Source organism: Pseudomonas sp. Mn2068, assembly GCF_049319725.1.
Lineage (GTDB): Bacteria > Pseudomonadota > Gammaproteobacteria > Pseudomonadales > Pseudomonadaceae > Aquipseudomonas > Aquipseudomonas gingeri.
In genome coordinates, this window is the sequence record NZ_JBMOUG010000013.1 from 110,964 (window position 1) to 193,559 (window position 82,596).

The 82,596-nt window shown below is 62.6% G+C and carries 75 protein-coding genes, 3 tRNA genes, 1 pseudogene and 1 riboswitch (1 of these 80 cut by a window edge); of the genes and pseudogenes, 49 read left to right on the plus strand and 30 right to left on the minus strand.

Features of this window, described 5'->3' with window-relative positions; genetic code table 11:
• Window positions 1-857 carry the 3' portion of a GntP family permease gene (locus tag ACL9RJ_RS24935; protein ID WP_017126193.1) on the plus strand. It extends 496 nt beyond the left edge of the window, so the window shows 857 of its 1,353 coding nt (coding positions 497-1,353); the start codon falls outside the window, past its left edge; its stop codon occupies window positions 855-857.
• Window positions 858-982: 125 nt separating this feature from the next.
• Here the strand turns inward: ACL9RJ_RS24935 and alaC are convergent, their stop codons facing one another.
• The gene (gene alaC, locus ACL9RJ_RS24940) at window positions 983-2,203 is read right to left on the minus strand and encodes an alanine transaminase (RefSeq protein WP_017126192.1); all 1,221 of its coding nucleotides are present in this window, start codon (window positions 2,201-2,203) and stop codon (window positions 983-985) included.
• A gap of 161 nt (window positions 2,204-2,364) precedes the next feature.
• Between alaC and ACL9RJ_RS24945 the strand changes: the two genes are divergently transcribed.
• The 8 genes from ACL9RJ_RS24945 to ACL9RJ_RS24980 all read left to right on the plus strand — a co-directional run bounded on the left by ACL9RJ_RS24945 (window position 2,365) and on the right by ACL9RJ_RS24980 (window position 12,108).
• Window positions 2,365-2,850 (plus strand): GyrI-like domain-containing protein, encoded by a 486-nt coding sequence (locus ACL9RJ_RS24945; RefSeq protein WP_042935304.1) that lies wholly within the window; start codon window positions 2,365-2,367, stop codon window positions 2,848-2,850.
• A 213-nt stretch (window positions 2,851-3,063) separates the two neighbouring features.
• Window positions 3,064-3,162, plus strand: coding sequence for a K(+)-transporting ATPase subunit F (kdpF, locus tag ACL9RJ_RS24950; protein ID WP_017126190.1), 99 nt, complete (start codon window positions 3,064-3,066; stop codon window positions 3,160-3,162).
• A gap of 167 nt (window positions 3,163-3,329) precedes the next feature.
• A complete protein-coding gene (gene kdpA / locus ACL9RJ_RS24955; protein WP_017126189.1) occupies window positions 3,330-5,036 on the plus strand; it encodes a potassium-transporting ATPase subunit KdpA in 1,707 nt (568 codons plus the stop codon).
• A 10-nt stretch (window positions 5,037-5,046) separates the two neighbouring features.
• Window positions 5,047-5,754, plus strand: a complete 708-nt coding sequence (kdpC, locus tag ACL9RJ_RS24960) for a potassium-transporting ATPase subunit KdpC (RefSeq protein ID WP_042935303.1) — start codon at window positions 5,047-5,049, stop codon at window positions 5,752-5,754.
• A 1-nt stretch (window position 5,755) separates the two neighbouring features.
• Window positions 5,756-7,822: a potassium-transporting ATPase subunit KdpB gene (kdpB, locus tag ACL9RJ_RS24965; RefSeq protein WP_103032990.1), complete on the plus strand. Its 2,067-nt coding sequence runs from the start codon at window positions 5,756-5,758 to the stop codon at window positions 7,820-7,822.
• A gap of 108 nt (window positions 7,823-7,930) precedes the next feature.
• Window positions 7,931-10,612: a sensor histidine kinase gene (locus ACL9RJ_RS24970; protein ID WP_017126186.1), complete on the plus strand. Its 2,682-nt coding sequence runs from the start codon at window positions 7,931-7,933 to the stop codon at window positions 10,610-10,612.
• Entirely contained in the window at window positions 10,609-11,301 is a 693-nt protein-coding gene (locus ACL9RJ_RS24975) for a response regulator (RefSeq protein ID WP_177084484.1), read from the plus strand. The genes ACL9RJ_RS24970 and ACL9RJ_RS24975 overlap by 4 nt, the downstream gene beginning before the upstream one ends.
• A gap of 309 nt (window positions 11,302-11,610) precedes the next feature.
• Window positions 11,611-12,108, plus strand: coding sequence for a GNAT family N-acetyltransferase (locus ACL9RJ_RS24980; protein ID WP_177107807.1), 498 nt, complete (start codon window positions 11,611-11,613; stop codon window positions 12,106-12,108).
• 63 nt (window positions 12,109-12,171) lie between these two features.
• Here ACL9RJ_RS24980 and ACL9RJ_RS24985 read toward each other — a convergent pair whose 3' ends face one another.
• From ACL9RJ_RS24985 to ACL9RJ_RS24995, 3 genes are all read right to left on the minus strand, one after another.
• Window positions 12,172-13,389, minus strand: coding sequence for a hypothetical protein (locus ACL9RJ_RS24985; RefSeq protein ID WP_017126182.1), 1,218 nt, complete (start codon window positions 13,387-13,389; stop codon window positions 12,172-12,174).
• A 196-nt stretch (window positions 13,390-13,585) separates the two neighbouring features.
• A complete protein-coding gene (locus ACL9RJ_RS24990) occupies window positions 13,586-14,059 on the minus strand; it encodes a GNAT family N-acetyltransferase (RefSeq protein WP_017126181.1) in 474 nt (157 codons plus the stop codon).
• Between the two features lie 53 nt (window positions 14,060-14,112).
• Entirely contained in the window at window positions 14,113-14,598 is a 486-nt protein-coding gene (locus ACL9RJ_RS24995; RefSeq protein WP_017126180.1) for a GNAT family N-acetyltransferase, read from the minus strand.
• Between the two features lie 217 nt (window positions 14,599-14,815).
• On the opposite strand from ACL9RJ_RS24995, the gene ACL9RJ_RS25000 reads away from it, so the two are divergent.
• From ACL9RJ_RS25000 to ACL9RJ_RS25010, 3 genes are all read left to right on the plus strand, one after another.
• Window positions 14,816-15,160, plus strand: coding sequence for a YciI family protein (locus tag ACL9RJ_RS25000; RefSeq protein WP_017126179.1), 345 nt, complete (start codon window positions 14,816-14,818; stop codon window positions 15,158-15,160).
• A gap of 65 nt (window positions 15,161-15,225) precedes the next feature.
• The gene (locus ACL9RJ_RS25005; protein ID WP_017126178.1) at window positions 15,226-15,717 is read left to right on the plus strand and encodes an SRPBCC family protein; all 492 of its coding nucleotides are present in this window, start codon (window positions 15,226-15,228) and stop codon (window positions 15,715-15,717) included.
• Entirely contained in the window at window positions 15,714-16,958 is a 1,245-nt protein-coding gene (locus tag ACL9RJ_RS25010) for an RNA polymerase sigma factor (RefSeq protein WP_422765775.1), read from the plus strand. The genes ACL9RJ_RS25005 and ACL9RJ_RS25010 overlap by 4 nt, the downstream gene beginning before the upstream one ends.
• A gap of 154 nt (window positions 16,959-17,112) precedes the next feature.
• Here ACL9RJ_RS25010 and ACL9RJ_RS25015 read toward each other — a convergent pair whose 3' ends face one another.
• Window positions 17,113-17,841: an SDR family oxidoreductase gene (locus ACL9RJ_RS25015; protein ID WP_177084494.1), complete on the minus strand. Its 729-nt coding sequence runs from the start codon at window positions 17,839-17,841 to the stop codon at window positions 17,113-17,115.
• A gap of 110 nt (window positions 17,842-17,951) precedes the next feature.
• Between ACL9RJ_RS25015 and ACL9RJ_RS25020 the strand changes: the two genes are divergently transcribed.
• Complete coding sequence (locus ACL9RJ_RS25020; RefSeq protein ID WP_422765776.1) at window positions 17,952-18,794, plus strand: LysR family transcriptional regulator; 843 nt, start codon at window positions 17,952-17,954, stop codon at window positions 18,792-18,794.
• A 7-nt stretch (window positions 18,795-18,801) separates the two neighbouring features.
• Here ACL9RJ_RS25020 and ACL9RJ_RS25025 read toward each other — a convergent pair whose 3' ends face one another.
• The gene (locus ACL9RJ_RS25025; protein ID WP_177084498.1) at window positions 18,802-19,656 is read right to left on the minus strand and encodes a LysR family transcriptional regulator; all 855 of its coding nucleotides are present in this window, start codon (window positions 19,654-19,656) and stop codon (window positions 18,802-18,804) included.
• Between the two features lie 89 nt (window positions 19,657-19,745).
• Here ACL9RJ_RS25025 and ACL9RJ_RS25030 point away from each other — a divergent pair, with 89 nt between their 5' ends.
• Entirely contained in the window at window positions 19,746-20,180 is a 435-nt protein-coding gene (locus tag ACL9RJ_RS25030) for a multidrug/biocide efflux PACE transporter (protein ID WP_177084594.1), read from the plus strand.
• A 3-nt stretch (window positions 20,181-20,183) separates the two neighbouring features.
• On the opposite strand, the gene ACL9RJ_RS25035 is transcribed toward ACL9RJ_RS25030, so the two are convergent.
• A complete protein-coding gene (locus tag ACL9RJ_RS25035; protein ID WP_422765777.1) occupies window positions 20,184-21,092 on the minus strand; it encodes a LysR family transcriptional regulator in 909 nt (302 codons plus the stop codon).
• A 112-nt stretch (window positions 21,093-21,204) separates the two neighbouring features.
• On the opposite strand from ACL9RJ_RS25035, the gene ACL9RJ_RS25040 reads away from it, so the two are divergent.
• A complete protein-coding gene (locus ACL9RJ_RS25040; RefSeq protein WP_177119280.1) occupies window positions 21,205-22,071 on the plus strand; it encodes an NmrA family NAD(P)-binding protein in 867 nt (288 codons plus the stop codon).
• Between the two features lie 235 nt (window positions 22,072-22,306).
• Here the strand turns inward: ACL9RJ_RS25040 and ACL9RJ_RS25045 are convergent, their stop codons facing one another.
• Window positions 22,307-23,065, minus strand: a complete 759-nt coding sequence (locus ACL9RJ_RS25045; protein WP_017126170.1) for an SDR family NAD(P)-dependent oxidoreductase — start codon at window positions 23,063-23,065, stop codon at window positions 22,307-22,309.
• Between the two features lie 121 nt (window positions 23,066-23,186).
• Here ACL9RJ_RS25045 and ACL9RJ_RS25050 point away from each other — a divergent pair, with 121 nt between their 5' ends.
• Window positions 23,187-24,083, plus strand: coding sequence for a LysR family transcriptional regulator (locus ACL9RJ_RS25050; RefSeq protein WP_177107800.1), 897 nt, complete (start codon window positions 23,187-23,189; stop codon window positions 24,081-24,083).
• 51 nt (window positions 24,084-24,134) lie between these two features.
• On the opposite strand, the gene ACL9RJ_RS25055 is transcribed toward ACL9RJ_RS25050, so the two are convergent.
• Both ACL9RJ_RS25055 and ACL9RJ_RS25060 read right to left on the minus strand, forming a co-directional pair.
• Complete coding sequence (locus ACL9RJ_RS25055) at window positions 24,135-25,748, minus strand: inorganic phosphate transporter (RefSeq protein ID WP_017126168.1); 1,614 nt, start codon at window positions 25,746-25,748, stop codon at window positions 24,135-24,137.
• Window positions 25,749-25,868: 120 nt separating this feature from the next.
• Entirely contained in the window at window positions 25,869-26,891 is a 1,023-nt protein-coding gene (locus ACL9RJ_RS25060; RefSeq protein WP_017126167.1) for a transporter, read from the minus strand.
• 284 nt (window positions 26,892-27,175) lie between these two features.
• Between ACL9RJ_RS25060 and ACL9RJ_RS25065 the strand changes: the two genes are divergently transcribed.
• Window positions 27,176-27,616, plus strand: coding sequence for a hypothetical protein (locus tag ACL9RJ_RS25065; RefSeq protein ID WP_017126166.1), 441 nt, complete (start codon window positions 27,176-27,178; stop codon window positions 27,614-27,616).
• Here the strand turns inward: ACL9RJ_RS25065 and ACL9RJ_RS25070 are convergent, their stop codons facing one another.
• Complete coding sequence (locus tag ACL9RJ_RS25070; protein ID WP_422765778.1) at window positions 27,617-28,420, minus strand: putative hydro-lyase; 804 nt, start codon at window positions 28,418-28,420, stop codon at window positions 27,617-27,619.
• Between the two features lie 301 nt (window positions 28,421-28,721).
• Here ACL9RJ_RS25070 and ACL9RJ_RS25075 point away from each other — a divergent pair, with 301 nt between their 5' ends.
• Complete coding sequence (locus tag ACL9RJ_RS25075; RefSeq protein WP_422765779.1) at window positions 28,722-29,996, plus strand: MFS transporter; 1,275 nt, start codon at window positions 28,722-28,724, stop codon at window positions 29,994-29,996.
• 122 nt (window positions 29,997-30,118) lie between these two features.
• Complete coding sequence (locus ACL9RJ_RS25080) at window positions 30,119-31,363, plus strand: OprD family porin (RefSeq protein WP_177084507.1); 1,245 nt, start codon at window positions 30,119-30,121, stop codon at window positions 31,361-31,363.
• A gap of 93 nt (window positions 31,364-31,456) precedes the next feature.
• Here the strand turns inward: ACL9RJ_RS25080 and ACL9RJ_RS25085 are convergent, their stop codons facing one another.
• From ACL9RJ_RS25085 to ACL9RJ_RS25095, 3 genes are all read right to left on the minus strand, one after another.
• On the minus strand, window positions 31,457-31,765 hold the full coding sequence (locus ACL9RJ_RS25085) for a PepSY domain-containing protein (RefSeq protein WP_017126162.1): 309 nt from the start codon (window positions 31,763-31,765) through the stop codon (window positions 31,457-31,459).
• 124 nt (window positions 31,766-31,889) lie between these two features.
• On the minus strand, window positions 31,890-33,014 hold the full coding sequence (locus ACL9RJ_RS25090) for a glycerophosphodiester phosphodiesterase (protein ID WP_422765780.1): 1,125 nt from the start codon (window positions 33,012-33,014) through the stop codon (window positions 31,890-31,892).
• 36 nt (window positions 33,015-33,050) lie between these two features.
• Window positions 33,051-33,245, minus strand: coding sequence for a hypothetical protein (locus ACL9RJ_RS25095; protein WP_177128543.1), 195 nt, complete (start codon window positions 33,243-33,245; stop codon window positions 33,051-33,053).
• Here ACL9RJ_RS25095 and ACL9RJ_RS25100 point away from each other — a divergent pair.
• Window positions 33,244-33,570: a DUF2025 family protein gene (locus ACL9RJ_RS25100; RefSeq protein ID WP_017126160.1), complete on the plus strand. Its 327-nt coding sequence runs from the start codon at window positions 33,244-33,246 to the stop codon at window positions 33,568-33,570. The two genes, ACL9RJ_RS25095 and ACL9RJ_RS25100, sit on opposite strands and share 2 nt — an antisense overlap.
• A 44-nt stretch (window positions 33,571-33,614) precedes the next feature.
• Here ACL9RJ_RS25100 and ACL9RJ_RS25105 read toward each other — a convergent pair whose 3' ends face one another.
• Window positions 33,615-34,325 (minus strand): CTP synthase C-terminal region-related (seleno)protein, encoded by a 711-nt coding sequence (locus tag ACL9RJ_RS25105; RefSeq protein WP_177084512.1) that lies wholly within the window; start codon window positions 34,323-34,325, stop codon window positions 33,615-33,617.
• Between the two features lie 73 nt (window positions 34,326-34,398).
• Between ACL9RJ_RS25105 and ACL9RJ_RS25110 the strand changes: the two genes are divergently transcribed.
• Window positions 34,399-35,286 (plus strand): LysR family transcriptional regulator, encoded by an 888-nt coding sequence (locus tag ACL9RJ_RS25110; protein WP_245223002.1) that lies wholly within the window; start codon window positions 34,399-34,401, stop codon window positions 35,284-35,286.
• A gap of 22 nt (window positions 35,287-35,308) precedes the next feature.
• Here ACL9RJ_RS25110 and ACL9RJ_RS25115 read toward each other — a convergent pair whose 3' ends face one another.
• The 4 genes from ACL9RJ_RS25115 to ACL9RJ_RS25130 all read right to left on the minus strand — a co-directional run bounded on the left by ACL9RJ_RS25115 (window position 35,309) and on the right by ACL9RJ_RS25130 (window position 39,286).
• Entirely contained in the window at window positions 35,309-35,836 is a 528-nt protein-coding gene (locus ACL9RJ_RS25115; RefSeq protein WP_017126157.1) for a DUF1003 domain-containing protein, read from the minus strand.
• A gap of 83 nt (window positions 35,837-35,919) precedes the next feature.
• Window positions 35,920-37,236, minus strand: a complete 1,317-nt coding sequence (locus ACL9RJ_RS25120; protein WP_422765781.1) for a methyl-accepting chemotaxis protein — start codon at window positions 37,234-37,236, stop codon at window positions 35,920-35,922.
• A 182-nt stretch (window positions 37,237-37,418) separates the two neighbouring features.
• Window positions 37,419-38,501, minus strand: a complete 1,083-nt coding sequence (locus ACL9RJ_RS25125) for a diguanylate cyclase (RefSeq protein WP_178990724.1) — start codon at window positions 38,499-38,501, stop codon at window positions 37,419-37,421.
• Window positions 38,502-38,671: 170 nt separating this feature from the next.
• Window positions 38,672-39,286 carry a TetR/AcrR family transcriptional regulator gene (locus ACL9RJ_RS25130; RefSeq protein ID WP_422765782.1) on the minus strand — a complete coding sequence of 205 codons (615 nt, stop codon included), beginning with the start codon at window positions 39,284-39,286 and terminating at the stop codon, window positions 38,672-38,674.
• A 197-nt stretch (window positions 39,287-39,483) separates the two neighbouring features.
• On the opposite strand from ACL9RJ_RS25130, the gene ACL9RJ_RS25135 reads away from it, so the two are divergent.
• Both ACL9RJ_RS25135 and ACL9RJ_RS25140 read left to right on the plus strand, forming a co-directional pair.
• Entirely contained in the window at window positions 39,484-40,533 is a 1,050-nt protein-coding gene (locus tag ACL9RJ_RS25135) for an MBL fold metallo-hydrolase (RefSeq protein ID WP_422765783.1), read from the plus strand.
• A gap of 137 nt (window positions 40,534-40,670) precedes the next feature.
• Window positions 40,671-42,269 carry an amidase family protein gene (locus ACL9RJ_RS25140; protein ID WP_422765784.1) on the plus strand — a complete coding sequence of 533 codons (1,599 nt, stop codon included), beginning with the start codon at window positions 40,671-40,673 and terminating at the stop codon, window positions 42,267-42,269.
• A gap of 51 nt (window positions 42,270-42,320) precedes the next feature.
• On the opposite strand, the gene ACL9RJ_RS25145 is transcribed toward ACL9RJ_RS25140, so the two are convergent.
• The gene (locus ACL9RJ_RS25145; RefSeq protein ID WP_178990730.1) at window positions 42,321-43,124 is read right to left on the minus strand and encodes an SDR family NAD(P)-dependent oxidoreductase; all 804 of its coding nucleotides are present in this window, start codon (window positions 43,122-43,124) and stop codon (window positions 42,321-42,323) included.
• Window positions 43,125-43,242: 118 nt separating this feature from the next.
• Here ACL9RJ_RS25145 and ACL9RJ_RS25150 point away from each other — a divergent pair, with 118 nt between their 5' ends.
• Window positions 43,243-44,181 (plus strand): GlxA family transcriptional regulator, encoded by a 939-nt coding sequence (locus ACL9RJ_RS25150; RefSeq protein WP_017126151.1) that lies wholly within the window; start codon window positions 43,243-43,245, stop codon window positions 44,179-44,181.
• 107 nt (window positions 44,182-44,288) lie between these two features.
• Window positions 44,289-44,849, plus strand: a complete 561-nt coding sequence (locus tag ACL9RJ_RS25155) for an AAA family ATPase (RefSeq protein ID WP_017126150.1) — start codon at window positions 44,289-44,291, stop codon at window positions 44,847-44,849.
• Window positions 44,850-44,908: 59 nt separating this feature from the next.
• On the opposite strand, the gene ACL9RJ_RS25160 is transcribed toward ACL9RJ_RS25155, so the two are convergent.
• Complete coding sequence (locus tag ACL9RJ_RS25160; RefSeq protein ID WP_042935299.1) at window positions 44,909-45,238, minus strand: helix-turn-helix domain-containing protein; 330 nt, start codon at window positions 45,236-45,238, stop codon at window positions 44,909-44,911.
• 193 nt (window positions 45,239-45,431) lie between these two features.
• On the opposite strand from ACL9RJ_RS25160, the pseudogene ACL9RJ_RS25165 reads away from it, so the two are divergent.
• Window positions 45,432-45,692: pseudogene (locus tag ACL9RJ_RS25165) on the plus strand (type II toxin-antitoxin system HicB family antitoxin); the annotation flags it as partial.
• Window positions 45,693-45,981: 289 nt separating this feature from the next.
• Here ACL9RJ_RS25165 and ACL9RJ_RS25170 read toward each other — a convergent pair.
• Window positions 45,982-47,229: a ribonucleotide-diphosphate reductase subunit beta gene (locus ACL9RJ_RS25170; RefSeq protein WP_212810042.1), complete on the minus strand. Its 1,248-nt coding sequence runs from the start codon at window positions 47,227-47,229 to the stop codon at window positions 45,982-45,984.
• Window positions 47,230-47,718: 489 nt separating this feature from the next.
• Window positions 47,719-47,982 (minus strand): DUF2790 domain-containing protein, encoded by a 264-nt coding sequence (locus tag ACL9RJ_RS25175; RefSeq protein WP_017126142.1) that lies wholly within the window; start codon window positions 47,980-47,982, stop codon window positions 47,719-47,721.
• Between the two features lie 413 nt (window positions 47,983-48,395).
• Here ACL9RJ_RS25175 and acs point away from each other — a divergent pair, with 413 nt between their 5' ends.
• From acs to argR, 7 genes are all read left to right on the plus strand, one after another.
• Window positions 48,396-50,351 (plus strand): acetate--CoA ligase, encoded by a 1,956-nt coding sequence (gene acs, locus ACL9RJ_RS25180; protein ID WP_103032973.1) that lies wholly within the window; start codon window positions 48,396-48,398, stop codon window positions 50,349-50,351.
• 647 nt (window positions 50,352-50,998) lie between these two features.
• A complete protein-coding gene (locus tag ACL9RJ_RS25185; protein ID WP_017126141.1) occupies window positions 50,999-51,775 on the plus strand; it encodes an ABC transporter substrate-binding protein in 777 nt (258 codons plus the stop codon).
• A 91-nt stretch (window positions 51,776-51,866) separates the two neighbouring features.
• Window positions 51,867-52,556 (plus strand): ABC transporter permease, encoded by a 690-nt coding sequence (locus ACL9RJ_RS25190; protein ID WP_017126140.1) that lies wholly within the window; start codon window positions 51,867-51,869, stop codon window positions 52,554-52,556.
• Window positions 52,553-53,251, plus strand: coding sequence for an ABC transporter permease (locus tag ACL9RJ_RS25195; RefSeq protein WP_017126139.1), 699 nt, complete (start codon window positions 52,553-52,555; stop codon window positions 53,249-53,251). Before ACL9RJ_RS25190 ends, ACL9RJ_RS25195 begins: the two co-directional genes overlap by 4 nt.
• Window positions 53,252-53,253: 2 nt before the next feature.
• Window positions 53,254-54,366 carry a succinylglutamate desuccinylase/aspartoacylase family protein gene (locus ACL9RJ_RS25200; protein ID WP_177119858.1) on the plus strand — a complete coding sequence of 371 codons (1,113 nt, stop codon included), beginning with the start codon at window positions 53,254-53,256 and terminating at the stop codon, window positions 54,364-54,366.
• Between the two features lie 28 nt (window positions 54,367-54,394).
• The gene (locus ACL9RJ_RS25205) at window positions 54,395-55,159 is read left to right on the plus strand and encodes an ABC transporter ATP-binding protein (protein ID WP_103032974.1); all 765 of its coding nucleotides are present in this window, start codon (window positions 54,395-54,397) and stop codon (window positions 55,157-55,159) included.
• A 124-nt stretch (window positions 55,160-55,283) separates the two neighbouring features.
• A complete protein-coding gene (gene argR, locus ACL9RJ_RS25210) occupies window positions 55,284-56,276 on the plus strand; it encodes a transcriptional regulator ArgR (RefSeq protein WP_042935372.1) in 993 nt (330 codons plus the stop codon).
• A gap of 13 nt (window positions 56,277-56,289) precedes the next feature.
• Here the strand turns inward: argR and ACL9RJ_RS25215 are convergent, their stop codons facing one another.
• Window positions 56,290-56,823: a winged helix-turn-helix domain-containing protein gene (locus ACL9RJ_RS25215; RefSeq protein WP_177083843.1), complete on the minus strand. Its 534-nt coding sequence runs from the start codon at window positions 56,821-56,823 to the stop codon at window positions 56,290-56,292.
• A 77-nt stretch (window positions 56,824-56,900) separates the two neighbouring features.
• On the minus strand, window positions 56,901-60,119 hold the full coding sequence (locus ACL9RJ_RS25220) for a type III effector HrpK domain-containing protein (RefSeq protein WP_017126136.1): 3,219 nt from the start codon (window positions 60,117-60,119) through the stop codon (window positions 56,901-56,903).
• A 678-nt stretch (window positions 60,120-60,797) separates the two neighbouring features.
• On the opposite strand from ACL9RJ_RS25220, the gene ACL9RJ_RS25225 reads away from it, so the two are divergent.
• The 7 genes from ACL9RJ_RS25225 to astE all read left to right on the plus strand — a co-directional run bounded on the left by ACL9RJ_RS25225 (window position 60,798) and on the right by astE (window position 68,599).
• The gene (locus ACL9RJ_RS25225; RefSeq protein ID WP_017126135.1) at window positions 60,798-62,018 is read left to right on the plus strand and encodes an aspartate aminotransferase family protein; all 1,221 of its coding nucleotides are present in this window, start codon (window positions 60,798-60,800) and stop codon (window positions 62,016-62,018) included.
• Between the two features lie 163 nt (window positions 62,019-62,181).
• On the plus strand, window positions 62,182-63,198 hold the full coding sequence (aruF, locus tag ACL9RJ_RS25230) for an arginine/ornithine succinyltransferase subunit alpha (protein WP_017126134.1): 1,017 nt from the start codon (window positions 62,182-62,184) through the stop codon (window positions 63,196-63,198).
• Between the two features lie 72 nt (window positions 63,199-63,270).
• A complete protein-coding gene (astA, locus tag ACL9RJ_RS25235; protein ID WP_017126133.1) occupies window positions 63,271-64,296 on the plus strand; it encodes an arginine N-succinyltransferase in 1,026 nt (341 codons plus the stop codon).
• Entirely contained in the window at window positions 64,293-65,762 is a 1,470-nt protein-coding gene (gene astD, locus ACL9RJ_RS25240; RefSeq protein WP_177083859.1) for a succinylglutamate-semialdehyde dehydrogenase, read from the plus strand. The genes astA and astD overlap by 4 nt, the downstream gene beginning before the upstream one ends.
• A gap of 108 nt (window positions 65,763-65,870) precedes the next feature.
• Entirely contained in the window at window positions 65,871-67,217 is a 1,347-nt protein-coding gene (gene astB, locus ACL9RJ_RS25245) for an N-succinylarginine dihydrolase (RefSeq protein WP_422765785.1), read from the plus strand.
• A gap of 69 nt (window positions 67,218-67,286) precedes the next feature.
• Window positions 67,287-67,574: a topoisomerase II gene (locus ACL9RJ_RS25250; protein WP_103032975.1), complete on the plus strand. Its 288-nt coding sequence runs from the start codon at window positions 67,287-67,289 to the stop codon at window positions 67,572-67,574.
• A gap of 17 nt (window positions 67,575-67,591) precedes the next feature.
• Complete coding sequence (gene astE / locus ACL9RJ_RS25255) at window positions 67,592-68,599, plus strand: succinylglutamate desuccinylase (RefSeq protein ID WP_017126129.1); 1,008 nt, start codon at window positions 67,592-67,594, stop codon at window positions 68,597-68,599.
• Here astE and ACL9RJ_RS25260 read toward each other — a convergent pair.
• The 3 genes from ACL9RJ_RS25260 to ACL9RJ_RS25270 all read right to left on the minus strand — a co-directional run bounded on the left by ACL9RJ_RS25260 (window position 68,596) and on the right by ACL9RJ_RS25270 (window position 71,227).
• Window positions 68,596-70,116 carry a M91 family zinc metallopeptidase gene (locus tag ACL9RJ_RS25260; protein WP_177118848.1) on the minus strand — a complete coding sequence of 507 codons (1,521 nt, stop codon included), beginning with the start codon at window positions 70,114-70,116 and terminating at the stop codon, window positions 68,596-68,598. The genes astE and ACL9RJ_RS25260 overlap by 4 nt on opposite strands.
• Window positions 70,117-70,256: 140 nt before the next feature.
• Complete coding sequence (locus tag ACL9RJ_RS25265; RefSeq protein WP_017126127.1) at window positions 70,257-70,748, minus strand: 6,7-dimethyl-8-ribityllumazine synthase; 492 nt, start codon at window positions 70,746-70,748, stop codon at window positions 70,257-70,259.
• A 132-nt stretch (window positions 70,749-70,880) separates the two neighbouring features.
• Window positions 70,881-71,050, minus strand: a riboswitch (FMN riboswitch).
• The gene (locus ACL9RJ_RS25270) at window positions 71,027-71,227 is read right to left on the minus strand and encodes a hypothetical protein (protein ID WP_158683233.1); all 201 of its coding nucleotides are present in this window, start codon (window positions 71,225-71,227) and stop codon (window positions 71,027-71,029) included. It overlaps the preceding riboswitch by 24 nt.
• Window positions 71,228-71,254: 27 nt before the next feature.
• On the opposite strand from ACL9RJ_RS25270, the gene ltaE reads away from it, so the two are divergent.
• The 6 genes from ltaE (at window position 71,255) to ACL9RJ_RS25300 (ending at window position 77,082) form a co-directional block, all read left to right on the plus strand.
• Entirely contained in the window at window positions 71,255-72,259 is a 1,005-nt protein-coding gene (gene ltaE / locus ACL9RJ_RS25275) for a low-specificity L-threonine aldolase (protein ID WP_177083853.1), read from the plus strand.
• A gap of 147 nt (window positions 72,260-72,406) precedes the next feature.
• Window positions 72,407-75,031: an alanine--tRNA ligase gene (gene alaS / locus ACL9RJ_RS25280; RefSeq protein ID WP_422765786.1), complete on the plus strand. Its 2,625-nt coding sequence runs from the start codon at window positions 72,407-72,409 to the stop codon at window positions 75,029-75,031.
• Between the two features lie 93 nt (window positions 75,032-75,124).
• Window positions 75,125-76,366 carry an aspartate kinase gene (locus tag ACL9RJ_RS25285; RefSeq protein WP_017126124.1) on the plus strand — a complete coding sequence of 414 codons (1,242 nt, stop codon included), beginning with the start codon at window positions 75,125-75,127 and terminating at the stop codon, window positions 76,364-76,366.
• A 190-nt stretch (window positions 76,367-76,556) separates the two neighbouring features.
• Window positions 76,557-76,745, plus strand: a complete 189-nt coding sequence (csrA, locus tag ACL9RJ_RS25290) for a carbon storage regulator CsrA (RefSeq protein ID WP_002554426.1) — start codon at window positions 76,557-76,559, stop codon at window positions 76,743-76,745.
• A gap of 62 nt (window positions 76,746-76,807) precedes the next feature.
• Window positions 76,808-76,898, plus strand: a tRNA-Ser gene (locus ACL9RJ_RS25295).
• Window positions 76,899-77,005: 107 nt separating this feature from the next.
• A tRNA-Arg gene (locus ACL9RJ_RS25300) sits at window positions 77,006-77,082 on the plus strand.
• Window positions 77,083-77,122: 40 nt separating this feature from the next.
• Here the strand turns inward: ACL9RJ_RS25300 and ACL9RJ_RS25305 are convergent.
• Window positions 77,123-77,602, minus strand: coding sequence for an outer membrane protein assembly factor BamE (locus tag ACL9RJ_RS25305; protein WP_017126123.1), 480 nt, complete (start codon window positions 77,600-77,602; stop codon window positions 77,123-77,125).
• A gap of 320 nt (window positions 77,603-77,922) precedes the next feature.
• Here ACL9RJ_RS25305 and mgtE point away from each other — a divergent pair, with 320 nt between their 5' ends.
• Complete coding sequence (gene mgtE, locus ACL9RJ_RS25310; RefSeq protein ID WP_017126122.1) at window positions 77,923-79,365, plus strand: magnesium transporter; 1,443 nt, start codon at window positions 77,923-77,925, stop codon at window positions 79,363-79,365.
• Between the two features lie 143 nt (window positions 79,366-79,508).
• Here mgtE and ACL9RJ_RS25315 read toward each other — a convergent pair whose 3' ends face one another.
• Window positions 79,509-79,835 (minus strand): Arc family DNA-binding protein, encoded by a 327-nt coding sequence (locus ACL9RJ_RS25315; protein WP_042935290.1) that lies wholly within the window; start codon window positions 79,833-79,835, stop codon window positions 79,509-79,511.
• Between the two features lie 498 nt (window positions 79,836-80,333).
• Here ACL9RJ_RS25315 and ACL9RJ_RS25320 point away from each other — a divergent pair.
• Together ACL9RJ_RS25320 and ACL9RJ_RS25325 are read left to right on the plus strand one after the other, a co-directional pair.
• Window positions 80,334-80,410, plus strand: a tRNA-Arg gene (locus ACL9RJ_RS25320).
• A 204-nt stretch (window positions 80,411-80,614) separates the two neighbouring features.
• Window positions 80,615-82,159 carry a class I SAM-dependent methyltransferase gene (locus ACL9RJ_RS25325; RefSeq protein WP_177118846.1) on the plus strand — a complete coding sequence of 515 codons (1,545 nt, stop codon included), beginning with the start codon at window positions 80,615-80,617 and terminating at the stop codon, window positions 82,157-82,159.
• Window positions 82,160-82,596 lie beyond the last annotated feature (437 nt).

Sequence of the window (82,596 nt, forward strand, 5' to 3'; positions counted from 1 at the left end):
CGGGGCCGCTGCTGGCGATCGGCGTGTTCAACGCCGATATCGGCAAGACCATCCTCTACGGCCTGATCGTCGCCCTGCCGACCGCCATCATTGCCGGTCCGATCTACGGCTCTTTTATCGCCAGGTACATTCCGGGCAACCCGAACCAGGAACTGGTCGACCAACTGGCCCGCGAGCCGGAATCCAGCAGCCTGCCGAGCTTCAGCGTGACCCTGGTCACCGTGTTGCTGCCGGTGTTCCTGATGCTGCTCAAGACCTTTGCCGATATCGCCCTGCCGGACGGGCATTTCTTCCGTATCTGGATGGACATGATCGGCCACCCGATCAGCGCCCTGCTGCTGGCCTTGCTGCTGGCGCTGTACACCTTCGGCAAGCGCCAGGGCATGGATTCCAAACGCATCCTCAAATTGCTGGACGCGAGCCTGGCGCCTACGGCGGCGATCATTCTGATCATTGGCGCCGGCGGTGGTTTCAAGCAGATGCTGGTGACCAGCGGCGTGGGCGACGTGATCGGCCATATCGCGGTAAATGCGCAGATCTCGCCGATCCTGCTGGCCTGGCTGGTGGCGGCGGTGATTCGCGTCGCGACGGGGTCGGCGACGGTGGCGACCATCACCGGGGCCGGTATCGTGATGCCGGTGGTGGACCTGATTCCCGGGGTCAATCGTGAACTGCTGGTGCTGGCAACAGGGGCGGGCTCGTTGATCCTGTCTCACGTCAACGATGCGGGATTCTGGCTGGTGAAGCAGTATTTCAACATGACCGTGGCCGAGACCTTCAAGACCTGGACCGCGATGGAAACCATCCTGTCGGTGGTGGGCCTGGGCTTCATCATGCTGCTGTCGCTGGTGGTCTGAGCCCTGGCTGAGCGTTGCTGCGCGCAACCAAGGCATGCAACCCGTGACGCTCTGCGTCGCAAGCGCGGACGCGGAGCGTCCTGAGAGGCGTTCCCACGCAGAGCGTGGGAACGATCATCGAAGGGTTATTCGCCAGCGCTTTTCTTCAACTGCCCGTCAGCCCGGAACATCGCGCGGATACCGCGCACAGCCTGGCGGATCCGGTCCTGGTTCTCGATCAGGGCAAAGCGCACATGATCATCGCCGTATTCGCCGAAACCGACACCCGGCGAGACGCAGACCTTGGCCTCGGCCAGCAGCTTCTTGGCAAACTCCAGCGATCCCAGGTGTGCATAGGCCTCGGGAATCTTCGCCCAGACATACATCGACGCCTTCGGATTCTCGACCATCCAGCCCAGCTCGTGCAGGCCCTTGACCAGCACATTGCGGCGCTGCCGATACTGTTCGGCGATATCCCGCACGCACTGTTGATCGCCTTCCAGCGCGGCGATGGCCGCCACTTGCAGCGGGGTGAAGGTGCCATAGTCGTGGTAGCTCTTGATCCGCGCCAGGGCGCTGACCAGCTCGGGGTTGCCGACCATGAAGCCGATCCGCCAGCCCGCCATGTTGTAGCTCTTGGACAGGGTGAAGAACTCCACCGCGATGTCCTTGGCCCCCGGCACCTGCATGATCGACGGGGCTTTCCAGCCATCGTAGACGATGTCGGCGTAGGCCAGGTCGTGGATCACCAGCACGTCGTACTGCTTGGCCAGGGCGATCACCCGTTCGAAGAAGTCCAGTTCCACGCATTGCGCGGTCGGGTTCGACGGGAAGCCGAGAATCATCATCTTCGGCTTGGGGATCGAGCCACGGATGGCCCGCTCCAGCTCGGCGAAGAAGTCCACGCCCGGTACCAGCGGCACCGAGCGCACCTGGGCGCCGGCAATCACCGCGCCGTAGATATGAATCGGATAGCTGGGGTTGGGCACCAGCACGGTGTCGCCCTGGTCGAGGGTGGCGAGCATCAGGTGCGCCAGGCCCTCTTTCGAACCGATGGTGACGATGGCTTCGCTTTCCGGGTCGATCTCGACGTCGTAGCGGTCCTTGTACCAGTGGGAAATCGCCCGGCGCAGCCGTGGGATGCCCTTGGAGGTGGAGTAGCCATGGGTGTCTTCGCGCTGGGCGACGGTCACCAGCTTCTCGACGATATGCGGCGGAGTCGCACCGTCGGGGTTGCCCATGCTCAAGTCGATGATGTCTTCGCCACGACGACGGGCGGCCATCTTCAGCTCGGCAGTGATATTGAATACATACGGGGGGAGTCGATCGATGCGCGAGAAACGGCGCGGCGAACCTTGGTCTGCCATGGTGGCCTCTGAATACGTAAGCGCCCGGAACCGTCCGAGCGACGTCGGCCACTGCGGTGGCCTGCGGCGCTGAAGATAAAGGCGCTGATGGCACTCTGTCCAGCCTATTTTTTGCTTCTATACTGCGATGCGCACCACTTTTCCTACGGAGCTCAGTACCCATGGACGACGCATCTAGCCACGCACTGTCACCGCCACGCTTCGAGCATGGTCACTTTCAATTGATCGCGGGATTGGGCGGGCGTTTTACCGCCGACACGTCCGGGACCATCCCCGATCTGTGGGACGCCTTCATACCGCATATCGGAAATGTACCCGGCCAGGTGGGCGAGGAGACGTACGGTATCTGCTGCAATCCAGACGGCCAGGGTGGTTTCGAGTACATCGCCGGGGTAGCCATCAGCAAGCTGGACGACCTGCCTGACCTGTATCGCTGGGTGGAAGTGCAACCCCAGCACTATGCGGTTTTCGAGCACCAGGGATCCCTCGACACCCTCAAGCAGACCTTCGAGGCGATCTGGCAGCAGTGGCTGCCCACCTCCGGCCACAAGGCCGCCGATGCGCCGGAGTTCGAGCGCTACAGCGCTGACTTCAACCCGGAAAAAGGCACCGGCAAGGTCGAGATCTGGTTGCCGATCAAGCCCTGATCCTGTGTGTCCCGCGCCCTTCCCGCGGGAAGGGCACGGGTTGTTTCTATACGCCGTCTTAACATTCCCCGCTGCAATCAGTGCCCGCCCTTGATACCGCCTTCCCTACGCTGGGAGGTGGGGATTCAGGCTGGCCCGGACCCGATGTCCGGTGCCTGGAATTCCCCCGCCTGCGTCCGCCCTGGACGCTTCGACTGAGCAAGGGGAAGCATCGTGTTGACACTCAAACTTATCTACCTGATCAGCGGGCTCGGTGCCGTCGGGCTGTTCGCCTACCTGGGTTATGCGCTGATCCGCGCAGAAGACTTCTGATGAACCCGCACGTTTCGACAGCGGCTGCCCGCGCAGCCCTCACCTCCCGTACCGGGCAAGGACATCGACCATGTACGACCTGATTTTCGTCGGCACGACCCTGGTGTTTTTCGGCGCGACAGCCTTGTTCATTGTCGCCTTGAACAAGATTTGAACGGAGCTTCGACATGTTGACCGTATTACTGGAATACGCGCTGATCCTCGGGTTGATGACCGGGCTCGCGGTATTGATGGGGCGCTGGCTGACCCGCGTCTTCTGCGGCACCGGTCATGGCTGGGCGGAGCGCGCGACCTATCGGCTGCTCGGTGTCGACCCCGGCGAAACCATGGGCTGGGCCCGCTACGGTTCGGCGTTGTTGCTGTCCAACGGCGCGATGATGCTGCTCGGCTACCTGCTGTTGCGCCTGCAGGGGACGATGCCGATCAACCCGCTGGGCCTGGCTGCCCAGAGCCCGGACCTGGCGTTCAACACCGCCGCCTCGTTTATCACCAATACCAACTGGCAGGCCTATTCGGGCGAGACCAGCCTGTCCAACTTCAGCCAGATGGCGGTGATCACCTTCCTGATGTTTGTCGGCGCCACCGCCGGCGTTGTCGCGGCGGCCGGTTTCATCCGTGGCCTGAGCCGGTCCCGCTCGGCGGATATCGGCAACTACTGGGTGGACTTCACCCGCATCCTGTACCGGGTGATGCTGCCGTTGTGCCTGGTCATGGCACTGGTCTATGTCTGGCAGGGCATGCCCCAGACCCTGTCGTCCGAGGCACTGGCGAGCACCCTGGAAGGCGCGCGACAACAGGTGATCGTCGGTGCGGTGGCGAGCTTCGAATCGATCAAGCATATCGGCACCAACGGCGGTGGTTTCTTTGGCATGAACGCTGCCCATCCGTTCGAAAACCCGACCCCGCTGACCAATGCCCTGCATATCCTGAGCATGCTGCTGATTCCCTCGGCGCTGACCTATGCGTTCGGTAGCATGCTGGTCCGGCGTCGCCAGGGCTGGGTCTTCTTCGGCACCTTCCTGGTGATGTTCATCGGTTTCCTGGCGGTGGTCTTCAGTGCCGAGCAGGGCGGTAACCCTTTGCTCACCCGGTTGGGGGCGGACCAGTCGCTGTCGGCGTTCCAGAGTGGCGGCAACATGGAAGGCAAGGAACTGCGTTTCGGTATCGCCGATACCAGCCTGTTCATTGCCACCACCACCGGCGCCACCACCGGTTCGGTCAATGCCATGCATGATTCGCTGATGCCCATGGGCGGCTTCGTGCCCATGGCGCAGATGATGCTCAACTGCGTGTTCGGCGGCGATGGCGTGGGCTTTATCAACCTGATCCAGTACGCCCTGCTGACCGTGTTCCTGGTGGGCATGATGATCGGCCGGACCCCGGAATTCCTCGGCAAGCGCATCGAGGCCCGGGAGATGAAACTGGTGATGCTGTCGGTGCTCGCGCATCCGATCTGCATCCTCGGTTTCAGCGCCCTGGCGGCACTCTGGCCAGCGACCCTGGACAGCCTCAACAATGTCGGCCCCCACGGTTTCAGCGAAGTGCTCTACGCCTACACGTCCGGTACTGCCAACAACGGTTCGGCATTCGCCGGGCTGAATGCCAACACACCGTTCTTCAACACCACCATCGGCCTGGCAATGCTGCTCGGACGCTTCTTCACCATGCTGCCGATGCTGGCGGTCGCCGGCTGCCTGGCCATGAAAAAGAGCACGCCGGCCGGTGCCGGGACCATTCCCACCGCGACACCGCTGTTCATGTTCCTGGTGGTGTTCGTGGTGCTGGTGGTCGGCGGCCTGACCTTCTTGCCGGCGCTCGCGCTGGGGCCGATCGTCGAGCAACTGCAACTGCTCTCCGGCCAGACCTACAAGTGAGGATGAACCCATGACAACGCGTATTTCCACGTCAACGCAGGTGGCGACCCCATCGCTGCTGCGAGGCCTGTTGCGGCCGGTGCTGGTGTCCTCGGCGTTTTTCATGTTGCTGACCGGCCTGGCCTATCCGCTGGTCACCACCGTGGCGGCCAACCTGCTGTTTCCGTTCCAGGCCGGGGGCAGCCTGCTGGAGCGTGACGGACGGGTGGTCGGCTCGTTGCTGATCGGCCAGCAGTTCGATCGCCCGGAGTACTTCCAGTCACGGCCGAGCGTGACTCAGGGCACCGATCCAAGCGATCCGGCCAAGACCGTCACCACGCCGTACAACGCCGGCCTGAGCGGCGCCAGCAACCTCGGCCCGACCAGCCAGCGCTTGCTGGACGCGGTCCGGGAGCGGGTCGAAGCCTACCGTCGCCTCAATGGTCTGGACCCGCAGGCCCAGGTGCCGGTCGACGCGGTCACGGCCTCGGCCTCCGGCCTGGACCCGCATATCTCGGTCGCCAATGCACTGATCCAGGCCCGGCGGGTTGCCCGCCTGCGGCAGTTGCCCGAGGACGGGCTGCTGAAGCTGGTCCGGGCTCATACCGCCGGGCGCACCTTCGGCCTGCTGGGCGAGCCACGGGTCAATGTGCTGCAACTCAACCTGGCGCTGGACGCCCTGGCGGCATCGCGCCAGCTCCCTCTCGCGGTCAGTGAACAAGAGAACCACCATGAGTGAAATGAAAGTCCGTTTGCCGTTGTTCGACCGTGCTCTGCTGCTCGCGGCGGGCCTGGATGCCTTCAGGAAACTCTTGCCGCAGGCCCAGTGGAAGAACCCGGTGATGTTCGTGGTCTACCTGGGCAGTCTGTTGACCACCCTGTTGTGGTTCCAGTCATGGGGCGGTCAGGGCGAGGCCTCCAGCGGCTTTATCCTGAGCATCTGCCTGTGGCTGTGGTTCACCGTGCTCTTCGCCAACTTCGCCGAGGCCCTGGCCGAGGGACGCAGCCGGGCCCAGGCCGCCAGCTTGCGTGGCATGAAGCGCCAGACCCTGGCCAAGTTGCTGAACCAGCCGCACCACGGCGCCAGATGGCTACCGGTGCAGGCCAGCGATCTGCGCAAGGACGCCGTGGTGCTGATCGAGGCCGGCGATCTGGTGCCGCTGGACGGCATCGTCATCGAGGGCGTGGCGTCGGTGGACGAAAGCGCGATCACCGGCGAGTCGGCACCGGTGATCCGCGAGGCCGGTGGCGATTTCTCCTCGGTCACCGGCGGCACGCGAGTACTGTCGGACTGGCTGGTGGTGCGCATCAGCGTCAACCCCGGCGAATCCTTCCTCGACCGGATGATTTCCATGGTCGAGTCCGCCAAACGGCAGAAGACGCCCAACGAAGTGGCGTTGACCATTCTGCTGGTGGGGCTGACCGCGCTGTTCCTGCTGGTCATCGTCACCCTCAGTCCGTATTCGATCTTTGCCGTGAGCATGAGCGGTACGGGCAATGTCGTCAGCGCGACGGTGCTGGTGGCATTGCTGGTGTGCCTGATCCCCACCACCATCGGCGGCCTGTTGTCGGCCATCGGCGTGGCGGGCATGAGTCGGATGATGGCGGCCAACGTGATCGCCACCTCGGGGCGGGCGGTGGAGGCGGCGGGGGATGTCGACGTGTTGCTGCTGGACAAGACCGGCACCATCACCCTGGGCAACCGTCAGGCCAGTGCTTTCCTGGCCGCTCCCGGGATCAGGGACAGTGAAGTGGCACTGGCGGCACAGTTGGCTTCCCTGGCCGATGAAACCCCGGAAGGGCGAAGTATCGTTGCCTTGGCCCGGCAGAAATTCGAGCTGCCCGAGCCGGATCTCGATCGCCTGGCTGCCAGCTTTGTGACGTTTACCGCGCAGACCCGCATGAGCGGCGTCGACCTGGCCGATGGGCGGGTGATCCGCAAGGGGGCCGCCGATGCGATCCGTCGGCATGTGGAAGCCCTCGGCGGCGGTTTTCCCGTGGCACTGCAAACCCGGGTGGATGAAGTCGCGCGGCGGGGCAGCACGCCGCTGGTGGTGTGCGAGGGCGCGCGGGCCCTGGGAGTGATCGAGCTCAAGGATGTCGTCAAGGGCGGGATCAAGGAGCGTTTTTGCGAGCTGCGGCGCATGGGTATCAAGACGGTGATGATCACCGGCGACAATCACCTGACCGCGGCGGCGATTGCGGCGGAGGCCGGGGTCGATGATTTTCTCGCCGAAGCCCGCCCGGAAGACAAGTTGCAGTTGATCCGCGACTACCAGGCCCAGGGCAAGCTGGTGGCGATGACCGGCGACGGCACCAACGATGCCCCGGCACTGGCCCAGGCCGATGTCGCCGTGGCGATGAACAGCGGCACCCAGGCGGCCAAGGAAGCCGGAAACATGGTCGACCTGGACAGCAACCCGACCAAGCTGATCGAAGTGGTCGAGGTGGGCAAGCAGATGCTGATGACCCGGGGCGCGCTGACCACCTTCAGCGTCGCCAATGACGTGGCGAAGTATTTTGCTATTGTGCCTGCCGCGTTCGTGGCGACTTATCCCCAGTTGGCGGCGCTGAATGTGATGCACCTGAGCAGCCCGAACTCGGCGATTCTCAGTGCGGTGATCTTCAACGCGCTGATCATCGTGGTGCTGATTCCCCTGGCGCTCAAGGGGGTGACCTACCGGGCCATCGGCGCGGCGGCGTTGCTCAACCGCAACCTGCTGATCTATGGGCTGGGGGGCGTGCTGGTGCCGTTCGCCGGGATCAAGCTGATCGATATGCTGCTGGCGGGGCTGGGGCTGGTATAGGCCGGATGACCGTGTGGCGAGGGGGCTCGCCTGCTCGCCACAGGGCAACGTTCGCGGGATCCGTTCACAAGGAGTGGCTTCGCGAGCAATGGGGGCACAAGGAATGACATGGCTTTGAACGACACATCCCGCGACGGTCGTCCCGACCCGGATGCGCTGCTGGAGAAACTGCAACAGGACGAACAGGCCGCCCGACGCGGCCGTTTGCGCATCTACTTCGGTTCCAACGCCGGCGTCGGGAAAACCTGCGCCATGCTCCAGGCGGCCCGCCGCGAGCAGGCGCAGGGGCGCGAGGTGGTCGCCGGTATCGTCGAGACCCACGGCCGCAGCGACACCGCGGCCTTGCTCGAAGGGCTGGAGCAACTGCCGCGTCATACCCTGCAACACCGGGGCGGCAGATTGCCGGAGTTCGACCTGGATGCCGCCCTGGCCCGTTGCCCGGCGGTGCTGCTGGTGGACGAGCTGGCCCACAGCAATGTCCCCGGCTCGCGCCACCCCAAGCGCTGGCAGGACGTCGAGGAGCTGTTGCGGGCCGGGATCGATGTCTGGAGTACCCTGAACGTCCAGCACCTGGAAAGCCTCAACGACCTGGTCAGCGGCATCATCGGGACCCGCGTCCGGGAAACCGTGCCGGATCATCTGTTCGACGGTGCCGACGAAGTGCTGCTGGTCGATCTGCCGCCCGATGAACTGCTGCAACGCCTCAAGGACGGTAAGGTGTACCTCGCGCCCCAGGCCGAGCGGGCATCGCGGCACTTTTTTCGCAAGGGCAACCTGCTGGCGTTGCGCGAGCTGGCCCTGCGACGTACCGCCGACCGGGTCGATGCGCAGATGCGTGTCTATCGTCGCGAGCGCTCCATCGACACCCTGTGGGCCGCCCGCGAGCGCCTGCTGGTGGGGATTGCCGGAGTGCCCGAGGACGAACGCCTGGTGCGCGAAGCGGCGCGTCTGGCGCAGAAGCTCGAGGCGGACTGGATCGTGGTGCACGTCGAGTCGTCCACGGCACGCCGGTCGGTGGCGGGGCGCCGAAGCCAGGCGATGAAGACCCTGGCGCTGGCCGCCGAGTTCGGTGCCGACACGGCGATCCTCGCCGGCATCGACGTTGCCGATGCCCTGGTCGCCTGCGCCCGGGAGCGCAATGCCAACCGCCTGTTGCTCGGCCATCGGCCGCGTCGGCGCTGGCGGTTCTGGCACCAGTCGGTCAGCGATCGGATCAGCCGCCAGCACCCGCAGATCGACCAGATTGTCATTGCCCAGGGGGCGTTGCCGAAGGTGGCGGCAAAACCTCAAGTGGCGCCCGAGCCGAGCGTGGGTCGCGGGTTGGCGTATTTCTGGGCCACCCTGGCCTGTTTCGCGGCCACGGCGTTGGCGGCCCTGTTACTGCAGGTTTTCGACCCGGCCAACGTGGTCATGCTGTTCCTGCTGACCGTGGTGCTGGTGGCGCTGCGCCTGGGACGCGGCCCCGGGATCTGGGCGGCGATGCTTGCGGTCCTGTGTTTCGACTTCTTTTTCGTGCAGCCGGTGTGGTCGTTCACGGTCAACGATACCCAGTATTTCTTCACCTTCGCCTTGATGCTGGGGATTGCCCTGATCACCGGGCAATTGACCGCGCGCCTGCGTCATGAGGCGCGGACAGCGGCCGCCCGGGAGCGGCGGGCCACTTCCTTGGCGCTGTTGGCGCGGGACTTGTCGGCAGCGTTGACGGTCGAACAGATCACCCAGGTGGCGCTACGCACTTTCGCTGCCGTGTTCGAGGCCCGGGTCGCCCTGGCCCTGCCGGATCCCGGCGACGCGGTGCGGTCCATGGCCGGCAGTGTGTTTGCGGCGGATGAAAGCATCGCCCAGTGGACCTACGATCACGGGCGTCCTGCGGGGCGCGGCAGCGACACCCTGGCGGCCGCGGCGGGTTGCTATTTTCCGTTGAAGGCGCCGATGCGCGTGCGTGGGGTGCTGGTTCTCGACCTGAGCGATCCCGAGCGCCTCAAAGACCCGCAGGAACAACGCCTGCTGGAAGCCTGCATGAGCCAGTTGGCGATTGCCCTGGAGCGTGTGCATTTCGTCGAGGTGGCGCAGAGCACCCTGGTACAGATGGAAGGCGAGCGGATGCGCAACACCCTGCTGGCGGCGATCTCCCATGACCTGCGCACGCCGCTGACGACCATTATCGGTGCCGCCGATGCGGCGGCGCCCCATGCCCGGGACGGCGTGCTGGCGGATCTGCTGGCGGGGATTCACGACCAGGCCAGCGCCATGCAGCGCTTGATCGAGAACCTGCTCGATATGGCTCGCCTGCAGGATCGCGGCGTGCGCCTCAATCGACAGTGGCACTCCCTGGAGGAAGTCGTCGGCAGTGCCCTGCGCCAACTGCGTGAACCGCTGGCCCGCCATGGCGTGCGGACCCTGCTGCCGGCAGACCTGCCCCTGGTGGAGGTCGATGCGCTGTTGCTCGAACGGGTCCTGGTCAACCTGCTGGACAACGCCGCGAAATACACTGCGCCCGGTACGTCGATCACCATCGCGGCTTACCCGCAGGAATCCCATATCGTGCTGGAGGTTTCGGACAGCGGGCCGGGCTGTCCTCTCGGCATCCTCCCGGAGCAACTGTTCGAAGCCTTCAGTCGTGGCCAGCAGGAGTCAGCGGTGTCCGGCATCGGGCTGGGCCTGGCACTGGTCCGGCGCATCGTCGAGGCCCACGGCGGCCAGGTAGTCGCCCGGGCCCGGGCGGGCGGCGGGCTTTCCTTTATCATCAGCTTACCGGCGGGTCAGCCGCCGTCCATGGAATCATTATGAGCAGCAGCCGTATCCTGATTGTCGAGGATGAAGCCAATATTCGCCGGTTTATCGGCATCGCCCTGCAAGACGAGGGCTTCCAGGTGTTCGAGGCCGACAGCAGCAAGCGCGCCCTGATCGATGCGGCCAGCCGCCAGCCGGACCTGGTGATCGTCGACCTGGGCCTGCCCGACGGCGATGGCAAGGACCTGATCAGCGAGTTGCGCGGCTGGATGAGCGTGCCGATCCTGGTGCTGTCGGCCCGTGACCGTGAAGACGAGAAAGTCGCGGCGCTGGATGCCGGGGCCGACGATTACCTGGTCAAGCCGTTCGGCGTTCCCGAATTGCTTGCGCGCATCCGCGCGCAACTGCGTCGGCAGGTGCAGACTGGCACGGCGGCGCTGAGCAGCAAGGTGCGTTTCGGTGAGGTCGAGGTCGACCTGGCGACCCATGAGGTGCGTCGTGGCAACGAGAGCGTGCACCTGACACCTATCGAATTTCGCCTGTTGAGCGCACTGATCCGCGGCCAGGGCCGGGTGTTGACCCATCGGCAACTGCTGCTGGATGTCTGGGGGCTGGACTATGTCGATCGTGCCCATTACCTGCGGGTACACATGGCACATCTGCGGCAGAAACTCGAAGCCGACCCGGCACAGCCGCAGTACCTGATCACGGAACTGCAGGTTGGCTATCGCCTGGTCGGTTTGTAACGGTTTATTTGTGGTCTCTTTGCGCCTTGGTGGCGCGCCAGAAATCGAGGTAGAGGGTGATCACGCCAAACGCACTGATACCCAGCAACATCAGCAGGCCGATCTGAATATTGGTCATGGCAGCACTCCGCAAAACACCGCACAAGGCGGCGACCTGCAGAGAAATAGTCGAAAACCGATAGCAAAGACATCGACTATATGAAAGCTTTACGGACCGTTCCCACAACAATATGAGCCAGATACGAAGCGGGCTGGATTCGCTTCCCTGATGCCGATTATTTTTCCTGTTACAAGGTTGCCTGAACTGCCATGAGTCCTTCGAATTCCATTATCCGCCAGGTCTTGACCACTGACCTGGACCGTTGTTTCGCCATCGAGAGTATCGCCTACGAAGGCGATGAAGCCGCGACCCGGGAAAAGATCGCCACCCGTATCGCGACCTGGCCGCAAGGTTTTATCGTGCTTGAGGTTGACGGTGTGGTCGCCGGTTTCGTCAATTCCGGCTCGGCGTTCGACGTGCAGATGTCCGACGAGGCATTCAAGGAACTGATCGGCCACGACCCGCAGGGTCCCCACGTGGTGATCATGTCGGTGGTGGTGCATCCGGACTATCAGGGACAAGGCCTGGCCAAGCGCTTGATGAGTGCCTTTATCGAGCAGATGCGCGACCTGGGCAAGGCGAGCATTCACCTGATGTGCCAGGAGCGCCTGGTGCCGTTCTATCAGACGTTCGGTTTTATCTACAGCAAGCCGTCGGAGTCCGATCACGGTGGCATGGTCTGGCACGAAATGATCCTCGAACTGTAGACCGGCGTTCCCGCTTGTCCTGCCTCTTGCAGGCGCCATCGGGGCGCCTGCAAGAAGACTCGTTCAGCCCCCGTGGCAGCGAATGACCGCCGAGTGCGTGGCGTAGCGTCCGGAAATCAGGATCTTGCCGTCGGGCTGCAGTTCCAAGTGGGAGAGATAGCTGGTACTGCCTGGAATGCTGTTGACCCGGCTCAGTCCCCTGTCGCCAAAGCCCCGGTCCGGCTCACCGGTGGCCAGATGGCGCATCAACCAGGTATGGCCACCGAGGTCCTTGTGGCCGGAACTGACGATCTTCCCGTCTTCCTGGATGGCGGTCGCGAAACCCAGGCCCAAGCCTGGAAACGCCCAGGGCGTTCCTGAGTTGAACAGTGGGTCCAGCGTGCCTTCGGCGGTGACCCGAATGAGCAGTGCAACCTGCTGCGCCAGGTCCGCCGAGCCCACGGCGACTATTTTCTGATCGGCCTGTATGGCGACATCGAACAGTGCCGCGCTGCCTTCCGTAGCCGACTCCAGCTCCAGATAGCCGGTGCAGCCGAAGGTCTTGTCCGGCAGGCCGGTGATGCCATAGCGCATCAGTACCGCCCGCCGGCCGCGCCTGCCGGCGATCACCAACTTGCCATCCGCCTGGATGCGAACCGCCTCGAAGGTCATGCCCGGCTCGGGTGCCGTGACCACGCCACAGGTGCCGAAGCCCGGATCAAAGCTGCCGGCGGGTGTCAGGCGGACAATGACGCCCCTGTCCGGTTTGCCGAGGTCGGCGGTCCTCAGGAGCAGGACGATATGACCATTCGCTTGCACGGCGAGCCGGCGGCCGTAGCCGGTCCAGGGCGCTTTGTAGGGCAGTATGAATTCACCCTGCTCGCCAAAGGTCGGGTCCGTTTCGCCGGTGGCCGTGAGGCGGGTGCAAAATGCCTGTTCATCGGAGCGGAAGTTTCCGAGGACAACAAACTTGTCTTCGTTATCCAGTACGGTATTGATCAGTGCCCGACTCGAGCCCGGGAGAGGCGAAGTGAAGTAATTATAATAAAAACCCTCGGCACTGAAGTCTGCCTGCATCAAACTGGTTGACGAGGATTCATGCACGCCGATAAAGAAATGACGGCCATCGCGTTGCAATATCGAGGGTCCGATAAAACCCGGGCCTGCTTCCGAGAAAATGACCAGGCCGTCCCCGTGCTCACCGAACTCGAAGTCGTGTGTACCGGCGGTGTTGGCGGTTTCCCGGTCGATGCTGACGGAGGCTGGAGGCGCATCATTTGAAGTTCTGTTTTGTATGTCCATTTATTATTGAGTCCTTTCAGGTTATTAACAAAACGATTCCCTGTTTCATGCCGAAGCAGAGACGGTCTGATTTAATAACCGAAAGACAGGTTTGCAAAGCGCTCAAGTTTTACCAGTGATGAAAAGTTGATCTCATATATATGGCCACCCTGTAATTGCCATCATCGCTCAAAGGGAGCTGTCCGGCCGGGTATCGCTAGAGCCTGAGCGCCAGGCGCCGTTCGCCCTGGTACGCCTCGCCGGTATCGACCCAGCCTTGCCTGAGGTAGAACCCCATGGCGTGCGGATTGTCGTTGCCGACCGACAGCACCAGTTCCAGCGCCTCGGGCCAGAGTCGGCGCGCGGTGTCGGGCAAGGCTTGCATGAGGGCCGCACCGACGCCGCGGCCCTGGGCGCGTTTGTCCACCTGCACGGCGTGCAGCGTGACGCTGCCGCTGCCGGCCCAGTGCGGGACAAGGGGATGGCGCTTGAGCAGCAGAAAGCCCACCGGGGTTTCCCCCTCCAGCAGCACCAGTCCCTTCACCCCGGCATGGGGATCACGGGGCAGAAAATACAGGGCGCACTGGATATCGCCGCAGAACGGCAACTGTTCGGGATGCACCTGCAGCCCGTCGAGCTGTTCGCGTTGCAGGGCCGACAGCTCGTGGTAGCAGGCCAGACGGGTTTGCATGTCACTACCTGAAGTGAGTGCCCCGGCAGTTGCCGCAGGTGCCGGGGCGGTGTTCATAGGGCCAGGGTCAGCCGGCGTTCTTCGCCGACCCGACCGTAAAAGGTTTCGCCGCTATCGATAAAACCCTGTTTCAGATAGAGCCCGCGAGCCGCGTGATTCCCGGCATCCACGGCCAGCATCAGGTGCGTGGTCTCGGGCCAGGCGGCACGGGCGACGGCAGGCAGGGCCTCCATGCAGCGTCGTCCGAGGCCGCGTCCTTGTTGCTCTTTATCGACCTGCAAGGCGTGCAGCGTACAGGTCGTGCCGGTGGCCCAGGCCGGTGAGGCGGGCGGTCGCTTGAGCAGCAGGAAGGCCACCGGTAACTCCCCGTCCAACAGGACAAACCCCTTCACATCGTTGCCCTGATGAGCGTGCAGGACGGCCAGGCCGCCAGCGATATCGCTGGAGAATTCTTTCTGCGCCGCATCGACTTGAATCAGGTTCAGTTGTTCGAGCTGGGCCGGGTTCAGGGTCTTATAGTCGACCAGGGTGGTTCTCACGACAGCGGGTCCTTTTTTCCTGTAGGCAAGAGTGCAGGATTCTATCGGCTTTCTCGGACACGCCGTTTTTTTTCCGAAATCCCCGGGAGGTTGTCGATTGGCTCCCAGCCTGTTCGACTAGTCAATGTTCCCGCCTGGAGGTGGGGGGCTTCGACAAATGTCGAAGCCGGATTCTCAAACAGCAGCCATAGTTGTCCGACTGTCCTGGAGACCTGCGATGAAATACCTGTGCCTGATCTACAGTAACGAAGAGCTGTTGCACTCCCATCCCGACAGCCCCAAGGATCCCGAGTGCCTGGCGTACGCGCAGTCGATCCAGGCCAGTGGCCGGATGCTGGCCGCCGAGCCGCTGGAGTCGGTGCAGACCGCCACCACGGTGCGCATGCGCGGTGGCAAGCTGTCCATCACCGACGGGCCGTTTGCCGAAACCAAGGAGCAGCTTGCCGGGTTCTATCTGGTGGAAGCCAAGGACCTCAATGAGGCCTTGCAGATTGCCGGAAATATTCCGGCTGCCCGTGTCGGCAGTGTTGAAGTCCGTCCGGTTCGGGAGTTGAATCTGTAGAAGCGCCGTTAGCCGCGCCGAACCTCAAGCGGATACAAGCCAATAACAATAAGAGGAGCGTTCCCATGAGCAATCTACCGCTGGCCCCGACCGGCGCGGAATTCGAGTTGTCCATCAGCCGCCTGCTGGAGGCGCCGCGCAACCAGGTGTTCCGGGCCTGGACCGAACCTCGCCTGCTCGCCCGCTGGTGGGGCCCACATGGCATGACCACGCCGGTCTGCGATATGCAGTTGTGGGTCGGCGGCCTGTTTCGCACGGTCATGCGGGCGCCGGATGGCACCGAGTATCCCTATCAAGGGGTGTTCCTGGAGATCGCCGCGCCCGAACGGATCGTCTTCACCGATGCCTTCGGCCCCGGCTGGATTCCCACCGGCAAGCCATTCATGACCGCGCGCATCACCCTGGAAGAAGCCGAGGGCGGCACCCTCTATACCGCCAGTGCGATGCATTGGAACGCGGCGGAGCGAGACGCCCACGAAGGGATGGGGTTTCATCAGGGCTGGGGTGAAAGCCTCGACCGCCTGGCCTTGCTGCTCGAACAGGGGCTGCCGGATTGACGGGGACGCCGGAGGCCGTCAAGCGCCAGGTCGAACTCGTCTATCGCCAGGAGTCCCGACGGATTCTCGCGACCCTGATTCGTCTGCTCGGCGATTTCGACCTGGCGGAGGAAGCCTTGCACGAGGCGTTCTTTGTCGCGGTCGAGCGTTGGCAGAGCGATGGCGTGCCGGCCAACCCGCGAGCGTGGCTGGTCTCCACCGGACGCTTCAAGGCGATTGATGTGTTGCGCCGGCGGGCGCGTTTCGCGGCTTCCCAGGCGCAGTTGATCGCCCAGGCCGAAGCGCTCGAACAGACCGAATGGGACGTCGAGGATCTGCAGGACGACCGGCTGCGGCTGATCTTCACCTGCTGTCATCCGGCGCTCTCGGCGGATGCCCAGGTACCGCTGACGCTGCGGGAAGTCTGCGACCTGACCACGGAAGAGATCGCCCGCGCGTTTCTCTCGACGCCTTCGACCATTGCCCAGCGGATCGTCCGGGCCAAGGCGAAGATCCGCGATGCGAAAATTCCCTACCAGGTGCCATCCCTGGCCGAGCTGCCCGAACGCCTGGATAGCGTTCTGCGGGTGATCTACCTGGTGTTCAACGAGGGTTATTCGGCCTCCCTGGGCGGCAGCCTGACCCGCGACGAACTGACTGCGGAGGCGATCCGCCTGGCGCGGCTGCTGCTGGAATTGCTGCCGGATCCCGAAGTCATGGGGCTGCTGGCGCTGATGTTGCTGCATGAGTCGCGGCGCCAGGCACGGCTGTCGGCGAGTGGCGATCTGGTGCTGCTCGATGTCCAGGATCGCTCGCTGTGGAATGCCGAACTGATCGCCGAAGGATGTGGCTGGGTCGAGCGGGCCTTGGGTACCGGACGTTTCGGCCCCTATGGTCTGCAAGCGGCGATAGCGGCGGTGCATGCCGAGGCGGCCAGCGCCGATGAAACCGACTGGGCGCAGATTGTCGGGCTGTATGACCTGTTGCTGCGGGCGGTGCCATCACCAGTAATCGAGTTGAACCGCTCGGTGGCCGTGGCCATGCGCGACGGGCCCTTGGCCGGGCTGGTGCTGCTGGAAGAGATCCTGGGGCGGGGCGAGTTGCAGGATTATCACCTGGCCCATTCGGCTCGGGCCGACTTCTGTCGTCGACTGGGCCGCCTTGACGAGGCGCGGGCGGCTTACCGGCGGGCCTTGCAACTCACGCAACAGGCCCCGGAGCAGCGCTTTATCCAGGGCCGGCTGGATGAACTGGAGGAGTAGTGACTGGCCGGATGGTTCGGGCTGCTCCTACCGGCGCCTTCGCGGGCAAGCCCGCTCCCACAGTGTCCGCGTCGTGCCCAATCCGTTTGGACGACATCCACCTTGTGGGAGCGGGCTTGCCCGCGAAGAGGGGCGCACAGGCACTCCATCAGCCTTACGGCTGCTGCCGCGTCGCCGCCAGGACGATTTCGCGGATACACACGTGCTGCGGTTGCTCGTAGGCATAACGGATGGCCGCCGCCACATCCTCGGCACTGAGGACCACACCGCCCATGTCATCGGCCTTCCAGGCTTCGTAACCGCTCTTGATGGCGTCGTCGGTGGTGTGGCTCAGCAGTTCGGTCTCCACGGCGCCAGGGGCGATGGTGATCACGCGGACATTGTGCGGCGCCAGTTCCTCGCGCAGGTTTTCCGACAGCCCGTGTACCGCGAACTTGGTTCCGACGTAGGCGACATGGTTGGGGAAGGTCTTGCGCCCGGCCACCGAGCCGACGTTGATGAGGGTGCCGCGCTTGCGCTCGATCATCCCGGCGGTCACCGCATGCACGCCATTGAGCAGGCCCTTGACGTTGACATCGAACATCCGGTCCCACTGCTCCGGGTCCTGTTCGCCGATGTTGCCCAGCAGCATCACCCCGGCATTGTTGATCAGCGCATCGGCCGGCCCGTAAAGCGCTTCGGCTTCGGCAACGGCCGCCAGCAGGGCGCCGCGGTCGGTGACGTCGACACCGCGACTCAGGGTGGCGGGCAGGGCCAGGGCTTCCAGGCGTTCGGTGCGTCGGGCCAGCAGCAATAGCGGATGACCGGCTGCCGACAGCAGGCGGGCGGTTGCTTCGCCGATACCGGAACTGGCGCCGGTGATAATAACCAGTGGCTTACTCATGGGACTCTCCTGAAATAATAAAAACCAATGCCTGACAATGGCGGGCAGTATATTCAGACGGTCTTCTGCTTAAAAATGCCTTATTTCTCTGTCTGCTATCGGAATTCCCTATGGATATTCGCCATCTCAAAGCATTTCTCGCGGTCTTCGAGGAACGCAATATCACCTCGGCGGCCCAGCGCCTGTTTATCAGCCAGCCGACCTTGTCGGTGACGATCCGGCAGTTGGAGGAGGAACTCGGGGCCGCGCTGTTCGTGCGTCAGCCGCGTGGGGTCGAGGTGAGTGACGAAGCGCGGGTGTTGTACCCCCAGGCGCGGCGGATGGTGGCCGAGGCGGAAGCCCTCGGTCGGCTGTTTCGCGGACGCGAGGACCGGGCGCCGCTGGCATTGGGCGTCGAGGGCGATATTGCCGACAGTCAGGTCGAGGCTTTCCTGCGCCTGGCCTGCCAGGCCATGCCGAATCTGCTGCTGACGGTGCATGAAGGCTGCCACGGCGATGCCCGGCTGGCGGTGGAGGAGCAATGCTGCGAGGACGAGTTGTTCCTGCCGCTCTGGGAGGAATCCTATGTGATGGCCCTGCCGGGCGAGCACCCGATGGCGAACGCTGCTGTCGGCCAACCCTGGGTGCCGATCAGCGACTGGATCACCTGCCCGGGTCATGACTCCCACCAGCGCTTGATGGCCCTGTACGGACGGTCGCCGGAAGCCGTGGCCGGGCATGCCGATTCGCTCAAGCAGGCCCTGCACATGGTCGCCGCCGGGATCGGCGTGGCGATGTTGCCGCATTCCCTGGCGGCCGGGCATGCCGGGGTAAAGGTCCGGCCCCTGCACCTGCCTGCACCGAGTCGCCGGGTAGGCCTGTGTTATGCGGCGCAGGCCCTGGAATTGCCAACCCTGCGGGCCCTGCACGAATACTTCCAGGCCAACCGGCCGCCGTCTGCCGCAGTCGCCTGACGCCGTTCTATTCGAGCATCTTCGCCAGCAACCAGCTGCCTGCCGGTCCGGGTGGATGCAGGCGCGACCAGAGGGCATCGACCGATACCGGTTTCGGCCAGCCGCGAACCTGCAGTTCCACCAGCGAGCCACTGTCGAAACGTCCTACCAGCCAGCGCGGCAGCGGCGCCCAGCCAAAGCCGCGTTGGGCCATCTCCAGCAGCATCAGGTAGCTCGACGCCGACCAGACCCGCCCTTGCGCGCGGGTTTCATAGGGATTGACGATGGTCGCCAGGCGCAATTCGCGGTGTTGCTGCAAGGCCGCCTGGTCGACCTTTTTCAAGGCTGCCAGCGGATGGTCGCGATGGACGAACACGGCGAACTCGGTGCGCTCGTCGACGGTGGCGCTGCTCAGGTCCGGCGGGTAGCTGTCCTGGGTTTCGGCAAAGGCCACGTGCGCCCGGCCATGTTGGACCAGTTCCACCAGATCGGCACATTCGGCGATCAGGCATTCGAGTTCCAGGTCCGGGTAGCGCGCGGCGAAACCGCTGAGGGAAGCTTCGAAGCGATCGGACTGGTAGGTGTCGGAAATCACCACGGTCAATTTCGGTTCGAGTCCCTGGGCCAGCTGGCTGGCGGCCATCTCCAGCCGGTTGCTGGCGGCGAGGATATCCTCGGCCTTTTGCAGCATCACATGGCCGGCGGCGGTCAGGCCGGGCTTGCGGGTACTGCGGTCGAACAGTTCGAAGCCCAGGTCGATCTCCAGGCCGGCCACGGCGGCACTGATGGTGGACTGGCTCTTGCCCAGCTTGCGGGCGGCGGCGGAAAACGAGCCGAGGGTCGCGGCTTGGACAAAGGCCTGGAGCATTTCATTGGAGGCCATGAACTATCGTCTCACTCGATGGTAATCGACTTTTAGTATCTGGATAAATGGCGATAATCACAACCCTCGACACCTTGGGGGCACCCATCATGAGTACCGGCAAGTCTTTTACCGAACGTGTTTTCCAGGCCATCGGCTTCGAGTTTTTCGCCGTGCTGCTGTGCACGCCCCTGTTTGCCTGGATGATGGACAAGCCCCTGCTGGACATGGGCGTGGTCACGGTTTTCAACTGCTTTATCGCCCTGGGCTGGAACGTGCTGTTCAACGGCCTGTTCGACCGGCTGCGCGAGCGCCTGGCCCTTGCTCAAAACGGCTGGACCCGGCTGCTGCATGCGCTGCTGTTCGAAGGTGGGCTGGTCGTGGTGAGCGTGCCGCTGATCGCCTGGTGGCTGGAGTTGAGCCTGCTGACGGCGTTGCTGTTGGATATCGGTGTGCTGCTGTTTTTCCTGCCGTACACCTATGTCTACCACTGGGCCTATGATGTGCTGCGCGAGCGTGTGTTGTTGCGCCGGCTGGCTCGCTGAGGGTTATCGCGAACTCAGCTCGATGATGAAATCCAGAAAGGCGCGGACCTTGGCCGGTGGCAGGTGCCGTGATGGATACAGGGCATACAGCGGGAAGCGCTCATCGGGCCAGTCGGGAAACAGTTCCACCAGCCGGCCGCTGTCGAGCATCAGCTGCACGCCCAGGTCCAGGACCTGGGCAATCGCGTAGCCGGTTTCGCAGATGCTGTGCAAAGTGCCGACATCGTTGAGCACCAGTCGGGCATTGTTGCGCACATCGACCCGTTGCGCGCCCCGATGGAACTCCCAGGGAAACGGCCGACCGCTCTCGGGGTCGCGGAACGACACGCAGACATGCCGCTCGTCTTCCATGTCCAATGGAGCCAGCGGCCGGCCATGACGTTTCAGGTAGGCCGGCGACGCGCAGGTCAGCACGCGCACGTCCAGCAGCTTGCGCGCCACCAGCGACGAGGACGCCGGATGGCCGAAGCGCACCGCCAGGTCGAAGCCATCGGCCACCACGTCCCCCAGGTGATCGCGGGTATAGAGTTCCAGTTGCAACAGCGGATGGCGGCTCATGAATTCGCCGAGGGCGGGGCCGAGGATCAGCCGGGAGAAGTACGGGTCGATATTCACCCGCAGCCGTCCGCGCACGCTACTGGCGCTGCCGCTGGCGGCGTGGGCGGCCTCTTCCAGCCCGGCCAGCAGCGGCGTGATTTCCTCGTAGAGCCGGCGGCCTTCGTCGGTCAATTTGATCGAGCGGGTGGTGCGGTCGAACAGGCGGATACCCAGGCGCTTCTCCAGTCGGGCAATGGCCCGGCTGACCCCAGAAGGCGTCATGTCGAGACTGTCGGCGGCCTTGGCGAAACTGCCGCTGTCGACCACGGCACTGAGGACGCCCATGCCGCTGGCGAGGCTGGAGTCGAAGGTCATTGGTGATTCCCTGTCACTTATTCAATGACATCCATGCTATCGGAGAATCCATGCCCGCGCCGGATAATTCTCGCCATCGCGACAGACGTCGCTTCTCGCTGGAGGAAATTCTATGTACGCAGTCATGGGTATTACCGGGCAGGTCGGTGGCGCTGTCGCCCGAACCTTGTTGGCCGCCCGGCAACCGGTGCGCGCGGTGGTGCGCAGCGCGGAGAAGGGCGCACTGTGGGCCGGGCAGGGTTGCCAGGTGGCGCTGGCCGATGTCGATGATGTCCAGGCGCTGACGCAGGCATTCAGGGGGGTCGACGCCGTCTTTGTGATGATGCCGTCGAACTTCGACCCGACCCCGGGGTTCCCTGAGGCCCGGCAGGTGGTGGAAACCCTGCGCACGGCCCTGGAGCAGGCGCGGCCGGGGCGGGTGGTCTGTCTGTCGACCATCGGGGCCCAGGCCACCCAGCCGAACCTGCTGAATCAACTGCAGATCCTCGAGCAGGGGCTGGGCAGCCTGGAACTGCCGGTGACCTTCCTGCGTCCGGGCTGGTTCATGGAAAACGCCTTGTGGGATGTGGCGGCAGCCGTTGAAACGGGGGTTGTCCCGAGCTTTCTGCAACCGCTGGACAAGCCGGTGCCGATGATCGCCACGGCGGATGTCGGACGCCTGGCGGCGCAACTGTTGCAACAAAGCTGGAGCGGCAAGCGCATCGTCGAACTGGAGGGGCCGCAACGTGTCACGCCGAACCAGATCGCCGCGGGTTTCGCCGAGCTGCTGGGCAAGCCGGTGCGGATGGAAGTGGTCGAGCGTGATACCTGGCAGGCGCTGTTCAGCAGCCAGGGCATGAACAACCCGCTGCCGCGCATGCAGATGATCGATGGCTTCAACGAAGGCTGGATCGAATTTGCCGGCGAGCCACGCAAGGGCCAGGTGGAATTGCTGGCGGTGCTGAAGGATCTGTTGATCCGTAGTGGTGTGCACGGCTGACCGGCCTCTTCGCCGGCAAGCCGGCTCCCACAGGAGCGGACGCAGAGCGTCCAGAGAGGCATTCCCACGCGGAGCGTGGGAACGATCGCATCGAGCCTGACCCCTTGCCGGCTGACTGGCTTTCTCGGCGTCAAGCCAGCTCCCGCAAGGATCGAGTCGAGCACCCGTGCTGCATCCAACTTGACCCCTGTGGGAGCCGGCTTGCCGGCGAAAGCGTCAGCCCGGCCGGCGCAATTTACAAGAACATCCCTCCTGAAGCCTCGACCCGCTGCCCGTTGATCCACTGTCCACCTTCGCCCAGCAGTAGCGCGATCGCCCCGCCGATATCATCCGGCAGTCCAACCCGGCCCAGCGCCGTGACGCTGGCGACAAAGGCATTCAGTTCCTGATTGTCGCGCACGTGACCACCGCCGAAATCAGTCTCGATGGCGCCAGGTGCCAGGGCGTTGACGCTGATCCCGCGTGCCCCCAGTTCCTTGGCCTGGTAACGGGTCAGGACCTCCATCGCGCCCTTCATCGCTGCATAGGTGCCGTAGCCCGGCAGGCTGAAGCGGGCCAGGCCGCTGGAGATATTGATGATGCGGCCACCGTCGGCCATCAGCGGCAACAGCTGCTGGGTCAGGAAAAACGGCCCCTTGAAGTGAACATTCAACAGTTGGTCGAACTGCTCTTCCCGGGTATCGACGAACAGGCCATGGATTCCGACGCCCGCATTGTTGACGAGGAAATCGAATCGCTCCCGGCCGAAGACGCTGTCGAGCACCTTGGCGACGCTTTCGCCGAAAGCCTTGAAGCCGGCGATGACACCGACATCCAGTTGCAGCATGGCGGCGCGTCCGCCGAGTCGTTCGATTTCGCTTGCCACGGCCTGGGCGTCCTCGGCCCGGCTGTTGTAGGTGCCGATGATGTCCACGCCCTGGGCGGCGAGGTGCAGGGCAGCGTGCTTGCCCAGGCCGCGGCTGGCGCCGGTGATCAGTGCGATTTTGCGAGTCATGGGTAGTCCTCAAGTGATGGGTGACCTCGAGGAAAAGTGTATTTGTCCGGTAGGCAGGCGATAAACTCAGCGGAATCGGAAAGACTGATCGCTTTATCCGAACAATCAAGGGCCGCCCGTGATGAACAAGCTGGAACTGCTGCGTACCTTTATCCGTGTCACCGAACTGTCGAGCTTTACCCTGGCCAGCGAAAGCCTGGGTTTGCCCAGGTCCAGCGTTTCCGAGCATATCCAGGCCCTGGAGGAACTGCTGGGCACGCGCTTGCTGCAGCGCACCACGCGCAAGGTGCAGGCGACCCAGGACGGCCTGGTGTTGTACGAACGCAGCAAGGACCTGCTCTCGCACATGGATGAACTGGAAGGGCTGTTTCGCCAGGATGCGGCGCTGCTCTCCGGGCGGATCCGTTTCGATATGCCCAGCGTCATGGCACGCCGGGTGATCATGCCGCGCCTGCCGGAGTTCATGGCCCGTCATCCGCGGATCGAGCTGGAGATCAGCAGCACCGATCGTCGGGTCGACCTGTTGGGCGAGGGCTTCGACTGTGTGCTGCGGGTCGGCGCGCAACCGGACCAATCGGTGGTGGCGCGGCATGTGAGTTCGTTGCAGATGGTCAACTGTGCCAGTCCGGCCTATCTGCGGCGTCATGGCACGCCGCTGACTCCCGAGGACCTCGCCGGGCACCGGCTGGTGCACTACGTCGGGGTGCTGGGCGCGCGCTCGGCGGGGTTCGAGTACCTGCACAACGGCAAGCGGGTCCAGGTGCCCATGGACGGCAGCGTCACGGTGAACAGCACCGATTGCTACGAGTCCGCCTGCCTGGGTGGTTTCGGCCTGATCCAGGCGCCACGCCACGGTGTGCGCAAGCATCTGGACAGCGGTGAGCTGGTGGCGGTGCTGCCCGATTACCTGCCCGCGCCGCTGGAAGTGTCCCTGCTGTATGCCCAGCAGCGACACTTGCCGCGGCGGGTGCGGGTGTTCATGGAATGGCTGGTGGAGATACTGCAGACCCTGGCCTGAAACGACAAACCCCACCGGGGTGGGGTTTGTCGGTGTCGCGCCGGCGCTGAATCAGAACAGCTTGGTAAACAACCAGTACAGGCTGCCCGACAGCAGGATCGCCGCCGGCAGGGTCAGGACCCAGGCCATCGCCAGGTTGCGGATGGTCTTCATCTGCAGGCCGCCGCCGTTGGCGACCATGGTCCCGGCCACGCCCGAGGACAGCACGTGGGTGGTCGATACCGGCAGGCCGTACATGTCCGCCGCGCCGATGGTCAGCATCGCGACCATTTCCGCCGAGGCGCCCTGGGCGTAGGTCAGGTGGGTCTTGCCGATCTTCTCGCCGACGGTGACGACGATGCGCTTCCAGCCGACCATGGTGCCCAGGCCGAGGGCGATCGCCACGGCGATCTTCACCCACAGCGGGATAAAGCGCGTGGCGTTGTCGATCTGTTGCTTGAACAACTGCAGCTTGCCCTGGGTGTCGGCGTCGAAGTTGCCGACCTTTTCCTTCTCCATCATGCGGATGGTTTCGGAGCTCAGGTACATGTCGTTACGCACGTTGCCCATGGCTTCGGCCGGCACCTTGGCCAGCGAACCGTAACCCTTCACTTCGTCACCGATATGACCGGTCAGGGACGCCAGCGCCGGGATCAGTTCCGGGGTGATCTGCTTGGTGCGGATATACAGGGTGAGCACCGGGCGCGGGTCGGCGGGTGCCGGCAACGGGGCGGCCTTGACCAGCGCGGCCTGGGTGACTTCGGCCACGGCGGCGAACTGCAGGGCCTGCTCGGCCGGCATGGTGCGGTTCAGGGCGTAGGCCATCGGTAGGGTGCCGACCAGGATCAGCATGATCAGACCCATGCCTTTCTGGCCGTCGTTGGAACCGTGGGCAAAGGACACACCGGTGCAGGTCAGGATCAACAGGCCGCGGATCCACCAGGGCGGCGGCTCCTTGCCCTTGGGCGCCTTGTACAGCGCGCGGTTTTTCACGAACAGGCGCAGCGCGACCAGCAGCAGGGCGGCGAAGGCGAAGCCGACGATCGGCGAGAGCAGCAGCGCGTAGCCGATCTTGGTGACCTGGCTCCAGTCGACGCCGCTGGTCCCGTCGCGGCCGTGCATCAGCGCGTTGGCCACGCCGACACCGATGATCGAACCGATCAGGGTGTGGGACGACGAGGCCGGCAGGCCCAGCCACCAGGTGCCGAGGTTCCACAGGATGGCGGCGATCAGCAGGGCGAAGATCATCGCGAAGCCGGACGACGAGCCCACTTGCAGGATCAGTTCCACCGGCAGCAGCGCGATGATGCCGAAGGCCACCGCGCCGCTGGAGAGCAGCACACCGAGGAAGTTGAAGCAGCCGGACCAGACCACCGCGAAATGCGGCGGCAGCGAGTGGGTGTAGATCACGGTGGCGACGGCGTTGGCGGTGTCGTGGAAACCGTTGACGAACTCGAAGCCCAGGGCGATCAGCAAGGCTACCCCGAGCAGCAGGAAGGGCGTCCAGGTGGTGACCGTGGTGCCCAGGTCGTGCATGTCATGCACCAGGCTGTAGGCCGTGAACAACAGGCCGATGGCCAGCACCGCGAAGAAGATCACGGCGGTAAAGACGCGGGGTTTGCTTTCGAGATGCGGCCTGCCGTCGCCGGCAGCGGGCGAAGCGGCAGTCAGTGAAGGGGTAGCCATGCCTGAAATCCTGTTTGGGAACGGATAACCGTCATGATCATTGCGAAATGTTACAGAGAGACTGCGGCAGGTCAGTGTTCAGTGGATTTAGTGGCTCCGCTGGTCCGGCCGCAGGTCGTGTCAATAATCCTGACGCTTGCGAAAGGCCCAGCGCCCGGCCAGCACGGTGAAGGTCGCCACCAGTGCCACCAGGATCCAGAACCCCTCCGGGTCGCCCGCGAGCGGAATGCCGCCGACGTTCATGCCGAAGAAGCCGGCGATGATGTTGATCGGCAGCGCCAGTACCGTCACCACCGTCAGGGTGAAGAGGGTCCGGTTGCTCTGCTCGTTGAGGTTGGCGGCAATCTCTTCCTGCAACAGCTTGATCCGTTCGCCCAGGGCCTCGAGGTCGCTGAGGATCAGCGAGAACTCCTCGGTGGACTTGCGCAATTCCTTGACGTCTTCCTTCTGCAGCCACTGCGGCGGTCGGTTGAGCAAGCGCAGCAGCGAGCCCGGCTCCAGGGCGAGCAGGCGCTGCAGGCGCACCAGTACCCGGCGCATGGCGCCGAGTTCCGCGCGGTTGTTGCTCAGGCGCAGGGCCAGCAACTGGTCTTCGATCTGGTCGACGCTGATGCTGGTCTTGCGCACGATCTGGGTCAGGACTTCACCCTGGTCGCGCAGCAGGTGCACCAGCAACTCCAGCGGCGAGCGGAAGCGCTCGCCGGCCTTGACCGAGGAGCGCAGCTTGTCCACCGAGTGCAGCGGTTGCAGGCGGGCGCTGATCAGCAGCTTGCTGCGGGCACAGACCCACAGCGTGGAAATATCCGACGACACCATGCTGCTGAGGTTGAACACCACATCGTTGACCACCGCCAGCAAGGCGTTGTCGACATGTTCGATACGGGTCGAGCGCGAACCTTCGTGCAGCGCTTCGAAGAACTCTTCGGGCAACGACAGGTGCGCCTTCATCCAGCGCTCGCACGCGGCGTGGGCCAGGTTCAGGTGCAGCCAGAGAAACTGCTCGGGGTCTTCGGGTTGTTGCAGGCATTGCAGGGCGGTGGCGGAGTCGATCTCCTCGCCGCGTTCGCCGGCGCGAAAGCGAAAGCCATAAAGAAGGCCGAACAGGTCCGAGTCGCGGTGGCTTTGGTCAAGGCTATGGTTCATGGAGGCTCGCAGGAATGAAGCGCCCGAAACATTTTTTTACAGGTTCGCTTGAGCCGCATCATCTCAAGGCTTTTTGACATTTTTGTTACAGCTTGGCGTGTCCGCCTGAGGGTCTCGACCTGAAAGGTCCCGGCCGCTCACCGAGTACGATTGCCGACGTGGCGGAACGCAGGCTCAGACGCTTGTGTATCGGGCCGCTGACCAAGGGGATACAGGATAGGTCTCAAGCACGCGGCGGCGTTGTCGATGATGGGGATATCACTACCTGAACAGGAAACATCCCCATGGTCAGCATCACATCGGTCACCATCACTCCAAGCCTGTCGACCAGCACCGCCACCAAGGCGGCCAGCGCCGACGGCACCACCACTGCCGGCACGACCGCGGCGGCCACTGATACCACCAAGGTCGCTGGTGGCCAGCCGGCAGGTGCCGGTGGCGCCTCGGGCAGCAGCGACAGCTCCAGTTCGGAATCCGATACCGTCAAGGAACTGCGCAAGCAACTGGCCGAACTGCAGAAGCAGTTGCAGGAACAGGAGCAGGCCATGCAGAAGGCGCAGTCGAGTAACGAAAGCCCTGATGCCAAGGCCGCCGCCGTGGCGAGCGCGGAATCCCAGGTGGCGACGATTTCCGCTTCGCTGCAGACCGTCAGCGCGGCGTTGACCCAGGCCCTGCAGGAGTCCGGTGGCAGCACCTCGGGCGGTACGGTCAACACCACCGCCTGATTACAGGGCGTGATTGTGCAGGTCGGTCACCAGCATGCAGCCTGGCGCGTGGGTGATGCACAGCGGCGGACGTGAGGCCTGCACCACCGATTGCGGGGTCACGCCGCAGGCCCAGAACACCGGGATCTCGTCGTCGGCCACCGGCACGGCATCGCCATAGTCCGGTGCGGCGAGGTCGCGGATGCCGATCAGCGCCGGGTCGCCGATATGCACCGGGGCGCCGTGGACATTGGGCATGCGCCCGGTGATCTGGATGGCCTGGATCGCCGCGGCGGCTTTCAGCGGGCGCATGCTGACCACCAGCTTGCCTTGCAGGCGAGCGGTCGGCCGGGTGTCGATAGCGGTCTGGTACATCGCCACGTTGCGACCCAGCTCGATATGCCGCAGGCCGATCCCGGCGTCCAGCAGCGGCTGTTCGAAGGAGAAGGAGCAGCCGATGGCAAAGGCCATCAGGTCGTCCTGCCAGAGCGTGGCAATATCCAGTGGTTCTTCGCTCAGGACGCCGTCGCGGTAGACCCGATAGCGCGGCACGTCATGGCGGATATCCACGGCCTGGCCCAGGTGACGGAAGATCGGGTCGCCCGGCTCGGTGACGTCCAGCAGCGGGCAGGCCTGGCGATTGAGGGTACAGAAACGCAGGAACTCATCGGCCCAGTCACCCGGCAGGATCACGATATTGGCTTGCACCCGACCCTGGCCGAGCCCACTGGTGTGGCCCTGGTAGCGTCCGGCGGCGATCTCCTGGCGCAGGTCGAACGGCGTACGCTGGCGCAATGGGTCGAAGGGCATGGCGGGCTGGTTCATCGAAGCGTCTCCTGGGGCCGAAGGGGCCTTTGCAGGGCTCTTTGTAAAAAAACCGGGTTAGGCTGTCCAACCAGAAAATCTGGTGTTGTGAACAAGAAAAGTTGATGACGCAGCTCATCAATTTTTCTTATGCATTGACCGGCTTTTTTCCCGTTTGACGCTGGTGTGGCCCGGCGCGAAGAATCCGCTCCACGACGCAGCGCATTGCGTCGGCTCTCCCACGACAACGCCTTCACAACAAAACAACGAGGCGTGTCCGTCACTTTCCTTTGCTGCCGCAGGAACCTCCATGGACAACACCATGACTGACCACGTGCCTTCAGGGGCGCGCCGTGCCGGCCCGTTCAGCTGGTACGGACCACTGAGCAAAAATGAAAAGCGTACTTTCTGGAGCTGCAAGATCGGCTATGGCCTCGATGGCATGGACACGCAGATGCTCAGCTTCGTGATTCCCACCCTGATCGCCACCTGGGGCATTTCCAAGGGCGAAGCCGGGCTGATCGGTACCAGCACTTTGCTCGCCTCGGCGGCCGGTGGCTGGATCGCCGGGATTCTCTCCGACCGCATCGGCCGGGTACGCACCCTGCAACTGACGGTCCTCTGGTTTGCCTTTTTCACCTTTCTCTGCGGGCTGGCGCAGAACTATGACCAGTTGCTGGTGGCACGCACCCTGATGGGCTTCGGTTTCGGCGGCGAATGGACCGCGGGGGCGGTACTGATCGGCGAGGTGATCCGTTCGCAGGACAGGGGCAAGGCGGTGGGCATGGTGCAGGCCGGCTGGGCCCTGGGCTGGGGACTGACGGCGCTGCTGTATGCCGGGTTGTTCAGCTTCCTGCCGCCGGAGCAGGCCTGGCGGGCGTTGTTCATGATCGGCCTGGTGCCGGCCTTGTTCGTACTGGTGATCCGGCGCCTGGTCAAGGAATCCGACACCTTCGAGCAGGCCCGCCAGGAGCGCCCGGCCAAGGCTTCGCCCTGGGCCTTCTTCGAGATCTTTGCCCCGCGGATGCTCAGCACCACCTTGCGTGCTTCGCTGCTGACCACCGGTGCGCTGGGCGGCTACTACGCGATCACCACCTGGCTGCCGACCTACCTGAAGACCGAGCGCGGCCTCAGCGTGCTGGGTACAGGCGGTTACCTGGCGATGGTGATCGTCGGCTCCTACGTCGGTTATGTGACCAGTGCGCTGCTGACCGATACCATTGGCCGCAAGAAGAACTTCATCCTCTTTGCCGTCGGCTCGATGGCCATTGTCCTGACCTACACCCAATTGCCCATCGATAACACCTGGATGCTCTGGCTCGGCTTTCCCCTGGGCTTCTTCGCCTCGGGCATCTTCGCCGGCATGGGGGCGTTCCTGACCGAGCTGTTTCCAACGCGCATGCGCGGTTCGGGCCAGGGCTTCTGCTACAACGCCGGCCGTTCCATCGCCGCGTTGTTTCCGCTGTTTATCGGCGCCCTGAGTGAAACCCTGCCCATCGGCACCGGTATCGGCGTGTTCGCCGCCGGGGCCTACGGGGTGGTGATCCTGGCGGCCCTGAGCCTGCCGGAAACCCGCGGCCGACAACTCGAGTCCTGAACCCTGGCACGCCCGGGCCGCCACGGCCCGGGCCATTGCCACCCCTACGCTTTTCACCACATCGGTCGCGAACCCAACGCCCCCGAGAGGGCCGGCTCGTGCCCGCAAAACAGGAGCACACCATGAAGCACTTCGATACGTTGTCACGTTCACCGCTTTCCATCGGCACTCTGCTCGGCCTGGGACTGCTCTGCGCACCCGGCGCCCGGGCGGACTTTATCGCCGACAGCAAGGGCAGCCTGGAGGCGCGCAACGTCTATTTCAATCGCGACTTCCGCCAGCCCGGCTCGCGGGAAAAGGCCGATGAATGGGCCCAGGGGTTCATGTTGCGCCTGGAGTCCGGCTTCACCGCCGGGACCCTCGGATTCGGCATCGATGCCCTGGGCATGACCGGCTTCAAGCTCGACTCGGGGCGTGGCACCGCCGGTACCGGCCTGCTGCCGGCCGACCTGTCGAAGGGCGGTTCGCAGGACAGCTACGGCGAGCTGGGCCTGACCGCCAAGGTGCGCCTGTCCAACAGCGTGCTGAAAGTCGGGACCCTGCAGCTCAAGGATCCGGTGGTGATTTCCAACGACACCCGCCTGCTGCCCAGCACGTTCAAGGGCGGCGTGTTGAACGTGCAGGAGATCGACCGGCTGAAGCTGACGGCGGGGCAACTGAGCCAGATCAACTATGTCGACTCCACCGACTACCAGGACATGAGCGCCAACCGCATTGGCGGCGTCAGCGACAAGTTCCAGTTCGCCGGGGCCGACTACCAGTGGCTGCCGAACCTGCTCACCCAGTATCGCTACGGCAAGTTGCAGGACATCTACCAGCAGAACTTCGTCGGCCTGGTGCATAACTGGGACCTGGGGGCCGGGCAGGGCCTGAAGAGCGACCTGCGCTACGCCCGCAGCACCGAGGACGGTAACTTCCGGCCGCTGGACAACCGGGCCCTGGGCGCGATGTTCACCTACAGCCTCAAGGGCCATGCCCTTGGCGTGGGCTATCAGCGCATGAGTGGCGACGATCCGTTCCCGTACATCGGCCACAGCGACCCGTACCTGGTGAACTTCGTGCAGATCGGCGACTTCGCCAATATCAACGAGCGTTCCTGGCAGCTGCGTTATGACTACAACTTCGCCGCCCTCGGCTTGCCGGGCCTGAGTTTCATGACCCGCTACGTGTCCGGCGACAACGTGCAACGCGCGGCGCCGGGCGAAGGGCGGGAATGGGAGCGCAACACCGACATCGGCTACGTGGTGCAGGACGGTACGTTCAAGGGCGTGGGCGTGAAATGGCGCAACGCGACGGTGCGCTCGAACTTTGGCAATGACCTGGACGAGAACCGCCTGATCCTCAGCTACACCCTGGCACTCTGGTAGGCCCCGGGATAACGCCGTTCCATTCGGCTTAAGGGGAAGCAGAAAAGCCGCGCCCTGATGGTTGAGGGCGCGGCTTTGGCGCAGGCGGGTGGATCACTTGTCTTTCTTTTCACTCTGGAAAGCGGCGGTCTTGGCGTCGAGCTTGACTTCCCATTTCACGCCGTCGGTGCCGGTCAGTTCGACCTCGTAGACATAACCGCCGCCGGCGACCTGATCGAGTTCGGTGTCGGTGATGGTGGCGCCGGGGTGCTTGGCCAGGGCGGCCTGGTTGAGCTTCTCGAAGTCGGCGATGGCGCCGGATTTGAGCAGCCCGGGAATATGGTCCGGACGAACGTCGGCCTGGGCGAAACCGGCGGCGAGGGTCAGGGCGGTGGCAGTCAGCAGTGTGGTAAATGGTTTCATCTGGAAGATCCCTTGATTGAATGGCTTCAGTGGGATCAGCTTAGGTGTTGCAACTTAATTCATCCTTAATCCCTGAAACCGGCGCTCCGGCGCTCCGGGGCGCCGGTCCATGGGGCGAGGCGGCTCAGTAGCCGTTGGCCTCGAGGATCTGCGGCACGGTCTTCGGTGAAGCGCGCTTGAAGTACTTCAGCAGTTCCGAGGCGCGGTTGGTGAAGATGCCATCGACGCCGGCGTCGAGGACCTTCTTGAAGTCCTGGGGTTCGTCGACGGTATAGACGTGCACCAGCAGACCCTTGTCATGGGTGTACTTGTTCATCCAGGGTTTGACCAGGTCCGAATAGCTCTGGTCGCCGCCATGGGTCAGCTCCGCCGACGGGCCGGTGCCGATGGCGCCCTGGGCCTTGGCGTAGTCGATCCACTGCTCGAATTCGGCCTTGTCCTTGGGTTCCTGCCGGGCGTAGTAGGCGGCCTTGGTCTTCTCGCCGGAGTCGGCGAAGCTGACCTTCGACTTCGGTTCGATGCTGCCTTCACCGACCCACAGCAGGAGGATTTTCGGGGTGTCCGGCATTTCCTTCTGCAACAGCTCCAGGCTGCTCTTCTCGAAGGTCTGCAGGATCACCTTGCCTTTGCCCTGGCCGACCTGGGGCTGTTCCTTGGACACCACCGTGTTGGCGCTCAGCAGGCCGCGTTCCTGCAACTTGTTCTTCAGGTCATGTTCGATGCCGGGGAACTGCTTGGGCTCCTTGGTCTCGATGTACAGGCCCGGCTGGTGTTTCGGGTTGGCCTGGGCGATATCGATGATCTGGTCCAGGCTGAGGATCTTCAGGCCGACATAGGCCGGGCGGGCACGCTCCGGGTAGGCCTTGTTGAACCAGCTGCCGGCGTCCAGGGTCTGCAGCTCGGCCCAGGTGAACTCGTCGGCCGGGCTGTCCTTGCGCTCGGGGAACTTGCTGGCGACGTCGGTGGTGCGCGACAGGTTGTTGTCGTGCAGGGCGAAGATCACACCGTCCTTGCTGCGTTGCAGGTCCATTTCCAGGTAGTCGGCGCCCAGGTCGCGGGCCAGGGTGTAGGACGCCGCGGTGGATTCGGGGGCATCGAACGAGGCGCCACGGTGGGCGATAACGGCCGGATGCGGGATACCGTGGGTGGCGGCGAGATCGGCCGAGGCGGTGCTGGCCTGCGCGCTGCTCAGGCCCATGGCCAGCAACAGGCTCACGATCAGGGTACTTTTGCTGAAGGTGACGGGCATTTCGAATTCCTTTCGTGGAAGCGGGGGGAACTCCTTTTAACAATTGAATGCTTCAAGTGCTATCGCGAAACCGACATAAAGCTGACATGCGTCGTTTTTTGCCGGCGTAATCGTGATGGAATCTGCAATACGCTCGAGTCGCAGTTTCCCCTCCAGAGGGAAACGCACCGCCTGCCTTGTGTGTAAACCATCGACCCATGAGCCTTCCGGCTCTCCAGTGAGGTTTACCATGCGCATCACCTCTGAACTCATCTGCCAGGCCGCCGACCGGCTCCAGGGTTTTGTCGGCCTGAACCGCAAGACCGGCCGATACATTGTCCGTTTCAGCGAAGACGCCTTCGGCATGGACGTGGCGGATGACGCGATCATTCCCGCCAGCGAATTCGTCTGGTTGCCAGCGGCGCAGGAGACCATGTGCCTGAGCCGCGAGCGTATTCAGTTGCTGCTGGATCAGAATATCGATGATCGGATCGCTGTCAGCGAACCGCTGCGGGTGTATATGCGGCGCGTGGATATTCCGGAGATTGCTGCCTTGCGCCGGGTGCTCGCTACCTGACGTGCCGGCTCTGCTCAGCGATCGAAGCGATAGGCTCGCTCTACCTATTGCGAGCGTTCCGTGCAGGCGCTGAGGAAGGCAGCAACCAGTGGTGGCGGGTTGCCTTGCAGGGCGGCCCGTTCCGGCTGGAACAGGGTTGCGACAAAGAACGGGTGGTTCTTCAGTTCCACCGCCCGCAGGTCGCCCAGGGTATCGCGACCGCTGGCCGATATCCCGGCGTCGAGAAAGGCGGCCTCGAACTCGGGGTTGATCCCGTAGCGGCAGCGATATCCTTCGTGGATCTGCAGGCGGGCATAGGCCCTGGCGATCCGCGTGCCCGGCACCAGCGTGATGCTGTCCGTGGCCTCGACCAGCGAACAGCTCAATGGCGAGATGACCGCACGTGGCGAATCGGGCACCTCCTCGCCATGTTCTGCATCGGCCCAGCCGAGCACATGGCGGGCATATTCGAGAATGGCATGTTGAAATCCGCCACAGGTGCCGAGAAACGGTCGTTGCTGCTCGCGGGCATGCCGAATCGCCAATAACGCGCCTTCGAGACTGCGATACGGACTGGCCGGTACGCACCAGAAACCGTCGAAGACCGAGAGATCGGTGCCGGCTTCGATGCTGTCGGTGGCCAGCCAGTGGGGCCGCACCGTCACGTCGACGGTTTGGGCCGCCAGTTGCAGGGCTACCGGGATGGCCCGGTGGGCCGTGACCTGCGGGTCGTGATCGCCGACCAGGGCAATCCGGAGACTGGGTTGAATGGACATCCGTGTTTCCCTCGGCTTGTTGATTTCTGGCGCGAACTATAAGGTGGCGCTGGCGCATTCAATATAGGCATTTATCCAAGTGAACAATGCATCGGCGCACTATCGACTGGAGCATGCGGACCTGGCCTTGATCCTGGCGCTGGTGCGTGGCCGCTCCCTGGCGCGAGCGGCGGCGTTGCTCAAGGTCGACGTATCGACGGTGTTCCGTGCGGTGCGGCGGCTGGAGGCGGCACTGGGCCAGAGCCTGTTCGAGAAGAGCCGGGCCGGGTATCTGCCCGGCAGCCTGGCGCAATCCCTGGCCGAGCAGGCCGAACGTGCCGAGCAGGCACTGGAGGCGGCGTGTATCAGCATCGAGCAGGGCGGCGAGGTGATCAGCGGCACCGTGCGCCTGACCTGTACCGATTCGGTATTGCAGAGCCTGCTGCTGCCGGCGCTGGCGCGGTTCATGCCGGCCTATCCGGCGCTGACCCTGGAACTGAGCACGACCAACGATTTCGCCAACCTGAGCCGACGCGACGCGGATATCGCTGTGCGCCTGACGACGTCGCCGCCCGAGCATCTGGTGGGGCGTTGTCTCGGGCAGGTGAGCTATCGCGTGTGTGGCAGCGCGGCCTACCTGCGGGCGGCTGGCCACGAGGATGCGCAGCGGCTGGCCTGGATCGCGCCGGATGACTCGCTGCCCGATCACCCTACGGTCACCTGGCGTCGGCAGCACTTGCCTGGCGTGCGTCCGGTTTATCGCTGCAACAGCATGTTGTCGGTGGCCGAACTGGTAGGGGCCGGGTTGGGTATCGCGGTGCTGCCGGACTTCATGATCAGTGAGGCGCAGGGCATGCGGGCGTTACACCCGCCCTTGTCCTGCCATGAGTCGGCCCTGTGGTTGCTGACCCGCCCGGATTGCCGTGCCTTGCGCTCGGTGGTGACGCTGTTCGATGAGCTGGCCCGGTCAATCCGTCTCTAGTGGCCTGTGTGGCTGCGAGGTGTCAGGATTTGCGCACGAAATGCTCGTGCATCTCCGAGGTCAGGTTCTCGATGCGCTCGGTCAGTTGCTTGGTCATTTCCGTCAGGCGGGTGTTCTGCTCCAGCAACTCCAACAGTTGCGCGGTGTTTTTTGCGGCGGTGGCCTGGCGCTCGGTGTTGGCGATGGCCAGGGCTTCGCGGTGCTGGGCGTCGGCGTCGGACTGGGCCTTGTCGCGGGCGGCCTGGCGCGTCTGGGCCAGCAGGATCAGCGGCGCGGCATAGGCCGATTGCAGGCTGAAGGCCAGGTTGAGCAGGATGAACGGATAGACGTCGAAGTGGGTGATACCGGTGACGTTGAGCACCACCCAGAGCAATACGATCAGGGTCTGGGCGCCAAGAAAGGTCGGTGTCCCGAAGAACCGCGCAAAGGCTTCGGCCTTCAGGGCAAAGTTGTCGTTGCCAAAGGTCGGGCCGAGGTGCGCATGGGCGCGATGGAAACGCAGGTGATCGACTTTTTCTTCAGGTTTTACTTCGAGCGTGTCGGCGGTCATGGGGCACTCTTCAGGGCGTGGAAACAGGCCTCACTATAGACCTGTCGCCCGCTGGCAAGTGCCCCTTTCCTGGCGTTTCCCCGTCAATGTCCCTGGTCGTTGGCGAACATGCTGACCGCCTGCACGGCGTTGCTGGCGCCATCGCGGATCTGCAGGATCACCGTACCGGCTTCGTCCGCCAGGCCGACCCCCTTGGCCGCCCGGTCACGGGTGCCGTTCATGCTGTGGATGGCCTGCTGGGTTTCGTTCTGGATCATGTCGATCATGCTGGAAATCTCGGCGGTCGAGCCGCTGGTGCGCGCCGCCAGCAAGCGGACCTCATCGGCGACCACGGCAAACCCGCGTCCCTGCTCGCCGGCCCGTGCCGCTTCGATGGCGGCATTCAGGGCCAGCAGGTTGGTCTGGTCGGCAATCCCGCGAATGGTGTTGACGATGGCGGTGATCTGCTCCGAGCGTTCGCCCAGCTTGGCGATCAGCGCGGAGGAGCCCTCGATGTTCGAGGCGATCTCGCGCATTTCGGTGGCGGCCTGCTGGATCACCTGGGTGCCTTGCTCGGCGACTTTGCGGGTCTCGACCGAGATGTGATACGCCTCGCTGGCGCTCATGGCGTCCTGGGTGTGTTTCTCGACCCGCTGGGTCACGTCCGAGGCGAACTTCACCACTTTGCACAGCTTCCCGCTGGCGTCGTAGACCGGGTTGTAGCTGGCCTCCAGCCAGACCGTCTGACCGCGCTTGGTCACGCGTTCGAACTGGCCGCTGAAGAATTCGCCCTGGTTCAGGCGACGCCAGAAGTCCTGGTAGTCGTTGCTGCCGACGGTGGCCGGGGTGCAGAAGACCCGGTGATTCTTGCCCTGGATCTCGGCCGGGCTGTAGCCCATCAGATCGAGGAAGTTCTGGTTGGCGCAGATCACGGTGCCGTCGGGGGTGAACTCGATGGCGGCCATGGCCCGGTCGATGGCCTGCAACTTGCCATTGGCTTCGCTTTCCTGCTGCATCTTGGCGGTCACGTCCAGCGCGTACTTGACGATTTTCACCACGCTGCCGCTTTCATCGCGGATCGGGTTGTAGCTGGCTTCCAGCCAGAGATTGCGCCCATCGGCCGCGACGCGCTCGAAGGTGCCGGACTCGAACTGCCCGGACTTCAGGCGTGACCAGAGCTGGCTGTACTCGGCGCTGCGGGCATAGGCCGGTGTGCAGAACAAGCGGTGGGGCTGGCCCAGGACCTGCTCCTGGCGATAGCCGGTGGCCTTGAGGAAATTGTCGTTGACCCGCAGCACCGTGCCGTTGAGATCGAACTCGATGACGGCCATGGAGCGGTCGATGGCGGCGAGCAGGTGGGCTTGTTGATCGATGGTCTGTTGCAGGGTCTGGATGGCTTTCTTGTGGGCGGCAAAGAACATGGTGTTCGCTCGGAGAAGGGACAGCGTTAGGGTCAGTCCCTGTCGAAGCCCGGCTCACCCCGTCAGGCAGGGGACCGGTTGCCAGCGTTCCGTAGGTGGCACTTTGCCCTTATCGTCATACAAATCTGCCGGGAGTTGTACAGAAATCCGCCGTACGGCTTTTTGTACGAGGCGAGCGGACGTCAGGCGGAGTTGGCGAGGAACTCGGTGGACGGATCGGCGCTGGTGTTGTCGGCGCTGTTGACCTTGTTGCGCCCGGTGTTCTTGGCCATGTAGAGCGCCTTGTCGGCTTCGTTCAGCCAGGCGCCGGCATCCTTGAAGTCGGCGCGGCAGGGCGCCAGGCCGATACTCAGGGTGACCCGCAACTCCGGCACTTCCTCGCTGCGATAATTGCTGAACACCTGGCGCAGCCGCTCCATGACCTCGTTGGCCTGGGCCAGCGACATATCCGGCAGGATCACGCAGAACTCGTCGCCGCCATAGCGCCCGGCCAGGTCGTGTTCACGCAGGTTGGCCCGCAGGTCGCGGCTCAACTGGCGCAGCACGCTGTCGCCGATCAGGTGGCCGTAGGTGTCGTTGATGCTCTTGAAGTGGTCGATATCGATCACGGCGATCGTGGCCTGGCATTGCGCTTGCCGGCATTTGTGGAACTTGACGTGCAGCAGGTCTTTCCAGGAACCGTGATTGAGCAGGCCGGTCAGGCTGTCGGTGCGGCTCAGGGCGCTGAGGGCACGCTTGTGCTCGGCCAGCTTGATCGCCAGCTTGAAGCAACCCATGCCGATGACCATCGGGTACAGGATCAGCACCGGCAGGCAGGCATAGATCTGCAGCTGGGTGGTCACCGGGTTGAACGCCGGGGTGAAGATCAGCCAGGACACCACGATCCCCAGCGCTTGCGCGGCCACGCCCTGGGCCATCAGCCGCGGGCCACCGGCGGCGACGTTGTGCATGGTCATCAGCGAGAGCATGTTGACGGTGACCAGGGGATTGAACTGCATGGTCGCCGCCCAGAACCCGCCCATCAGCGAATCGATCAGGATATTGCGTCGTTCGGTGCGGTAGGGGTAGCTGGAGTGGCGGGCGACCCGGTACGCCACGTGCGGCCAGGCGACGGCATTGAGCAGCAGCAGGCCCCAGATCCAGGCTGGCATCGACAGGGGAGCGAGTGCGGCGATCACGCTGAAACAACCGATGCCAACGCCTACCGTTCGGGGCAGGTAAATGCGTCTGGCAAACGACTGCCCTTTGCCACGTTGGATTTCCATAGGTCTATGCGCCACTTTTTTCTTTATCTGAGCACAAAAGCTGTGCTCTGCACGGAACGGCCGTTCATCGGATAAGCAAGATGAATATTGTCGAGCATTCCGTAAAGAATAATCAGTGTCCTTCCAAGCCATTTCGAAGGTCTGGAAGGTGATTCAGGCGTCTGCGCCGGCTATTTGACGATTTCGTAGCCGGCGAGGAACAGATCCAGCGCCGATTCTATGACGCGGGTCTGCATCGGGGGATCCAGCGGTGGCTGGCCGAGGGTGATCTGTGGCCAGAAGGCGAAGGCCTTGAGCAGCCCGTGCAGTTGTTGGGCGGCAAATTCCGGGTCGACCGCCTTGAAGGTGCCGTCGGCCTGGGCATCACGGATCCACTGTTTGAAACCTTCCTCGCGCTCGGCCAGGCGCGAAACCATATCCTGCGCGCGCTCGGGAGCATGGATGGTGGCGGCGATCGCCACCCGGGCCAGGTCGAGGAAGTTGCCGTCATTGAGCAGACGCATTTTCAGCGTCAGCAAATCGCGCAACTGGTCACGCAGCGAGCGCTCCGGATGGTAGGACATATCCAGTTGCGAAGCGCTGCTGGCCCACAGGTGGTGGAGGATTTCCGCGAACAATTCTTCTTTGCTCGGGAAGTGGTTGTACACGGTGCGCTTGGAGACCCCGGCGATGGCGGCGATCCGGTCCATGCTCGTGACCTCGAAACCGTCGGCGCGAAAGGCCTCGATGGCGGCCTGGATAATGGCTTCGCGTTTACGGTCGGTCAGGCGCAGGGGAACGGTCATGGGCAGGCTTCAAAAGGGTTGATAAAAATTACACTCGGCAGTTTACTTGTCGGGCGCTTTGTTGCAAGCTAGAAACTACACTGTGTAGTGTAGTTTGTTTTTTGCAATATTACCGGATCAAGGCTTGCGTGCGGCGGCCATCGATCACTCCGTACTGAACGTGGGAACTGCGCTGGGTTCCCGGGAGTCACCCTGTCATGGCTATTCGTTCGCGCACCCCCGACAAATCCTCGTCCCTGCAAGAGCAGGGGCTGTTTCGCAACCAGGCCCCGACTCCTCACGGCGGTCTGGGCAAGACCCTGGGCATCTTCTGGAAAATGCTGTTCCAGAAACCGCGCAATACCCGTCCGGCGAACCGCGTACCGGTCGCGGCGTTGAGCCGTGAGCAACTATTGGCCGCGCCCGACTTCAGCGTATTCCGCCTTGGCCATTCGACCCTGTTGCTCAAGTTGCACGGCAAGTTCTGGCTGACCGATCCGGTGTTCGTCGAGCGCGCCTCGCCGGTACAGTGGGCCGGACCGAAGCGTTTCCACCAGCCGCCGATCAGCCTGGAAGAGTTGCCACCCATCGAGGCGGTGATTCTTTCCCACAATCACTACGACCATCTGGACTACAAGACGGTCCTGCAACTGGCCGAGAAGACCCGGCACTTCCTAGCACCGCTGGGCGTGGGCGATCTGCTGGTCAAATGGGGTATTCCCGCCGAAAAGGTCCGGCAACTGGACTGGTGGGAGGAAACCACGGTCGATGGCATCCGTTTCGCCGCGACGCCGTCGCAGCACTTCTCCGGGCGCACGCTGTTCGACAACAACCAGACCCTGTGGGCGTCCTGGGTGATGATCGTCGGTGATGTACGGATTTTCTTCAGCGGCGACAGCGGCTATTTCGATGGCTTCAAGCAGATCGGCGAGCACTACGGGCCGTTCGACCTGACCCTGATGGAGACCGGTGCCTACAACGTCGACTGGCCCCATGTGCACATGCAGCCCGAACAGAGCCTGCAGGCCCACCTGGACCTGAAGGGTCGCTGGTTGCTGCCGATCCACAACGGCACGTTCGACCTGGCGTTCCATGCCTGGCATGAACCGTTCGATCGGATTCTCGCCCTGGCCTGGGAGCGTAATGTGGCGATCACCACGCCGCAGATGGGCGAGGCGTTCAATCTGCTGCAACCCCATCGTGGCCGCGCCTGGTGGCTGGATGTCGAGCAGACGGTAACCGCCGAATTGCTGGCTGCCGCGCGTTAAGGCATCTGACTCCAACCGTCGACTTTTGGCTCGACCCGTAACGACCCGTGTCCGGCGCTTCTTGCACAAGTGCCGATTAGGATGACCGGCGCCAGTGAAATGACTCACTGGCTTCTGGTTTGATCAGGACACGATTCATGTCTTTACCGTTCAAAAAATGTGCCTTGGCGCTTGCCCAGGCCGCCTTGTTGAATGCCTTGTACCTGACTCCGGCGACAAGCCTGGCAGGCATCTGCGAGACGGCCGTTGCCGCGTCGTCACCGTCGACCCAGGACCAGGCTCTGCAGGGGGCTGAGTACTTGAGTGCCAGTGACCTTGGCGAAAGGCTGGCGCAAGGGTGCTTCACCTCGGTGGCCCTGGTTCAGCACCTGAACGAGCGCATCCGTCGTCTCGATAAGAAAATGATTGAAGAGCGCGCGATCAACGCTGTCCTCGAGCTTGATCTCGAAGTGCTGAAGGTTGCCCAGGCGCTGGATGAAGAGCGCCGACAGGGAAAAGTCCGCAGTCCGTTGCATGGCGTACCGGTGCTGCTCAAGGACAATATCGAAACCGGCGACAGCCTGCAGACCGCGGCCGGCTCGCCGGCCATGGTCGGCCAACCGGCGCAACGGGATGCCTTTACCGTCGCCAGGCTGCGTGAGGCCGGAGCGATCATCCTGGGCAAGACCAACATGAGTGAGTGGGCGAACTTCCGCGGCGACGAACTACCCGACGGTTGGAGTGGCCGGGGTGGACAGACCCATAATCCCCACAAACTCGACGGCGATGTCTGTGGCTCCAGTTCGGGCTCGGCGGCTGCGGTTGCCGCCGGTTTTGCGCCGCTGTCGGTAGGGACCGAAACCCTGGGCTCGATTATCTGCCCGGCGCAGAGGAATGGTGTCGTGGGGTTGAAACCCTCGGTGGGCCTGTTGAGTCGCTCGGGTATCGTCCCGGGTTCGCGTGAACTCGACAGCGCCGGCCCGATCACCCGGTCGGTGCGGGATGCCGCCCTGATGCTCAATGCAATGACCGGTCTTGACCCGAAGGACCCGGCCACGTCACAGGTGCCGGTAGCGAAGGACTACAGCGCATTGCTGAAAGAGGATGCGCTGAAGGGCAAGGTCATCGGTTATCCGAGCCGTTTCCAGCCTGGCAGCCAGGCCATGGAGGATCATCCGCAGTTTGCCAGGGCGCTGGCGACCATGAAGGAGGCGCGGGCGCAACTGGTTCCGGTCGATCTGCCACATACCGACTGGAGCCAGGGTGAAACGGCACGCCTGGACCGTTTGTTCGACATGTCGATCAAGCGCGTTCTGCCGGATTATCTCGCCAGCCGCCCCGGCCTGCCGGTCTCCACGTTGCAAGGGTTGATTGATTACAACGAAAGCCAGCCGGCAGAGGAAAACCATAACCAGAATCTGTTGAAAAGGGCCAATGCGCTGGTACTGGACGAAGGCAAGTACCTGCAACTGGTCTCCGAACTTGGAGGCGAAGCCCGGACAAATATCGACAGTGTATTGGTCAAGCATGGTCTGGATGCGATCCTGGGTGACCCGCATCCGTGGGCATTCCTGGAAGTCGCCAGCGTCGCCCTGGCGGGATACCCGGGGATAACCGTGCCTTCGGGGCTGGATGTCGACGGCATGCCGACCTGGGTTCACTTCTTCGCCGGCCGCTGGAGCGAGGCCGAGCTGCTGGCGGTTGCCTATGGCTATGAACAGGTTTCCGCGCAACTGGTCCACCCGGATCTGCCCTGACTTCTCCCGGTGAAGTGAGCAAGCCCGTTGGCGGGCTTGCTCCGGGGCGGGTCAGGCGCCGGTCAGGTAACGTGACGCCGGCCGGCTGTGGGACAGATTGGGGCCCAGTGCCAGTCGGGCCTGCTCGTATGCCTGCCAGTCGGCGATATCCGGCAGCGACGGAATGGTCACCAGTTCTCCCTGGGCCAGGCCGGCGAGGGCGGCGTCCACCATCTGCTCGGCGCTCATGACGATCTCGCTCGGCAGGTGCTGGACCGACAGGCCGGCCACGTCCCAGAACTCAGTGCTGGTGGCGCCTGGCAGCACGGCCTGGAGCTTGATGCCCTTGTCGCTCAGTTCATGGTGCAGCGACTGGGTGAATGCCAGCACATAGGCCTTGGTCCCGCCATATACCCCGTTCAGCAGTTGCGGCGCCAGGGCGACGATGGAGGCGATATTGACGATCGTCCCTTCACCACGAGCCACGAAGCTGGCCGCGGCAGATTTTGCCAGGCGGGTGAGGGCGACGACGTTCAGTTGAATCATCGCATCCATCTTGGCCTGCTCGGACTCCAGAAGCGGGGACGCGGCGCCCACCCCGGCGTTATTGATCAGGACACGGATACGGCTGTCGGTTTCCAGGATATGGGCGATGCGGGCCAGGTCGCGGTTGTCGTTCAGGTCGGCCTGGACCACTTCGATGGTGCGCTGGGTTTCCTGGCCCAGGCGCAGTGCCAGTTTTTCCAGGCGTTCGCGATTGCGGGCGACGAGGATCAGGTCGTGGCCGCTGCGCGCCAGGCGATCGGCATACAGGGCGCCAATGCCGGAGGAGGCGCCAGTGATCAGGGCCACGCCTGGGTGGGATGTTTGAGTCATAACGAGTCTCCAGAATGGCCGGCGAGATGTCGGCGTTGCTGGAACTAAGATTATGGTGGTAATTTATTGTCAGCAATGTCAGATATCCCACCTTTTAGGACATCCCGGAGAACCTTCCATGATCAGCGTCGGCATTATCCTGTTCCCGGGTTTCCAGGCGCTGACGCTGGCTACCGGTTCGGTCTTCGAGCATGCCAATCTGCAAGTGGAGCGTGAGGTCTACCGGGTCGATCTGGTTTCCGAGCACGGCGGCGTGGTCAGGAGCTCCATGGGTTTTGGTGTCGAGACCAGGCCGTTCGGTGCACAGGAGTACGACACCCTGCTGGTGGTGGGCGATAACGACCTGGTGCCCGGCGCGTGCGGCTTGATTGACTATCTGCGTGCTGCCCCGGCCTTTGCCCGGCGCATCACCTCGGCCTGCACCGGCTCGTTTCATCTGGCCGCGGCCGGCCTGCTCGAGGGTCGACGGGCGACGACCCACTGGTATCACGCGCGAATCTTCCGGCAGCGGTATCCGGGTGTCCGGCTTGAAGAGGATCGGATCTTCACCGTGGACGGACCGATCTGGACCTCGGCCGGCATGACCGCCAGTATCGACCTGGCCTTGGCCCTGGTGGAGCAGGACCTGGGCGTGGAAGTGACCCGGGAGCTGGCACGCACCCTGGTGGTGTATCACCGTCGGGCGGGTGGTCAGTCGCAGTTTTCCGCGCTGCTGGCCCTTGATCCGAAGTCCGATCGCGTGCAGAGCGCCCTGGCCTTTGCCCAGGAGAACCTGCGCGAGGATCTGTCCGTGGAGCAACTGGCGCAGGTGGCGCATCTCAGTCCCCGGCAATTCAGCCGCCTGTTTCGGGCGGAAACCGGCCAGTCCCCGGCCAAGGCCATTGAACACCTGCGCCTGGAGGCGGCCCGGTTGATGATGGAGTCGGGCTGGCATTCCATCGATATCGTCGCCCGAGACACCGGTTTCGGTGACGCCGAGCGCATGCGCCGGGCCTTTCTGCGGGCCTACGGACAGCCGCCGCAGGTCATACGGCGGTCGCTGCAACTGCAGCTCTAGACGCTGCACAAGAAGGCCTGCCCGTCGCCGGGTAAGTGCGCGTGCCAGGGCCTGGGAGGCCGCCGGTCTATCATGGTGTGTGAGACAGGATGTGCTCAGGAATCCTTATGGCCTACAGAATCCACCTTTTCGGTGCCTCCGGCTCCGGCACCACGACCCTGGGCCGGGCACTGGCCGAGCGCCTGGGTATCGCGCATTTCGACTCGGACAACTTCTACTGGCAGCCCAGTGAACAGCCCTTCAGTTGCAAGCGGCCGAGGGACGAACGGATACGCCTGTTACGCGAACAGCTTACCGGGCATGACAGCTGGATACTCTCCGGTTCGCTGTGCGGTTGGGGCGATGCACTGATCCCGGCGTTTACCCATGCCATTTTCGTCTGGCTGGCCCCCGAGGTTCGCCTGCAACGTCTGCGATGGCGGGAGTTCCAGCGTTACGGTGCACGAATATATCCGGGCGGTGAACGTTTTCTTGCCACACAGACCTTTCTGGACTGGGCCGCCGGTTATGACACGGGTGACCACGGCACCCGCAGCCTGAAACGCCATGAAACCTGGATCAAGGAACTGAGATGCCCGTTGCTGCGGGTGGACTCCACTCATTATCCGGTAGAAGCCCTGGTCGATCGTGTGATCGAAGAGCTTGACCGGGCATCAATCGCCCGCTGACATCAGCGCTTTGCTCAAGCCATCTTCGGACGTCCTGCCGCCAGGTGGGCACTCATCGCTTATTCGATCATTTCGAAATCTTCGCGCTTGATCGGATCCGGCGTGCAGCCGCGAATATTCATCCCCCGACCTGGTGCAAAGCCGGGGAAAAATACCAGGCCCTCGGCTTCCAGGCGAAAGGCCAGTGCCAGGCGGGTGACATCCTTGAGCGGTTCACCGGCCTCGAAACGCTGGATGGCTGCCACCGAGACGCCGGATTCCCGTGACAACTGCTCCTGGCTCCAGCCCAGCATGACGCGGGCCTGGGCACAGTGCTTGGGCGTGAATTGATGAAGCACGATGCGCTCGGCGGTGGTCCTTGGCACTGAAAGGCTGGCTGGGCAGGACATGCTGTTCTCCGGTATCGATCAGGATGAAATGTACTGTGTTTTTGTACAGTTGTTTGTAAGCCTGATCAACCGGTTTTTCAGGATTCCGATTATCGGTATGGGAGCCGCGATGGCGGGTGCACCCAGCAGATGACATTTTCTGTAACTGCCTTTGCTTTGATGGGGAGAAAGTTGGTTGTGTGTGGTGTGTATAAAAGGTCTGTTGGCCGATGGGCAGCCGCTGCCTCATGCACGGGAGGTGGATGTCTATCTGGACGTGCCTGATTACGCGGGTGGGTTGTGGGCCCTTGTCGATTTTGATCTGACGCCTTACCTGGGCAAGTCGGTGAGATTCAACGCGTCACTGCCTGAGCACCTGCTTGAGTGGATCGACGAACGTGTCCAAAAAGATCAACGCTATGCCTCACGCTCCGGCTTTCTGGCGACGGCGGCCTTGCGTGAGTTGTATGCCTGAACGCCTTCATATCCAAAGCGAGATGACTGGGAGGGAGGCAATCGGGCGGTCAACAAGTTGATGACCTTGTTTACCTGTAGCCGGCTGAGCGATAGCGATCCGCAAGACCTGGGCAACATTGCCGCTATTTCGCGATTGTTGCTACAGGATGCCAGTGACGTATTTGATGTGATCGAAACGCGAGGGCTGAAAGAGCAGCGTGTAGCTTCCTGATACAGGTAGGCAAATAAAAAAGCCCTGAACAAGTTCAGGGCTTTTTGCTTTCCGGACTATTGGTGCAGGACGAAGATCAATCCCAGCTCAACGCGCCGCCAGTCTGGTACTCGATCACGCGGGTCTCGAAGAAGTTCTTCTCTTTCTTCAGGTCCATGATCTCGCTCATCCAGGGGAACGGGTTGGTGGTCCCCGGGTACTCTTCCTTCAGGCCGATCTGCGACAGGCGACGGTTGGCGATGAACTTGAGGTAGTCCTCCATCATCGCCGCGTTCATGCCCAGTACGCCGCGGGGCATGGTGTCACGGGCGTATTCGATTTCCAGCTGGGTGCCCTGCAGGATCATCTGCGTGGCTTCTTCCTTCATCTCGGTATCCCACAGGTGCGGGTTCTCGATCTTGATCTGGTTGATCACGTCGATGCCGAAGTTCAGGTGCATGGATTCGTCGCGCAGGATGTACTGGAACTGCTCGGCGACGCCAGTCATCTTGTTGCGCCGACCCATGGACAGGATCTGGGTGAAGCCGCAGTAGAAGAAGATGCCTTCCAGCACGCAGTAGTAGGCGATCAGGTTGCGCAGCAGTTCCTTGTCGGTGTCGACGGTGCCGGTCTCGAACTTCGGATCGGAGATCGAGCGGGTGTACTTCAGGCCCCAGGCGGCCTTTTTCGCCACCGAAGGGATCTCGTGGTACATGTTGAAGATCTCGCCTTCATCCATGGCCAGCGATTCGATGCAGTACTGGTAGGCGTGGGTGTGGATCGCCTCTTCGAAGGCCTGGCGCAGGATGTACTGGCGGCATTCGGGGTTGGTGATCAGGCGGTAGACGGCCAGCACCAGGTTGTTCGCCACCAGGGAGTCGGCGGTGGAGAAGAAGCCGAGGTTGCGCATGACGATGCGGCGCTCGTCGTCGGTCAGGCCTTCCGGGTTTTTCCACAGGGCGATGTCGGCGGTCATGTTGACCTCTTGCGGCATCCAGTGGTTGGCACAGCCGTCGAGGTACTTCTGCCAGGCCCAGTCGTACTTGAAGGGGACGAGCTGGTTGAGGTCGGCGCGGCAGTTGATCATGCGCTTTTCATCGACTGCGACACGGGCCGAGGCGCCGTCGAGTTCGGCCAGGCCTTCGGCAACGTCGAGGGCGTCGAGAGCAGCCTTGGCACGGGCGATGGCGGCCGAATCGGACGCGGTCACGGCACGGGCCTCGAGGGCGGCGGCACCACCGGCGCTGTCCAGGCGGTCCATGTTGGCTTCGGTGGCATGGCCGGCGTTGGCACCCTTGGGCGCTGCTTCACCTTCTTCTTTGTCGAATTCGTCCCAGCTCAGCATGACGTGTCGTCTCCTGCGTGAGGGCCTGTCGCCCGTGTGAAAACACTGATGGTCGGTTTTTCACACGGCCAACGGCCGCGTTGGATAGATGGAATCGTTTGTCGCCCTGGCTATGCAGGCAAAGCTACGCAGGCAAACAACGGAAAATTTGTACGGGGCCCTCGAGGGGCGGGTGGCGCAGGGAATGACGCCTGTTCCTGCAGTGATGCCAGCGTGAGAACGCTACCTTGCAAGGGAATGTTGCGAGCCCGTTTACCGGGACATTATAAGGGCTTTTTCGGGTCAATGGTGTGACGGATTCCGACCTTGTGCGTGCTTTTCAGGACGCGCCTCGGATTTGCAGGGCTTTGGCGGCAAAAGAGTTTTTTGACCGGAGGGGGTGTTTTGCGACGGTCGGTCCGGCTGATCGGCGAGGGGGTGGTTTGACGGGGGATGCACCTTTGCCGCAGGACTCGTTGCCTGCGGCGGGTGGTTTTTTTATGCCGGCTATCAGCCGTTGGAGCAACCGTTACCCATTACGCGATATTCCATGATATGCCGGACGCCCTGGGAGTCTTCGTAGACCATGCGTGCCGGTACAACTTCGCAAACTTCCGGGATTTCACTCATGGAGATAACTTTGTGAATATCCGGGTGTGCCGAGTAAGTGTATTCCTCTACGGGCAGGTTCTGGTTGGCTACATCAGTCGCCGCCTCGCCGGCCATGGCTGTGGCACACAGGCTGCTGAGGATTAAAGCGGCAAAAAGTTTCATCGGGTTCACCTATTGACGGTCGTGTGGGGGCACGCGGCCCTTGTGAGGCCGCGAGTGAAGCTGTCGAAAGTTTGAATTCGAATTAACGGCCTTCGTGGGGGCTGTCACTTGGTTAATTCGTTGCCTTAGTTGGCGAAGTTGATTTTAAGAGTGCGCAAACCATTCATATAGAGGGGCATTTGATAAAGACTATTGACAAAACCTGTAACAATCGTCGAAAAACGTCTCGCACACCCCGGATCCGAGTTATTTTCACCGGGCCAGAAAACGCTGCGGGCGGCGTGCTTGAGCCTTGCCGGCGGTTAATACGATGTTTTGTAGGGTTTTGTTACTACCATCGTCGAATGGCCCACCCGCGTCAGCCCGGCTACAACAGGGCCATAAAACAACAACTATCCACCGAGGTAAGAAAGATGAGTGCGGCTTCCCTGTACCCCGTTCGTCCTGAGGTCCTGGCGACTACGCTGACCGACGAGGCGACCTACAAGGCGATGTACCAGCAGTCGGTCGTCAACCCTGACGGCTTCTGGCGCGAACAAGCCAAGCGTCTCGACTGGATCAAGCCTTTCACCACGGTCAAGCAGACTTCCTTCGACGATCACCATGTCGATATCAAATGGTTCGCCGATGGCACCCTGAACGTTTCCTATAACTGCCTGGATCGCCATCTGGCCGAGCGCGGCGATCAGGTCGCGATCATCTGGGAGGGCGACGACCCTGCCGATTCGCGCAACATCACCTATCGCGAACTGCACGAGCAGGTCTGCAAGTTCGCCAACGCCCTGCGCGGGCAGGATGTCCATCGCGGCGACGTGGTGACCATCTATATGCCGATGATTCCCGAAGCCGTGGTCGCCATGCTGGCCTGTACCCGGATCGGTGCTATCCACTCGGTGGTGTTCGGCGGGTTCTCGCCCGAAGCCCTGGCCGGACGGATCATCGACTGCCGTTCTAAAGTGGTGATCACCGCTGACGAAGGCGTGCGTGCCGGCAAGAAGATCCCGCTCAAGGCCAACGTCGACGATGCCCTGACCAACCCGGAAACCAGCAGCATCCAGAAAGTCATCGTGTGCAAGCGCACCGGCGGCGACATCAAGTGGAACCAGCATCGTGACATCTGGTTCGAAGACCTGATGAAAGTGGCGGGCAGTGTCTGCGCGCCGAAAGAGATGGGCGCTGAAGAAGCCTTGTTCATCCTTTATACCTCTGGTTCCACCGGCAAGCCCAAGGGTGTCCAGCACACCACCGGCGGCTACCTGCTGTATGCGGCCCTGACCCACGAACGTGTATTCGACTACCGTCCGGGCGAAGTCTACTGGTGCACCGCCGACGTCGGCTGGGTCACCGGCCACACCTATATCGTCTACGGGCCGCTGGCCAACGGCGCGACCACCGTGCTGTTCGAAGGTGTGCCGAACTACCCGGACATCACCCGGGTGGCGAAGATCGTCGACAAGCACAAGGTCAATATCCTCTACACCGCACCAACGGCCATCCGCGCCATGATGGCCCAGGGCACCGCGGCCGTCGAAGGCGCCGATGGCAGCAGCCTGCGCCTGCTCGGCTCGGTGGGCGAGCCGATCAACCCGGAAGCCTGGGACTGGTACTACAAGAATGTCGGCAAGTCCCGCTGCCCGATCGTCGATACCTGGTGGCAGACCGAGACCGGCGGCAACATGATGAGCCCGCTGCCGGGCGCCCATGCCCTCAAGCCGGGCTCGGCGACCCGTCCGTTCTTCGGCGTGGTACCGGCTCTGGTGGACAACCTGGGCAACATCATCGAAGGGGCGGCCGAAGGCAACCTGGTGATCCTCGATTCGTGGCCGGGCCAGGCGCGTACGCTGTACGGCGACCACGACCGTTTCGTCGACACTTACTTCAAGACATTCCGCGGCATGTACTTCACCGGTGACGGCGCCCGTCGCGACGAAGACGGCTATTACTGGATCACCGGCCGTGTCGATGACGTGTTGAACGTTTCCGGGCACCGCATGGGCACCGCCGAGATCGAAAGCGCCATGGTCGCCCACCCGAAAGTCGCCGAGGCGGCGGTGGTCGGCGTGCCCCATGACATCAAGGGCCAGGGCATCTATGTCTATGTCACTCTCAACAGTGGCGAGGAGCCGAGCGAGGCGTTGCGCCTGGAGCTGAAGAATTGGGTGCGCAAGGAGATCGGGCCGATCGCCTCGCCGGACGTGATCCAGTGGGCGCCGGGGTTGCCGAAGACGCGCTCGGGGAAAATCATGCGCCGTATCCTGCGCAAGATTGCCACGGCGGAATACGACGGGCTGGGTGATATCTCCACCCTGGCCGATCCGGGTGTGGTGCAGCACTTGATCGATACCCACAAGACCATGAACGTCGCCTGAGGCGCTTCAAGGTCATCGAGCCCCGTCCGGCGTGAGCCGGGCGGGGCTTTTTACTTGTGAGCCGGCTTGCCGGCGATGGCGGCAGGAGGGGCTCTGCGGGGCTCAGGGGCCTCTTCGTCGGCAAGCCTGCGCCTGCAAAGAGCAGGCGTATCTGAGTGAGAAAGAGATAAATATCGGTTTTTGCCGTAGGGCATTTCCGGTTGTTACCCTTGCACCTTCAAGTAACCGAATATGTCACCTGTCGCCCATAACCGGGGCAAAGGGAAACGCCCGCCACTGTTTTTCGGCCTACCAGGCCTGCGGAAAAAACATCGTCGCACGCTGTGCTTGCCGGAATAGAAGGCTTTGCGAATAATAGGCCCGCAATTTGCAACGTAGATCGGTTGCCTGTCTTTTGCTCTTGCATAAAACTCAAGGGCTGTCAATGTGCCGGGTCGGCATTCTCGATGCTTCTGTAATTAGTTGTCGCATTGAAGAAATATCGACTTCGGGCCTGTCGTTAGAATGCCGATCACTCCCTCGTCGTTGCCTGGGCTGGACTCGAACCAGCGCCTGCAGGACGCGGCAACGCTATCCCGTTTAACCCATCCGCATATTGGGCTCACGCTCACTCTGCCGTTTTTGCCCTTTACCGATGGAGTCCTAAGATGAAGAAACTCGTGCTTCTTGGCGCCCTGGCACTGTCCGTGCTGTCGCTGCCGACATTCGCCGATGAAAAGCCTCTGAAAATTGGTATCGAAGCGGCTTACCCTCCGTTCGCTTCCAAGGCGCCGGATGGCAGCATCGTCGGTTTCGACTACGACATCGGCAACGCCCTGTGCGAAGAGATGAAGGTCAAGTGTGTCTGGGTCGAGCAGGAGTTCGACGGTCTGATCCCGGCGCTCAAGGTGCGCAAGATCGACGCGATCCTGTCGTCCATGTCGATCACTGAAGACCGCAAGAAGTCCGTCGACTTCACCAACAAGTACTACAACACCCCGGCTCGCCTGGTGATGAAGGAAGGCACTGTCATCAGCGCCAACCTCGCCGAACTCAAGGGCAAGAATATCGGTGTGCAGCGCGGCTCGATCCACGAGCGTTTCGCTCGCGAGGTCCTGGCTCCGCTGGGTGCCGAGATCAAGCCTTACGGTTCGCAGAACGAGATCTACCTCGACGTGGCCGCCGGCCGCCTCGACGGCACCGTGGCCGATGCCACCCTGCTGCAGGACGGCTTCCTGAAAACCGACGCCGGCAAGGGCTTCGCGTTCGTCGGCCCGCAATTCACCGACGAGAAGTACTTCGGTGACGGCATCGGCATCGCCGTGCGCAAGGGTGACAAGGCCGACCTGGACAAGATCAACGCCGCTATCGCCGCGATCCGTGCCAGCGGCAAGTACAAGCAAATCCAGGACAAGTACTTCGACTTCGATATTTACGGCAAGTAAGTCATCGCAGCAGTTCGTCCGAAATGGCGCAAGCAACAGGCTCCCTGAGGTTTGCGCCATTTTTTCATCCCTGTTTTCGAGGACCTGAATCATGTTGAAAGGCTACGGGGCGGTTATCCTCGATGGCGCTTGGCTGACGCTTCAGCTCGCCTTGTCGTCCATGGCCCTGGCCATTGTCCTGGGTCTGATCGGGGTGGCGTTGCGCCTGTCGCCGGTGCGCTGGCTGGCCTGGCTCGGCGACCTGTATTCCACGGTGATCCGCGGGATTCCCGACCTGGTGCTGATCCTGCTGATTTTCTACGGCGGCCAGGACCTGCTCAATCGTGTCGCGCCGTTGCTCGGTTATGACGACTACATCGATCTCAATCCCCTGGCGGCCGGTATCGGTACCCTGGGTTTCATTTTCGGGGCGTACCTGTCGGAAACCTTCCGCGGTGCCTTCATGGCGATCCCCAAGGGGCAGGCCGAGGCCGGCATGGCCTACGGCATGAGCAGCCTGCAAGTGTTCTTCCGGGTGTTGGTGCCACAGATGATTCGCCTGGCGATTCCCGGCTTCACCAACAACTGGCTGGTATTGACCAAGGCCACCGCACTGATTTCCGTGGTCGGCCTGCAAGACATGATGTTCAAGGCCAAGCAGGCGGCCGACGCCACCCGCGAGCCTTTCACCTTCTTCCTTGCAGTGGCGGCGATGTACCTGGTGATCACCAGTGTCTCGTTGCTGGCATTGCGTCACCTCGAGAAGCGCTACTCGGTAGGCGTAAGGGCGGCTGATCTATGATCTTCGACTACAACGTCATCTGGGAGGCCATGCCGCTGTACCTCGGCGGCTTGCTGACCACCCTGAAACTGCTGGCCTTGTCGTTGCTGTTCGGCCTGCTGGCGGCCTTGCCGCTGGGCCTGATGCGGGTGTCCAGGCAGCCTCTGGTGAACACCAGCGCCTGGCTCTACACCTACGTGATCCGCGGCACGCCGATGCTGGTGCAGTTGTTCCTGATCTACTACGGCCTGGCCCAGTTCGAAGCGGTGCGCGAGAGCTTTCTCTGGCCCTGGCTGTCGAGCGCGACCTTCTGTGCATGCCTGGCCTTTGCCATCAACACCAGCGCCTATACCGCGGAAATCATCGCTGGCAGCCTCAGGGCCACACCCAATGGCGAGATCGAGGCGGCCAAGGCCATGGGCATGTCGCGCTACAAGATGTATCGGCGCATCCTGCTGCCATCGGCCCTGCGCCGGGCGCTGCCGCAGTACAGCAATGAAGTGATCATGATGCTGCAGACCACCAGCCTGGCCTCCATCGTCACCCTGATCGATATCACCGGCGCCGCGCGTACCGTCAACGCCCAGTATTACCTGCCGTTCGAAGCCTACATCACTGCCGGCGTGTTCTACCTGTGCCTGACCTTTATCCTGGTGCGCCTGTTCAAGCTGGCCGAGCGCCGCTGGCTGGGCTACCTGGCTCCACGGAAGCACTGAGCATGGAACGTATCGATCATTCCCTGCCCTGGGGCAGCCTGGGCACCGAGCGCCAGCTGTCGGTATTCCGTTTCGGCAGCGGCGAGCGCAAGGCCTATATCCAGGCCAGCCTGCACGCCGACGAACTGCCGGGCATGCGCACCGCCTGGGAGCTGAAGAAGCGCCTGCTCGAACTGGAAGCCCGGGGGGCCCTGAAGGGGGTCATCGAACTGGTCCCGGTGGCCAATCCGATTGGTCTGGGGCAGTTGCTGCAAGGCAATCACCAGGGCCGTTTCGAATACGCCAGCGGCAAGAATTTCAACCGAGACTTCGTGGCGCTGGCCGAGCCGGTCGCGGCCCTGGTGGGCGACAGGCTGGGGGACGATCCCCATGCCAATGTCCAGTTGATCCGCCAGGCCATGCGCGATGTGCTGGCGGCCTTGCCGCCGGCGAACAGCCCGTTGCAGGGGATGCAGCGGATCTTGCTCGGCCATGCCTGCGATGCCGACGTGGTGCTGGACCTGCACTGCGATTGCGAGGCGGCGCTGCACATGTATGCGTTGCCGCAACACTGGCCGCAGTGGCGCTCCCTGGCGGCGTACCTGGATGTGAAAGTGGCGTTGCTGGCGGAAGAGTCGGGCGGTACTTCCTTCGATGAGGCCTGTTCGCTGCCCTGGTTGCAGTTGTCGCGGCAGTTCCCGCAGGCGTCGATTCCGCTGGCGGGCATGTCCACCACCATCGAACTGGGCGGCCAGGCCGATACCGGCCGGCCCGAGGCCGAGGCGCACGCCGAAGGCATCCTCGCGTTCCTCGCCGGGCAGGGCCTGATCGGCGGCGAGTGGCCGGCGCCGCAACATGAAGCCTGTGAAGCCATGCCCTTCGAAGGCACCGAGTTGCTCTACGCGCCCCATGCCGGCGTGGTCAGCTATCTGTGCCCGGTGGGCAGTTGGGTCGAGCCCGGCGAGCCGCTGTTTGAAGTGATCGATCCTTTATCCGACCGGGTCAGCACCGTGTGTGCCGGCACAGCCGGTGTGTTGTATGCCGTAGAACGGCTGCGTTACGCCCAACCCGCGATCTGGCTGGCCAAGGTGGCGGGGCGCGAGCCTCTTCGCCACGGGCGCCTGCTCAGCGACTGACCTGACTGTTTTTGTGAGAACCGACCGCATGTACAAGCTTGAAGTCCAAGACCTGCATAAACGCTATGGCAGTCACGAAGTGCTCAAGGGTGTGTCCCTGGCCGCCCAGGCGGGTGATGTGATCAGCATCATCGGCTCCAGTGGCTCCGGCAAAAGTACCTTCCTGCGCTGCATCAACCTGTTGGAACAGCCCCACGCCGGGCGGATCCTGCTCAACAATGAAGAGCTGAAGCTGGTGGCGAACAAGGACGGCGCGATGAAGGCCGCCGACCCGAAACAGTTGCAGCGCATGCGCTCGCGGCTGTCGATGGTGTTCCAGCACTTCAACCTGTGGTCGCACATGACCGCGCTGGAAAACATTATCGAAGCCCCCGTGCATGTCCTGGGCGTATCGAAGAAAGAAGCGCTGGAAAAGGCCGAGCACTACCTGAACAAGGTCGGCGTGGCCCATCGCAAGGATGCCTATCCGGGCCATATGTCCGGTGGCGAGCAGCAGCGCGTGGCGATTGCCCGGGCCCTGGCGATGGAACCGGAGGTCATGCTGTTCGACGAGCCGACCTCGGCCCTCGATCCGGAACTGGTCGGCGATGTATTGAAAGTGATGCAGGCCCTGGCCCAGGAAGGTCGGACCATGGTCGTGGTGACCCACGAAATGGGCTTTGCCCGTGAAGTCTCCAACCAGCTGGTGTTCCTGCACAAGGGCGTGGTGGAAGAGCGTGGCAATCCCCGCGAAGTGCTGGTCAACCCGCAATCCGAGCGTCTGCAGCAATTCCTGTCGGGCAGCCTGAAATAGTCGTCGCTTTTTATGCTGCCGTTGCGCACCAAAATAGGTCATGCTGCGCGCCGTGCGCGGTGTGGTCTACTTTGAGTTGGCTGCCCTCGGCTTTTCACTCTGTTCTGTTTTCGGATTGCACGCCATGACTGCCCATCGAATTGGTTTCCTGATTTGGCCCAGCACTAAAGCCTTGACGCTGGCGCTGGCCGAGGAGGCCTTGCGTGTCGCCCAGCGTGTGCATCCGGAGGTGGTCTACGAGCTGTCGTTCCTGCAGGCCGAGGCGCCCGCCGACGCCGCGTTGCCGGGCGCCTGGCAGCTGCCGGGCGAGCCTTGGGCCGGCAGGCTCGAAGGTTGTCAGAAACTGTTCCTGCTGGCCGATGAACCACCGACGGTGTTGGCGCCGGCACTCAGCAGTGCCCTCAAGCAACTGGTGCGCGCCGGTTGTGTGATCGGTGGTTTGTCCGCCGGTGTCTATCCGTTGGCCCAACTGGGTTTGCTCGATGGTTATCGTGCCGCCGTGCACTGGCGCTGGCAGGATGATTTCGCCGAGCGTTTCCCCAAGGTGATTGCCACCAGTCATCTGTTCGACTGGGATCGCGATCGCCTGACGGCCTGTGGCGGGATGTCGGTGCTGGATCTGCTGCTGGCGGTCCTGGCCCGCGACCATGGCGCCGAACTGGCTGGTGCGGTATCCGAGGAACTGGTGGTCGAACGCATCCGCGAAGGCGGCGAGCGCCAGCGCATTCCGTTGCAGAATCGCCTGGGTTCCAGCCATCCGAAGCTGACCCAGGCGGTGTTGCTGATGGAAGCCAATATCGAAGAGCCGCTGACCACCGACGAGATCGCCCAGCATGTCTGTGTCTCCCGTCGGCAACTGGAGCGGATCTTCAAGCAGTATCTCAACCGGGTGCCCAGCCAGTACTACCTGGAGCTGCGCCTGAACAAGGCCCGGCAGATGCTGATGCAGACCAGCAAGTCGATCATCCAGATCGGCCTGTCCTGCGGTTTCTCCTCGGGGCCGCATTTCTCCAGTGCCTACCGCAACTTCTTCGGCGCCACGCCGCGGGAAGATCGCAACCAGCGACGCAGCAGCAGCCCGTTCGAACTGTCCTCGGTCCCTTCCGAGCGCGGTTGAGCGTCCCTCGCGACTAGAACATCGTCGGTCTTTCCCGGTACAGGTCGTCCCGCGCGCGCGTGCCTGAATAGGCCAGGCTCAGGTTGACGTTGACCTGATACTGGGCGATGGCCCGTGGCAGGAAGCTGGCGGCATAGTCCGGCTTGGGCTGGACGGCGATGGTCCGCGCGGCCGGGCGCAGGGTGGTCGGGGTGACGAAGCGATAGCCGCGTCCCGCCACGGTGACGATATGCGGGGCCTGTTCATCTTCCTCCAGGGCCAGGCGCAAGGTGCGGATCTGCGTGCGCAGGTTGCATTCCTCGACAATCGCCTTGGGCCAGACCAGTGCCATCAATTGTTTCTTTTCCAGTAGCTCGCCGGCACGCGATGCCAGGCAGATCAGCAGTTGCATGGCCCGGCTGCCGAGCGTGACGCGTTGGCCATCCCTGAACAGTGCCTGTTGCCAGGGCACCAGCTTGAAGGGCCCGAAATGGATTTCATGCTCCAGGCTGTCTGTCGTGTACACGGCACCCTGTGCCGGAATGTGAACGATATCGCTGGAATTCATGGTGTTACCTTTTTACGTGAGCAGTGGGGACGGGGGAGCGGTCGCCACGGAGGGCGACCGCTCGGACTTTCGTGGTGTCAGGTGTTGATTGCCGGGATCGGATCCTCCGGATAGTCGCCGGGCTGTTCCGGTCCGCCGGTCAGGCCGTACTGCTTGAGGATCGGCACCAGTTCGCCATAGAACTTGTCTTGCTCCTTGCCGCGGGCATCGGCCAGGGCGAAGGGGATGAAGGCACTGCCGATGCCGCCGAGGATCGCGCCGGCGAGACCGAGTACACCGCTGATGGAGCCGGCGACGGCGGCGATGTCGCTGAGGCCGAACAGGCCGGCGCCGCCTTCGATCAGGCTGGCGGTGGCGGCGCCGGTGCCGAGGATGCCGCCGGCCAGGCCGAAGGCGCCGCTCACGGGCTCGCCGTGGGTGATGCCCTGGATACCGCCCATGATGCCCAGCACACCACCGATAAAGCTGCCGGCGCCACCGACCAGCTTGCCGACGTTGCCCAGCTTGGCGATGGCGTCGGCGCTCAACGGACCCTTGCCGGTCAGTTCGCGGGTCGGGAAGGCACCGATGCCTTCACCGACGTTCTTGTCGATGACCCAACTGGTGCCAAAGCCGAACTCCTTGGCGTACTTGGTGCCACCCTCCATCAACAGACCGGCGAATTGCAGGCCCGCCGAAACGCGACTGGCGTCGGCGATGGGGGTGTTGCTGCCGGTGGCGGAGCGGGCGATCAGCACGCCGCCGGCGAGGATGGCGCTGCCGATATGCAGCAGGCCCTGCTTGTAGGCGTCGGTGACATTGCCCAGTTTCAAGCCGTCGATGGCCTTGGGCAGGGCGTCGATGATCTTGTCGTTCTGGCGGCCGCTGTCCCACACCGAGCGCAGCATGCCCACCACTTGCGACGGGTCGATCTTGGTGCCGTCGGACGCGGTGAACAGTTGCGGGTCGGCCTCGGCGGCGGCGTTCAGGGCGGCCGTGACCTTGGCTTCGTCGAAGTTACCGTTGGCATCGCCCAGGGTGATGTTGAGGCTGTTGCTGTCGGCACTGTTGACCAGGGCGTCGGACAGCGCTTCGTTGAAGTTGACCTGCAGGGTCGCGGCGTCGCCCGAGGTGGCGTTGGGGCCGAGGAAGGCCTGGAAGGCCGAGGCGCTGGCGGCGAAGCTGCTGGCCGCCTCTACCGGGTCCATGCCGCTGGCCACCATGTCCTTGAACGCCTGGCCCGAGACGAAGTCGTTCTTGTAGGTGTTGTAGAGATTGTCCATCTGCCCGGACTTTTCCGCGATGGCATGCAGGTCCACGTCACCGTTGCCGCCCAGCGCGAGGTTGGCGATGGTGATGTCGTTGGCCGCGTTCTGCAGGGCGACGCCGGGTGGCAGCGGCTTGCCGTCCGGGCCCTTGGCGTTGAGGTCGGTGTTGAGGACGTTGCCGGTGTCCAGCTGGTTGGCCTTGTAGGACTGCAGGGCGATCTTCAGTTCCGGGTCGCTGTTGACGATGTCCTGCAGCGCCGGGCCCCGGTTGTTCTGCAGGAAACCCTGGACGTCCTTGTCGGCCATCAGGGTGCGGATCGCGTCCTGTACCTGGCCCTTGATCTTGTCCTCGTTGGGGTTGAGGCCTTTGTTGGGCGAGGTGTACTTGTCGAGCAGGCCGGTGTCGTTGTCCTTGTAGTCGCTGAGGGCCAGGCGGGTCTGGGTGTCGGTCAGCTGGACGAGGACCGCGGCCTTGGTCTTGCCGTCGTAGTTTTCCGGGTGTTGCAGTACGTCGGCGGTCAGCTTGGAGGTGTCGACATCGGCCACTTCGTCCCGTACGGCGGCACCGTCGAGGAAGGTCAGGGTGTCGGAGTCGGTCTTGGGTGCCTGCTTTTCCAGCCAGGCGCCGATGTTGTCGCGCACGATGACCTTGTCTTCGTGGTACAGCACCGGGTCGTCACCGCCCAGGTCCAGCGAGCGCATCATGCCGGGGCGCGACCAGAGATCGGCGGCGCCGGTCAGTTCCGAGCTCAGGCCCGGGTCGCTGGCCAGGCCGGTCAGGTTGTCGATGTGGATCTCGCCCTTGTTTTCGCGCTGGTCGCTGCTGCCGGTGGTCATGTTCGGACCGGCGCTGGCGACCAGCGAGTTGTTGGCCATCAGGATCGCGGCGGACTTGGCGTTGGCCTTGGCCAGGTCGCCAGGGTTGTTGCCGAGGAACTTCGAGTAGGAACTCGACGCGGCGGACAGATCGCCCTTGGCGTTGCCGATAAAACGGTCGACATCGGCGTGGGTGATCACCGCGTCGGCCTTGCCCCGGCCACCGGTGTCCAGCGCGGCCATCAGCGACGGGCTGCTGGCGACATACTTGAGCGCGGCCTGGGCTTCGGGCGGCAGGCTGCTCGGCGGGTTGGCGAAGTCGATGGGGGTGTCGTGCAGGCCCCAGGCGTTCCAGTTGGCCGAGATCATTTCGGCGGCGGCGATGGGCCGGTTCAGGTCAAGTTCTTCCTGGGTCGGCTGGGTGCCGGTGTTGCCGGTGATCTTGTCCCAGTCCTTGGCGCCGGCGGCGTAGCCGGACTTGTCGATCCAGTTGTTGTCGCTGGCACCGGGCGCACCGGTAACGCCCTTGTATTCGTTGGCGGCCTGGTTGTAGAGCTCCGGGGTCATGTCCCTGGAGACGATGATCTTCTGCCCCGAGTCGGTTTCGTAGCGGATCAGGCCGGGGCCGACTTCTTCAGGCGCTCCTACCAGGTGCATGGCGTCGAAGGTTTCGTTGGGGCCGGCGAGTCGATAGCCCTCGGCTTCGCTCTGGTTGATCGCGATCAGCTTGTCATGGTCCTGGCTGACCTGGTCGAACAGGGTCGGGTTGTCTTTCTGGCTGACCACGACCTTTTCGCCGCTGAAGGTCTCGTAGCGGATCAGCCCCGGCCCGACCTCGTCGGCGGCGCCGATCGCCTTGTAGTTCGCCAGGCCCGGGGCGACGGTGCTGCTGTCGGCCAGCGCGTAGCCGTCCTTCTGGCTCTGGACGATACCGGCTTCATGGGCATCGCTCTTCTGGTTCAACTGGTATTGGTTCAGCACCTGCTTGTACAGGGTCGGGTCATCCTTTTCCTTGACCGTCACCGGTTTGTCGCTACCCAGTGGCGTATAGGTGATGCTGCCGTCCTTGGGTGGCTGGACATCCTGGAAGGGTACTGGAAGGTTGTTGCCGCGGATCTTTGACGGATCGAAGACCGGCTGGTTGCCGGCCTGGAACAGCGCAACCTCGAATTTGTTCTGGGCGGCATCGACCTTGCGGTCGGCGGGGTCGGTAGCGGTGCGTATCGGGGTCATGCAGAACCTCCCTGAGGGTCGTTTTCCAGGCACACGGCCTTGCTCCGGCCTGGCCGCGGGCGGCGCTGGCTGAAGGGAAGCGAGTGTGTGGTCGGGGTTACCGGGTCGCTGTCGGCGACCCGCCGCTTGAGCGGGGGCCTGCTCATGAAGCCCGAGACTTGTGTACATTTTGTTACATATTTCCCGGCCTAATTGCAGGCCAAAAGCCATGTAAACAGGCGGGCCAGGCACCTGCCGACAGGTTTCGACGGGGCGGCCGAGTGGCTGGCGCAATACTGGCAACCTTGGCTCGAAAGGCCATTTGCCGCGGGCTCCGAGGGCGAGGGTATCTGCCCGCTTGTCGGCCGGGTGAGGAACGGCAAAGTGGCGCTGCGATGATCGTTCGCCCTGTCCAGGCCCGGCGGGCTGTCCACTCGAATTCACAACATTTCACAGGAATTCACGCGGCGACGGTCGTCAGTCGAAAATCTCATCCCGCCGACCCTGCATCAAAAGCCTCCCACCGTTTAAACTGCGCCTTTGCGATGCTATTTGTCGCATTGCCGACAACCCCGGCAAAACCCGGTTTGGCGCTATAAGAAGTTGTCGCTTGGCGACAAGGCCGGACTGAAATCTGTCCTTACAATCCCCCCCATCGCTCGCCAGTTTCAGGCAGGCGTTCCTCTTCAGGAGACTCCGATGTCCGTTGAGCAAGCTCCGGTGCAACGCGCCGATTTCGACCAGGTAATGGTTCCCAACTACGCACCTGCGACTTTTATCCCTGTTCGTGGCGCGGGTTCCCGAGTCTGGGACCAGGCGGGCCGGGAGCTGGTCGATTTCGCCGGCGGGATTGCGGTCAACGTGCTGGGCCATGCCCATCCGGCGCTGGTCGGTGCCCTGACCGAGCAGGCCAACAACCTGTGGCATGTCTCCAACGTCTTCACCAACGAACCGGCCCTGCGCCTGGCCAAGAAGCTGGTGGACGCGACCTTCGCCGAGCGCGTGTTCTTCTGCAACTCCGGCGCCGAGGCCAATGAAGCCGCGTTCAAGCTGGCCCGTCGCGTGGCATTCGATCGCTTCGGTACGGAAAAATACGAAATCATCGCCGCGCTCAACAGCTTTCACGGCCGCACCCTGTTCACCGTGAACGTCGGTGGCCAGTCGAAATACTCCGACGGCTTCGGTCCGAAAATCACCGGTATCACCCATGTGCCGTTCAATGACCTGGACGCGCTGAAAGCGGCGATCTCGGACAAGACCTGTGCCGTGGTGCTCGAACCCGTGCAAGGCGAGGGCGGCGTACTGCCGGCCGAACAGGCCTACCTGCAGGGTGCCCGCGAGCTGTGCGACCAGCACGACGCGCTGCTGGTGTTCGACGAAGTGCAGACCGGCATGGGGCGCAGCGGCAAGCTGTTCGCCTATATGCACTACGGCGTGACTCCGGACATCCTCACCAGCGCCAAGAGCCTGGGCGGCGGTTTCCCGATTGCCGCGATGCTCACCAGCGAAGCGCTGGCCAAGCACCTGGTGGTCGGCACCCACGGCACCACCTACGGCGGCAACCCGCTGGCGTGCGCGGTCGGCAATGCGGTGATCGACGTGATCAACACTCCTGAAGTGCTCAACGGCGTCAATGCCAAGCACGATGCCTTCAAGACCCGCCTGGAGCAGATCGGCGCCAAGTACGGCCTGTTCACCCAGGTCCGTGGCATGGGCCTGTTGCTCGGTTGCGTGCTGGCCGATGCCTGGAAGGGCAAGGCCAAGGACGTGTTCAACGCGGCCGAGAAAGAAAACCTGATGATCCTGCAAGCCGGTCCGGACGTGATTCGTTTCGCCCCGAGCCTGGTGGTCGAGGACGCGGACATCAAGGAAGGCCTGGACCGTTTCGAGCGTGCGGTAGCCAAGCTGACCCAGGCTTGAGCGAGCCGGACTTGAGCGAAACAGGCTTGAGCGAAACGTAGTACCGCCGTCGTCGGCCCATGGGTCGGCGACGAGCAGATTTTTTCTGTGCCGGGCCTGCCCGGCATTTTTTTCCCTGTGTCGGCCGATTCAGCCGATCTGTTTTTCAGTAAGGAGTGACACCATGCTGGTGATGCGCCCCGCGCAAATGGCTGACCTGGACGAGGTACGGCGTCTGGCCGCCGACAGCCCGATCGGTGTCACTTCCCTGCCGGATGACGAAGGCCGCCTGCGCGACAAGATCGCCGCGAGCGAAGCCTCGTTTGCCGCCGAAGTCAGTTTCAACGGTGAAGAAAGCTATTTCTTCGTGCTCGAAGATACCGACACCGGCAAGCTGGTGGGCTGCTCGGCGATCGTCGCCTCGGCCGGTTACTCGGAGCCGTTCTACAGCTTCCGCAACGAGACCTTTGTCCATGCGTCGCGCGAGCTGAAGATCCACAACAAGATCCACGTGCTTTCCCAGTGCCACGACCTGACCGGCAACAGCTTGCTGACCAGCTTCTATGTGGTGCCGGAACTGGTGGGTTCGGCCTGGTCGGAGCTCAACTCCCGTGGCCGCCTGTTGTTCGTCGCCAGCCATCCAGAACGCTTCGCCGATTCGGTGGTGACCGAGATCGTCGGCTACAGCGACGAGCATGGCGACTCGCCGTTCTGGGACGCCATCGGCCGCAACTTCTTCGACCTGAACTACGCCGAGGCCGAGCGCCTGTGCGGCTTGAAGAGCCGGACCTTCCTCGCCGAACTGATGCCGCATTATCCGATCTACGTGCCGCTGTTGCCGGACGCCGCCCAGGAAGCCATGGGCCAGGTGCATCCGCGTGCGCAGATCACCTTCGACATCCTGATGCGCGAGGGTTTCGAGACCGATCACTACATCGATATTTTCGACGGCGGCCCGACCTTGCATGCGCGGGTCACCGGGATCCGTTCGATTGCCCAGAGCCGCGTGGTGCCGGTGAAGATCGGCGAGACCAGAGGCGGCGGTCGCCAGTACCTGGTGTCCAACGCATTGCTGCAGGACTATCGCGCCGTGCTGCTGGAGCTCGATTACGCGCCGGGCAAGCCGGTCACCCTGGATCTGCAAGCGGCCGAAGCCCTGGGCGTCGGCGAAGGTGCCAGCGTGCGCCTGGTGGCGGTTTGAGGCCGGTATCGCAAGCAGCCTTACAGCGAGTTTCGCGGGTGCCGTCAGTCGGCGTCCGTTTGAGGAGATAGCATGATCGTTCGTCCCGTACGCAGCAGCGACTTACCCGCTCTGATCGACCTGGCCCGCAGCACCGGCACCGGCCTGACCACCTTGCCGGCCAACGAAGAGCGTCTGGCTCATCGTGTCGGCTGGGCGGAAAAAACCTTCCGGGGCGATGCCGGGCGTGCCGATGCGGACTACCTGTTCGTGCTCGAAGACGACAATGGCCGGGTGGTCGGCATTTCGGCGATTGCCGGTGCCGTGGGCCTGCGCGAGCCCTGGTACAACTTCCGGGTCGGCCTGACGGTCAGTGCCTCCCAGGAACTGAATATCTACCGCGAGATCCCGACGCTGTTCCTGGCCAACGACCTGACCGGCAACTCCGAACTGTGCTCGCTGTTCCTCCACGCCGACTACCGCAGCGGTCTGAATGGCCGGATGCTGGCCAAGGCGCGGATGCTGTTTATCGCCGAGTTCCCGCAACTGTTCGGCAACAAGATCATCGCCGAGATGCGCGGCATGTCCGACGAAGCCGGGCGCTCGCCGTTCTGGGAGAGCCTGGGGCGGCACTTCTTCAAGATGGAGTTCAGCCAGGCCGACTACCTGACCGGTGTCGGCAACAAGGCCTTCATTGCCGAACTGATGCCGAAGTTCCCGCTGTACACCTGCTTCCTCTCCGAGGATGCCCGGGCGGTGATCGGCAAGGTGCACACCGATACCGAGCCGGCCCTGTCGATGCTCAAGAGCGAAGGTTTCAGCTACCAGGGCTATGTCGACATCTTCGACGCTGGCCCGGCGGTGGAGTGCGAAACCGGCAAGATCCGCGCGGTACGCGACAGCCAGGCGCTGGTGCTGGCCATCGGTACGCCAGGCGATGACGCCACGCCGTTCCTGATCCACAACCGCAAGCGCGAAGACTGCCGCATCACCGCGGCTCCCGCGCGATTCGCGGCGGGCACGCTGGTGGTCGATCCGTTGACCGCCAAACGTCTTCAATTGAGTGCGGGTGACCAGGTCCGCGCGGTTCCGTTGTCTGCTTCCCGGGAGTCGAAATAATGAGCACGCTTTACATCGCAGGCCAATGGCACGCCGGCCAGGGCGAAGCCTTCGAGTCGCTGAACCCGGTGACCCAGCAGGTGCTGTGGTCCGGCAACGGCGCCAGCGCGGCACAGGTCGAACAGGCCGTGCAGAACGCCCGCGAGGCATTCCCGGCCTGGGCCCGGCGCAGCCTGGATGAGCGTATCGTCGTGCTCGAAGCCTTTGCCGCCAGCCTGAAAAGTCATGCCGACGAACTGGCCCGGTGCATCGGCGAGGAAACCGGCAAGCCGCTGTGGGAGTCGGCGACCGAAGTGACCAGCATGGTCAACAAGATCGCCATTTCGATCCAGAGCTATCGCGAGCGGACCGGCGAGAAGAGCGGCCCGCTGGGCGACGCCACGGCGGTACTGCGCCACAAGCCCCATGGCGTGGTGGCGGTGTTCGGTCCCTACAACTTCCCCGGTCATCTGCCCAACGGCCATATCGTGCCGGCGCTGCTGGCCGGTAACAGCGTGCTGTTCAAGCCGAGCGAGCTGACTCCGAAAGTCGCCGAACTGACGGTCAAGTGCTGGATCGAGGCCGGCCTGCCGGCGGGCGTGCTGAACCTGCTGCAAGGTGCTCGCGAAACCGGTATCGCCCTGGCGGCGAATCCGGGGATCGACGGCCTGTTCTTCACCGGTTCGAGCCGTACCGGCAATCACCTGCACCAGCAGTTCGCCGGGCGTCCGGACAAGATCCTGGCCCTGGAAATGGGCGGCAACAACCCGCTGGTGGTGGATCAGGTCGAAGACCTGGATGCTGCGGTCTATACCATTATCCAGTCGGCCTTCATCTCGGCCGGCCAGCGTTGCACCTGTGCCCGGCGCCTGCTAGTACCCGAAGGGGCCTGGGGCGACCGCTTGCTGGCGCGCCTGGTCGAAGTCAGTTCGGGCATCGAGGTCGGTGCGTTCGACCAGCAGCCGGCACCGTTCATGGGCTCGGTGATTTCCCTGGGCGCGGCCCGGGCGCTGATGGAGGCGCAGGCGCACCTGCTGGGTAACGGCGCCGTGGCGCTGCTGCCGATGACTCAACCACAGGCCGGCGCGGCCTTGCTGACACCGGGGATTCTCGATGTGACGGCGGTGAGTGAACGTGTCGACGAGGAATTCTTCGGGCCGTTGCTGCAGGTGATCCGCTACGCCGATTTCGACGCGGCGATTGCCGAGGCCAACAATACCCAGTTCGGCCTCGCGGCTGGCCTGCTGTCGGATTCCGAGGCGCGCTACCAGCAGTTCTGGTTGCAAAGCCGTGCCGGGATCGTCAACTGGAACAAGCAATTGACCGGTGCCGCGAGCAGCGCGCCATTCGGTGGGGTAGGGGCCTCGGGTAACCATCGCGCCAGCGCCTACTACGCGGCGGATTATTGCGCGTACCCGGTGGCGTCGCTGGAAACACCGAGCCTGACGGTTCCGGCGACACTGACGCCGGGTGTTCGGCTTTCCTGAGCCGTCGGGCCTTCGGGCCCTACCGCTGGCTTGTCAGCGATGACCGCGAAGCGGTCGCCATACGCAGATGATTTGTGCTTATAAAAACAGATTCATGGAGCCTCGCCGATGAAATCCTTTGAAGTCAATTTTGACGGTCTTGTAGGCCCGACCCATAACTACGGCGGCTTGTCCTACGGCAACGTCGCTTCCCAGAGCAACAGCCAGCAGGCTTCCAATCCGAAGGAAGCGGCGTTGCAAGGCCTGGCGAAGATGAAGGTGCTGATGGAGATGGGCTTTGTCCAGGGCGTGCTCGCACCCCAGGAACGTCCGGATGTCGCCGCCCTGCGCCGGCTCGGCTTTGCCGGCACCGACGCGCAGGTGATCGAGCAGGCGGCCAGGCAGGCCATGCCGTTGCTGGTCGCCAGTTGCTCGGCCTCGAGCATGTGGGTGGCCAACGCCGGCACCGTCAGCCCGAGTGCCGACACCGCCGACGGTCGCGTGCACTTCACCGCGGCCAACCTGAACTGCAAGTATCACCGCAGCATCGAACACCCGACCACCAGCCGTGTGCTCGGCGCGATGTTCGCTGACAGCAAGCACTTCGCCCACCACGCGGCGTTGCCCGCCGTCGCCCAGTTCGGCGACGAAGGCGCGGCCAACCACACCCGCTTCTGTCGTGAATACGGCGAGGCCGGTGTCGAGTTCTTCGTGTTCGGCCGCAGTGCCTTCGATACCCGCTACCCGGCGCCGCAGAAATACCCGGCACGGCAGACCCTCGAAGCCTCCCAGGCGGTCGCCCGCCTGCACGGCCTGAGCGATGACGGTGTGGTCTATGCCCAGCAGAACCCGGCGGTGATCGACCAGGGTGTATTCCACAACGATGTGATCGCGGTGGGGAATGGCGAGGTGCTGTTCTATCACGAGGACGCCTTCCTCGACACCGAGCGGGTACTGGCCGAACTGCGCGACAAACTGGCCAGGTGCGGCGGCAACTTCCAGGCGGTCTGCGTGCCGCGTGCCCTGGTGACGGTGGATGACGCGGTGCGTTCCTACCTGTTCAACAGCCAGCTGCTGACCCGCGCCGACGGCACCATGATGCTGATCGTGCCGGAAGAGTGCCGCAAGAACGAGCGCGTCTGGCAGTACCTGCAGGGCCTGACGGCCGCTGCCGGGGTGATCCGCGAGGTGAAAGTCTTCGACCTCAAGCAGAGCATGCAGAACGGTGGCGGGCCGGCGTGCCTGCGCCTGCGTGTCGCGCTGAATGAAACCGAGCTGGTGGCGGTCAACCCAGGGGTTATCATGACCGCGCCGTTGTACGACACGCTGACCCAATGGGTCGAAAAGCACTACCGCGACTCCCTGCGCGAAAGCGACCTGGCAGACCCGCAGTTGCTGCTGGAGTGCCGGACGGCACTGGATGAACTGACGCAAATCCTTAAACTGGGCGCGGTTTATCCATTCCAGATCAATTGAAAGCGCGCGCCCGGCCTTCTTTACCAGAAGGTCGGGCGCCCGGCTTTTCCTCCAGATGAGAGCACGACCATGAGCGATACCCTGCAGCTGATTCTTGAAGACACCGACGGCACTCAACTGGAAACCTCCTGCACGCGCGTTGCCGTGATATGGCAGGGCAAGGAGTTGTGGATCCAGCACGACGGTCGCGGCCAATTGCTGATCGGCGTCGATGTCGAAGAGGGCGATGCCGAATACGCCAACCTGCTGCTTCGCCCATTGGCGACTAATCTTGTAAGTCTGCAACTGGAAATGGAACCGGCCGACGTCGGCGACGACGATCACGTGCACGGCCCCGATTGCAACCACGATCACTGATCAAGGAACAGCGCATTATGCTCGCCCTCGGCAAACTGCTTGAATTGACCCTCGCCGGTCGCGAACCGGCAGAGAAGACTCAACTGACGGTCGAAGGCGTGCGGATGCGCTGGCTGAGCGAGGGCGCGCTGGAAGTGCGACCTCCCGAGGCCAGGGATAACGGCCAGGACCTGCTGCTGTCCGCCGGTATCCACGGTAACGAGACAGCACCGATCGAATTGCTCGATCGCCTGTTGCACGACATTGCCCGGGGCGACCTGAAGCCTCGGGCACGCATTCTGTTCCTGTTCGGCAACCCCGAGGCGATGCGTCGCGGCGAGCGTTATGTCGAGCAGGACGTCAACCGGCTGTTCAACGGCCGGCATGAACAAAGCAGTGGCAGCGAAGCCTTGCGTGCCTGTGAGCTGGAGCGGCTGGCGGCGAGTTTCTTCAGCGTCGCCGATCGCGGTCGTGTGCACTACGACCTGCACACGGCGATTCGCGGTTCGAAGATCGAACAGTTCGCGCTCTACCCGTACAAGGAAGGACGTGCCCATTCCCGTCGCGAACTGGCCCGCCTGCGCGCCGCCGGCATGTCGGCGGTGCTGCTGCAGAACAAACCCTCCATCGTCTTCAGCAGCTACACCTACGACAAGCTGGGCGCCGAGTCCTTTACCCTGGAGCTGGGCAAGGCCCGGCCGTTCGGCCAGAACCAGGGAGTTGACGTTTCCCGCCTGGAGCGCTGCCTCAAGCAACTGATCGAGGGCAGCGAGCCGGTTGTCGATGACAGCCTCGATGGCCTGCAACTGTTCAGCGTGGCGCGGGAAATCATCAAGCACAGCGATTCCTTCCTGTTGCACCTGCCGGCGGATATCGAGAATTTCACCGAACTGCCCAAGGGCTACCTGCTGGCCGAAGACCTGGCGAACAGTCGCTGGGTGGTGGAAGAGCAGGGCGCCCGGATCATTTTCCCCAACCCGAAGGTGAAAAACGGCCTGCGGGCGGGGATCCTGGTGGTGCCGTCGGGAGACGAGACGCTGGTTTAGCGTGGCTGTGCCCAGTTTCGCGGGGCCAAGCCCAGCTCTTCGCGCAAGCCGTTTTCGGTGAAGGGCGTCGGGTTGGTGTCCAGCGCCGGAGTATTCGGGTCGGCGTCGAAATCGAAGGGCGTTACCGCAGCCGGCAGGCCTATGACCTGCAGTTCCTCATTGGGCACCGTGCCTGGGGATTTGTCGCCACGGGGGCCGTCGAAGCCATCCCCGGGGAAAGACGTTCCGGTCACCCGGTTATAGGCGTGGCAGAGTTCGTGGTAGAGCAGGACGAGGCCGGGAGTCGCGTCGATTTCAACGGCCGGGTTGTAGTGGATGTTTCCTCCCGGGCGTCCGTCTCCCGCGCTTGTGTCTCTGATATAGATATCGCCCTGGGCCTGGGCATCGGTCAGAAACAGCGCGTTGTGCTCATATTCCAGCGGGTTGATCGTGACGGCGATGCCCTGTGCCCTGGCGGTTTTATCCAGCACCGATAACAGCTGGCTACCCACGGGCGAGCCGCCGAGCAATCTCAGGTCATCGTTGACCCGGTCCTGAAATGCCGGGGAACCGTTGACCACGAGACCGGTATGCTCCAGGCCAAGGTGGCTGAGCAGGGTGATCCGCAAGCCCTCGGCAGACGATGCCTGTACACGCAGCTCCTCGGCATTGGCGGGTGGTTGGGGGGCTGCCTGGAACAACTGGTCGCGGGTGTCGTTGCTGAAGACGTTATCCGCCGGTTTGATCAGCATGACGGTGTCCTGTCCGGCCCCGGTGTAGATGGTGTTGGTCCCGACGCCGGCCAGAATAGAGTCGTCGCCGTCGCTGCCACTGAGGATGCTGTGCCCGCGGCCACCGATCAGCAGATCGTTGCCCAGGCCGCCGTTGAGCAGATGGCGACTGTCGTCCAGGCTGGCGGTGGCGCTGATATGATCGTTGCCGGCGCCGCCATAGACGGTGGCGTCACCTTCGACAAAGACCATGTCGTTGCCTTCTCCGGCCTCGACGTAGGCCTTGCCGCCTGCACCCGTGGTGATGAAGTCATCGCCCGGACCGGCATGGATCTGGATTTCGGCGCCTTCGCTGTGGATCACATCGTCGCCGTCGGCGGTTTCGACGATGGTCCGCAGCTTCACCTGTTCATCGACCGTCACCCTGTCGGGCCCGCCGCGGGTGCGGATGACCAGTATCTGTTGCAGAGAGGCCGGGCTGATCAGGTAACGCTCATGGTTGATGTCGACTATCAATTGCTCCTGCGGACAATGGACCCTCACGGTGTCGGCACTATCGCCGGTGGTGAATATCAGGTAGTCCAGCGTCGAGTGGGGCGGCTTGTAGGATGTCGAAACGATCTTTCGCTCTATCAGGATCGGATCATTCTCTGCCGAGAGTCGGTAGGTTGAGGTCGGTTTGTAGTCGTCCCGGTATTCCTGGAGGATCTGGTAGCGCTCGTCGATGGAGCGGGCCTGGCCGTCGATCCAATGCTCCTGATAGGGCATGAGCGGCGGGGCCGTGTCGGGTGTGGGGGAGTCGTTCATGTGCGGTGTCTCCGCGGGCGGTGGGTTTCGAAAGCCCTTGAGGGGGCCTGGCGTCGAATCCACTTAAGCGCATTGGCGCTGCCGGGAGAGGGTAGATAGTTATGACCTGCCGGCGACGGGCCGGCAGGTGCGCAGATGGATCAGACCGCCAGTTTCTGTGCTGCGGGACGCGGCAGCGCACGCAGTTTGCTCAGGGTGTCGGCGCAGGTTTTCGCGGCTTCCTGACCCTTGTGCACGAAGTGATCGAAGAAGAACTTCTGGTGCTCTTCGCCGGCGTGGAAGTGGTGCGGGGTCAGCACTACGGAAAACACCGGTACTTCGGTGTCCAGCTGGACCTGCATCAGGCCGTCGATCACCGCCGTGGCGACGAAGTCGTGGCGGTAGATCCCGCCGTCGACCACCAGGCCGGCAGCGACGACGCCGGCATAACGGCCGGACTTGGCCAGCAGCTTGGCATGCAGGGGGATCTCGAAGGCACCGCCGACTTCGAAGAAGTCGATATCACTTTCCTGGTAGCCCAGCTTGGCGATTTCCGAGACGAAGCCGTGGCGAGCCTGATCAACGATATCCTTGTGCCAGCAAGCCTGGATGAACGCGATCCGCTGAGTGTGGTGAAGGGTGGTGGGTTGCATCTGTTCTGACTCCTGTTTGTGTGAAAAACAGGGCGTTATGAATCGAATGGGATTCAAGGGTACGTTCAGGTCGGCTGTGCGATGCTGCCAGGCATGCGCACGGGGATCCGGTGGACGGCCCTTGGGTGTCAATCCCGTTCTCTCTTCATCCGGACTATGACCGTCGGCCCCGGGATCACACCGGGTCTGCTGACCTTGCCGAGGGACCGTCGAGACCGTCCGACTCGCCAAGCGCTCGCGGGCTATGCGCATTGCGCGCAATTACCGCCGGTGGGGAATTACACCCCGCCCTGAGAACGTTGCCGCCAGCTTTTCTGGCGGCGCCCGATTTTTACCATATATTTCACAGGTGTGCATGCCGCCTTTACGATAATAACCATCGAATTTTCATGGCGGCTCTCCGACATTTCCTGCGGCAGAGCTTGATTATCCCTCGCCGTGACCGCAGTAATTGCTTTCGAAAGGGATATTCCCGACATCAGCGCTCCATTGCCGAGGCCTGTTTCATGACTGTTATCGATCTTCGTAGTGACACCGTTACCCAACCCAGCGCCGGTATGCGCGAGGCCATGGCGAATGCGCCCCTGGGGGATGATGTGTATGGCGAAGATCCGTCGGTCAATCGCCTTGAAAGCGAACTGGCCGATCGGCTGGGCTTCGCCCGGGCGCTCTTCGTGCCCACCGGGACCATGAGCAACCTGCTGGGGTTGATGGCCCACTGCGAGCGCGGTGACGAGTACATCGTCGGCCAGCAGTGCCATACCTATAAATATGAAGGCGGCGGCGCCGCGGTGCTCGGTTCGATCCAGCCGCAGCCGCTGGAAGTCCAGGCCGACGGCTCGCTGGACCTGGCGCAGGTCAGGGCGGCGATCAAGCCCGATGACTTCCATTTTGCCCGCACCCGCCTGCTGGCCCTGGAAAACACCATGCAGGGCAAGGTCCTGCCGCTGGAATACCTGGCGGCGGCCCGTCGCTTGACCCGGGAACAGGGACTGGCACTGCACCTGGATGGTGCTCGGCTGTATAACGCGGCGGTCAAGCTGGGCGTCGATGCGCGTGAAATCACCCGACACTTCGATTCGGTTTCGGTCTGCCTGTCCAAGGGCCTGGGCGCGCCGGTGGGTTCGGTACTGTGCGGCAGCGAGGAACTGATCGGCAAGGCGCGGCGCCTGCGCAAGATGGTCGGCGGCGGTATGCGCCAGGCCGGCCTGTTGGCGGCAGCGGGGCTGTATGCACTGGATCACCAGGTCGCGCGCCTGGCCGACGACCATGCCAATGCGTTGCACCTGGCCGATGGCTTGCGTGAGGCGGGCTATCGGATCGAGCCGGTACAGACCAACATGGTCTACGCCGACCTCGGCGAGCGGGCGAACGCGCTCAAGGCGTTTGCCGCCGAGCGCGGGGTGCGCCTCAGTGCCGCGCCGCGCCTGCGGATGGTCACCCATATGGACGTCGACCGTGCACAAATCGAGCAGGTGGTCGCGGTATTTGCCGAATTTAACCGCCAATGAGCCTGCAGGCCGTCCAATTGACGGTTTCTATCGTATAAACACACTGTACCCAAGGCTCAGGGCCGATATAATGCGGCCCTTTGCAAGTCGCAAATCCATTCAGACGTGATGCACTTGCCTCCGGCCGCAGACTCCGTGGAAGAACCTATGAAAAGCGCAGAAATCCGTGAAGCCTTCCTTCGCTTCTTCGAACAGCAAGGCCACACCCGTGTCGCCTCCAGCTCTTTGATTCCGGGCAATGACCCAACCCTGCTGTTCACCAACGCGGGGATGAACCAGTTCAAGGATTGTTTCCTGGGCCAGGAAAAGCGCGCCTACACCCGCGCCGTCAGCAGCCAGAAGTGCGTACGCGCCGGCGGCAAGCACAACGACCTGGAAAACGTCGGTTATACCGCTCGTCACCACACCTTTTTCGAAATGCTGGGCAACTTCAGCTTCGGCGACTACTTCAAGCGCGATGCGATCACCTTCGCCTGGACCTTCCTGACCTCCGACCAGTGGTTGAACCTGCCGAAGGAAAAGCTCTGGGTCACGGTCTACGCCAGCGACGACGAAGCCTACGATATCTGGACCAAGGAGGTCGGCGTGCCGGCCGAGCGCATGGTCCGTATCGGCGACAACAAAGGCGCGCCTTACGCCTCTGACAACTTCTGGACCATGGGCGATACCGGCCCGTGCGGTCCTTGCACCGAGATCTTCTACGACCACGGCGCCGATATCTGGGGCGGCCCGCCCGGCTCGCCGGAAGAAGACGGTGACCGTTACATCGAGATCTGGAACAACGTGTTCATGCAGTTCAACCGCACCGCCGATGGCGTGCTGCATCCGCTGCCGGCACCGTCGGTGGACACCGGCATGGGCCTGGAGCGGATCAGCGCGGTGCTGCAGCACGTTCACTCCAACTATGAAATCGACCTGTTCCAGAGCCTGCTGAGCGCTTCGGCCCAGGCCATCGGTTGCACCAATGACAACCAGGCTTCGCTGAAAGTGGTCGCCGACCATATTCGCTCCTGCGGTTTCCTGATCGCCGACGGCGTGCTGCCGTCCAACGAAGGCCGCGGTTATGTGCTGCGCCGGATCATTCGTCGCGCCTGCCGTCACGGCAACAAGCTCGGGGCCAAGGGCAGTTTCTTCTACCAGATCGTCGCGGCCCTGGTTGCCGAAATGGGTGAGGCCTTCCCTGAGTTGAAATCCCAGCAGGCGCATATCGAGCGTGTGCTGAAGGCCGAGGAAGAGCAGTTCGCCAAGACCCTGGAGCAGGGCCTGAAGATCCTCGAGCAGGACCTGGCCGAGCTCAAGGGCAGCGTGGTTCCGGGTGACGTGGTGTTCAAGCTGTACGACACCTACGGTTTCCCGATGGACCTGACCGGCGACATCGCCCGCGAACGCAACCTGACCCTCGACGAGGCCGGTTTCGAGCGCGAGATGGAAGCCCAGCGGGTGCGCGCGCGTTCCGCCAGTTCCTTTGGCATGGACTACAACAGCCTGGTCAAGGTCGATGTGGCCACCGAGTTCACCGGCTACAGCGCCACCAGTGGTTCGGCGAAAGTGATCGCGCTCTATAAAGAAGGGCAGTCGGTCGACGTCTTGAATGAAGGTGAAGAAGGCGTTGTGGTCCTGGACCAGACACCGTTCTACGCCGAGTCGGGCGGTCAGATCGGCGATTGCGGGTATCTGCAGGCGGCTGCCGGTCGCTTCGATGTCCGCGATACCACCAAAACCGGCGGGGCTTTCCTGCACCATGGTGTCCTGGCCCAGGGCAGTCTGCTGGTCGGCACCCAGGTGGAAACCCAGGTCGCCGCCGATGTGCGTCACGCCACCTCGCTGAACCACTCGGCCACCCACCTGTTGCACGCTGCATTGCGTCAGGTGCTGGGCGAGCATGTCCAGCAGAAGGGGTCGTTGGTCGACAGTCAGCGCCTGCGCTTTGACTTCAGCCACTTCGAAGCCATCAAGCCGGAGCAGATCAAGGCCCTGGAAGACATCGTCAACGCCGAGATCCGCAAGAACTCGGCGGTGGAAACCGAAGAAACCGATATCGACACCGCCAAGAAGAAGGGCGCCATGGCACTGTTCGGCGAGAAGTACGGCGACAGTGTGCGTGTCCTGAGCATGGGCGGGGATTTCTCCGTCGAACTGTGTGGCGGTATCCACGCCAACCGTACCGGTGACATCGGCCTGCTGAAAATCATCAGCGAAGGCGGCGTGGCATCGGGTGTACGGCGCATCGAGGCAGTCACCGGTGCCGCGGCACTGGCCTACCTGAATGCCGCCGAAGAGCAACTCAAGGAAGCCGCGAACCTGATCAAGGGCAGCCGCGACAACCTGATCGACAAGCTGTCGGCTGTGCTGGAGCGCAACCGCCTGCTGGAAAAACAACTCGAGCAATTGCAGGCCAAGGCCGCAAGCGCCGCGGGTGACGACCTGTCGGCGCAGGCCCAGGACGTCAAGGGTGTGAAAGTCCTGGCCGCGCGTCTGGATGGTCAGGATGGCAAGGCCCTGCTGGCACTGGTCGATCAACTGAAAAACAAACTCGGCCGCGCAGTGATCCTGCTCGGCAGTGTCCATGAGGAAAAGGTCGTTCTGGTCGCAGGCGTGACCAAGGACCTGACCGGCCAACTCAAAGCCGGTGATCTGATGAAGCAGGCCGCTGCGGCAGTGGGCGGGAAGGGGGGTGGTCGTCCGGACATGGCGCAAGGCGGTGGTATCGACGCCGCGGCACTGGATGCAGCACTGGCCCTGACCGTGCCATTTGTCGAGCATGGCGTTTAAGGCCTCGCCAATGCCCGTCGTCTAGTGACGGGCAACGGGGCTGTGGTTTGAATGATTAATGGGCGCCCCTTTACGGGCTGAGGCGGCTTAGAAATGGCTTTGATCGTACAGAAATTTGGAGGCACCTCGGTCGGCACCGTCGAGAGAATCGAGCAGGTCGCCGACAAGGTGAAGAAATTCCGCGAAGCCGGCGATGACCTGGTGGTTGTGCTGTCTGCGATGAGCGGCGAGACCAACCGCCTGATCGATCTGGCCAAACAAATCAGTGGCGAAAACCAGCCGGTTCCCCGTGAGCTGGATGTGATCGTTTCCACCGGTGAGCAGGTGACCATTGCGTTGCTGGCCATGGCACTGATCAAGCGTGGTGTGCCGGCGGTGTCCTACACCGGTAACCAGGTGCGGATCCTGACAGATAGCGCGCACAATAAAGCACGCATCCTGCAGATCGACGATCAGAAGATTCGTGCCGATCTGAAGGAAGGGCGTGTGGTTGTTGTCGCCGGGTTCCAGGGCGTCGACGAGAACGGCAATATCACCACCCTCGGTCGTGGCGGTTCCGATACCACCGGCGTTGCACTGGCGGCAGCCCTGAAGGCTGACGAGTGCCAGATCTACACCGATGTCGACGGCGTCTACACCACCGACCCGCGTGTCGTGTCCTCGGCCCAGCGCCTGGACAAGATCACCTTCGAAGAGATGCTGGAAATGGCCAGCCTCGGTTCCAAGGTGCTGCAGATCCGCGCGGTCGAGTTCGCCGGCAAGTACAACGTTCCGCTGCGCGTCCTGCACAGCTTTAAGGAGGGTCCGGGTACCCTCATTACTATTGATGAAGAGGAATCCATGGAACAGCCGATCATTTCCGGCATCGCCTTCAACCGCGATGAAGCCAAGCTGACCATCCGTGGCGTGCCTGATACCCCGGGCGTGGCCTTCAAGATTCTCGGCCCGATCAGCGCCGCCAACATCGAAGTCGACATGATCGTGCAGAATGTCGCGCACGATAACACCACCGACTTCACCTTCACCGTTCACCGCAACGACTACCAGGCGGCGCAGACCGTGCTGGAAAACACCGCGCGTGAAATCGGTGCGCGGGAAGTGGTCGGCGATACCAAGATCGCCAAGGTGTCGATCGTCGGTGTTGGCATGCGCTCCCACGCAGGCGTGGCCAGTCGCATGTTCGAAGCGCTGGCTAAGGAAAGCATCAATATCCAGATGATCTCGACCTCCGAAATCAAGGTTTCGGTAGTGATCGAGGAGAAGTACCTGGAACTGGCCGTGCGTGCATTGCACACGGCGTTTGAACTGGACGCACCGGCCCGCCAGGGCGAGTGATGCGTCATGCCGAAGGGCGCGGTTGAACCGCGCCCTTCGTGTTTTTTGATAAGCGCGGGCAAGCGCTGTCCTTTTGCCCGGGCTCGTCAATACTTAGGTGCGTAGGGCTATGGCTATCTAGCATGTAGGCCGAAGCCCTTTTTTTTGCAGACTGTGTTGTCCCTGAACTGAAATGCGTGAGGAGATAGGTATGCTGATTCTGACTCGTCGGTGCGCAGAAAGCCTGATCATTGGTGATGGTGAAATCACTGTGACCGTGCTCGGCGTCAAAGGAAATCAAGTGCGTATTGGTGTCAACGCCCCCAAGGAGGTGGCCGTGCACCGTGAGGAAATCTACCTGCGGATCAAGAAAGAGAAGGACGAAGAACCAAGCCATTAATTTTTCTCGTTTTTTTTGTTTGCAAACGGGGAGAAAGCTGGTTAATATACGCCCCGTGTTGCGGAGAGCTGGCCGAGTGGCCGAAGGCGCTCCCCTGCTAAGGGAGTACACCTCAAAAGGGTGTCGGGGGTTCGAATCCCCCGTTCTCCGCCATTATTCGTTTAGTACGTTACAATCTGGCTTCTTCTGTAAGTTGTTGAAATTACTAGAAAAAGTGCTTTACAAAGAGATTTGACGGCCTATAATGCGCGGCAACAAATGCACTCGTAGCTCAGCTGGATAGAGTACTCGGCTACGAACCGAGCGGTCACAGGTTCGAATCCTGTCGAGTGCACCATACACCAAGAAGCCCGCACTGGTTGCGGGCTTTTTGCTGTCTAGCGTTTGACACAACCCTTCTCATCGAACAGCACCAGGCTGCTGCGACCTTTCTTCAGGTTGTAGTGATAACGCGTGGCGCTGTTGCTCGTGCTGATCCTGTCCGGCCTGCCCAGGGCGCTTTCCACTTCCAGGCGATTCATGCCCGGACGCACCTGCTGCTGGATGATGGCCTGGCGTCTGCTTCTGGCGTCGAGCTGATTGCCACATCCATCGTCATGTTCGCCGACTACGATCAGTTCCCGGGTGGCGGTGCTTTTTGCCTGAGGCGGCGCTTTCGGTGTAACGGCGAACTGCTTGCCGCCAGGTGGCGGGTTATCGGCCCGCTGGATCTGCAGGCGCTGCTCCTGTGTGCAGCCCAGCGTGGTGAAGGTGATATGGCCGCTGCTGTCTTCGCAGCGCTGCACGATGGCCGCGTTGGCGCAGGAAGGCAGTTGGAGCGCGAGGGGAATCAGCAGGCAGCAGGCTCTGGTGGGCATCGGACGTCCTCCATGACGGTTGTCACCCAAGCCTAGTCGCTGACTTTTTCATCGGGCGTGTGTTTTCTTTTCAGGATGAGTCGTCGGAGTAGAAAGCAGCCGAAGAATGCTCGGCTTTGTCTCGCAAGCGCTTGTTCTTGCCAAGATTTTTGCCGTTAAAGCACCTGAGGCGGTGTATGATTGCGCCCGTCAGCCCCGCCGGGGCTTGTGGAATACCTCCATGGACTTACCCAGTAGTTACTCAGTACCCCGCTTTACCAATCATGAATTGACTGATTGATCCTTCCGGCGTGCCCCGCTGCTGGGAGTGGAGTTCGCCTATGACCGAAGTTGAAGTAAAGAAATCACAAGACAGTTTGCAGGACCGCCTCGCTCAAGTCGTTGAGCTGTTGCAGCGCCAGCGAGTGGTCGAGGACCTGACCCATCGTCAGGAAGGTCATCATCAGGACCGGGTGGAGAACCTGGTTCACCGGCAGAACCTCGTCGAGTTGCAGCGCAAGCTTGATGATCTGCACTCCGCCGACGTTGCCTATATTCTTGAAGCCTTGCCCCTGGACGATCGCCTGACCGTCTGGCAACTGGTCAAGGCCGAGCGCGACGGCGACATCCTCCTCGAGGTTTCCGACTCCGTACGAGAAACGCTGATCGCCGACATGGACGATCACGAGCTCCTGGCCGCGGCCAAGGAGATGGATGCCGACGAACTCGCTGACCTCGCCCCCGAGCTGCCGCGGGACGTGGTCCATGAGCTGATGGAAGCCCTTGACGGTCAGCAGCGTGAGCGCGTTCGCTCCGCGCTGTCCTATGACGAGGAGCAGGTCGGCGCGCTGATGGACTTCGAGATGGTTACCATCCGCGAAGACGTCAGCCTGGAAGTGGTGTTGCGTTATCTGCGTCGGCTCAAGGAGCTGCCGGGTCATACCGACAAGCTTTTTGTGGTGGATTACGACGGTGTGCTCAAGGGCGTGCTGCCGATCAAGCGATTGCTGGTCAATGATCCCGACAAGCAGGTGGCCGAGGTCATGGCCAGCGATCCGGTGAGTTTCCACCCGGACGAGGATGCTTATGACGCGGCGCAGGCCTTCGAGCGTTATGACCTGATCTCCGCGCCGGTCGTCGACAAGAACGGCAAGCTCATTGGCCGTCTGACCATCGACGAAATGGTCGACCTGATCCGTGAGGAGAGCGAAAGCGAAGTCCTCAACATGGCGGGTCTGCGGGAAGAGGAAGATATCTTTGCGTCGGTCTGGAAGTCCCTGCGCAACCGCTGGGCGTGGCTGGCGATCAACCTGATCACGGCCTTTCTCGCCTCGCGGGTGATCGGTCTGTTCGAAGGGTCCATCGAGAAACTGGTTGCCCTGGCTGCGCTGATGCCTATCGTCGCGGGCATCGGTGGCAACTCCGGCAACCAGACGATCACCATGATCGTGCGGGCCATGGCGCTGGACCAGGTCAGTACCGGCAATACCTCGCGGCTGATGCGCAAGGAGCTGGCTGTCGCCCTGATCAATGGGGTCATGTGGGGTGGTGTGATTGGTGTCGTGGCGTATCTGCTCTATGGCAGTTGGTCGCTGGGTGTCGTCATGACCGCCGCGATGACCTTGAACCTGCTGTTGGCGGCCTTGATGGGCGTGCTGATCCCGATGACGCTGGCGCGGCTGGGGCGTGACCCGGCGATGGGGGCGAGTGTGATGATCACTGCCATGACCGACAGCGGCGGCTTCTTCATCTTCCTCGGGCTGGCGACGATTTTCCTGCTCTGAGTCTTCCGGCGCAGCCTCCCCATGGGATCGGCTGCGCCATCTCTGCGTTATCCCCGGGCTTGTCGGCCCTGGTGTATTGCCTCTCCCGAATTCCACGCAAAAAAAAAGCCAGCGCGAGGCTGGCTTGAGCTTTCAGGGATGAATCAGTTGGCGTCTGCGGCCATTTCGGCGTCGTGTGCAATCAGCGACACCAGGGCATTCTGCTGGCGGTGGGAAAGTTGACGGAAGCGCTGCAGCAACTCGCGTTCATGCAGGGATAGCTCGGGGCTGTCCAGGCGCATGCTCAGTTCGTCACCCAGTGCACCTTCCTGAATAAGACTCTGCTCCAGGCGTGCAATGATTTCGGAATTCATGCTTCGGTGATGGTTACGAGACACCTCGGCGATGCGTTCACGCATTCCATCGGGCAGACGCACGACGAATTTGTCAGCGGTACGGCTGGAATAAATTGCCTGTTTCAATGGGCGCATAGTTTTAAACCGGTTAGTTCAGGGGAGCGGTTCTCGGAATTGGCCGCAGGATGTCAGTAGGACAGCATGCTTTGCCAAATGTTCAACCTGAATTGATAAGAGGCCCGCATCATGCCTCAAATTTGCCAGATCATTGGCGTCAATTCTGTGACAAATATTGAACTGGACACAGGCAATATGCCAGCACCAATTATCAGAAATGCGCACTGGTTTGAAAGTTTTTCCCGGTGCGGCGCTCTGATCGGCCATCCCAAGCCCGTCTGAAGGCATCAAACCTCCCTGCCGCATATGCTACGCGGTGATCTGGCCTTTTGCCTCTACTGTTAGAGGATAGTGGCATTTGGCCGATTATCTAGTGGACGAACGGTGCAATAGGGGGTAGGGAGGCGGGTTTTCCGACCTACGCACCAAAAAGCCCCCGGACGACATGACAAACGGTGGCATGCCCGTTAACATGCACGCCGTCCTTTGCGCCGCCCGTCCGGGTGGTCGCTCGTTGTCTCAGTAGCTCAATTGGATAGAGCATCCCCCTCCTAAGGGGAAGGTTGGCAGTTCGAACCTGCCCTGGGACACCATCCCAATTCAAAGCATCCAGCTATCAATGCGAAGTGAGCGCCAGGCTCATGACGGCAGGCGGCTGCCAGTGCGAACCACGCCCCCGAAAACGGCCGTTCAGGTCGGCCGCGCTGAAGACAGGATTTTTCGCTTGTGGTGGGCAATGGCCACCCTTTATAAGAAAAGCCTTTCTGCTTTCGATAATAGATAGAGGGACATCGGTCATGGGCGAAGCTTGGAATGAAGGCTATTTCACGGACGAAGGTTATACCTACGGGTATTGCCGGGAAATCAATCCAGTGTTCCAGCGCTACTGCTTGTTGTTGCGTGGTTTTGCGAGCCTGGAGAGTGCAGATGCCTATCACTGCGAGCTTGGTTTCGGCCAGGGTGTCTCGGTCAATATCCATGCCGCGGCGAATCCGGGAAGCTACGTGGGCACGGACTTCCATCCGGCCCAGGCGGCCCATGCCAACACGCTGGCAAGCAGCTACGGCGGTAATGCCCAACTCTATGACGACAGCTTCGAACAATTGCTGGCCCGTAAGGATCTGCCGCAATTCGACAGTATCAGCCTGCATGGCATCTGGACCTGGGTCAGTCGCGATAACCAGAAACTGATCGTCGAATTCGTCCGTCGGTATCTCAAGCCTGGTGGTCTGCTTTACGTCAGCTACAACTGCTTCCCGGGCTGGTCGCCTTCGGCACCGCTGCGTCAGTTGTTCAGCCTGCATGATCGCTTTGCCTCCAGCACCTCGATACGCCCGGGCGAACGGATCGATGCGGCGTTGCAGTTCTCCGAGGCGCTGCTGGCGGCCAATCCCCTATACGCCAGCGCGGCGCCGAGCCTGGGCGCCAAGCTGCAGAGCATCAAGGGGCAGAATCGCCAATATGTAGCCCATGAGTATTTCAACCGCGACTGGAACTGCATGTACTTCACTGATGTGGTGGATGCCTTGTCTGCGGCCAAGCTCGACTATGCCACGACGGCCGCGCCGCTGGATTCGGTGGACCCGCTCAACCTGAGTGCCGAGGGCATGGATTTCCTGGAGGGTATCGAGCATCCGATCATGCGCGAGCAGGCGCGTGACTACTTCGTCAACCAGCATTTTCGTCGCGATCTGTACCTGCGCGGTGCGAGCAGATTGTCCGCTGCGGAACAGCGCGAGAGCATGCTCAATACGCGGTTTGTCATGTTGCAGGCAGTAGACAGCGTGCCGGGTGTCGTCAGTGGCCCGGCGGGGGAGGCCTCGCTGCAGGCAGAAGTCTATGGCCCTGTGCTCGAGGCCCTGGCGGCCAGGGCTTATGTGCCGAAAACCTTGCGCCAGTTGCTGGCGGCTGTGCCCTCGATGGCTTATGGCGACCTGGAGCAGTCGGTCAATGTCCTGGTCGGTATGGGTGTTGCCGCGCCCTGTCAGAGCGAGGCAGCCGAGAAGTTGGTGCAGGCGCGTTGCAGTGCCCTCAATCTGCATCTGTGCAAACGTTCCTTGTTCACCAATCAGATCCAGACCTTGGCCAGTCCGGTGACCGGCGGTGGTGTGCCAGTCAGCCGCTTCGGGCAATTGTTCCTGATATCGATGAAGCAAGGGAAAAAGCTTCCGATCGAATGGGCGCAACTGGCGTGGGGGATTATCAGCGAACAAGGTGAGGGCATCGTCAAGGACGGCAAGGCGCTGAGCACGGCCGAAGAGAATATGGCCGAATTGCTGGAGCAGGCCGAGGCGTTTGCAGAGAAGTCGCTGGTTATTCTCAAGGCATTGAAAATCGTTTGATCCTTGCTGGCGCCGCGTTCGTGGGCGTTGGGATTGCCCGCGATGGCGTCCTTGAAGCTTGTGCTGCTTATATGGGCGCCTTCGCTGGCAAGCCAGCTCCCACAACTATGTAGTCGTCCAACCATTTTGGGTGCAACACCCAAACTGTAGGAGCCGGCTTGCTGGCGATGGCGTCATCTTGGACGCTGCAAGGCTTGCTGGCCCCATCGCTGGCAAGCCAGCTCCTACAACTATGTAGTCGTCCACCCATTTTGGGTGCAACACCCAAACTGTAGGAGCCGGCTTGCTGGCGATTGCGTCCTTTTGGGCGCTGCAAGGCTTGCGGGCCCTATCGCTGGCAAGCTAGCTCCTACAGGGGGTGTGTTCTGCGCTGTTTCTGACCCTTGTGACAGAAAGATGAAAATAAGGGTTGACGGCAGATTCCATGGGCCTATAAT

Bases quoted from the DNA above. Each gene is read 5' to 3' on its own strand.
- ACL9RJ_RS25055 (WP_017126168.1), bottom strand. From the start codon at position 25,748: ATGGCTACCCCTTCACTGACTGCCGCTTCGCCCGCTGCCGGCGACGGC.
- ACL9RJ_RS25095 (WP_177128543.1), bottom strand. From the start codon at position 33,245: ATGGTAAACCTCACTGGAGAGCCGGAAGGCTCATGGGTCGATGGTTTA.
- ACL9RJ_RS24990 (WP_017126181.1), bottom strand. From the start codon at position 14,059: ATGCAAACCCGTCTGGCCTGCTACCACGAGCTGTCGGCCCTGCAACGC.
- ACL9RJ_RS25225 (WP_017126135.1), top strand. From the start codon at position 60,798: ATGTCCGTTGAGCAAGCTCCGGTGCAACGCGCCGATTTCGACCAGGTA.
- ACL9RJ_RS25120 (WP_422765781.1), bottom strand. From the start codon at position 37,236: ATGTTCTTTGCCGCCCACAAGAAAGCCATCCAGACCCTGCAACAGACC.
- ACL9RJ_RS25195 (WP_017126139.1), top strand. From the start codon at position 52,553: ATGATCTTCGACTACAACGTCATCTGGGAGGCCATGCCGCTGTACCTC.
- ACL9RJ_RS25130 (WP_422765782.1), bottom strand. From the start codon at position 39,286: ATGACCGTTCCCCTGCGCCTGACCGACCGTAAACGCGAAGCCATTATC.
- argR (WP_042935372.1), top strand. From the start codon at position 55,284: ATGACTGCCCATCGAATTGGTTTCCTGATTTGGCCCAGCACTAAAGCC.
- ACL9RJ_RS25080 (WP_177084507.1), top strand. From the start codon at position 30,119: ATGAAGCACTTCGATACGTTGTCACGTTCACCGCTTTCCATCGGCACT.
- kdpA (WP_017126189.1), top strand. From the start codon at position 3,330: ATGTTGACCGTATTACTGGAATACGCGCTGATCCTCGGGTTGATGACC.
- ACL9RJ_RS25040 (WP_177119280.1), top strand. From the start codon at position 21,205: ATGTACGCAGTCATGGGTATTACCGGGCAGGTCGGTGGCGCTGTCGCC.
- ACL9RJ_RS25065 (WP_017126166.1), top strand. From the start codon at position 27,176: ATGGTCAGCATCACATCGGTCACCATCACTCCAAGCCTGTCGACCAGC.
- ACL9RJ_RS25045 (WP_017126170.1), bottom strand. From the start codon at position 23,065: ATGACTCGCAAAATCGCACTGATCACCGGCGCCAGCCGCGGCCTGGGC.
- ACL9RJ_RS25190 (WP_017126140.1), top strand. From the start codon at position 51,867: ATGTTGAAAGGCTACGGGGCGGTTATCCTCGATGGCGCTTGGCTGACG.
- kdpB (WP_103032990.1), top strand. From the start codon at position 5,756: ATGAAAGTCCGTTTGCCGTTGTTCGACCGTGCTCTGCTGCTCGCGGCG.
- ACL9RJ_RS24980 (WP_177107807.1), top strand. From the start codon at position 11,611: ATGAGTCCTTCGAATTCCATTATCCGCCAGGTCTTGACCACTGACCTG.
- ACL9RJ_RS25325 (WP_177118846.1), top strand. From the start codon at position 80,615: ATGGGCGAAGCTTGGAATGAAGGCTATTTCACGGACGAAGGTTATACC.
- ACL9RJ_RS25015 (WP_177084494.1), bottom strand. From the start codon at position 17,841: ATGAGTAAGCCACTGGTTATTATCACCGGCGCCAGTTCCGGTATCGGC.
- ACL9RJ_RS25150 (WP_017126151.1), top strand. From the start codon at position 43,243: ATGATCAGCGTCGGCATTATCCTGTTCCCGGGTTTCCAGGCGCTGACG.
- alaC (WP_017126192.1), bottom strand. From the start codon at position 2,203: ATGGCAGACCAAGGTTCGCCGCGCCGTTTCTCGCGCATCGATCGACTC.
- ACL9RJ_RS25160 (WP_042935299.1), bottom strand. From the start codon at position 45,238: ATGTCCTGCCCAGCCAGCCTTTCAGTGCCAAGGACCACCGCCGAGCGC.
- ACL9RJ_RS25140 (WP_422765784.1), top strand. From the start codon at position 40,671: ATGTCTTTACCGTTCAAAAAATGTGCCTTGGCGCTTGCCCAGGCCGCC.
- ACL9RJ_RS25070 (WP_422765778.1), bottom strand. From the start codon at position 28,420: ATGAACCAGCCCGCCATGCCCTTCGACCCATTGCGCCAGCGTACGCCG.
- ACL9RJ_RS25155 (WP_017126150.1), top strand. From the start codon at position 44,289: ATGGCCTACAGAATCCACCTTTTCGGTGCCTCCGGCTCCGGCACCACG.
- ACL9RJ_RS25175 (WP_017126142.1), bottom strand. From the start codon at position 47,982: ATGAAACTTTTTGCCGCTTTAATCCTCAGCAGCCTGTGTGCCACAGCC.
- kdpC (WP_042935303.1), top strand. From the start codon at position 5,047: ATGACAACGCGTATTTCCACGTCAACGCAGGTGGCGACCCCATCGCTG.
- ACL9RJ_RS25315 (WP_042935290.1), bottom strand. From the start codon at position 79,835: ATGCGCCCATTGAAACAGGCAATTTATTCCAGCCGTACCGCTGACAAA.
- ACL9RJ_RS25305 (WP_017126123.1), bottom strand. From the start codon at position 77,602: ATGCCCACCAGAGCCTGCTGCCTGCTGATTCCCCTCGCGCTCCAACTG.
- ACL9RJ_RS25075 (WP_422765779.1), top strand. From the start codon at position 28,722: ATGACTGACCACGTGCCTTCAGGGGCGCGCCGTGCCGGCCCGTTCAGC.
- aruF (WP_017126134.1), top strand. From the start codon at position 62,182: ATGCTGGTGATGCGCCCCGCGCAAATGGCTGACCTGGACGAGGTACGG.
- ACL9RJ_RS25020 (WP_422765776.1), top strand. From the start codon at position 17,952: ATGGATATTCGCCATCTCAAAGCATTTCTCGCGGTCTTCGAGGAACGC.
- ACL9RJ_RS25215 (WP_177083843.1), bottom strand. From the start codon at position 56,823: ATGAATTCCAGCGATATCGTTCACATTCCGGCACAGGGTGCCGTGTAC.
- ACL9RJ_RS25285 (WP_017126124.1), top strand. From the start codon at position 75,125: ATGGCTTTGATCGTACAGAAATTTGGAGGCACCTCGGTCGGCACCGTC.
- astE (WP_017126129.1), top strand. From the start codon at position 67,592: ATGCTCGCCCTCGGCAAACTGCTTGAATTGACCCTCGCCGGTCGCGAA.
- ACL9RJ_RS24975 (WP_177084484.1), top strand. From the start codon at position 10,609: ATGAGCAGCAGCCGTATCCTGATTGTCGAGGATGAAGCCAATATTCGC.
- csrA (WP_002554426.1), top strand. From the start codon at position 76,557: ATGCTGATTCTGACTCGTCGGTGCGCAGAAAGCCTGATCATTGGTGAT.
- ltaE (WP_177083853.1), top strand. From the start codon at position 71,255: ATGACTGTTATCGATCTTCGTAGTGACACCGTTACCCAACCCAGCGCC.
- ACL9RJ_RS25105 (WP_177084512.1), bottom strand. From the start codon at position 34,325: ATGTCCATTCAACCCAGTCTCCGGATTGCCCTGGTCGGCGATCACGAC.
- ACL9RJ_RS25085 (WP_017126162.1), bottom strand. From the start codon at position 31,765: ATGAAACCATTTACCACACTGCTGACTGCCACCGCCCTGACCCTCGCC.
- ACL9RJ_RS25200 (WP_177119858.1), top strand. From the start codon at position 53,254: ATGGAACGTATCGATCATTCCCTGCCCTGGGGCAGCCTGGGCACCGAG.
- ACL9RJ_RS25265 (WP_017126127.1), bottom strand. From the start codon at position 70,748: ATGCAACCCACCACCCTTCACCACACTCAGCGGATCGCGTTCATCCAG.
- ACL9RJ_RS25125 (WP_178990724.1), bottom strand. From the start codon at position 38,501: ATGGAAATCCAACGTGGCAAAGGGCAGTCGTTTGCCAGACGCATTTAC.
- ACL9RJ_RS25205 (WP_103032974.1), top strand. From the start codon at position 54,395: ATGTACAAGCTTGAAGTCCAAGACCTGCATAAACGCTATGGCAGTCAC.
- ACL9RJ_RS25250 (WP_103032975.1), top strand. From the start codon at position 67,287: ATGAGCGATACCCTGCAGCTGATTCTTGAAGACACCGACGGCACTCAA.
- alaS (WP_422765786.1), top strand. From the start codon at position 72,407: ATGAAAAGCGCAGAAATCCGTGAAGCCTTCCTTCGCTTCTTCGAACAG.
- astA (WP_017126133.1), top strand. From the start codon at position 63,271: ATGATCGTTCGTCCCGTACGCAGCAGCGACTTACCCGCTCTGATCGAC.
- ACL9RJ_RS25000 (WP_017126179.1), top strand. From the start codon at position 14,816: ATGAAATACCTGTGCCTGATCTACAGTAACGAAGAGCTGTTGCACTCC.
- ACL9RJ_RS25030 (WP_177084594.1), top strand. From the start codon at position 19,746: ATGAGTACCGGCAAGTCTTTTACCGAACGTGTTTTCCAGGCCATCGGC.
- mgtE (WP_017126122.1), top strand. From the start codon at position 77,923: ATGACCGAAGTTGAAGTAAAGAAATCACAAGACAGTTTGCAGGACCGC.
- ACL9RJ_RS25145 (WP_178990730.1), bottom strand. From the start codon at position 43,124: ATGACTCAAACATCCCACCCAGGCGTGGCCCTGATCACTGGCGCCTCC.
- ACL9RJ_RS24985 (WP_017126182.1), bottom strand. From the start codon at position 13,389: ATGGACATACAAAACAGAACTTCAAATGATGCGCCTCCAGCCTCCGTC.
- ACL9RJ_RS25005 (WP_017126178.1), top strand. From the start codon at position 15,226: ATGAGCAATCTACCGCTGGCCCCGACCGGCGCGGAATTCGAGTTGTCC.
- astB (WP_422765785.1), top strand. From the start codon at position 65,871: ATGAAATCCTTTGAAGTCAATTTTGACGGTCTTGTAGGCCCGACCCAT.
- ACL9RJ_RS25135 (WP_422765783.1), top strand. From the start codon at position 39,484: ATGGCTATTCGTTCGCGCACCCCCGACAAATCCTCGTCCCTGCAAGAG.
- ACL9RJ_RS25185 (WP_017126141.1), top strand. From the start codon at position 50,999: ATGAAGAAACTCGTGCTTCTTGGCGCCCTGGCACTGTCCGTGCTGTCG.
- ACL9RJ_RS25100 (WP_017126160.1), top strand. From the start codon at position 33,244: ATGCGCATCACCTCTGAACTCATCTGCCAGGCCGCCGACCGGCTCCAG.
- ACL9RJ_RS24945 (WP_042935304.1), top strand. From the start codon at position 2,365: ATGGACGACGCATCTAGCCACGCACTGTCACCGCCACGCTTCGAGCAT.
- ACL9RJ_RS24970 (WP_017126186.1), top strand. From the start codon at position 7,931: ATGGCTTTGAACGACACATCCCGCGACGGTCGTCCCGACCCGGATGCG.
- ACL9RJ_RS25050 (WP_177107800.1), top strand. From the start codon at position 23,187: ATGAACAAGCTGGAACTGCTGCGTACCTTTATCCGTGTCACCGAACTG.
- acs (WP_103032973.1), top strand. From the start codon at position 48,396: ATGAGTGCGGCTTCCCTGTACCCCGTTCGTCCTGAGGTCCTGGCGACT.
- ACL9RJ_RS25260 (WP_177118848.1), bottom strand. From the start codon at position 70,116: ATGAACGACTCCCCCACACCCGACACGGCCCCGCCGCTCATGCCCTAT.
- ACL9RJ_RS25035 (WP_422765777.1), bottom strand. From the start codon at position 21,092: ATGACCTTCGACTCCAGCCTCGCCAGCGGCATGGGCGTCCTCAGTGCC.
- ACL9RJ_RS25025 (WP_177084498.1), bottom strand. From the start codon at position 19,656: ATGGCCTCCAATGAAATGCTCCAGGCCTTTGTCCAAGCCGCGACCCTC.
- ACL9RJ_RS25170 (WP_212810042.1), bottom strand. From the start codon at position 47,229: ATGCTGAGCTGGGACGAATTCGACAAAGAAGAAGGTGAAGCAGCGCCC.
- ACL9RJ_RS25060 (WP_017126167.1), bottom strand. From the start codon at position 26,891: ATGAACCATAGCCTTGACCAAAGCCACCGCGACTCGGACCTGTTCGGC.
- ACL9RJ_RS25220 (WP_017126136.1), bottom strand. From the start codon at position 60,119: ATGACCCCGATACGCACCGCTACCGACCCCGCCGACCGCAAGGTCGAT.
- ACL9RJ_RS25115 (WP_017126157.1), bottom strand. From the start codon at position 35,836: ATGACCGCCGACACGCTCGAAGTAAAACCTGAAGAAAAAGTCGATCAC.
- ACL9RJ_RS25270 (WP_158683233.1), bottom strand. From the start codon at position 71,227: ATGTCGGGAATATCCCTTTCGAAAGCAATTACTGCGGTCACGGCGAGG.
- ACL9RJ_RS25090 (WP_422765780.1), bottom strand. From the start codon at position 33,014: ATGCCCGTCACCTTCAGCAAAAGTACCCTGATCGTGAGCCTGTTGCTG.